Source organism: Kitasatospora sp. NPDC088783, from assembly GCF_044750705.1.
Lineage (GTDB): Bacteria > Actinomycetota > Actinomycetes > Streptomycetales > Streptomycetaceae > Kitasatospora > Kitasatospora fiedleri.
Genome location: NZ_JBIVKJ010000003.1, coordinates 57,672 through 173,014, shown reverse-complemented (window position 1 = coordinate 173,014; position 115,343 = coordinate 57,672). Strand labels below are relative to the sequence as shown.

The following is a 115,343-nucleotide window of genomic DNA, read 5'->3' as shown; positions in this document are numbered from 1 at the left end:
GGCACGCCCTTCCTGCGCCCCGGCGACCGGCTCGCCCTCGAAGTCACCGGCCTGGGCCGCCAGGAGACCACCCTCGGCCAGGCGTAGGGGCCCCGCCGGGGCCCGAACACCGGCCCCTCCTACAGCCCCAGGTCGCGCAACCGCGCGATGAGCACGCCCGCCGGGCTGTCCGCCGTCTCCAGCTCCAGCCAGCCGTGCAGCACCTCCGCGGTCTGGTCGTCGCGGATCGCGGTGGCCGCGGCCATCACCACGAACTGGTCGACCAGCCAGGCGCAGAGCGAGTCGGCCGGGATCTGCCGGCCCTCGTCGAGCCAGCTGATCGCCGAGGCCTCGACCACCGAGATCCAGGAGCGCACCAGCAGGGTGAGCCGGGGCCCGGCCTCCCGGACGCCGAGGTGGCGCAGGGTGCGCCTCAGCGCCGCGCGGCGGACGTCGTCGACGATCGCCGAGGTGCGCGCGGTCTCCACGACCGAGCCGCCGCGCAGCAGCGCGCCGTAGCCGGCGGCGTGCTGGTCGACGAAGTCGAAGTAGCGGTGCAGGACGGCGCCGAGCTGCCGGGTGGGGGTGCCGTCGGCGGGCTCGACGGTGAAGCGGGTGGTGAGTTCGGCGGCGGCGCTGCGCAGCGCCGCCTCGTACAGCTGCTGCTTGCCGCCGGCGAAGTACCGGTAGACGAGCGGCCGGGAGGCGCCCGCGGCCTCGGCGACGTCGTCGAGGGAGACCTCCTCGGGCGGGCGGGCGGCGAAGAGTTCGAGGGCGACGGCGATGAGCTGGTCGCGCCGTTGCTGGACGGGCAGTCGCCGGTAGGCGGCGCGGCGGGGCCGCTCCGCGGCGGGGGAGTCGTCGACGGGCTCCTCGACGGGGGAGGGGGTCGCTGCCATGCGTGCCAGGGTAGACCTCGGGCGGGTCGGCGGACCCCCTCCGCACGGCCGCGACCGGCGGGTCCCCGCCGGGCGGGGCGCGGGGCGCGGCCGCAGACTGTGACCAGGTGCGGGTGGAGCGCGACGAGGAGCGGCCGGTGCGGTGGGTGCGGGCGGCGGGTCGGTGGGTCGGGAAGTCCCCGGGGACGTACGTGTGGCTGCTGCTGCTCGCGTTCACCAGTTTCGTGGTGGCCCGGATGGACCCGGCGACGCTGGACTACTTCCTGCAGAAACGCTCCACCAACCTGCACCAGCTCTCCTCGCACCCGGTGCACGCCCTGCTGGCCAGCCTGATCTGGACCGAGCAGGCGAACTTCCTGTTCTACTTCGTGGTCTTCCACGTCTTCCACGTGCCGGCCGAGCGCTGGCTCGGCACCCGCCGCTGGCTGACCGTCGCGCTGACCGCGCACGTGCTGGCGACCTTCGTCAGCGAGGGCGCGGTCGCCTGGGGCGTGCGCCACCACGTGCTGCCGGCGAACATGTCGACCACGGTGGACGTCGGCGTGTCGTACGCGCTGGCCGGGGTGGAGGGCGTGCTGACGTACGCGCTGGCCGGGGCGTGGCGCTGGGTGTACGGGTGCGGGCTGGTCGCCTTCTACCTGGTGCCGCTGCTGGTCTCGCACACGTTCACCGACCTGGGGCACTTCTGCTCGGTGCTGATCGGCCTCGCCTTCCGCCCGATCACCCGGGGCCGGCCGACCTGGGACCCGCGGCGCGGCGTCCGGCGCCCGGACCCCGTCCGGGGGTGACGACGCCGATACCTGACAGGGGTTGAATTCGCCTGCGGCTACGACAGGATGGCCGGATGGCTCATGAACTGAACACCCCTCACCCGAGCGGCCCCACCCCGCGCCGACTCGCCGACTCCTACGTCCACGCGCTCGCCGAGGCCGACCCGCTGACCGCGGTGTACCTCGGCCTCAACCCGGAGGACGACCGGCTGACCGACCTGTCCTCCGAGGGCATCGAGGCGACCGCCGAACTCGCCCGCCGCACCCTGGCCGCCCTGGACGCGCTGGAGGCGTCCGGCCCGGTCGAGGACGAGGCCGAACGCCGCTGCGCCCGGCTGCTGCGCGAGCGGCTGACCGCCGAACTGGCCGTCCACGACGCGGGCGAGGGCTACCGCAGCGTCCGCAACCTGGGCTCGCCGGTGCACAACACCCGCGAGGTGTTCACCCTGCTGCCCACCGACACCGACGAGGACTGGCAGCGGCTGGGCCGCCGGCTGGCCCGCTTCCCGCTGGCGATGGCCCAGTACCGGCAGAGCCTGGAGGAGGGCGTCCGGCGCGGCCTGCTGTCGGCACCGCGCCAGGTCGAGACGCTGGTCGGCCAGCTCGGCGAGTGGATCGAGGGCGAGCTGCCCGGCGGCTGGTTCGGCGAACTGGTCTCCACCGCCCCCGCCCACCTGCGCGAGCCGCTGACCGCCACCGCCGTCGAGGCCACCGCCTCGCTCGCCGACCTGCGCGACTGGATGCGCGACGTGTACGGCCCGGCCGCCCAGGGCACCCCCGACGCGGTCGGCCGGGAGCGCTACACCCGCTGGGTGCGGTACTGGACGGGCGCCGAGCTCGACCTGGACGAGGCGTACCGCTGGGCCTGGGAGCAGTTCCACGACCTGGACGCCCAGATGCGGGTCGAGGCGGAGAAGGTCCGCCCCGGGCAGACCCCGATGCGGGCCATGAAGTGGCTGGAGACCGAGGGCCCGGCGATCCGCGGCGAGCAGCAGGTGCAGGAGTACCTGCAGGACCTGATGGACCGGGCCATCGAGGACCTCCAGGGCGTGCACTTCGACCTGGCCGAGCCGCTGCTGAAGGTGGAGGCGCGGATCGCCCCGCCCGGCAGCGCCGCCGCCCCCTACTACACCCAGCCCTCGCTGGACTTCTCCCGCCCCGGCCGGACCTGGCTGCCCACCCTGGGCCGGGAGGCGTTCCCGGAGTGGGACCTGATCTCCACCTGGTACCACGAGGGCGTCCCGGGCCACCACCTGCAGCTCGCGCAGTGGACGTACGTCGCGGACCGGCTCTCCACCTACCAGGTCACCCTGGGCGGGGTCAGCGCCAACATGGAGGGCTGGGCGCTGTACGCCGAGCGCCTGATGGACGAGCTCGGCTACCTGACCGACCCGGGCCACCGCCTGGGCTACCTGAACGCCCAGATGATGCGGGCGCTGCGGGTGATCGTCGACATCGGCATGCACGCCGAGCTGGACTTCCCCGCCGACTCGCCGTTCGCCCCGGGCGAGCCGATGCGGCCCGAGCGGGCCCGGGAGTTCTTCGGCGCCTACTGCGGCCTGTCCGCGGACTTCCTGGACAGCGAGCTGGTGCGCTACCTCGGCCTGCCCGGCCAGGCGATCGGCTACAAGCTCGGCGAGCGGGCCTGGCTGCGCGGCCGGGCCGCGGCCCGGGCGGCCGCCGAGGCGCGCGGCGCGGAGTTCGACCTCAAGGGCTGGCACATGGCGGCGCTGTCCCAGGGCTCGCTCGGCCTGGACGACCTGGTCACCGAGCTGGGCGCGCTGTAGCGCCGTCGCACGGACGCACGGACGGAAGCCGTGTCCCGGGTGGCCGATGCGGCCGGGCACCCGGGACGCCGTCCCCCTCGCGGGCCGTCCCAAATCTTGACAAGCACGACAATTCGCCTTGCCGCCGTCCCGTCGCGGGGTTTCCCTGGGAGGAGCGCCGTACGCGCCCAGCCCCACTCCCGATCGGCGGAAGGCGGCCCACGGTGACCTCCCGGAACGCCCCCGAAACCCCAGCGGCGGACCCGCGCCGCTGGTGGGCCCTGGCGGTCATCGCCATCGCCCAGCTGATGATCGTCCTCGACGCGACGATCGTGAACATCGCCCTCCCGTCCGCGCAGCACGACCTGGACATCTCCAACGGCAACCGGCAGTGGGTGATCACCGCCTACACGCTGGCCTTCGGCGGACTGCTGCTGCTCGGCGGCCGGATCGGCGACCTCTTCGGCCGCAAACGCACCTTCATCGTCGGACTGCTCGGCTTCGCCGCGGCCTCCTGCCTCGGCGGCTTCGCCACCAGCGGCGGCATGCTGTTCATCGCCCGCGCCCTCCAGGGCGCCTTCGGCGCGCTGCTCGCCCCGTCCGCCCTGGCCCTGCTGTCGATCACCTTCCGCGACCCGCGCGAGCGGGCCACCGCGTTCGGCGTGTTCGGCGCGCTCGCGGGCGGCGGCGCGGCGATCGGCCTGATCACCGGCGGACTGCTCACCGAGTACCTCGACTGGCGCTGGTGCCTGTACGTGAACGGCCCGATCGCCCTGATCACCGCGCTCGCCGCCTTCCGGCTGCTGCGCCGCGACCACATCGACCGCTCCCACCGGGTCCGGCTCGACCTGCCGGGCGCCGTGTTCGGCTGCGGCGGACTGCTGCTGATCGTCTACGGCACCTCCGAGGCGGTCAGCCGGGGCTGGAGCGACTGGCTGGTGCTCACCGCGCTCTGCGTCGGCGCCGCCCTGCTGGTGGTCTTCGCCCAGGTCGAGCGCCGCACCCCGCACGCGCTGCTGCCGATGCACCTGGTCCGGGACCGCAACCGGTCCGGCGGCGCGCTCTCGGTCGGCCTCGCGGTGATCGCCATGTACGGCCTGTTCCTGTTCCTGACCTACTACCTCCAGGTCATCAAGGGGTACTCGCCGATCCGGGCCGGCGTCTCCTTCCTCCCGATGACCGCCGCGATCGTGGTCAGCTCCGCCGGACTCGGCTCCCGGCTGATGACCCGGGTCCCCACCCGCGCGCTGATGGTCCCCGGACTGCTGCTCGGCGCCGGCGGCATGGCCTGGCTCACCCAGCTCCAGGTCGACAGCCCCTACACCACCCTGGTGCTGCCCGCCGAAGTGCTGCTCGGCTTCGGGCTCGGCCTGGTCTTCATGCCCGCCATCAGCCTGGCCACCCTCGGCGTCGCCCCGGAGGAGACCGGCGCGGCCTCCGCCATCATCAACAGCGCCCAGCAGGTCGGCGGCTCGATCGGCACCGCGCTGCTCAACACCATCGCCGCCAGCGCCACCGCCACCTACCTGGCCGCCCGCAACCCCACCGACCCGCTGGTCCAGGCCCAGGGCGCGGTGCACGGCTACGCCGTCGCCACCACCGTCGCGATGGGCATCCTGCTGCTCGCCGCGGTGGTCGCCTTCCTGATGATCAACCACCGCCCCGCCCCCGGCGAGGCCGAGGGCGAGGGCGCCGCGGCCGAGGCCCGGGCGGTGGTCTGACCCGCCCGGACGGACGCACCGACGGGTGACGGGCCCGCCCCGGACGGGTGGCGGGCCCGCCCCGGACGGGTGGCGGGCCCTCCCCGGCCCGGCACCGGGCGGCCGGAAATCTCACCGGGCTCCCAGGCGGCACTGACGGCTTTCCCAGCTCCGCGGCGGATATTGGGGGCCGGAGCGGGCACACGCGCACCGCCATGACCAGTACCGGCCGGAACGGGGCACCCGATGGGACGACACACCAGGCAGGACGGACGGCGCCCGCTGCGGTCGGCCGCCCTCACCTCGGTCCTCGCCGTCGGCGTCGTCGGCGCGATGGCCACCGCCGGGGTCTTCACCGTCCACCTGCGCCACCCCGGACGGCCCAGCACCGACACCGTGGCGATGACCGCCCCGGCGCCCGCCGCCACCGCCGCGCCCTCGTCGGCCCCGACGCCGACGCCGGCCCCCGCGGCCACGCCCGCCGCGGCGTCCGACCCCGCGGCCGGCGGCCCCGACACCGTGCAGCAGGCCGCCCCCGTCACCGCCCCCACCCTGCTCGCCCCGCCCGCCGCGCCGCCGGACACCGCCCCCGGCACCACCGCGACCGCCCCCGACGACGCCGAGTCCCGCCGGGTCGGCGCCCTGTTCTCCGGTCCGACCGGCCCCGGCCACCACTTCTGCACCGCCAGCGTCATCGACAGCCCCGGCCGCGACCTGATCCTTACCGCCGCGCACTGCCTCTCCTCCGCGAACGGCGTCACCTTCGTCCCCGGCTACCGCGACGGCCGTGCCCCGTACGGCAGTTGGCAGGTCACCGAGGTGTACACCGCAGACGGCTGGCGCAACGGCGGCGACCCGGACGAGGACTTCGCGATCCTCGCCGTCGCCCCCCGGGACGGCCGCCTGATCGAGGACGTGCTCGGCGGCAACCCGCTCGGCACCGACGCCTCCTGGACCGCCCAGGTCCGCCTCTACGGCTACCCCGCCGGTGCCGAACTCCCCCGCCTGTGCACCAACACCACCAGTCGGCAGGACACCTACCAGCGCCGCATCGACTGCCCCTCCTTCCCCGGCGGCACCAGCGGCGGCCCCTTCGTCGACACCGCCACCGGCCGGGTCATCGGCGTCATCGGCGGCTACCAGCAGGGCGGCGACACCGAGGACACCTCCTACAGCGCCGCCTTCGACCACACCGTCGCCGAACTCCTCGCCGAGGCGAGCTGACCGGGCGGGCCGAACCGGACCGGCCGAACCGGCCGAACCGGGCCCGCCACCCGGCCGCGCCGCTGTCCGCCGCCCCGCCCGGGAGGCGACAATGGGGCGTCGACGCACAGGCACGGGGGGAGGCGCGGTGTTCCGGCGCTGGTGGTTTCTCAAGGTCGCGGCGGCCGTCCCGGTGAACCCCGCCGCACCGCCGACCCGGCGCGAGGAACGGGCCCGCCGGGCGCTGCTGCTGGGGGAGTGGGAGGCGCTGCGGGAACGCCTGCGGGAGACCGCCGCCGAGCGGGTGACCGCCGCCGGGGCCGTCTTCCGGGCCGCCGAACTGGAGCTGGGCGGCGAGGAGTCGGCCGCCCGGCTGGCCTACCAGTGGGCGCTGGAGGCGTACGAGGCCGCGGGGCGGCTGCTCGACCAGGCCGGGGACGCGGACACCGACCTGCCGGATCTGGCCGCCGCGATCGTGCTGGCCGAGCAGGCCGTCGAACGGCTCGGCGCCGCGCACCTGCTGCACGCCGGGAAGCGCCCCGCCCCGCTCCAGGTGCGCTGCTACTGGAACCCGCTGCACGGCCCCGCCGAGATCCCGCTCGCGCCGGGCCGGGGCAGCAAGGTGCGGCGGCGCCGGCACCTGTCGCCCCGGGAGGCCGCCGCCGAGCGCCGCCCCGCCTGCCGCTCCTGCCGGGCCGCGATCCTCGCGGGCCAGACCCCGGACGTGCTGCCCGCGCTGCTGCCCGCGAAGGCCGCACCGGGCCGCAGGGGGCCGGTGCTGGTGCCCTACTTCGCCGTCCCCCGCCAGTGGTCGCCGTGGTCCACCACGGCCTGCGGCGCGTACGACCGCGGCGCCCCGGCGCTGGTGCTGCGCGGCGGGCACCGCCGGCCCGGGCCGCGCTGACGCCCCGTCAGGCCGCCGTCGCCGCGGCGAACCCGCCGCGGGAGCCGCCGTCGAGCAGGGCGGGCCAGTCGAGCGGGCCGGTGAGCGCGGCCGGGTCGGGCAGCGAGACGACGAGCGCGCCGCCGGCCCGCTCGACCTCGGCGCACCAGTGGGCGACGCCGTCGGTGCCGGAGGAGCCGCCCAGGGTGGGGAAGAGGCAGCCCGCGTCGCCGGGGCCGTCCAGCACGCACATGGTCGGGCTGGCGAACACCGACCAGCCGTCCAGTCCGGGCACCGCGCCGTCCGCGACCCGCAGCACCGGCAGCGCGCCGTGCACCGGGGCGCCGCCCAGCAGCAGGATCGGCGCGGACGCCCCGGACACGAGTCGGACCTGCTCAGCGGAGATCATCACCCCGGTACCCTGCCACACCCCGGCGGCCGGCCCCGTGCCGGAACCCCGCGGGCGGGGCGGGAGTTCAGCGCCGCGCGCGCTCCTCGGCGGCCGGCCGCCCGACCTCGGCCAGGAACCGCTCCGGGACTTCGCCGGTGGCCCGCAGGTGCGCCCGCTCCCCGGACGGAAGCCGCCGGGCTCCCCGCCAGTGCGGCCTCCCGCCCGCGCCTGCCGCCCCGGACGGCCAGCCGGCCCAGCCGTTCGTCCGGCAGGTTCGGGACGGGCTCCGTCCTGGTCACTGCGCCACCCCCTCGGTCTCCGGCCGCGCGCTCGCCCGGCCGCACCGGCGGGGAACCCGGCGGCTGCCGTCCGGGGGGGGGGCACCGGGGCAGCCCGGGGACAGCGGAAAGGCCCAAGTCCGTTGGACTTGAGCCTTGTTCGACACTTCCTGCGAAGTGCCCCCGGTAGGATTCGAACCTACGCACCCGCCTCCGGAGGGCGGTGCTCTATCCCCTGAGCTACGGGGGCCTTGGGCTGACCTCGCGGTGCTGCCCGGCCTGACGGGGAAAACACTACCAGGGAAACTCCGTGCTCCGTGCACGGGTTTCCCCGGCCCGGTCGGGCGCCGCCCCGACGCCCCGTCAGCGGGTGACCGGCAAGTAGCCGAAAGGCCGGACGCGAAGGGCGGGGCGCGGCTACCCTCGGTGAGGTGGCGGCGACGTCGGGGCGGGTCCTCGTGGTGGACGACAGCGAGGTGATCCGCCAGTTGATCAGGGTCAACCTGGAGCTGGAGGGCTTCGAGGTGGTGACCGCCGCCGACGGTGCCGAGTGCCTGGAGGTGGTCGGCCGGGTCGCGCCGGACGTGGTCACGCTGGACGTGGTGATGCCCCGGCTGGACGGTCTGCGCACCGCGGCCCGGCTGCGCGCGGCGCGGGAGACCGCGCACCTGCCGATAGCGATCGTGAGCGCCTGCACGCCGGCCGACCTGGAGCGCGGCGAGTCGGTCGGGGTGGACGGCTACCTGGCCAAGCCCTTCGACCCGGTGGAGCTGGTCGCACTGGTGCGGCGGCTGCGGGCGGCGGCGGCCGGTCGGCGGCGGTTCGCCTACGACTTCGGGGGACAGGCGCAGGCGCTCGCGCAAACCTGCCGCGATTCCGCCCTGAGCGAACAGGCGCAGGAACTCGTCCGGCCGGAGGAGCCCCACCCGTGAGATGTGCCCGCCAGCGGTGACGTCCGACGAGACGAAGCACGCCCGGCGGCGCGGCGCGGCCCGCCGCGGGCAAACCGAGTGGCGGCCGGGTCCCCCCTCTCGCCTACGCTTGGCACCGTGACACCCGCAGAACTCTCCCAGGCAGTCCAGGCCGCCGTCAGCGCCGCCGCCCAGGCCGGCGAGCTGACCGTCGACGTGCCCGCGCACGTCACGGTCGAGCGGCCCAAGAACAGGGACCACGGCGACTACGCCACCAACGTGGCCCTCCAGCTCGCGAAGCCGGCCGGCAAGCCGCCGCGAGCCGTCGCGGAGGTCCTGGCCGGGCGGCTGCGAGAGATCGCCGGCGTCGCGAAGGTCGACATCGCCGGTCCGGGCTTCCTGAACATCACGCTGGACGCCGCCACCCAGGGCGAGCTGGCGCGCACCATCGTCGAGGCCGGCGAGGCGTACGGCCGCAACGAGGCGCTCAAGGGCCTGCGGATCAACCTGGAGTTCGTCTCGGCGAACCCGACCGGCCCGATCCACATCGGCGGCGTCCGCTGGGCCGCCGTCGGCGACTCGCTGGCCCGGGTGCTCAAGGCCACCGGCGCCGAGGTGTCCACCGAGTACTACCTGAACGACGCCGGCGTGCAGATCACCAAGTTCGCCACGTCGCTGAAGGCCGCCGCCAACGGGCAGCCCGTCCCCGAGGACGGCTACGTCGGCGAGTACATCTCCGACATCGCCAAGGCCGTCACCGACGGCGTCCCCGGCATCCTCGACCTGCCCGAGGACGAGCAGCTCCAGGTGTTCCGCACCGAGGGCCTCAAGCTGATGGTCGCCGAGATCCAGCGCTCGATGGCCGAGTTCGGCGTGCACTTCGACACCTGGTTCTCCGAGCAGACCCTGCACGACTCCGGCGCGGTCGAGAAGGCCATCGAGCGGCTCCGCGAGCAGGGCCACGTCTTCGACCGGGAGGGCGCGATCTGGCTGCGCACCACCGACTTCGGCGACGACAAGGACCGCGTCCTGATCAAGGCCGACGGCGAGACCACCTACTTCGCCGCCGACGCCGCCTACTACCTGAGCAAGCGGGACCGCGGCGCGGAGGTCTCGGTCTACATGCTCGGCGCGGACCACCACGGCTACGTCAACCGCCTCAAGGCCATCGCGGCCTGCGCGGGCGACGACATGGACCGCAACATCGAGGTGATGATCGGCCAGTTCGTGAAGATGCTGCGCGACGGCAAGGAGGTCCGGCTCTCCAAGCGTGCGGGCAACATCATCACGATCGACGACGTGATCGACTGGATCGGCGTGGACGCGGCCCGCTACATGCTGGTGCGGCAGTCCACCGACTCCACCATCACCATCGACATCGACCTGGTGACCAGCACGTCCCGGGAGAACCCGGTCTACTACGTGCAGTACGCGCACGCCCGGATGAGCGCGGTGCAGCGCAACGCGGTGGAGAAGGGCATCACCCGCAGCGCGGACTTCACACCGGAGCTGCTGAACTCCGAGTGGGAGAACGACCTGCTCGGCCAGCTCGGCGAGTTCCCGCGGGTGCTGGCCAAGGCCGGCGAGCTGCGCGAGCCGCACCACGTGGCCACGTACCTGGAGGAACTGGCCCGCGCCTACCACCGGTTCTACGACAACTGCCAGATCCTGCCGAAGGGCGACGAGGAGGTCACCGACCTCACGCACGCCCGCCTCTGGCTGGCCGACGCCACCCGGACGACGCTGGCCAACGGCCTCCACCTGCTCGGCGTCTCGGCGCCCGAGCGGATGTAGGCACCCCACCCCCGAACGCGCAGCACAGCGGGGGGCGGCGACCGGTCGACGGCGACCGGTGGCCGCCCCTCGCCATAGGTCGAGGAAGTCGCGAAAGATGAGTCGCTCCGCCCACCCCGCAGGCCCCCGGCACGGCGACGTGCTGCCCGAGGGCCACTACCAGGCCCCGCCGGCCGACCTCAACGCACTCGACCCCAAGGTCTGGTCGCGCACCGTGGCCCGCGACGCCGAGGGCGTCGCCACCGTCGGCGGCGTCGACGTGCGCACCCTGGCGGCCGAGTTCGGCACCCCCGCGTACGTGATGGACGAGGCCGACTTCCGGGCCCGGGCCCGGGCCTGGCGGGACGCCTTCGGCGCGGACGCCGACGTGTACTACGCGGGCAAGGCGTTCCTCTCCAAGGCCGTGGTGCGCTGGCTGCACGAGGAGGGCCTGAACGTCGACGTCTGCTCGGCGGGCGAGCTGCACGTGGCGCTGGCGGCCGGCATGCCGGGGGAGCGGATCGCGCTGCACGGCAACAACAAGTCGGTGCCGGAGCTGGAGCAGGCGGTGAAGGCCGGGGTCGGCCACATCGTGGTCGACTCCTTCCAGGAGATCGAGCGGCTGGCGGAGATCGCCGACGCCCAGGGCGTCCGGCAGCCGGTGCTGATCCGGATCACCGTCGGCGTCGAGGCGCACACCCACGAGTTCATCGCCACCGCGCACGAGGACCAGAAGTTCGGCCTGTCGCTCTCCGGCGGCCTGGCCGCCGAGGCGGTCCGCCGGGTGCTGGCCCGGCCGTCCCTGGAGCTGCGCGGCATCCACTCGCACATCGGCTCGCAGATCTTCGACTTCGCCGGGTTCGAGGTGGCCGCCCGCCGGGTGGTCGGCCTGCTCGCCGAGGTCCGCGACGAGCACGGCGTCGAGCTGCCGGAGATCGACCTCGGCGGCGGCCTGGGCATCGCCTACACCCCCGAGGACGACCCGCGCGAGCCCGCCGAGATCGCCGCCTCGCTCAGCGAGATCGTCCGGCGCGAGTGCGCCGCCGCCGAGCTGGCCGTCCCCCGGATCTCGGTCGAGCCCGGCCGGGCGATCGTCGGCCCGACCGCGTTCACGCTGTACGAGGTCGGCACCGTCAAGGAGTTGGAGGGCCTGCGCACCTACGTCAGCGTGGACGGCGGCATGTCCGACAACATCCGCACCGCGCTGTACGACGCCGCGTACTCGGTGGCGCTGGTCTCCCGCACCAGCGAGGCCGAGCCGATGCCGGCCCGGGTGGTCGGCAAGCACTGCGAGTCCGGCGACATCGTGGTCAAGGACGCCTTCCTGCCCGCCGACCTGGCCCCCGGCGACCTGATCGCGGTGCCCGCGACCGGCGCCTACTGCCGCTCGATGGCGAGCAACTACAACCACGCCCTCAAGCCCCCGGTGCTGGCCGTCGCGGACGGAGCGGCCCGGGTGATCGTGCGCCGCGAGACGGAGGAGGATCTCCTGCGGCTCGATATCGGCTGACGAAATTTTCGTCTCAGAACGTGGACCAGCCGTAGATCCGTGCGGAAAGTCCCGGAGACTGGTGGGAAACAGGCAAGCCCCCGGGGGCGACGGAACACCCCGACGGGGACCGAAGAATGCAGAGCGGAGTCGGATGATGCGTACGCGCCCGCTGAAGGTGGCGTTGCTGGGCTGTGGTGTGGTGGGCTCCGAGGTGGCGCGCATCATGACGACGACGGCCGACGACCTCGCCGCGCGCATCGGCGCCCCGGTCGAGCTCGCCGGCATCGCGGTCCGCCGGGCCGGGCGCCCCCGCCCCGGGGTGCCCGAGCACCTGCTCACCACCGACGCCGAGGCCCTGGTCGGCCGCGACGACATCGACGTGGTGGTCGAGGTGGTGGGCGGCATCGAGCCGTCCAGGTCGCTGATCCTGAAGGCCTTCGCGGGCGGCGCCTCGGTGGTCTCCGCCAACAAGGCGCTGCTCGCCAAGGACGGCGCCGAACTGCACGAGGCCGCCGCCGCGGCCGGCGTCGACCTCTACTACGAGGCCGCCGTCGCCGGCGCGATCCCGCTGCTGCGCCCGCTGCGCGAGTCGCTGGCCGGCGACAAGGTGAACCGGGTGCTGGGCATCGTCAACGGCACCACCAACTTCATCCTCGACAAGATGGACTCCTCCGGCGCCGGGTACTCCGAGGCGCTGGAGGAGGCCACCGCGCTGGGCTACGCCGAGGCCGACCCGACCGCCGACGTGGAGGGCTTCGACGCCGCCGCCAAGGCCGCCATCCTGGCCGGGATCGCCTTCCACACCAAGGTCACCGCCGCGGACGTCTACCGCGAGGGCATCACCGAGGTCACCGCCGCCGACATCGCCTCCGCCAAGCAGATGGGCTGCGTGGTCAAGCTGCTGGCGATCTGCGAGCGGGCCGCCGACGGCGCCTCGGTCACCGCCCGGGTGCACCCGGCGATGATCCCGCTCAGCCACCCGCTGGCCTCCGTCCGCGAGGCGTACAACGCGGTCTTCGTGGAGGCCGAGGCGGCCGGCCGGCTGATGTTCTACGGCCCCGGCGCCGGCGGCTCGCCGACCGCCTCCGCGGTCCTCGGCGACCTGGTCGCGGTCTGCCGCAACAAGGTGAACGGCACCACCGGCCCCGGCGACTCGGTGTACGCCGCGCTGCCCGCCAAGCCGATGGACCAGGTGGTCACCCGCTACCACGTCAGCCTGGACGTGGACGACCGCGCGGGCGTGCTCGCCCAGGTCGCCTCGGTCTTCGCCGAGCACGGCGTCTCCATCGACACCGTGCGCCAGCAGGGCCGCGACGGCGACGCCGCGCTCGTCGTGGTCACCCACCGCGCCACCGACGCCGCCCTGTCGGCGACGGTCGACAAGCTCCGCGCACTGGACAGCGTGCGCGACGTGGCCAGCATCATGCGGGTCGAAGGGGAATAGGAAAGCCGCCATGAACGCCATTGCCGAAAGCACCGTCCGAGGCAGCCACACCCACCAGTGGCGCGGCCTCATCGAGGAGTACCGCGACCGCCTCCCGGTCACCGGCTCCACCCCGGTGGTGACCCTGCTGGAGGGCGGCACGCCGCTCGTCCCCGCCCAGGTGCTCTCCGAGCGCACCGGCTGCGACGTCTACCTCAAGGTCGAGGGCGCCAACCCGACCGGCTCCTTCAAGGACCGCGGGATGACCATGGCCATCTCCAAGGCCAAGGAGGACGGCGCCCAGGCCGTCATCTGCGCGTCCACCGGCAACACCTCGGCCTCCGCCGCCGCCTACGCGGTGCGGGCCGGCATGGTCTCCGCCGTGCTCGTCCCGCAGGGCAAGATCGCCCTCGGCAAGATGGGCCAGGCGCTGGTGCACGGCGCCAAGATCCTCCAGGTCGACGGCAACTTCGACGACTGCCTGACGCTGGCCCGCGAACTCTCCGAGAAGTACCCGGTCGCCCTGGTCAACTCGGTGAACCCGGTGCGCATCGAGGGCCAGAAGACCGCCGCCTTCGAGATCGTCGACATGCTCGGCGACGCCCCCGACATCCACGTCCTCCCGGTCGGCAACGCGGGCAACATCACCGCCTACTGGAAGGGCTACCGCGAGTACGCGGCGGACGGCCTGGCCGCCCGCACCCCCCGGATGTGGGGCTTCCAGGCGGCCGGCTCGGCCCCGATCGTGGACGGCGCCCCGGTGCTCAAGCCGCAGACCATCGCCACCGCGATCCGGATCGGCAACCCGGCCTCCTGGGACTACGCGCTGGCCGCCCGGGACGACTCCGGCGGCCTCATCGACAAGGTGACGGACCGTCAGATCCTGTCCGCCTATCGCCTGTTGGCCGCGCAGGAGGGCGTCTTCGTGGAGCCCGCCTCCGCCGCCTCGGTGGCCGGCCTGCTCGCCAAGGCCGAGGCCGGCCTGGTCGACCCCGGCCAGCGGATCGTCTGCACCGTCACCGGCAACGGCCTCAAGGACCCGGACTGGGCGGTGGCCGGCGCGCCGCAGCCGCAGGTCGTCCCGATCGACCCGGAGACGGCCGCCCGCCGCCTCGGCCTGCTCGACTGACCCACCCCTGACCGAGCGTCAACCCGGCGAGCGGACCGCCCCCGAGGGCGGCCGCTCGCCGCCGCTTTCCGGTCAACCCACCGGCGCTTTCGCGCTGCTTGCGGCAACACGGAAGATCCGGGCCGGGCGGGGTGTACCGCTCCGGAACCTCTCTTCGATACGCTTGACCCCGGCGGGCCGCGCCATGCTGCGCGCCCCTTTCGAGACCCCGCCGCCACGTACCACCGCAGGCCCCGTCGTCCGGGCCTCTCCCCCCACCGTTCAGGAGTGTGTCCACCGCATGGCCGGTCCCGCGTTCCGCGCCGCCGCCGTCCGGGTCCGCGTCCCCGCGACCAGCGCCAACCTCGGCCCCGGCTTCGACGCCTTCGGCCTCGCCCTGGGGCTCTACGACGACGTGGTGGTCCGGGTCGCCGACTCCGGCCTGACCGTGGACATCGCCGGCGAGGGCTCCGAGGACCTCGCCCGCGACGAGCGCCACCTGGTGGTCCGCGCGATGCGGGCCGCCTTCGACCGGCTCGGCGGCCAGCCCCGCGGCCTCGAAGTGGTCTGCGCCAACCGCATACCGCACGGCCGCGGCCTGGGCTCCTCGTCCGCCGCGATCTGCGCCGGCATCGTCGCCGCCCGCGCCGTCACCATCGGCGGCGCCTCCGCGCTCGGCGACGACGCGCTGCTCGCCCTCGCCTCCGAGCTGGAGGGCCACCCGGACAACGTCGCGGCCTGCCTGCGCGGCAACTTCACCGTCGCCTGGACCGAGGACGACGGCGCCCGCACCATCACCCTGGACCCGTCCGACCGGGTCGTGCCGGTCGTGTTCATCCCGTCCACCGAGGTGCTCACCGAGACCGCCCGCGGCCTGCTGCCCAAGACCGTGCCGCTGTCCGACGCCGCGGTCAACGCGGGCCGCGCGGCCCTGCTGGTCGAGGCGCTCACCCGCCGCCCGGAGCTGCTGCTCACCGCCACCGAGGACCGCCTGCACCAGGACTACCGGGCCTCCGCGATGCCGGACAGCGCGGCCCTGGTCGCCGCCCTGCGCACCGAGGGCGTCCCCGCCGTCATCTCGGGTGCCGGACCGACCGTGCTCGCCCTCACCGACGAGGCCCACGTCGGCAGGGTGATGGAGTTCGCCGCCGGCGACCGCGGGTACGGCGCAGGTGCGCAGTTCGCGGCGCACCGGCTGGAGCTGGACCGCACCGGGGCGACCGTCCTGCCGCTCGACATGTGAGACGGACACGATTGACAAGCAAAGGGCTGGGGAATGTGTCAGGGGGTAGGTAGTGTTAACCTCATTGCTGCACCAGATGCCCTCCGGGCGCCGGTGCGACGCATCCCGATCCCGTTCCCCCGTCCGCACGGGGGCCGGAAGCTCGGGAGCACGATTCTCCGGGAGCTCGCCACACCGCGTACGCAGCCTGCCTGCGCAAGTGGGGCCCATCCCGAAGCCGTGACGGCACCGGACTCCCCCCTCCAGCCTCCGCACTGAGGCCAGGCCGGGCGGGGCCCGCGCCGCCGCCGCGCGACGGGGGCCCGGGCATCGAACAAGGCGCAGCGAGGTCGGCACCAGAAACCCGGCCGTCCGCGCCGCTTCGCACCACAGTGCACCGCACTCCGCAGCTCCCCGGGAGGACCAGCCTCCCGCGGGAATCCAGCCCCTGACCAGCGCGAAGAGACGCCGGCCAGGACAGCACAACCGGTCGCCGTGCCAGACAGGCCGACGTCCGCTCCAGGGAAGGACCCTTAGTGAGCGACACCACCGATCTGATGGGCGCGCGCCCGGACGCCGAGGCGTCGGACGCAGCCGCCCCCGCGGCTCCGGCGCGCCGTCGTCGTACCGCCGCCGCCGGCCTGGACGGCCTGGTGCTGGCCGAGCTCCAGAAGCTCGCCTCGTCCCTCGGGATCAGCGGTACCGGACGGCTGCGCAAGAGCCAGCTGATCGAGGCGATCAAGGAGAAGAGCGGCGGGGACCCGCTGCTCGCGGGCGCCTCCGGCGCCGCCGCTCCGGCCGCCAAGAAGACCGCCAAGACCGCCGCCCCGGCCGCCGAGACCGAGGCCGCCCCGGCCGCCCCGGCCGAGGAGCAGGGTGAATCGGCGGCCGCGCCGCGGGCGGCCCGCCGCACCCGCGCCGCCGCCACCGCCGAACCGCAGGCGCAGATCGAGATCCCGGTGCAGGCCGCCGCCGAGACCGCGGCCGCCACCGCCCGGGCCGAGCGCCCGCGCCGCCGGGCCACCGCCGCGGCCGGCGCCCCGACCGCCGAGCCCGGCGCCGTCACCGCCACCGAGCAGGCCCCCGCCGAGGCCAAGGCCGAGGCGCAGCGCCCGGCCGCCGCCGACGGCGAGGCCCGCGCCGAGCGCCGCGAGCGCCGGGACCGCCGCGAGCGCGGCGACCGTCCCGAGCGGGCCGACCGTCCCGAGCGGGCCGACCGTCCCGAGCGCGCCGAGCGGGCCGAGGCCCCCGCGGCCGACAACGACAACGAGGTGCGCGAGTCCCGCCGGGACCGCCGCAACCGCCGCGAGCGCGACCGCGCCGACCGCCAGCAGGGCGGCGGCCAGCAGCAGGACGGCGGCCAGGGCCGCCAGCAGGGCGGCAGCCAGCAGCAGGGCGGCGGCGCCCAGCAGCAGGGCGGCAGCCAGCAGCAGGGCGGCTACGACGACGACGAGTTCGGCGACGGGCGCCGCGGCCGCCGCGGCCGCTACCGCGACCGCCGGGGCCGCCGCCGCGACGGCTTCGAGGGCGCGGGCGGCCCCGAGGTCCCGCTGAGCGACGACGACGTCCTGATCCCGGTCGCCGGCATCCTGGACATCCTCGACAACTACGCCTTCGTCCGGACCTCGGGCTACCTGCCCGGCCAGAACGACGTCTACGTCTCGCTGGCCCAGGTCCGCAAGCACGGCCTGCGCAAGGGCGACGCCATCACCGGCGCGGTCCGCCAGCCCAAGGACGGCGAGCGCCGCGAGAAGTTCAACGCCCTGGTGCGGCTGGACTCCGTCAACGGCATGGACCCGGACAGCGGCCGCGGCCGCCCCGAGTTCGGCAAGCTGACCCCGCTGTACCCGCAGGAGCGGCTGCGCCTGGAGACCGACCCGGGCGTGCTGACCACCCGGATCATCGACCTGGTGTCGCCGATCGGCAAGGGCCAGCGCGGTCTGATCGTGGCCCCGCCGAAGACCGGCAAGACCATGATCATGCAGGCGATCGCCAACGCGATCACCCACAACAACCCCGAGTGCCACCTGATGGTCGTCCTGGTGGACGAGCGTCCGGAGGAGGTCACCGACATGCAGCGGTCGGTGAAGGGCGAGGTCATCTCCTCGACCTTCGACCGCCCGGCCGAGGACCACACCACCGTCGCCGAGCTCGCCATCGAGCGCGCCAAGCGCCTGGTGGAGCTGGGCCACGACGTGGTGATCCTGCTGGACTCCATCACCCGCCTGGGCCGCGCCTACAACCTGGCCGCGCCCGCCTCCGGCCGCATCCTGTCCGGTGGTGTCGACTCGACCGCGCTGTACCCGCCGAAGAAGTTCTTCGGCGCCGCGCGCAACATCGAGAACGGCGGCTCGCTGACCATCCTGGCCACCGCGCTGGTCGACACCGGCTCGCGGATGGACGAGGTGATCTTCGAGGAGTTCAAGGGCACCGGCAACATGGAGCTCAAGCTCGACCGGAAGCTCTCGGACAAGCGCATCTTCCCCTCCGTCGACGTGGACGCCTCCGGCACCCGCAAGGAGGAGATCCTGCTCGGCCACGAGGAGCTGGCCATCACCTGGAAGCTCCGCCGGGTGCTGCACGCGTTGGACTCGCAGCAGGCGATCGAGCTGCTGCTGGACAAGATGAAGCAGACCAAGTCGAACGCCGAGTTCCTGATGCAGATCGCCAAGAACACCCCCGGTTCGGGCGACTGACACCGGTGGCACCACCCGGGCCCCGCACCGCCGCCAGGCGGTGCGGGGCCCGCCGCTTTCCCGGGCCCGGCCCGGAAACCGATCACCGTACCGGTCCGTCACTTATGCTCGATAGGTCGCACTGTGGGCGAAATGAGGCGATATGGCCGAGCACACCAAGCACCGCACCCCGCGCCGCCGCGGGCTGCGGATCGCGCTGTTCGCGCTGGCCGGCCTCGTCCTGGTCGGGGCCGGACTGGGCGGGATCGCCTACTGGAAGCTGAACCGGAACATCCACGGCGTCGACATCTCCGGGCAGCTGGGCACCGCCCGGCCGCCCGCCTCCACCGGCGGGGCGTTCAACGTCCTGGTGCTGGGCTCCGACTCGCGCTCCGGCACCAACGGGAGCCTGGCGGGCGGTGACACCGGCGACACCGCCCGCTCGGACACCGCGATGGTGGTGCACGTCAACCAGGCGCACACCGCCGCCTCGGTGGTCTCGATACCCCGCGACACCCTGGTGCCCCGCCCGGCCTGCACCGGCGACGACGGCAAGCAGGTCGCCGCGGTCCGCAGCGCGATGTTCAACTCCGCGTACGAGGTCGGCGGCCCGGCCTGCGCGGTGAAGACCGCCGAGCAGCTCACCGGGATGCGGATGGACCACTTCGTCGAGGTGGACTTCACCGGCTTCGCCGCGCTGATCGACGCGATCGGCGGGGTGGACGTCACCACCACGGTGCCGATCGACGACAAGGACAGCGGCCTGCGCCTGGACGCCGGCACCCACCACCTGGGCGGGCAGCAGGCACTGGCCTTCGTCCGGACCAGGCACGGCGTCGGCGACGGCAGCGACCTGGGCCGGATCGAGCTCCAGAAGGAGATGGTCCGGGCGATGCTCGGGCAGGTCGGCGCGCTCGGCCTGGGCTCCAACCCGGTGGCGATGTGGCAGCTCGGCGACAAGCTGACCAGCTCGCTGACCACCGACTCCGACCTGGCCTCGGTCAACTCGCTGGTCGGCATGGCGCAGACCGTCAAGAAGATCGGGCCGGACCAGCTCACCATGGTCACCCTGCCGGTGGCGTACTCGGTCAGCGACCCCAACCGGGTGGTCCCGAGCAACCCGGAGGCCCAGCAGCTGTGGGCGGCGCTGCGGGCCGACCGGGCGGTGCCGCCGCAGGTGCTCCAGCAGCAGCCGGCCAACCCGGCGCAGGCCGACCCGTCCGCCCCGGCGAGCGCCGGGGCGGGAGCCTCCGCCGGTGCCTCGGCCGAGCCCTCCGCGGACGCCCTCGCCGATGCCTTCGAGGGGGCGGAATAGCGGGCTCCGCCTCCCGGTTTGGGAAGAAGCGGGCAGTGCTGGCACACTGGTCCGTCGGTCCCGGTTCACGAGCGGCTGCCCAGTCCGCCGACCCGGTGCCCTCCCGATCAGCTAGGAGAATCCCTTGAAGTCCAACGTTCACCCGGAGTACGTGCTCACCAAGGTGACCTGCACCTGCGGCAACGAGTTCACCACTCGTTCGACCGAGACCAGCGGCGAGATCCGCGCCGAGGTCTGCTCGAACTGCCACCCGTTCTACACCGGCAAGCAGAAGATTCTGGACACCGGTGGCCGCGTGGCCCGCTTCGAGGCGCGCTTCGGCAAGAAGCTCTCCGGCGGCAAGGCCTAGCGCTTCCACGGCGCCGGTCTCGGACGTCCCCGTGCTCGTGCACGGGGGCTTCCGGACCGGCGCCGTTCGCGTCTCCCCCCTCTCGCTCCCCCCGCCACCCCCGCTGCGGCACACTCACGGAAGTAGGACAGACCGATGTTCGAGGCAGTCGAAGAGCTCCTCGTCGAGCACGCCGACCTCGAGAAGAGGCTGGCCGACCCGTCGGTGCACGCCGACCAGGCGAACGCCCGCAAGCTGGCCAAGCGGTACGCCGAGCTGACCCCGATCACCCGGACGTACCTGGCCTGGAAGCAGGCCGGCGAGGACATCGCCGCCGCGCGCGAGCTCGCCGTGGAGGACCCGGACTTCATCGCCGAGGCGAAGAGCTCCGAGGCCCGCCAGGAGGAGCTGACCGAGGAGCTGCGGCTGCTGCTGGTGCCGCGCGACCCCAACGACGACAAGGACGTCATCCTGGAGGTCAAGGCGGGCGAGGGCGGCGAGGAGTCCGCGCTGTTCGCCGGCGACCTGCTCCGGATGTACCTGCGCTACGCCGAGCGGCTGGGCTGGAAGACCGAGATCATCGACGCCAACGAGTCCGACCTCGGCGGCTACAAGGACGTCTCGGTGGCGGTCAAGACCAAGGGCAACCCGGAGCCGGGCCACGGCGTCTGGGCGCAGCTGAAGTACGAGGGCGGCGTGCACCGGGTGCAGCGGGTGCCCGCGACCGAGTCGCAGGGCCGGATCCACACCTCCGCCGCGGGCGTGCTGGTCACCCCGGAGGCCGAGGAGGTCGAGGTGGAGATCCACGCCAACGACCTGCGGATCGACGTCTACCGCTCCTCCGGCCCCGGCGGGCAGTCGGTGAACACCACCGACTCCGCGGTCCGGATCACCCACCTGCCGACCGGTATCGTGGCGTCCTGCCAGAACGAGAAGAGCCAGCTGCAGAACAAGGAGCAGGCGATGCGCATCCTGCGGTCGCGGCTGCTGGCCGCCGCGCAGGAGGAGGCCGAGCGGGAGGCGTCCGACGCCCGCCGCAGCCAGGTGCGCACCGTGGACCGCTCCGAGCGGATCCGGACGTACAACTTCCCGGAGAACCGCATCTCCGACCACCGCACCGGGTTCAAGTCGTACAACCTGGACCAGGTGCTGGACGGCGAACTCAACGCGGTGATCCAGTCCTGCGTGGACGCCGACGCCGCGGCCAAGCTGGCCGCCGCGCAGGAGAACTGAGCCGAGGCTAAGGGGCCCGAGGGTATGAACCTGCTGCTCGCCGAGGTGGCCCAGGCCACCCAGCGCCTGGCCGCGGCCGGCGTGCCCTCGCCGCGCTTCGACGCGGAGGAACTCGCGGCGCACACCCACGGCGTGAAGCGCAGCCAGCTGCACACCGTGCCGGACGGGGACTTCGACGCCCGGTACTGGGAGGCGGTCTCCCGCCGCGAGCAGCGCGAGCCGCTCCAGCACATCACCGGACGGGCGTTCTTCCGCTACCTCGAACTGGAGGTCGGCCCCGGGGTGTTCGTCCCCCGGCCGGAGACCGAGTCGGTGGTCGAGTGGGCGATAGACGCGGTCCGCGCGATGGACGTGGCCGAGCCGCTGGTGGTCGACCTGTGCACCGGCTCCGGGGCGATCGCGCTGGCCCTGGCCCAGGAACTGCCCCGCTCCACCGTGCACGCCTTCGAACTCGACGAGGGCGCCCTCGCCTACACCCGCCGCAACGTCGAGGCCAGCCCCGACCGCGCCCGGGTCCACCTGCACCAGGGCGACGCCACCCTGGCCTTCGCCGACGACCGCGGCTGGGACGGCCGGTTCGACCTGGTGATCAGCAACCCGCCGTACATCCCGCTCACCGAGTGGGAGTACGTGGCCCCCGAGGCCCGCGACCACGACCCGCAGCTGTCGCTGTTCTCCGGCGAGGACGGCCTGGACACCATCCGCGGCATCGAACGCGTCGCCGCCCGGCTGCTGCGCCCCGGCGGCGCGGTGGTGATCGAGCACGCGGACACCCAGGGCGGGCAGGTCCCGTGGATCTTCCGCGAGGAGGGCGGCTGGACGGACGCCGCCGACCACCGGGACCTCAACAACCGGCCGCGCTTCACCACGGCCCGGAGGGCGTCGTTGTGAACACCGGGCACAGCACCACAGCCCGTCGCGCTTCGCTGTAAGTACCACTGACACCACCGGAAGGGGATTGCTCCGATGAGCCGCCGATACGACTGCTCCGACGCCCAGGACCGCGCGAGCGGGCTGCGTGAGGCCGCCACGGCGATCCGCCGCGGGGAGTTGGTGGTGGTGCCGACCGACACGGTGTACGGGATCGCCGCGGACGCCTTCTCGCCGGAGGCGGTCGCCGCCCTGCTGGACGCCAAGGGCCGGGGCCGGAACATGCCCTCGCCGGTGCTGGTCGGCTCGCCGACCACGCTGCACGGGCTGGTCACCGACTTCTCCGAGCAGGCCTGGGAACTGGTGGACGCCTTCTGGCCCGGCGGCCTGACCCTGGTGGCCCGGCACCAGCCCTCGCTGCGCTGGGACCTGGGCGAGACCCGGGGCACCGTCGCGGTCCGGATGCCGCTGCACCCGGTCGCGCTGGAGCTGCTGAACGCCACCGGCCCGCTCGCGGTCTCCTCCGGCAACAAGACCGGCGGCCCGTCCCCGTCCACCTGCGACGAGGCCGAGGCGCAGCTCGGCGACGCGGTGTCGATCTACCTGGACGGCGGGACGGCGGACTACGGCACGCCCTCGACCATCGTCGACGTCACCGGCAAGGTGCCGGTGGTGCTGCGGGCGGGCGCGATCGGCGTCGAGCAGCTGAGGGAGGTCGTTCCGGACGTGGAGGCCGGCAGTTGACCGCCGCCGCCCCCCTGTACGGAGCGCGGAGCACCCGGGCCCCCTTCGCGGAGCCCGGGCCGCTCCCGCTGGACACCTTCCGCATCCTGTTCGTCTGCACCGGGAACGTCTGCCGCTCGCCGATCGCCGAGCGGCTCGCCCGGCTGGAGCTGGACTCCCGGCTCGGGGTGCGGGTCGGCCGCCGGATCGTGGTGGAGAGCGCCGGCACCTGGGGCCACGAGGGCGCCCCGATGGAGGCGCACGCGGCGACGGTGCTCGGCGAGTACGGCGCGGACAGCGCGGACTTCGCCGGGCGGGAGCTGCTGGACGAGCACGTGATCGACGCCGACCTGGTGCTGACCGCGACCCTGGACCACCGGGCGCAGGTCATCTCGATGGGCCACGCGGCGGGACTGCGCACCTTCACCATCAAGGAGTTCACCCGTCTGGTGCAAAGGGTCGACCCGCGCACCCTGCCGGACCCCCGGGACGGCGCGCGGCTGACCGAGCGCGCCCGCGCGCTGGTCCGCTCGGCCGCCGCCCTGCGCGGCTGGCTGCTGGCCTCCGCACCCGAGTTCGACGAGCTGAGGGACCCTTACGGGGCGCCGATCGGGATGTTCCGCAACTGCGGCGAGGAGATATTCGACGCGCTGGACCCGGTGGTGACCGCCCTGACGGGCGTGGCCCGCTGAGTTGAGCGCCCTCCACTAAAGTTTCCGTGGGGGATTTGTGAAGACTGCGTGCGCAGGCGATGGCGGCAACCGGAAAGGCGCAAGCCCGCGCGTTCGGGCGGGCCGGGCGGTGGGGGCCGACCTACGCTGGAAGGACCTGCCCGCACCGCAGCCTGGAGCCGCACCATGACGGTCGCCGACGCCCCATCCGTCCACTGGGAGGCCGCGGAGGCCCTGCGCACCGCCGACCCGCTGATCGCCGACCTGCTCACCGCCGAGGCCGAGCGCCGGGCGGACTCGCTGCAACTGCTCGCCGGGGAGAACCTGGCCACCCCCGCCGTCCTGGCCGCGCTGTCCGGCCCGCTGGCCGACAAGTACGCCGAGGGCTACCCGGGCCGCCGGCACCACACCGGCTGCGCGCCCGCCGACACCGTGGAACTGCTGGCGATCGACCGGGCCCGCGAACTGTTCGCCGCCCCGCACGCCAACGTCCAGCCCCGCTCCGGGACTTCGGCGATGCTGGCGGCCTACGCCGCGCTGCTGCGGCCGGGCGACGCGGTGCTCGCCATGTCGCTGGAGCACGGCGGCCACCTCAGCGCCGGCTCGCGGGCCAACTTCTCCGGCCGCTGGTTCCGCTTCCACGGCTACGGGGTGCGCGAGCAGGACGGCCGGATCGACCTCGACCAGGTCCGCGCCCTGGCCCGCGAGCACCGTCCGAAGGCGATCGTGGCCGGCGGCATCTCCTACCCGCGGCACGTCGACTGGGCCGCCTTCCGGGAGATCGCCGACGAGGTGGACGCCTACCTGATCGCCGCCGCCGGACAGACCGCCGGCCTGGTCGCGGCCGGCGCCGCCCCCTCCCCGGTGCCCTACGCGGACGTCACCGTCGCCACCACCCACAAGCTGCTGCGCGGCCCGCGCGGCGGGCTGCTGCTGTGCACCGCCGAGCTGGCGGACCGGATCGACCGCGCGGTCTTCCCGTTCACCCAGGGCGGGGCGGCGATGCACGAGGTGGCCGCCAAGGCGGTCGCGCTGGCCCAGGCCGCCACCCCCGCCCACACCGGCTACGTCCGGCGGGCGGTCTCCGGCGCCCGGGCGCTGGCCGCCGCGCTGGCCGCGGCCGGGGCCCAGCCGCTCACCGGCGGCACCGACACCCACCTGGTGACCGCCTCGGTCCGGGCCCTCGGCCTGACCGGCGTGGAGGCCGAACGCCGCTGCGCCGCGGCCGGGTTGCTGCTCGGCCGGTGCGCCGTCCCGTACGACCCGGCGCCGCCGACCGAGACCTCCGGCATCCGGCTGGGCACCGGCACCTGCGCGGCCCAGGGGATGGGCGAGGAGGAGCTCGGCGAGGTCGGCGCCCTGCTCGGCCGGGTGCTCGCCGGGGACGGCCCGGAGCCGGTGCGCGGCCGGGTGCGGGAGCTGGCCCGGGCCTTCGCCGGGCGGCGCTGAGCGGCCCGGCGGAGGGTTCGGGGCCGTCGGGGAGAACCGCGATGCGGGGCCCGGGCGTCGGAGTCAATAAGGTGTGGTCCGTGGCGACGCACCTCGAATCCCGAACCAGCGCGGGAGTACCCTGCGTACTCGTCCGTCCGAGCGCGACCCTGGAGGCCGGTGGTGCGTGAGTATCTGCTGGTCATGTTCGTCTCGGCGGCGGTGACCTACCTGCTGGTCAGCCCGGTCCGCAAGTTCGCGATCGCGGCCGGCGCGATGCCCGCCGTCCGGGCGCGCGACGTGCACCGCGAGCCCACGCCGCGGCTCGGCGGCATCGCGATGTTCGGCGGCCTGCTGGCCGGCCTGCTGGCGGCGTCCCAACTGACCAACCTCGGGCGGCTGTTCGTGCAGAGCGCGGACATCAAGGCGCTGCTCTCCGGGGCCGGGATCATGTTCGTGCTGGGCGTCCTGGACGACAAGTGGGGCGTGGACGCGCTGGTGAAGCTCGGCGGGCAGATGATCGCCGCCGGCGTGATGGTCTGGCAGGGCATCACGGTGATCGCCATCCCGGTGCCCGGCTACGGCTCGGTCCCGGTCACCCCGACCCAGGGCATGCTGATCTCGGTCGTGCTGGTGGTCGTGATGGTCAACGCGGTCAACTTCATCGACGGCCTGGACGGCCTGGCCGCCGGCATGGTCTGCATCGCCGCGATGGCCTTCTTCCTCTACTCGTACCGGCTCTGGCTCGGCTACGGGATCAACGACGCCGCGCCCGCCGCGCTGTTCACCGCGGTGCTGATCGGCATGTGCCTGGGCTTCCTGCCGCACAACCTGCACCCGGCGCGGATCTTCATGGGCGACTCCGGCTCGATGATGCTCGGCCTGATGCTGGCCGTCGCGGCGATCTCGATCACCGGCCGGGTCGACCCCGACCTGATCACCGAGCAGGTCGGTTCGCAGACCACCGCCGTGCACGCCCTGGTGCCGATCTACATCCCGCTGCTGCTGCCGCTGACCGTGATCGCGCTGCCGCTGGCCGACCTGCTGCTGGCCGTGGTGCGCCGCACCTGGGCGGGCAAGTCGCCGTTCGCGGCGGACAAGCAGCACCTGCACCACCGGCTGCTGGAGGTCGGGCACTCGCACAGCCGGGCCGTGCTGATCATGTACTTCTGGGCCGCGCTGATCGCCTTCGGCACCGTCGCGGTGTCGATCACCAACACCGGCCGCGCGGTGGTGCTCACCATGGCGGGCCTGTGCCTGGTCGGCCTCGCGGTGCTGCTGATGCCGCGGTTCAAGCCGCGCGCGCCCAGGGCCGTCCAGTCCTTCGTGCCGCCCCGCTACCGGGACGGCGAGCCGGGCCGGGCGCAGGCGGTGGAGCCGGTCGCGTCGGCGGGGTCCGCGGAGTCGGTCGCGTCGGCGGAGCGCGCGCAGAGCGCCGAGAACGCCGAGAACGCCGAGCCGGCCGCGATGGCCGAGCTGTCGGCCGAGGACAAGGCCCTGCTGGGACGGCTCGGGACGGGCGCCACGGCGGCCGGGCAGCGCGGCGAGCGGCGCTCCTGACGGAGGGTCAGTTCCCGTTGGGCCGTCCGGCGGCACCCGTTCGGAGGCACTTGTCCGCCCTTGGTGTGACAGGTACCACACCTTCATGGTAAAGCTCTCATCAAATAGTTTGTGATACCGTTCACGAGTACCGAGAACACGCCGAAAGACCTGACAGGTGGAGGACTTCCGTCCCTGGTCGGTCTCCCTCGACGGACGCGCCGTCCAGGCGGCTGTCCGCGGCGCGTTCCGCGCACCCCCCGTGTCTCTGCCCCCCGTTTCCGACATGCCGCCGGAGTTGCCGACATGCCGTCCCACGACGCCCGGATCCTCCGTGGCGCCGCAATCCCCACTGCGGTCGCCGGAGTGGTCGCCATGGCGATCGCCTTCGCCGTCGCCCAGGGGAAGGGTCTGCTCGGTGCCCTGCTCGCGACGGTGGTCGTGATCCTCTTCTTCGGCGCCGGCCAGATCGCGCTCGACCGGCTGGGCCGGAACAACCCGCAGATGCTGATGCCGGTCGCGATGCTGGTCTACACCACTCAGATCCTGGTGGTCGGCGTCCTGCTCGCGGTGGCCAAGCACCTCACCTTCTTCGACCACAAGGTCTTCGGCCTCTCGCTGCTCGGCCTGGTGATCGTCTGGATGGGCTTCCAGGTGCGGGGCTGGCTGAAGGCCAAGACCTTCTACGTGGAACCCGACGGCAAGCCGAAATCCGGGCGTCAATCGTGAGCGGGGCATACCGTCCCCCTCACGAGGGGGGCGGTGTTTATGCCCTCCTGACGGGCTGCTATCGTCCGTCCCGACGGCGGAGTACGGGAAGCGGCCAGGTCCCTCCGAGAATCGGACGGATCGCCCCCCGGCTCCACGAAGCTTTCGAAGATCCCGCGGTGGGGATATGCGCCGCGCCGGGTCAGCGAGAAATCCAACTAGTCCCAGTGCCGCACCGTGGCCGACGGCCACGCCGACACACCGAGGTTGCCGTAACCATGCGTCAGAACGAAGGAGTCTGTGGTGGGTGCTGACGTCCAGCTCGCCTCCGAGGCCGGTTGCCACCTTTTCTCCGGCTGCGGCTTCCCCGCCCCCGGCCTGAACGAGTTCGAGTTCAAGCCGATCTTCTCGGTCGGGAGCGTCGACTTCACCAAGCCGATGCTGCTGTCGATCATCTGTGCGCTGCTGGTGGTCGGCTTCTTCTGGGCCGCGTTCGCCAAGCCGAAGCTGCTCCCGGGCAAGCTCCAGCTGGTCGGCGAGATCGGGTACGACTTCGTCAAGCGGAGCATCGTGCTGGAGACGATCGGCAAGAAGGGCGAGAAGTACGTCCCGATGCTGGTCTCGATGTTCTTCTTCGTGTGGATCATGAACATCATGTCCATCGTCCCGTTCGCCCAGTTCCCGGTGATGTCGCGGATCGCGTTCCCGGTCGGGCTCGCGGCGATCGTGTGGATCACCTACATGACGCTGACCTTCAAGAAGCACGGCTTCGTCGGCGGCATGAAGAACCTCTGCTGGCCGTCGGGCATCCCGGGCTGGGTCATGTTCATCCTGGTGCCGATCGAGTTCTTCTCGAACATCTTCGTGCGCCCCTTCACCCTCGCGGTCCGAGCCTTCGCCAACATGTTCGCCGGTCACCTGCTGATCGTCGTCTTCTCGGTGGCCTCGTGGTACCTGCTGAGCCCCAGCATCGGCGCCCTGTACGGCTCGGTGTCCTTCGTGGTGGCCGCGGCCCTGACCGCCTTCGAGCTGCTGGTGCAGTTCCTGCAGGCGTACATCTTCGTGATGCTCGCCAGCAGCTACATCGCCGGTGCCCTGGAAGAGGCGCACTGAGCCCCGCGGCCCCGGCCGCGCCCCGAACTCCCGGTGGCCAACACCCACCGGTATCCCATCCCCGCAAAGGATTAGCTGAGATGTCCGCTCTCGCTGAGGTTTCCGGTTCCGTCGCTTCCATCGGCTACGGCCTCGCCGCGATCGGCCCCGGCATCGGTGTCGGTCTGATCTTCGGTAACGGCGTGCAGGCGATGGCCCGTCAGCCCGAGGCTGCCGGCCTGATCCGCTCGAACATGTTCATCGGCTTCGCGCTGACCGAGGCCCTCGCCCTGATCGGCATCGTCATGCCGTTCGTCTACGGCGCCTGAGCCGGACGTTCCGGTAGCCAATTCCGACGAAAGGTTCTGATATGGCCCCCGAGGTTCTCCTCGCGGCAGAAGAGAAGATGAACCCTCTTCTCCCCGCGTGGCCCGAGGTCATCATCGGCCTGCTCTGCTTCTTCATCGTCTTCGGCATCCTCGGCAAGAAGCTCCTCCCCAGCATCGAGAAGGTGCTGGGAGAGCGCCGCGACGCCATCGAAGGCGGCATGAAGCGCGCGGAGACCGCTCAGGCCGAGGCCCAGGCCCTGCTGGAGCAGTACCGCGCCGAGCTCGCCGAGGCGCGCCACGAGGCCGCGCGGATCACCGAGCACGCCCGTGAGCAGGGCGCCGCCCTGATCAACGAGATGCGCGAGGAGGGCCAGCGCCAGCGCGAGGCCATCGTCGCCGCCGGCCACGCCCAGATCGAGGCCGACAAGAAGCAGGCCACCGCGGTCCTGCGCCAGGACGTCGGCTCGCTGGCCTCCCAGCTGGCCTCCCGCATCGTCGGCGAGTCCCTGGAGGACCACGCCCGCCAGAGCGGTGTCATCGACCGCTTCCTGGACGAGCTGGAGTCCAAGGCCACCGCTGCCCAGGGTGCGTCCAAGTGATCGGCGCGAGCCGTGAGGCACTCGCCGCCGGCCGCGAGAACCTGGAGAGCCTGACCGACAACACTTCGGTGGACGCGGCCAAGCTCGCCGGGGAACTCACCGCCGTCACCGCGCTGCTGGACCGCGAGGTCTCGCTGCGCCGGGTGCTGACCGATCCGTCCCGGTCCGGTCAGGACAAGGCCCAGCTGGCCGCCTCGCTGCTGAACGGCCAGGTCTCCGGCGAGAGCGTCGACCTGGTCTCCGGCCTGGTCCGCTCGCGCTGGTCCGGCCCGCGCGACCTGGTCGACGCGGTCGAGCAGCTCGCCGCGTACGCCGAGGTCATCGCCGCCGACAGGGCGGGCGCGCTGGACGACGTCGAGGACGAGCTGTTCCGGTTCGGCCGGGTGGTGGCGGGCTCGCACGAGCTGCGCGCCGCGCTGACCGAACCGAAGGCCGACGCCGCCGCCAAGGCCGCGCTGGTGCGCAGGCTCCTCGGCGGCCGCGCCAACGCGGGCACCGTCCGCCTGGTCACCAGCCTGGTCACCGCCCCCCGGGGCCGTAGCCTGGAAGGTGGCCTGGAGACCTACTCCAAGCTCGCCGCCTCCCGGCGGGGCCGCGTGGTGGCCCTGGTCACCACCGCGATCCCGCTCTCCGACCGCCAGAAGGACCGCCTCGCCGCCGCGCTGGCCGGTCTCTACGGGCGGCAGGTCCACCTGAACATCGACGTGGACCCCTCGGTCCAGGGCGGTGTCCGGGTGCAGATCGGCGACGAGATCATCGACGGCACCGTGTCGAGCCGCCTGGAAGGCGCTCGCCAGGGTCTCGAAGGCTGAGCACCAGCACTATCCGACCCTCGGTCGGGCGTCGGTCCACACCAGGTGGGCCGGCAAAACGTACGGCCGGTTCACCCGACCCGGCCGAGAGTCGAGCACTTGCGGCCCTCAATGGCGGGCCGAGGATCGCAAACTAGGAGAGCAGGGAAGCCTGATGGCGGAGCTTACGATCCGTCCGGAGGAGATCCGGGACGCGCTGGCCGACTTTGTCCAGTCGTACCAGCCGGACGCGGCCTCGCGTGAAGAGGTCGGCACGGTCACCGAGGCCATGGACGGTATCGCCAAGGTCGAGGGCCTGCCCTCGGTCATGGCCAACGAGCTGCTGAAGTTCGAGGACGGCACCCTCGGCCTCGCGCTGAACCTCGACACCCGCGAGATCGGTGTCGTCGTCCTCGGTGAGTTCTCGGGCATCGAGGAGGGCCAGACGGTGCAGCGCACCGGCGAGGTCCTCTCCGTCCCGGTCGGCGACGGCTACCTCGGCCGTGTCGTGGACCCGCTGGGCAACCCGATCGACGGCCTGGGCGAGATCGCGGCCACCGGCCGCCGCGCCCTGGAGCTGCAGGCCCCCGGCGTCATGGCCCGCAAGTCGGTCAAGCAGCCGCTGCAGACCGGTATCAAGGCGATCGACGCGATGACCCCGATCGGCCGCGGCCAGCGCCAGCTGATCATCGGTGACCGCCAGACCGGCAAGACCGCCGTCGCCGTCGACACGATCATCAACCAGCGCGACAACTGGCGCTCGGGCGACCCGGAGAAGCAGGTCCGCTGCATCTACGTCGCCGTGGGCCAGAAGGGCTCCACCATCGCGTCCGTCCGCGGCGCCCTGGAGGAGGCCGGCGCGCTGGAGTACACCACCATCGTGGCCGCTCCCGCCTCCGACCCGGCCGGCTTCAAGTACCTCGCCCCGTACACCGGTTCGGCCATCGGCCAGGAGTGGATGTACGACGGCAAGCACGTCCTCATCGTCTTCGACGACCTGTCGAAGCAGGCCGAGGCCTACCGCTCCGTCTCCCTGCTGCTGCGCCGCCCGCCGGGCCGCGAGGCGTACCCGGGTGACGTCTTCTACCTGCACTCCCGCCTGCTGGAGCGCTGCGCCAAGCTGAACGACGCCCTCGGCGGCGGCTCGATGACCGGTCTGCCGATCATCGAGACCAAGGCCAACGACGTCTCGGCGTACATCCCGACCAACGTCATCTCGATCACCGACGGCCAGTGCTTCCTGGAGTCCGACCTGTTCAACGCCGGCATCCGCCCGGCCGTGAACGTCGGCATCTCGGTCTCCCGCGTCGGTGGCTCCGCCCAGATCAAGGCGATGCGCTCGGTCGCCGGCCGCCTGCGCCTGGACCTCGCCCAGTACCGTGAGCTGGAGGCGTTCGCCGCCTTCGGTTCCGACCTGGACGCGGCCTCCAAGGCCCAGCTGGAGCGCGGTGCGCGCATGGTCGAGCTGCTGAAGCAGGGCCAGTACCAGCCGTTCCCGGTCGAGGAGCAGGTCGTCTCCATCTGGGCCGGCACCACCGGTCAGCTGGACGACGTCCCGGTGGCGGAGATCCGCCGCTTCGAGCGCGAGTTCCTGGACAACGTCCGCCTGGAGCACAAGGGCATCCTGGCCGGCATCGTCGAGACCGGCCTGCTGGAGCAGGGCACCATCGACGCGCTGACCGCCGCGATCACGTCCTTCAAGCAGGGCTTCACCACGGCTGACGGCAAGCTGCTCTCCGAGCAGGCCTGAGTCCGGTAGCGAGGGAAAGGACGTAACGACCCAATGGGAGCACAGCTTCGGGTCTACAAGCGCCGCATCCGCTCCGTCACCGCGACGAAGAAGATCACCAAGGCGATGGAGATGATCTCCGCGTCGCGCATCGTCAAGGCGCAGCGCGCGGTGGCCGCCTCCACTCCGTACGCCGACGAGCTCACCCGCGCGGTGACCGCGGTGGCCACCCGGTCCACCGCGAAGCACCCGCTGACCACCGAGAACCCGAACGCGCAGCGCGCGGCCGTCCTGCTGATCACGGCGGACCGCGGCCTGGCGGGCGGCTACTCGACCAACGCCATCAAGCAGTCGCTGGCGCTCGCCGCCCGCCTCCGCGAAGAGGGCAAGGAAGTGGTCACGTACATCGTCGGCCGCAAGGGCGTGGGCTACTACGGCTTCCGCAACCTGGCGGTGGCGAACTCCTGGACCGGCTTCTCCGACAAGCCGACCTACGGAGACGCCAAGACGGTCGCGGCGGACCTGATCGAGGCCTTCACCGCGGAGACCGGCGGCGTGGACGAGCTGCACCTGGTGTCGACCGAGTTCGTGTCGATGCTGACGCAGAACGCCATCGACCGGCGCCTGCTGCCGCTGCGGCTCGACGAGGTCGAGCTCAGCGACGCGACGCCGGCCAAGGACCAGATCTTCCCGCTCTACGACTTCGAACCGTCGGCGGAGGGCGTCCTCGACGCGCTGCTGCCGCGGTACGTCGAGAGCCGGATCTACAACGCGCTGCTGCAGTCGGCCGCTTCCGAGCACGCCGCCCGCCGCCGCGCGATGAAGAGCGCGACGGACAACGCCGGCGAGCTCATCAAGTCGCTCACGCGGCTTGCCAACTCGGCCCGACAGGCCGAGATCACCCAGGAAATCAGCGAGATCGTCGGCGGTGCCAACGCCCTCGCCGACGCTAGCCGCGGGAGCGAATGAGTATGACCACCACTGTTGAGCCGACGGGCGCCGGACTGGCCACGGGCCGCGTCGCCCGGGTCATCGGCCCGGTCGTCGACGTGGAGTTCCCCGTCGACGCGATTCCCGACATGTTCAACGCCCTGCACGTCGAGGTGGACAACCCCGACGGCACGGGCAGGAAGACCCTGACCCTCGAGGTCGCCCAGCACCTCGGCGACGGCCTGGTCCGCGGCATCTCGATGCAGCCGACCGACGGCCTGGTCCGCGGCTCGCAGGTCACCGACACCGGTTCGGCGATCTCCGTCCCGGTCGGCCAGATCACCAAGGGCAAGGTGTTCAACGCCCTCGGTGAGGTGCTGAACGTCGACAAGGCCGAGTTCGACGCCCAGGTCGAGGTCAAGTGGCCGATCCACCGCAAGGCCCCGAACTTCTCCGAGCTCGAGTCCAAGACCGAGATGTTCGAGACCGGCATCAAGGTCATCGACCTGCTCACCCCGTACGTCACCGGTGGCAAGATCGGCCTGTTCGGTGGCGCCGGCGTCGGCAAGACCGTGCTCATCCAGGAGATGATCTACCGCGTCGCCGAGAACTTCGGTGGTGTGTCGGTGTTCGCCGGTGTCGGCGAGCGCACCCGTGAGGGCAACGACCTCATCGACGAGATGGTCGACTCGGGCGTCCTGGACAAGACCGCGCTGGTCTTCGGCCAGATGGACGAGCCGCCGGGCACCCGCCTGCGGGTCGCGCTCTCCGCGCTGACCATGGCGGAGTACTTCCGCGACGTCGAGAAGCAGGACGTGCTCCTCTTCATCGACAACATCTTCCGGTTCACCCAGGCCGGTTCCGAGGTGTCGACCCTGCTCGGCCGCATGCCCTCCGCGGTGGGCTACCAGCCGAACCTGGCCGACGAGATGGGCCTCCTCCAGGAGCGCATCACCTCGACCCGCGGTCACTCGATCACCTCGATGCAGGCGATCTACGTCCCCGCGGACGACCTGACCGACCCGGCGCCGGCCACCACCTTCGCCCACCTGGACGCGACCACCGTGCTGTCGCGCCCGATCTCGGAGAAGGGCATCTACCCGGCCGTCGACCCGCTGGACTCCACGTCCCGCATCCTCGACCCGCGGTACATCACGCAGCTCCACTACGACACGGCCGTCCGCATCAAGGGGATCCTGCAGAAGTACAAGGACCTCCAGGACATCATCGCGATCCTCGGCATCGACGAGCTGTCCGAGGAGGACAAGATCACGGTGCAGCGGGCCCGCCGCATCGAGCGCTTCCTCTCGCAGAACACCTACGTGGCGAAGCAGTTCACCGGTGTGGACGGTTCGACCGTGCCGCTGTCGGAGACCATCGAGGCCTTCAACGCGATCGCGGACGGCAAGTACGACCACGTCCCGGAGCAGGCGTTCTTCATGTGCGGTGGCATCGACGACCTCGAGCGCAACGCCGCCGAGCTGCTGAAGAAGTAACCGCAGGCCGGTTGCACGGCAGACCGAACCGTTGAGGGGTGGTCCCCGGCTCTCGTCGGGGGCCACCCCTCACCGCTGGATCTGCTGTGATCCCGGTCATTTACGGGCCCCTGGTTTCGTTCCGGGGGCGCGTGACCGTTATTCTTACCGAAACTGCCGAGATCGCCGCCCGTTCGCCCGGGCGTCCGATGGCCGGCAAGAGCCAAGGAGCCCACGTTGGCTGAGCTGCACGTCGAGCTGGTCGCAGCCGACCGCAAGGTGTGGTCCGGTGCGGCCACCATCGTCGTCGCCCGTACGGCCTCCGGTGACACCGGCATCATGCCCGGCCACACCCCGGTGCTGAGCGTGCTGGAGACCGGCCCGGTCACCATCCGCACCGCCGACCAGGGCACTGTCGTGGCCGCGGTGCACGGCGGCTTCATCTCGTTCGCCGACAACAAGCTGTCGATCCTCGCCGAGATCGCCGAGCTGGCCGACGAGATCGACGTCGCCCGGGCCGAGCGGGCGCTGGAGAACGCCAAGACCGAGGCCGACTCGCACGCCGAGCGCCGCGCCGAGGTCCGCCTGCTCGCCGCCGGCGGGTTGAAGGCGCACCACTGAGCCTGGTCTCAGCGACGGTCCCGGGGACGCCTGGAGCGTGACCCCGGGACTGTCGTATCAGTTGGTAGGAATGAGCGGCCGTGGGTCGGCCGCCACCGGGAAGCAGCGAGGAGGTAGGTGAGCATGGTCCTCGCCCTTGTGGTGTGCGCGGTGGTGGTGGTCCTGGCCATCGCCGGGCTGGTCGGCTTCGCGGTGCGCCGCCGCCTCATCCAGCGGGTGGGCGGCACCTTCGACTGCTCCTACCGGTTGAAAATGCCGGCCGACGCCTCCACGCAGCCGGATCTCGACGAGAACGGCCAACCCACCTCCGCCCCGGTCCCGCAGACCGACGGCAAGGGGTGGGTTTTTGGTATCGGCCGCTACAGCGGCGACTCGATCGAGTGGTTCCGGGTCTTCTCCTACGCCCCCCGGCCGCGCCGGGTGCTGCCGCGCACCGAGATCGAGGTGCTGGGCCGGCGCTACCCGCAGGGCCAGGAGGAACTCGCCCTGCTCTCGGGCTCGGTGGTGCTGCGCTGCCTGCACAAGGGCGCCCCGCTGGAGCTGGCGATGAGCGACGACGCGCTGACCGGCTTCCTGGCCTGGCTGGAGGCGGCGCCGCCCGGACAGCGGGTCAACGTCGCGTAGCGACGGGCCCGCTGGTGGGGGCGCCCCCGGCCGAAGGCTGGGGGACGGGTCAACGTCGCGTAGCGACGGGCCCGCTGGTGGGGGGACGGGTCAACGTCGCGTGGTGAGGCGCTGTTAACGGCCGTGAACCCGCGCGCTAGGCTGCGGGCATGGTGAACCTGACGCGCATCTACACCCGGACCGGGGACGACGGCACGACCGCGCTCGGCGACATGAGCCGGACCACCAAGACCGACCCCCGGCTGATCGCGTACGCGGACACCAACGAGGCCAACGCGGCGCTCGGCGTGGCGCTGGCCGCCGGGCAGTTGGACGAGGAACTGGTCACGGTGCTGACCCGGGTCCAGAACGACCTGTTCGACGTCGGCGCGGACCTGGCCACCCCGGTCGTCGAGGACCCGAAGTACCCGCCGCTGCGGGTCGAGCAGTCGTACGTCGACCGGCTGGAGGGCGACTGCGACCGCTTCCTCGCCGAGCTGGAGAAGCTGCGCAGCTTCATCCTCCCCGGCGGCACGCCCGGCGCGGCCCACCTGCACCTGGCGTGCACCGTGGTGCGGCGGGCCGAGCGGTCGACCTGGGCGGCGATCGAGGCGTACGGCGAGGGCGTCAACCCGCTGACCGCGAAGTACCTCAACCGGCTGTCCGACCTGCTGTTCATCCTGGCCCGCACCGCCAACAAGGAGCGCGGCGACGTGCTCTGGGTGCCCGGCGAGAACCGCTGACCCGCCCGGCGGCGGGTCACTTCTCCCGCTTCGGGAAGACCGTGTAACTGGCCGCGATCAGCAGGTTGACGCCGACCACCAGGCCCATCCGCGGGTACCAGGTGCCCAGCGCCGCGGTGCGGGCGTCGTCGCCGACCAGCCACCGCACGGCCGCGACCAGCGCCACCGTGATCACCGCGGCGAGCAGCGTCAGCGCGCACACGCCCCACTCGTAGCGGGCCCGCGGCGCACCGTACCGGGGCGTCCCGGCGGGCCTCGGGCCGCCGGCCAGGCGGTGCGCGGCGTGCCCGTCCGCCCAGCGGACCAGGCGGCGGCCGTAGGCGAGCGAGAAACCGACGTACGCGGCGGCCAGGCCGTGCGTCCAGTCGGCGGTGGCGCCGCCGCGCAGGTCCGCGACGGTCGCGCCGAGGATCACCAGGTCGACCACCGGGAGCAGCGCCAGGAGCACCGCGCCCGTCCGGCGCAGGCGCAGCGCGTACCGGGCCAGCAGCCCGGCCGCCAGCACCACCCAGAAGCCGATCTCACCGGCGACGATCAGGGAAACCATGCTTCGATCCTGCCGCGCCCCGGGCGCCCGGTCATCGTCCGGCCAGTCGACACCGGTGTGCGACTTTCGTCGGACGGCGGGTCGTCCGACCGGTCGTTCCGGCGGGTCGGAAGGAGTGCTGGGATGGTGCCCGTGAGGCTCACCGCCCGCCAGGAGGACCTGGCCATCGCCGCCGCCGGGCTGCTCGGCGGCCTGCTGCTGCTCGCGTTCGGCGCCTACGACGCCCGGCCCGGGCTGCCGGTGTGGGCGGTGGCGCTGCCGCTGGCGGCGATGGCGGCGCTGGAGACGGTGCGCCGCCGGCGGCCGGTCTGGACGGTCTGCCTGGGCGGCGCGCTGTTCGGCGCCGGGGTGTACCTGGGCTCGCTGACGGCCACCCTGCTGATGTACACCGACCTGCTGTACGCGGCGACCCTGTACGGCCCGGTCCGGATCAGCAAGGTGCTGCAACTGACCGGCGCCGCCGCCACGTTGGTGCTCTCCGGGCTGACCTGGCGGTACGGGTCGGTGCCCGGGGCGCTGCTGGTCGCGGTGTTCTGCGGGCTGGTCTTCCTGGCCCCGGTCTGGACGGCCGACCTGCTGCGCCGCCACCGGGACCGTGCCGAGGCCGCGTGGCTGCGGGCCGAACAGACCGCGCTGCTGGCCGAGTTGGACCGGCGCGGCGCGGTGGCCGCGGAGCGCGCCCGGATGGCCCGCGAGCTGCACGACGTGATCGCCAACCACCTGTCGGCGATCGCCATCCACGCCACCGGCGCGCAGGCGGTGGCGCGCCGTCAGCGGCGCGAGCCGGACGAGCCGCTGGTGCAGGCGCTGGCGGTGATCCGGGAGAACAGCGTCCAGGGGCTGGCCGAGATGCGCCGGATGATCGGCCTGCTGCGCGGGAGCGGGCCCGAAGAGCCGTCCGTGGCACCGCGGTTGGCTGCGGTGGACGTGCTGCTGGAGCAGGCCCGGGCGGCCGGGCGGGCGGCCGGGCTGCGGTTCGAGGCGCGGGAGCTGGGCGAGCGCGGCGAGCTGTCCGCGCCGCTGGAGCTCGCCGCGTACCGGATCGTCCAGGAGTCGCTGACCAACGCGGTCAAGCACGCCGCGCCCGGCCCGGTGCGGCTGGAGATCCGGTACGGGGAGCGGGAGTTGGCGATCTCGGTGGAGTCCGCGTACCGGGCCGGGGCGGGCCGGCCGGTGCCCGGGGCGAGGGCCGGGCTGGTCGGCATGGGCGAGCGGGCCCAGCTGCTCGGCGGCCGGTTCGCCGCCGGGCCGGAGGGGGAGCGGTGGGCGGTGCGGGCGGTGCTGCCGCGGACGGCGGGCGGGGAGCGGGCGTGATCCGGGTGCTGGTGGCCGAGGACCAGGCGGCGGTGCGGGCGGCGCTGGTGATGATCCTGCGCGCGGAGGACGACCTGGAGGTGGTCGGCGAGGCCGCCGACGGCGAGCAGGCCGTCCGGCTGGCCCTGGAACTGCGGCCCGACGTGGTGCTGATGGACGTCCGGATGCCCCGGCTGGACGGCGTCGCGGCGACCCGGCGGGTGGTCGCCGCCGGGGCCGGGCAGGTGCTGGTGCTCACCACCTTCGACCTGGACGAGTACCTGTGGGGCGCGCTGCGGGCCGGCGCCGCCGGGTTCCTGCTCAAGGACCTGGAGGCCGAGGCGCTGGTCGACGGCGTCCGGGCGGTGGCCCGCGGCGACGGGATGCTCGCGCCGTCCGTCACCCGGCGGCTGATCGCCTCCCTCGCCCGGCCGGGCGGGCCCGGCCCGGCGGCTCCGGCGGGCGCTGCGGAGCCGGCGGAGCTGACGCCCCGGGAGCGGGAGGTGCTGGGCTGCCTGGGGGCGGGCCTGTCCAACGCCGAGATCGCCGCCCGGCTGCACACCGCCAAGGCCACCACCAAGACGCACGTCAGCCGGATCCTGGCCAAGCTCGGCCTGCGCAGCCGGGTGCAGGCGGCGATCCTCGCCCGGGAGCTGGGGGTGCCCGGCCCGGGGGAGCAGTGAGGGCGGGACGCGGCCGGGGCGGGGCGCGAGGGGCACAGATCACACCCGTCCCGGCGCAGATCACACTGCCGGAACGCACCACGGCGGGCGCGCTCCCACTAGAGTCCGGCGAGAGCGCTGCCGCTCCCGCGGTCGGTCCGTACTGCCCGGGTGCGGGACGTTCTGGGCGGCTGGGTGAGTTTGCTCACGGTCCGCCCGCAGACGGGTGATTTGGGCGGCAATCGAGCGTAGGTGTGAGGTGTTCCTGCGTATATTCCCTCGGACGGGTGAAGTTGAGGGGCAGTCCGGCGGGTGACAGCAACCTGCGGAACTGGTTCACCGTCAGATTCAGAAGGGGCCGGTGCGCGGACACGGCCCCGTGGAGCACGGACGTTCCCCGAGGTGCGGGCGGCACCGTGGAGCGGACGCCCGGCGGACGGCCGAGGAGGAGGACAGCATGCGCATCACCGGCGACCACACCGGACTGGCCATCGAAGGGCGGCTCGACGTGCGCAGCGCCGCCGACGCCAGGGCACTGCTGCACGCTGCCGTCGACGGCGGCGAGGGAGACCTGGTCCTCGACCTCGGACGCCTGGAGTTCTGGGACGCCACCGGGCTCGGCGTCATCATGGGCACCCACCGCCGGGCCGGCCGGGTCGGGCGTCGGCTGGTGCTCCGGGAAGTGCCGGTCCAGTTGCAGCGCCTGCTGGTGGCGACCCGGCTGCACCGCATCCTGGCGGTCGAGGGAGCGGTGCAGGACCCCTGCGGGACGACGCTTCCCGCGCTCGGCTAGCGCGCTCCCGGCCGGCCCGCGGGCGACGGCCGCGGGACGGTCGGGAGGCGGGCGGCGCACGGACGGGTTCGTGTGCGGACGGCTCGGCGCCGGAACCACCCCTGTGTGGTGACCCGTCGTGTCCATGTGGGAAAGTCTCCGCTCAGGTGTCCGAGTGGCGGGGAGCAGCGACGTGGGTCAGCCGAGCGGGGAGTTCCGGGGGGACGGGGTGCGCCCGCGGAGCGGGGAACTGGTCAGCGGTGAACGGCTGGTGGTGGTCGGCGGCCCGGAGGGCTCCGAGGCCAGGCACTGCCCGGACGAGTGGATGCCGCAGCCCCGCCGGATCCGCGGCCTCGTGCAGGCCCGGCCGGAACTCGGCCCCAGCCCGGCCGTCGGCCCGCTCGCCCTGGGCGCCGGCCCCGGCGACCTGCGGCTGCTGGACCGCGACGCCGACATCGCCGCCCTGCTGGAACAGCTCCGGGCCGGACGTTCGGTGCAGCTGCTCGGCCAGGCCGGCTCGGGCCGCTCCGCACTGCTCGCGGCCGTCGCCGAGGCGGCCGGGGAACTCGCCCCGGACGGCGTGGTGCGGCTGAGCGGCTACCGGCGCACCACCGCCGACCTGCTCCAGGACCTGTTCGCCGCCACCCACCAGGCCCCCGACTTCCGCCCGGACCGCGAACAGCTGGCCGAACTGCTGGCCGGCGTCGCCGCGGTGGTGGTGATCGACGACGTCGAGCCGTCCGGCGAGGAACTGGAGGAACTGCTCGCCCTCGCCCCCGAGTGCGCGTTCCTGCTGGCCACCCTCCCCGACACCCCGCCCGCGCCCCCCGGCTCCCGGCTGCGCGACCACCTGGTGGCCGGCCTGTCCCGCCCCGCCTGCCTGACCCTCGCCGCCCGCCTGGCCGGACGCCCGCTGGACGAGGCCGAACGCGCCTGGGCGGTGGACCTCTGGTTCGAGTCCGAGGGCCTGCCGCTGCGCTTCGTCCGGGCGGCCGCGCTGCTGCGCCAGCGCGACGTCACGGTGGACGCGCTGATCGCCGCGCAGGAGGACCGGCGGAGCGTGTTCGGCTCCGTCCAGGAGTACGAACTGCCCCGCGACCCGGCCGAGTTGGAACGCGAGCTGCGCCGCCAGGTGCCGCTGCCCTCGGTGGGGGAGAGCGCCGCCCCGGCCCGCCGCCTGGTCCAGGGGCTGAGCGAGTCGGCCCGGCTGGTGCTGCGCCTCGCGCTCGCCCTCGGCGGGGAGTGCCCGACCGCGCCGCACCTGCCCGCCCTGGTCGACGTCGGCCTCGGCGAGAGCGCCCTGCAGGAACTCGTCGAAACCGGACTGGCGGTCTCCGTCGGCGGCCACCACCGCCTCACCGAGGGCGTGCTCGACGCGCTGCTGCCCGAGGTCGAGGACGACGGCAACGGCCTGCCCGCGCCGTTCGCCCCCGGCGGGATCGCGCACGGCGCCGCCGAACACCTCGCCTGGTGGGTCGGCCACGCCTCGGTCTCCACCCGGCAGGTCGCCGCCGAGGCCGAGGTGATCCTCGCCGTGCTGCTCGCCGAACGGGACGCCGACCGCCCCGCCGAGGTGCTCCGGCTGGCCCGGGCCGCCGCCCCCGCGCTCGCCCTGTCGTTGCGCTGGGGCGCCTGGGAACGCGCCCTGCAACTCGGCCTGGAAGCCGCCAGGATGCTCGGCGCACCCGCCGAACAGGGCTGGTTCCACCACGAGTTGGGCGTGTACGCGCTCTGCGCGGGCAGCCCGCAGCGGGCCGCCGCCGAACTGGAGGCGGCGATCGCGCTGCGCGCCGCCGCGGGCGAACAGCGCGGCGGGGCCGCGGCCCGCCGGATGCTCGACCTGATCCGGCTGGAGGAGACCGCCGCACTCACCGCCGGCCCCGACAGCGAACCCGCCCGCCGCCGCCGCGCCATCCGGGCGATCGCCCAGGTGGTGCCCGGCCGACTCCGCAAGCGGGCCCCGCGCGGCGCCCGCAAGACCGTCCTGCTGGCCGGCGCCGCCGTGATGGCGCTCGGCGTCCTCGGCACCGCGATCGGCGTCGCCGCCGGCGGGGACGACCACCCCGGCGGCGACCGCACCGGCAACTCCGCGGACGACCTGCCCCCGCTCGACCCCACCACCTCCCCCCGCCCCAGCAGCTCCCCCGCGCCCGCGCCCTCCGGCAGCGAGAGCCCGTCCGCGACGGACCCGGGCAGCCCGAGCGAGAGCCCGTCCCCCTCCACCAGCGGCCCGGCCACCACCAGCCCGTCGGCCACCCACCGGCCCGGCAGCACCCCGAGCGCCACGAGCAAGCCGGGCACCACGACCAATCCGGGTACGACGCCACCGCCGACCACCACGACCCCCAAGCCCACCGACACGGCGAAGCCGACGAACACGCCCACGACCACCGACCCGACGCCGCCCACGCCGACCGGTAGCGCGACCACCACGCCCACCGCCACGGCGACACCCACCAGCACCCCCTAGCGGCGCCCGTGACGGCCCGTCAGAGCAGCAGCTGCTCCAGGGTCGCGTCCCCGCGGGCGAGGCGGCGCGCGTACGCGGCCCAGGCCGGACGGGCCGGCAGCGCGTCCAGCGGGTCGGGGGCGTCCGGGCCGAGGGCGCGGCGCAGCAGGCGGCGGGCCAGGCCCAGCGGGGCGCCGCGTTCGCACAGCCGGGCCTCGGCGGCGTCCAGGCCCCCGGCGGCGTGCGCCTCCCGCAGCGGGGCCGCCCAGCCCGCCGGCGCCCGGCCTCGGCCGGGTCCGGCGTCAGGTGCGTCTCGTACGGGGCGGACCGCCCCGGAGCCCCGGGGGAGGGCTAGAAGAGCTTGAGCTTGTCGTCGTCGATGCCGCGCAGCTCGTCGTAGTCGAGGACGACGCAGCCGATGCCCCGGTCGGTGGCCAGCACCCGGGCCTGCGGCTTGATCTCCTGGGCGGCGAAGACGCCCTTGACCGGGGCCAGCAGCGGGTCGCGGTTGAGGAGTTCGAGGTAGCGGGTGAGCTGCTCGACGCCGTCGATCTCGCCGCGGCGCTTGATCTCGATGGCGACGGTGGCGCCGTCGGAGTCGCGGCAGAGGAGGTCGACCGGGCCGATCGGGGTCGGGTACTCGCGGCGGATCAGCTGCCAGCCGGAGCCGAGCACCTCCATCCGGTCGGCGAGCAGCTCCTGGAGGTGGGCCTCCACGCCGTCCTTGATCAGGCCGGGGTCGACGCCGAGTTCGTGCGAGGAGTCGTGGTGGACGTCCTCCAGCGTGATGATCAGCTTCTCGCCGGCCTTGTTGGTGACCGTCCACACGCCGTCGCCCTCCTTGAGGGAGCACGGCGGCGACATCCAGTTCAGCGGCTTGTAGGCCCGGTCGTCGGCGTGGATGCTGACGCTCCCGTCGGCCTTCACGATCACCAGGCGCACGGCGGAGGGCAGATGTGCAGCGAGGCGGCCCGCGTAGTCCACGGTGCATTTGGCGATGACAAGACGCATGGGGACAAGCCTAAGGCCCGCCGGGAGTGCCCCGGTCCGTGTTCGATTCCGGAGGGCGGGCCACCGGTGGCCGGGCCGGTGGGGCCGAGGCGGCGCAATCCCGAGACAGCCGGTCCGGGCGGGCCGGGCCCGGGAGCCGTTTGAAGCGAGTGCGCGCACGGCGGGTGTCGGCCGGGCGGGAGCGGCGAAACATGGTGACCGCACGAGTACGTGCGGTGAGGGGCCGCAGCTCGGCGCGCTGGGTTGGGACACGGCTGATTCCGGCCAATCTCGCCCCGGGAGGGGCGTTCCGGGCGGCAATCCGCCGATTCACCAACCCGGGTGAGGGGGGTCCTGCCAGGCTGGTCTGACCCCCCAGGACCGAACCCCGACGCGCGGCGTCCACCGGGCTGTCGCACCGTCGACGCTCGAACGGCGCGCGCGGTCCACCGCACGTCCGTCCCACCGTTCCCCGGCGCCGCACATCCGGTGCCACCCCTACCGCACCACCCTCAGCACACCGGCACCACCGCCCCGGCGACCACGTCGGAGCGGACCGCGAGAGGAGAACCCATGTCGCTCGACGTCTCACCGGCCCTGCTGGAGAAGGCCGAACGAGGCGAGGTCGACGAGCGGGAGTTCGTCGACTGTGTCCGCACCTCGCTGCCCTACGCCTGGGACATGATCAGCTCACTGGTCGCCCAACTCAAGGTCGACGGGACCGACTTCGCCGACAACGAGGTCCCCCCGCCGAGCGAGCAGGAGCGCGGGCAGCTGCTCCGCGCGCTGGCCAGCGACGCGATCCGGGGCGCCCTGCAGCGGCACTTCGGCGTCCAGTTGGCGTTCCAGAACTGTCACCGCGTCGCGGTCTTCGCCCCCGGCCCCGACACCGAGACGCGGCTGGCCCGCTTCACCTCGGTCCGGGCCCAGCTGCTCAACCAGTCGCCGGAGCTGCGCGACTGCTGACCCGACGTCAGCGCCCGGCGCCGCACATGTGCTGACGGCCCGTCAGCGCCCCTGTGCCGCCGCCGCACGCGGGCCCCCCGGTCAGGACACCCGGGGCGGCCCGCGGGCGCGCGACGGGCCGTCAGCGCGCCCGAACCGGCCCCCGCGCGCGCCTGCGGGCGCCCGCGCGCCCGCGCGGGCGCTCAGGACAGCTGCGGCAGCACCTCCGCGCCCAGCCGGGCCAGGTTGTGCAGCGTCGCCGCGGTGTCGCCCGAGCCCTCCGCGAGCAGCGCGAAGCGCCGGATGCCGGTGCGCTCCGCGGTGGCCAGCAGCCGGTCCGCGCACTGCCGGGGGGTGCCGACCGCGTGCAGGTCGCAGAGCAGCTCGGTGTACGCCCGCGGGTCGCGCATCGAGCGCTCCCGGCCGTCCACCGTGCGGTGCGCGCCCAGGCCGTGCGCGAAGAAGTCCGGCATCGCCCGCAGCAGGCTGGCCCGGGCCGCCCCCGCCCGGTCGTCGACCTGCGCCACGCCCGCCGCCACGTGCTCCCGCTCCACCCGGGCCAGCTGCTCCTCGCCGCGCCCCGCCGCCCGCCAGGCCGCCCGGTACGCGGCCACCATCTCCCGCTTGTCCTCGTCGCCCGAGTGCATGCCCAGCAGCATCGGCAGGCCCCGCTCGGCGGCCGTCCGGACCCCGCCCGGCGAGGTGCAGGCCACCACCACCGGCGGACCCGACCGCCCCGGCCCCGCCTCGTCCTGGCGCTGGCGCGGGATCACCGCGCCCTCCAGGCCCAGCCAGCCCGCCAGGTCCGCCCGCCGGGCCGGCTCGGCGGCCCGCGGCACCACCGCCACCTCCGGGAACGCGAACTGCGGCCCCGCCGCGCCCACCCGGGCCCCGCGCAGCCAGCGCAGCAGCAGGTCCAACCGCTCCGGGAAGCCCCGCTCGTACGCCTCCAGGCCGCCGCCGAACACCGCCAGGTCGATCCACGGCCCGCCGCGCCCCACCCCCAGGGTGAACCGGCCGCCCGAGGTCAGGTGCAGCAGCGCCGCCTGCTCGCCCAGCGCCACCGGGTGACGGGTGCTCAGCACGCTCACCGCCGTCCCCACCCCGATCCGCCGGGTGCGGCCCAGCAGCAGCGCGGCCAGCGTCGCCGCGTCCGGGCAGACCCCGTACGGCACGAAGTGGTGCTCGGCCAGCCAGACCGCGTCCAGGCCGGCCCGCTCGGCGGCCAGCGCGGCCGAGACGGTCCGCTCCAGCGCCTCGCCGTGGCCCTGGCCCGGGAACTGCGCGGACAGCAGGAAGGCGCCGACCCGGAGCGCGTCCGTGCCGGCGCCCGGCGACTGCTCGGGGGCGGGCCGCTCGGCCGGCAGCACGCCGCCCGCCGCCCGCGGGGCGGCGGAACGGGCCTCGGGCCGGGCGGTGGTCTTCGTCATCGGGTGCCTCCTCGGTGCCGCGCAGGGTCTGCGGGCCCCGCCGTGTCACCACGTGAGTAACCCATGTCATGTGCCAATGGCACGCCGAACCCCCGATTTGCTCGAGGAAAGGGTGGATTACCCCGGAAACCCCGGCACCCGCCCCCCGCTCCGTGCTATTGGGGCGGACGGGACCGGCGGGACGCCCGGGAACCCCGGGGCGCCACCGGGTACAACGCGGCGCGCGACCCTCCGGTCACCGGCTGGGAACGGCCCCCGGGCGGCCCTTACCCTGGAGGCACAGCGCGCCGATGGAGAGGTAGTCACGTGTCACCCCGCCGCAACCGGATCGAGAAGCCCGACGACCGCGGCAGCGCCGCACCGACGGGCGGTTCGCTGCGCCGGGTGGAGGCGTACCGGGGCGAGGACTGGGTGGTGCAGACCGTGGCCGGCACCGCCGGCCGGTACTACCGCTGCCCCGGCTGCGACCAGGAGATCCCGCCCGGTGTCGGCCACGTGGTGGCCTGGCCCGACCACGGCGGCGTGGACGACCGGCGGCACTGGCACCGGGCCTGCTGGGGAGCGCGGGAGCGCCGCGGCTCCAACGTCCTGCGGGGCCGCGGCGCTCCGAAGTACTGACGGCGGGTCAGGCGTCGCGCCGCTTCAGCACCAGGTAGCCGCAGAGCAGCGCGGCGGCCGTCCACAGCGCGCAGATCAGCAGGCCGGTCCACGGGCCGTACGGCTGGCTGGCGGGCTGGTAGACCTGGAGCGACCGGGAGCCGGCCCAGTCCGGGAAGTAGTGGGCGACGTTCTTCACCTTCGGCACCACCGAGAGGATCGGGGAGAGCAGGAAGAAGAACGGCACCAGGATGCCCAGCGCCAGGGTCTGGTTGCGCAGCAGCACCGTCACGCCGGCCGAGAACAGGCAGAGCAGGGTCAGGTAGAGGGCGGCGCTGAACACCGCCCGCAGCACGCCCGGCTCGCCCAGCGTGGTGCGGTGCTCGCCCAGCATCGCCTGGCCGGCGAAGAAGGTGACGAACGCCGTCACCAGCGAGACCGCCAGGGCCAGCGCGCCGACCACCGCCGCCTTCGCGGCCAGCAGGGTGCCGCGCTGCGGGACGGCGGCCAGCGAGACCCGGATCATGCCGCTGCTGTACTCGTTGCCGACCGCGAGCACGCCGAACACCACGATCGCCAGCTCGCCGAGCATGATCCCGGCGAAGGCCGTCCCGGTGGCGTCGAACGGGGTGGTGGAGTCCTCGGTGACGTCGGCGAAGTTGTTCTTGGTCACCAGCGACAGCAGGGCGCCGACGACCAGGGTGACCAGGAAGGCCGCGGCGAGCGTCCAGACGGTGGAGCGGACACTGCGGATCTTGGTCCACTCGGACTGCGCGACGGCGGGGAACGCGGCCATCTCAGCTCTCCTTCCCGGACGGGCGGTCGTTCCAGCCCGCGCCCCAGACCGGGGCGGAGGCGGAGGCGGGGGCGGCGGGGGCGCCGGGGGTGCCGGGTGCGGCGGGGGCGCCGGGGTGCCCGCCGGTGCGGTACTCCACCGACTCGGCGGTCATCTGCATGAACGCCTCCTCCAGCGAGGCCTGCTGCGGGCTCAGTTCGTGCAGGGTGACGCCGTGCGCGGCGGCCAGCTCGCCGAGGGCCGCCGGGTCGCCGTCGACGACCTCCCAGGAGCCGTCCGGGCCGGGCTCGGCGGCCAGGCCGGCGCCGTGCAGGACGTCCAGCAGCCGCTCCGGCTGCGGGGAGCGCAGGCGGACCGCGGAGCGGGAGTTGCGCTTGATGAACTCGGCCATCGGCAGGTCGGCGAGCAGCCGGCCGCGGCCGATCACCACCAGGTGGTCGGCGGTCAGCGCCATCTCGCTCATCAGGTGCGAGGAGACGAACACCGTGCGGCCCTCGGAGGCCAGGCGCTTCATCAGGTTCCGGATCCACAGGATGCCCTCGGGGTCGAGGCCGTTCACCGGCTCGTCGAACATCAGGGTCTGCGGGTCGGCCAGCAGGGCGGAGGCGATGCCCAGCCGCTGGCCCATGCCGAGCGAGAAGCCGCGGGCGCGCTTCTTCGCCACCGCGCTCAGGCCGACCAGGTCGAGCACCTCGTCGACCCGGGCGCGCGGCACCCGGTTGGACTGGGCCAGCCAGAGCAGGTGGTCGTAGGCGGTGCGGCCGGGGTGCACGGCCTTCGCCTCCAGCAGGGCGCCGATCTGCCGCAGCGGGTCCTGGATCTCGGCGTAGCGCTTGCCGTCGATGGTGACCTCGCCGCCGGTCGGGTGGTCGAGGTCGAGGATCATGCGCATGGTGGTGGACTTCCCGGCGCCGTTCGGGCCGAGGAAGCCGGTCACCACGCCCTCCGGGATCCGGAAGCTCAGATCGTCCACGGCCAACTTGTCACCATAACGCTTCGTCAGGTGATGCAACTCGATCATGTGCCTCTCCTTGGTCTGCGGCCAGGTTATGGCAAAAAGCGGATCAACCGGACAACCTGCGTCCGGCGCGTGCCCCCCGGGCCCTACGGTGGAACCATGACCTCGCCCAGCGCGCCGGCCGTCCGCGAGAACGGCACCGGTACCCCGCTCGTCCTGCTGCACGCCTTCCCGCTCTCCGCGCGGATGTGGGAGGTCCAACTGGAGCGCGTACCCGGTCCGGCCGGGGACGACGCCCGGGTCGTCGCACCGGATCAGCGCGGCTTCGGCACCGCCCCGCTCGGCGAGGGACCGCCGTCGCTGGACACCGCCGCCGACGACCTCGCCGACCTGCTGGACACGCTCGGCGTCGAACAGGCCGTCCTGGGCGGCCTGTCGATGGGCGGCTACGTGGCGATGGCCTTCGCCCGCCGCCACCCCGAGCGGCTGGCCGGACTCGTCCTCGCCGACACCAAGGCCACCACCGACACCGACGCCGCCCGCGCCAACCGGGAGCGGATCGCCGCCGCCGTCCTCGAACGCGGCAGCGTCGACCTGCTGATCGAGGAGCGGACGGCGGAGAACCTGCTCGCCCCCGGCACCGACCCCGAACTCATCGACGCGGTGCGCCGGATGATCGCCGAGGCCAGCCCGGCCGCGGTCGCCTGGGCGCAGCGCGCGATGGCCGCCCGCCCCGACTCGCTGGACGAACTGGCCGCCCTGGAGGTGCCCGCCGCGGTCATCGTCGGCGAGCTCGACACCGTCACCCCGCTCAGCGAGGCCCGGATGATGGCCGAGGCACTCTCCGACGCCGAGCTGACCGTCATCCCCGCGGTCGGCCACCTCTCCTCGCTGGAGGCCCCCGAGACCTTCAACGCCGCCGTCCGGGCCCTGCTCAAGCGCGTCAAGTAGCCGCCGGCCCGCCGGGAACGCCGGAGGGGCCCGGAGCGAGAGCTCCGGGCCCCTCCGGGCACTTCAGGACTTCAGCGGTGTCCCGACACGGGCGACGGGGCGTCAGCGCGACTGCTGCGCCGGCACGCCCATCGAGTCGTCGTTCGGCAGCGAGGCCGCGGCGACCGCGGCGCCCGTCAGCGTGGCCAGCATCTCGCGGACGTTGGTCAGCTGGGCGTTGATCGAGTCGCGGCGGTTGGTGAGCGCCGCCAGCTCGCGCTCCGACTCGCTGCGGACCCGGTCGGCCTTCGCGTTGGCGTCGGCCACGATGTCCTCGGCCTGCCGCTGCGCGGTCTCGATGGTCTGCCGGGAACGGCGCTCCGCGTCGGTGCGCAGCTTCTCCGCCTCCAGGCGGAGCTGCTCGGCGCGGTGCTCGATCTCGGCCAGCCGCTTCTCCGCCTTGGCCTGACGGGCCGCCAGGTCGCGCTCCGACTGCTCCCGGCGCTTGGCCAGGTTGGTCTCGAACTCCAGGGCGGCCTGGGCGGCCTTGGTGCGGGTCTCCTCGAAGAGGGCGTCCGCCTCCTCGCGCTTGTTCTGCGCGTCCTTGTTGGCCTCGGCCCGCAGCTGCGCCGCGTCCGACTTGGCCTTGTCGACGATCCGCAGACCCTCGTCCTCCGCCTTGGCCTTGCGGTCCTTGGCGTAGTTCTCGGCCTCGGTGCGGACCTGCTGCGCGGCGGCCTCGGCCAGCTCGCGGTGCTGCTCGGCGGCGCGGTGCGCCTCGTCGCGCAGGTCCTTGGCCTCCTCCTCGGCGAGGCGGAGGATCTTCTCGACGCGGGCACCGAGACCGGCGTACGAGGGCTCCGCGTCGGTGACCGCGGCCTGGGCCGTCTGGGTCTCCAGGTGGAGTTCCTCGATGCGCTTCTCCAGCGCGCTGATCCGGGAGAGCGCGCTGTCTCGGTCGGCCACCAGCTTGGCGATCCGCTCGTCGACCTGGGCGCGCTCGTACCCACGGCGTACCAGGTCGAAGCCGTGCGGGGAGTGACTGTCGCTCATGGGATTTCTGGGCTTCCTGTCGTCAAACCGCTGAGATGGTTGAGGGAATCCTGACACGGTACCGGAGTGTCAACGGCGAAACGCCGTCGGTTCGCGGACAATGTCCGCTCAATCGGGTGGCGCGCCCCCGGAGCGATTGCCCGACGACCGCGGAGAGCCCACTCCGGCACCTGCCTTGGGCCCTCCGTCCTTCTTGCTTCCCCCGTTGCCGTGCACCGCCGGAGCGGGCGCCTCGAACGCCTCCAACGCCGACAGCACGTCCTGGACCCGAGAGATCTCGGTGTTGATGTCCTTGCGCCGACGGACCAGTTCGTCCAACTCCCGCTGGCCCTCGTCGGTCACGCGCTTGGCCTCGGACTTCGCCTCGGCGAGCATCCGCTCCGCCTCCTCGGCCGCCAGCCGCACCTGCTCCTCGGCGTCCGAACCGGCCCGGCGGACGCGCTTCTCGGCCTCCTCGTCGGCGCGCTTGAGCCGCGACGCGGCCTCGTCGGCCGCCGCCTCCAGCTGCTCCTCCGACTCCATCTCGGCGGCCTTGAGCTTCGCCTCCGCCTTGATGATCAGCGCCTCGGCGCGGGTGGTGGAGTCCGCCAGCTTGTTCTCGGCCTCCTTGAGCAGCGTCTCCGCCTTGCGCACCGCGGAGATCCGCACCCGGCCCGCCTCCGCGGACGCCTCCGAGGTCAGCTCGGACGCCCGCGCCTCGGCCGCCGCGATCAGCTCCGCCGCCCGCTCCTCGGCCTCCGCGACCTGCGCCTGCGCCTGCTCCTCGGCCTCGGTCAGCTGCTCCTGGGCCGCCGTCACCAGCGCGTCCACCCGCTCGCCGGCCGACTTCATCGCCTGCGCGTTCTCCTTGCGGGCCCGCTCGTGCAGCGCCTCGATCTCGGCGTCGGTGCGCTCGCGCAGCTCCTCGGCCCGCTCGCGGATCGCCGTGGAGTCCCGCCGGGCCTCCGACAGCAGCGCGTCCGCGTCCGAACGGGCCTTCTCCACCCGGGCCTTGCCCTGCGCCTCGGCCTCGGTGCGCAGCCGCTCCGCCTCCTGGCGGGCCGCCGACACCATCGCGTCGGACTGCTCCTCGGCCGCCGCGGCCACCGCCAGCGCCTCCGCCTGGGCCTGCTCGCCGAGCTGCTCGGCGTCCGCGAACGCCCTCTCCAGCACCGACTTCGCCTGCTCGCGGGTCGCCCTGTCGTACGACTCGGCGGCCTCCCGGGTCTCCCGGTCGAAGGACTCGGCCCGGCGGCGGATGTCCGCGTCGAACTCCTCCGCCAGCGTCCGGGTCGCCAGCGCGTACTCCTCGGCGTCCGACCGCAGCGCGGCCGACCGCTCCTCGGCGTCCGCCAGCGCGGACGCCGCGAGCTCCTCCGCCTCGGCCAGCACCCGCTGCGCGGCGGCCTCCGCCTCGGCGCGCTGCTGCTGCACGAACTCGGCCACCGCGGCCCGCAGTTCGGCGCTCTCGCGCTCGGCGGCGGCCCGCAGCTCGCGGTCGTACGCCTCGGCGGCGGCCCGCAGTTCGGCGCTCTCGCGCTCGGCGGCGGCCCGCAGCTCGGCGATCTGCCCGGTGGCCTTCTCGTGCATGCCCGCCACCGACTGGCGGACCTCGGCGGCCTCCTGCTCGGCCGCCGCGACCAGCTCGGCGGCCCGCGCCTCGCCGTTCGCCCGCAGCTGCTCGGCGGCGTGCTCGGCCCGCTCGCGCAGCTCCGCGGTCTCCCGCTCGGCGGTGGCCCGCAGCTCGCGGTCGTACGCCTCGGCGCTCTCGCGCAGTTCGGCGCTCTCCCGCTCGGCGGCGGCCCGCAGTTCGGCGCTCTCGCGCTCCGCGACGGCGCGCAGCTCCGCGGTCTCCCGGTCGGCGACGGCCCGCAGCTCGCGTTCGTACGCCTCGGCGGCCTCGCGCTGCTCGGTGGTCTCGCGGTCGGCGGCGGCGCGCAGTTCGGCGGTCTCCTGCTCGGCGACGGCCCGCAGTTCGCGTTCGTACGCCTCGGCGCTCTCGCGCAGCTCGGTGGTCTCCCGCTCGGCGACCGCCCGCAGTTCGGTGGTCTCCTGTTCCGCGGCGGCCCGCAGCTCGCGGTCGTACGCGTCGGCCTCCTCGCGCAGCCGGGCCGCCTCGGCCCGGTCGGCGGCGGCCTCGGTGCCCAGTGCCGCGGCGTCCGTGCGGGCGGCGGCCAGGGCCTGCTCGGCCTCGGCGCGCACCCGCCGGGCGTCCTGCTCGGCGTCGGCGCGGGCCCGGGCGGCGTCGGTGGCGGCGCTCTCGCGCAGCGCCGCGGCCTCGGTGCGGGCGGCCTCGCGGACCTGCTCGGCCTCGCCGTCGGCGGCCTCCCGGATGGCGGTGGCCTCGGCCAGCTTCCCGGCGGTCAGCGCCTGGTCGCGCTCCAGGTCGGCACGGGCGGCCTCGCGGGCGGCGGCGGCCTCCTCGCGCAGGGCCAAGGCGTCGGCCTCGGCCCGTTCGGCGACCGCGCGGGCCGCCTGCTCGGCCTCGGCGCGCGCGGCCCGGCCGGCCTCCTCGGCCTCGGCGCGGTGGCGCTCGGCCCACTGGGCGGTGTCGGCACGCAGTGCCTCGGCGGCGGCGTCGGCCTCGGCGCGGACGGTGTCGGCCGCGGCGGCGGCCCGCTCGCGCAGTTCGGCGCCGTCCCGTTCGGCGGCGGCCCGGGTCTCCTCGGCGGCGGCCTCGGCCGCGGCCAGCTTCTCGGCGCGGGCCCGCTCGGCGGCGGCGGTGATCTTCTCGCCCTCGGCGCGGGCCCGGGCCAGGGTCTGCTCGGCCCGGCCCTGGACGGCGGCGGCCTGCTCGCGGGCCTCGGCGCGCAGCCGCTCGACCTCCTCGCCGGCGCCGGAGCGCAGCGCGTCCGCGTCGGACTTGGCGCTGGTCAGCAGCTCCTCGGCCTGCTTGGCGGACTCCTCGATCTGCACCGCGGCCTGTCGGCGGGCCTCGGCCCGGACCCGTTCGGCCTCGGCCTCGGCGGCGGAGCGCTGCTCCTCGGCCTGTTCGCGGGCCAGGGCGGCCTCGGCCTGCATCCGCTCCAGCTGCTCGCGGATCGAGGCGGCGTCCTCCATGGCGGCGTTCTGGGCCTGCTCGACGGCCTCGCGGGCCTGCTCCAGCAGGGTGCCGGCCTCGGACTTGGCGTGCTCGACCAGCCGGTCGGCCTCGGCGGCGGCCTCGCCGCGGGTGGCCTCGGCGTCGGTGCTCGCCCGGGCGAGCACCTCCTCGGCCTGCTTGGCGGCGCGGGCCAGCCGCAGCGCCGCGTCCTTGGCGCCCTCGGCGCGGCCGGCGTCCTCGGCCTCGGCGCGGATCCGTTCGGCCTCGGCGGCGGCCTGCTCGCGCAGGCGGGCGGCCTCGGCCTCGGCGGCGGCCCGGCGTTCGGCGATCTCCGCCTCGGCCTCGGCGCGCAGCTGGGTGGCGACCGACTCGGCGGCGCCGCGCAGGCGCTCGCTCTCCTCGCGGGCCGCGGCCTTGGCGGCGTCCGCCTCGGCCTGCACGGTGGCGGCGGCGGAGCGGATCAGGTCGGCCTCGCGGGTGGCGGCGGCCACCATCTTGGCGATCTCGGCGCGGGCGGTGGCGGAGCGCTGCTCGCTGGCGGCGGCGCCGTCGGCGACCTTGCGCTCGGCCTCGCTGGTGGCCTCGGCCTGCAGGCGCCGGGCGGCGGCGGTGGCCTCCTCGCGCATCCGGGCGGCCTCGGCGCGGGCCCGCTCGGTCTCGGCCACGGCCTCGGCGCGCAGCCGCTCTATCTCGGCCTGGGCGCCGGCCAGGGCGGCCTCGGCGCGCTCCTGGTCGGCGAGGGCCTGCCGCTTGAGGGCGGTGATCTCGGCCTCGGCGGCGGCGAGCTTCTGCTGGGCGGCGGCGTGCGCGCCGGCCAGCTCCTGCTGGGCGGCGGTGAGGGCGGCGGCGCGGTGCTCCTCGGCCTGGGCGCCGGTCTGCTGGGCCTGCTCGGAGGCGGCGCGCAGCAGGCGTTCGGCGTCGGTCTGGGCGCGCAGCAGGGCGGCCTCGGCCTGGGCCTGGGCCTCGCCGCGGGCGGCGTCGACGTCGGCGGCGGTCTGGGCGCGGGCCTGGTCGGCGAGGGCGGCGGCCTCGGCGCGGACGGCGGCCATCATCCGGTCGGCCTCGGCGCGGGCCTCCTGGAGCAGGCGCTGGGCCTCCTGCTCGGTGCCGGCGCGGGTCTGCTCCGCCCAGTTGACGTTCTCGTTGACGTGGCGCTCGGCGGCGGCCCGGAACTCGGCGAGCTCCTCCTCCAGCCGGCGGCGCCGGGCGTTGAACTCGGCCTCCAGCTGGGCGGTGCGCTCGGCGGCCTCGGCCATCATCCGCTGGGTGGCGGCCTGGGACTCGCGCAGCTGGCGCTCGGCGTCCGCGCGCAGCGCCTCGGCCTGCATCTCGGCGTTGCGCAGGACCTGCTCGGCCTGGCCGGAGACGGAGTCGAAGGCGCGCGGCTGGGCGAGCTGCCGACGGGCCTCGTGCAGCTTGGCCCGGAGCACCTCCACCTGGTAGGCGAGGTCGTCGGCGTGCTCGATGGTCTTGTCCCGCTCCTTGCGGGCCTTCTCCAGCTCGGCCTCGAACTTGGAGAGGTGATCCTCAACCTCGTAGCGGTCGTAGCCCCGCACTCCGCGGTCCCATCCATCTCCTGGTCGCGTCCTCGACCGGGCCGTTCCGCTCCGTGGTCCACGGGCGGATCGGTTGGTCCTTGCAATCGCTCCACCGTCCGGGTGGACTCCTGAGCGACATGGTGCCTCTGGAGAATGGTGACAGATCCGAACGGCGACCGTCCGGCCGTGCCCGCGTCGTGGACTCCCCTGCGGTGCGCGGACCGGTGGTACCAGCGCACCTGGGCATTGTAGTGGGAGCCGCTCCCGGGGGAATGGGGGCGAGGTCCTTTTCGGAAGTTACCGGCCGGTTCGTTACCGGCCGGCCCGCCCCCGGACCCGCTCCGCACCGGAACCGGTCAGTGCGCGGAGGGGTCCGCCGCGGTGACCAGCTCGGTCAGCACGCCGCCGCAGTCCTTGGGGTGCAGGAAGGTGATCCGCGAGCCCATCGACCCGCGCCGCGGCTCGTCGTACAGCACCCGCACGCCCTTGCCGGCGACCGCCGCCGCGTCCGCGTCCACGTCGGCCGTCCCGAAGGCGATGTGGTGCACGCCCTCGCCGTTCTTGGCCAGCCACTTGGCGACCGTCGAGTCCTCCCGGGTCGGCTCCAGCAGCTGCAGGTAGGAGGCCCCGCCGTCCCCGGTGTCGTTGATCTTCAGCATGGCCTCGCGGACGCCCTGCTCCTCGTTGACCTCGGTGTGGAACACCTCGAAGCCGTACGTCGAGCGGTAGAACTCGACCGTCCGGTCCAGGTCGAAGCAGGCGATGCCGATGTGGTCGATGCGGGTCAGCACGGTGTCCTCCGGAAAGGGGTGGGACGGCGAGGGATGGCACCCAGTGCAGCGCATCCCGCCGACCGGGCGCCAGCGGGCCGCGCTGCGAGCCTGCTCACACGTTCCTGCGCGGTTCCGGCACGGTGTTCACTGGAGGGTGCCAGTAGCGCTGATCACATCACCGCGGCGGTGACGCAGAGGTGACCGATCAGTACATTGACGGCATCCCCGTACCCTCTGGTCCGACGCGCGAAGGGGCTCGTCCATGACTACTTCTGTGATCGTCGCAGGTGCCCGTACCCCGATGGGCCGGCTGCTCGGCTCGCTCAAGGGCTTCTCCGGCGCCGAGTTGGGCGGCTTCGCGATCAAGGCGGCGCTGGAGCGGGCCGGGATCACCGGCGAGCAGGTGCAGTACGTGATCATGGGCCAGGTGCTCCAGGCCGGTGCGGGCCAGATCCCGGCCCGGCAGGCGGCGGTCAAGGCCGGCATCCCGATGAACGTCCCCGCCCTGACGATCAACAAGGTCTGCCTCTCCGGGCTGGACGCGATCGCACTGGCCGACCAGCTGATCCGGGCCGGCGAGTTCGACGTGGTGGTGGCCGGCGGCCAGGAGTCCATGACCAACGCCCCGCACCTGCTGCCCAAGTCCCGCGAGGGCTTCAAGTACGGCGCGATCGAGATGCTCGACGCGATGGCGCACGACGGCCTCACCGACGCCTACGAGAACATCCCGATGGGCGAGTCCACCGAGAAGCACAACACCCGGCTCGGCATCGCCCGCGACGTGCAGGACGCCATCGCCGCCGCCTCCCACCAGCGCGCCGCCAAGGCCCAGGCCGACGGCGTCTTCGAGGCCGAGATCGTGCCGGTGGAGATCCCGCAGCGCAAGGGCGACCCGGTGCTGTTCAGCCAGGACGAGGGCATCCGCGCCGACACCACCGTCGAGGGCCTGGCCCGGCTGCGCCCGGCCTTCAGCAAGGACGGCACCATCACCGCCGGCACCTCCTCGCAGATCTCCGACGGCGCCGCCGCGGTGGTGGTGATGAGCCGGGCCAAGGCCGAGGAGCTGGGCCTGAGCTGGATCGCCGAGATCGGCGCGCACGGCAACGTCGCGGGCCCGGACAACTCGCTCCAGTCCCAGCCGTCCAACGCGATCAAGCACGCCCTCGCCAAGGAGGGGCTGGCGGTCGGCGACCTCGACCTGATCGAGATCAACGAGGCCTTCGCGGCCGTCGCCCACCAGTCGACGAAGGACCTGGGCGTCAGCGACGAGATCGTCAACGTCAACGGCGGCGCGATCGCGCTCGGCCACCCGATCGGCATGTCCGGCGCCCGCGTGGTGCTGCACCTGGCGCTGGAGCTCCAGCGCCGCGGCGGCGGGGTCGGCGCGGCCGCGCTGTGCGGCGGCGGCGGCCAGGGCGACGCGCTGATCGTCAAGGTCCCGGCGCAGGGCTGACCCAGGACCCCAGGACCCCTCAGGACCCCCGCCAAGGCCGTGTCATCCGGCCCTGGCGGGGCGTCCGTCTTTCTGCTGCGAGGAGCAAAACCCGATGGCCGATGTGGCGACGCTGGTCGAGCAGGCCCGGCAGGGCCGTCCCCGGGCGGTGGCCCGGCTGATCACCCTGGTGGAGAACGCCGCGCCCGAACTGCGCGAGGTGATGGCGGCCCTCGCCCCCTACAGCGGACGGGCCTACACGGTGGGCCTGACCGGCTCGCCCGGGGTGGGCAAGTCCACCTCCACCTCGGCGCTGGTGAGCGCCTACCGCAAGCTCGGCAGACGGGTCGGGGTGCTGGCCGTCGACCCGTCCTCGCCGTTCTCCGGCGGGGCGCTGCTCGGCGACCGGGTGCGGATGCAGGAGCACGCCACCGACCCGGAGGTGTTCATCCGCTCGATGGCCACCCGCGGCCACCTCGGCGGCCTGGCCTGGGCCGCCCCGCAGGCGCTGCGGGTGCTGGACGGGGCGGGCTGCGACGTGATCCTGGTGGAGACCGTCGGCGTCGGCCAGTCCGAGGTGGAGATCGCCGCGCAGGCCGACACCTCGGTCGTGCTGCTGGCCCCCGGCATGGGCGACGGCATCCAGGCCGCGAAGGCGGGCATCCTGGAGATCGGCGACGTGTTCGTGGTCAACAAGGCCGACCGGGACGGCGCGGACGCCACCGCCCGGGAGCTCAACCACATGCTCGGCCTGGGGGAGTCCCGGCAGGCCGGCGACTGGCGCCCGCCGATCGTGAAGACCGTCGCGGCCCGCGGCGAGGGACTGGACGAACTCGTCGAAGCCCTGGAGAAGCACCGCGGCTGGCTGGCCGAGACCGGCGAACTGGACGCCCGCCGCCGCCGCCGGGCCGCCCAGGAGGTCGAGGCCATCACCCTCGCCGCCCTGCGTGCCCGGATCGGCGACCTGCGCGGCGACCGGCACCTCGACGCCCTGGCCGGGCAGGTCGCCGCGGGCGAGCTCGACCCGTACGCGGCGGCCGACCGGCTGGTGGCCGAACTGACCGGCTAGCGGGGGTCTGAAGACAGGCCCTAGCCCCGGCCGCGGAGCCCGCGCAGGTGCTCGGCGATCGGGGCCAGGGCCGCGTACAGCGCGTCCAGCTGCTCGTCGGTGAGCCGGTCGATGAAGTGCGCGCGGACGCTGCGGACGTGGTCCGGGGCGACCTTGCGCAGCGTCTCCCAGCCGTGCCCGGTCAGGTGCGCGTACAGGCCGCGGCGGTCGCCCGGGCACTCCTGGCGCAGCACCAGCCCGGCCGCCTCCATCCGGGTGATCTGGTGCGAGAGCCGGCTCTTGGACTGCAGGGTGGCGGTGGCCAGGTCGGTCATCCGCATCCGGCGGTCCGGGGACTCGGAGAGCACCACCAGGATCTCGTAGTCGTTGATGGCGAGGTTGTGGGTCTGCAGCTCCCGGCTCAGCTGGTGGTCGAGGAGCTTGCCGACCTCCAGGTGGGCGCGCCACAGCCGCTGCTCGCGCGCGTCGAGCCACGGGGTGTCCGCCTCCCCGCCCCGGGAGGGGGGGACCGCGGGCGCTTCGGTCACGGAGTCGTCCATGCGACCGAGTATAGCCGAAGTTGTTCAATGTTGTACGAATTCACATCCCGGGCCCCGGTCCCGGCCCGGCCGCCGGGCCGACCGCTCCGTCCACGGACAACCGCTGCCCCGCCTGGCCGAGTTGAGTCGGGCACGGCCAATTCCGGGACCGGAGTCAAACGGTGACACAGAGTTGGGCATAATCGCGCCCATGACGACGCCGAGCGCGCACTTCCATTCGATAGCCGACGGTATATACGCATGGCAGCCGCGGCAACGTGGTTGGGGCCTGGCCAACTGCGGCCTGGTCACCGCCGGCGGCTCCGCGCTGTGGATCGACACCCCGTACGACCGCACACTGGCCGGCGAGTTCCTGGCGCGCACCCGCGCCGTCCTCGCCCCCGGCACCGAGGTCGGGCGGATCGTGGTCACCCACGCCAACGGCGACCACCTGTGGGGCGCCGGCGTCCTCCCCGGGGCCGAGGTCATCACCACCCGCGAGGCGCTGCACCACATCGCCTACGAGCCGACCCCCGAGCAGCAGCACGCCCTGCTGCAGAACCTCGACCCGGGCGACGACACCGGCTCCTACCTGCACGAGCACTTCGGCTGCTTCGACTGGGCCGACACCCCGCCGGTCGTCCCCGACACCGTCTTCACCGGCGAGCTCGAACTGCGCGTCGGCGACATCCCGGTGCAGGTCAGCAGCCTCCCGCCGGCCCACACCAGCGGCGACCTGATCGTCCACCTGCCCACCCGCTCCACCGTCTTCACCGGCGACATCGTCTTCGGCTCCACCGCCGACCGGCCCGGCGACCACCCCGTGCACTGGGCCGGCCCGCTCGGCAACGTCATCGACGCCGTCGAGCGGCTGCTCGACACCGGCGCCGAGACGGTCGTCCCCGGCCACGGCCCGCTGCTCACCCGCGCCGACCTGCGCGCCCACGCCGGCTACCTGCGCTACGTCCGCGACCGGGCGCACGCCCTGCACGCCGCCGGCCTCCCGGCCGCCGAGGCCGCGCAGGCCGTCATCGACGAGGCCCGCTACCCCGAACTCGGGCTCCCCGAGCGGCTGCTGGTCACCATCGGCACCGAGTACCGGCACCTCGACGGCTCCCCCGAGCCCGCCATGCTGGAGGTCGTCGGCCGGATGGCCGGCCTGGCCCGGCAGCGCGCCCGCACCGCCTGAACCAGCGTCCCCCGCCCCAGCGACGACTCCCCCCGAGGACCCCATGGTCGAGATCGTGCTCGCCCTGCTGGCCGGTGCCGCCCTGACCGCAGGACCCCTGCTCTGGTCGGCCCGGCGCGCCGCCCGCACCGCCCGGGCCGCCGCCCGGCGCGCCACCGAGGCCGAGAACCGCGCCCAGGGCGCCGAAGTCCGGGCCCGGACCGCCGAGGAACGCGTCCGCACCGGCGAGGGGCGCACCCGCACGGCCGAGGGCCGGGCCCACGCCGCCGAGGCCCGGCAGACCCTCGCCGAGGCCCGACTGGCCACCGCCGTCCGCGAGTTCGCCCACCTCGCGCACGAACGGCTGCCCGCCGCCGCCACCGCGCTCACCCACCCCCGCACGCCCGTCCCCGGCCCGCTCGACACCGGCGCCGGCCAGGAGGAGCTGCACCGCGCCCTGGACGCCGTCCTGAACGCCGCCGTCCGGGCCGCCCTCGCCGAACGCGAACGCACCGACGCCGCCGCCCGGGCCGCGCTGCGCGGCGCCGCCTCCAAGATCCAGGCGCTGCTGATCCAGGTCCGCTCGCTGCTGGAGGAGATCCAGCTCTCCGTCGACGACCCCCGGCTGCTCGCCCTCGACTTCCGCAACGAACTCACCCTGCGCCGGGTGCAGTCCCTCGCCGTGCTCTCCGGCGCCTGGCCCGGCATGACCCGCGAGGACTCCCCGCTCGCCGAACTCTGCGTCGGCGCGCAGTCCCGGGTGGCCGGCTACGCCCGGATCGAGATCACCAACCACCTGCGCGAGCCCCGGCTCGCGGTGGCCGCCCGGGCCGCCGAACCCGTCGCCATCGCGCTCGCCGAGATCCTCGGCAACGCCACCGCCTACTCGCACCCCGAGACCAGGGTCGTGGTCTCCGTCGAACAGGGCAGCTCCGGCGCCCTGGTGGTGGTCGACGACATGGGCGTCGGCATGGAGCCCGACCAGCTCGAACGGGCCGGCGAACTGCTCGACGGCCAGGCCGAGGTGCTGCTCACCGAACTCGGCGACCCGCCGCAGGCCGGCTTCGCGGTGATCGGCCTGCTCTGCCGCCAGTTCGGCTTCGGCTGCCGGGTCGAGCCCTCCCCGTACGGCGGGGTCCGGGCCATCCTGCGGCTGCCCGCCGACCTGCTCACCCTGACCGACCCGACCGCCCCGCTCTCCGCCCTGGCCCCCCGGCCGATCACCCAGAGCGCCCCGGTGTTCGACGCGGGCGACGCGCTGCCGACCCGCAAGCGCCGCGCCCCCCGCGTGCCGCAGCAGGACGCCCCGTCCCCCCTCCCCGCCCCGGCGGGCACCACGCCCGACCGGGCCCGCAGCGCCTGGTCGGCGCTCCAGTCCGGCACCGCCGCCGGCCGCAGCGCCGCCGACCGCACCGCCCGCCCCGAAGGACCCGCCGCACCCGAAGGAGTCGAAACCCCGTGACCACCCCGCTCCGCCGCCACACCGAGGACCTCTCCTGGGTCCTCATCCCGCTGCTCGACCTGCCCGGCGTGCAGAACGCCGTCATCGCCACCGGCGACGGCCTGGTCACCGGCCACTCCGCCGACCTCGGCCGGGACGGCGCCGACCGGGTCGCCGCGATGACCGCCTCGCTGCACGCCGCCGCCCGGGCCTTCACCACCGCCTTCACCGGCGCCGAGAACGTCCGGCTCAACCAGACCGTGGTCGAGTCCGAGCACGGCTACGCCGTGGTCACCCCGGCCGGCGAGAACTCCTCGCTGGCCGTCTTCGCCCTCCCCGGCGCCGACCTCGGCACCATCGCCTACCAGATGCAGGTCCAGGTCGCCGCGCTCGCCCGGGCGCTGGCCAGCCCCGCCCGGGAGGCGAGCCACACATGAGCGAGCCCCGCCCCCAGGACTCGGACCCGCAGCGCCCGGACCCGCAGCGCCCGGACCCGCGGCGCCCCCGCCGCCGGCTGGTCCCGGCCTACCTCGCCACCCACGGCCGCGACGCCGCCGGCGGCGCCCTCCGCCTGGACCGGCTCAGCGTGCTGCACGCCGCCGCCGACCTCCCGGCCGGACTCGGCGGCGAACACCGCCAGTTATGGGAACTGGTCCGCCCCGGCGCGCTGACCCTCGCCGAGGCCGCCGCCCACCTCCGGCTCCCCGTCAGCGCGACCGTCTTCATCGCGGCCGACCTGGCCGAACGCGGCGCCCTGGCGGTCCGCGCGCCGATCCCCTCCGCCCAGCCGGTCAACCGGGACCTCGCCGAAAGGCTCCTCAGTGGACTTCGCGCCCTCAAGTAGCACCGCCACCGCCCCCGGTGACGGACCCCCCGGGGCCCCGGCCTACCTGCCCCCCACCGACCCGATCCTGATGAAGCTCATGGTCACCGGGCCGTTCGGGGTCGGCAAGACCACCTTCGTGCGCACCCTGTCGGAGATCCCGACCCTGCACACCGAGGAGACCATGACCGCGGCCGGCATCCCGGTCGACGACACCAGCCGCACCCCCGGCAAGACCGCCACCACCGTCGCCGTCGACTTCGGCCGGCTCACCCTGTCGGCCGGCGAGTTCGTCCTCTACCTGTTCGGCACCCCCGGCCAGCGCCGCTTCCTCCCGCTCTGGGAGGACCTCGCCCGCGGCGCGCTCGGCGCGCTCGTCCTGGTCGACACCCGCCGCCTCGCCGACGCCTTCGACGCCATGGACCTGATCGAGGAGGCCGGCCTGCCCTACGCCGTCGCGGTCAACCGCTTCCCCGACACCCCGCCGATCGCCCTCGACGCCGTCCGCGCCGCCCTCGACCTCGACCCCGCCACCCCGCTGGTCGAGTGCGACGCCCGCGCCCGCGAGGGCTGCGTCGACGCGCTGATCTCCCTCACCGAGCACGTCCTGGACCGCCTCCCCCAGGAGACCGCCCCATGACCCCCCGCACCGCCCTCTACGGGGCGCAGTTCGCCGCCGACCCGCACGCCCACTACGCCCGGCTGCGCGACCGCGGACCGCTCGCCCCGGTCGAACTCGCCCCCGGCGTCGACGCCTGGCTGGTCACCGACTACCACGTCGCCCTGGAGGTGCTGCGCGACACCGACACCTGGACCCGCGACCCGCGCCGCTGGCAGGCCACCCAGCCCGCCGACTCCCCGCTGCTCCCGCTGTTCGGCTGGCGCCCCACCGCGCTGTTCTCCGACGGCCCCGCGCACGCCCGCTACCGCCAGGTCATCACCGACAGCGTCGGCATCCTCGAACCCCACCTGCTGCAGCGCGACACCACCGCCGTCGCCGAACAGCTCATCGCCGAGTTCGCCGGCGCCGGCAAGGCCGACCTGCTCGCCCAGTACGCCTACCGGCTCCCGCTGCTCATCCTCACCTCCTGGTACGGCGTCCCCGACCCGGACATCGACCGGATCAGCACCGCGATGAACCGCTCCTTCGAGACCTCCACCGGCGCCGCCGCCGCGTACGCCGACCTGGTCGCCGTCATCACCGAACAGGTCGCCGACCGCCGCGCCGCCCCCCGGCACGACCTGATCTCCGCCTTCCTCGGCCACCCCGCGCGGCTCGCCGACGACGAGGTCGTCCGGCACATCACGCTCACCCTGATGGCCGGCCACGAACCCACCGCCAACCTGATCGCCAACGCGCTGCTGCGGATGCTCTCCGACGACCGCTACGCCGGCTCCCTGCACAGCGGCGCGATGACCGCGCACGACGCGGTCAACGAGGTGCTCTGGAACGACCCCCCGCTGTCCAACTTCTCCCCGCACTACCCCCGGCACGAGATCGTCTTCCACGGCACCGCGCTCACCCCCGAGCAGCCCGTCCTGGTCTCCTACGCCTCCGCCAACGCCCAGGCCGTGCTCACCCCCGCCGAGAGCGAGTCCCTCGGCGGCTCCTACGCCCACCTCGCCTGGGGCGCCGGCCCGCACCGCTGCCCGGCCCGCCAGCCCGCCGTCCTGATGGCCGTCACCGCCGTCGAGTACCTGATCAGCCGCCTCACCGACCTGCGGCTCGCCGTCCCCACCGCGGACGTCCTCTGGCGCCCGGGCCCGATCCACCGCGCGCTCGTCTCGCTCCCCGTGGAGTTCACGCCGCTGTAGGCCGCGGCACCGGGGCGGGGGGACCCGCTGCGCGCAGTCCCCCCGCCCCGGTACCGCCTTTCGGTCCTACAGGCCGAACCGCCGCCCCAGGTCGCCCAGGTTGCCCAGCCCCGGGATGTTCGGGGCCTGCTGGTGTCCGCCGGCCTGCTGCGGGACGCCGCTGCCCGGGATGCCCGGCTCCGCGCCGACCACGCCGACCGAGCGCTCGGCCATCAGCGTCTCGGAGGACTGCATCAGCACCTGCCCGGCCCCGATGAACTCGAACTGGTGCTCCTCGCCGCTCGCGCCGCCGATCCCGGTCAGGTGCCGCAGGCCGCCGAGGACGCCGTGCAGGTAGCCGTGGTCGTAGTGGTGGCAGGGCGCGGGGCAGTCCGCCCAGCCGACCAGGGCCTGCGGGTCGACCCGGATCGGAGGCTCGACGAAGTGCACCGGCCCGTTGGACGCGGCGACGAACTTGCCGGTGCCGATCAGGGTCAGGAACCCGGGGATGATCGACTGCTTGAGCCGCAGCGTGGGCTCGAAGGCGAGCAGGTTGCCCGAGCGCACGGTCAGGTTGCCGTCCTCCAGGTCGTACGAGTTGAGGTCGTACGACCGGTCGGCGAGCAGCAGCTTGCCGCGCCCCTCGGCGACCACCCAGTCGGCGGCGTGCAGCGGGGAGTTGAAGTTCTGCTCCAGGACGCGGTCGAGCGCGCCGCGGCCGATCCCGGAGAAGCGCATCTCGCCGTAGTAGGCGATCATCTTGCCCTTCTGCAGGTAGTACGCGCCGTTCAGGTCGACCGAGAAGCAGTAGGGGTTGACGTTGTCGTTCGCGGGCAGCGTGCCCGGGTCCCAGACCTGCGGGCCCTCGCCGCCGGGCGGCTGGAACACCGGCGCGCCGAACTGCCCGGCCGGACCGGCCTGGTAGGGCGGCGGGGGGACGGGCAGGCCCGCCTGGGTGGCCTGGTGGGACTGGTCGTACTGCTGCTGGGAGTACCCGGGCGGGGGCCCCTGCGGCGGGTACGGCGGGGGCTGCTGCCCGTACGGCTGCTGGCCGTAGGGCGGGGGCTGCTGTCCGTACGGCTGCTGGCCGTAGGGCTGCTGCGGGGGGTAGGACATCAGAGCTTCACCTCGCTGGCCTGCACGTACACCGTGCCCTGCCCGGACAGTTCGAGCTGGAACGCCTCGCCGGAGCCGCGTCCGACCATGTCGCGCCAGCCGAGGGCGCTGGAGAGCTTGTTGGTGACCTCGCCGCGGTGCGCGACGTAGGCCTGCGGGTCGACGTGGACGGGCTGGCCGGGGAGGATCGGGAGTTCGATCACCCCGCCGTGGGCCATCACCGCGACCGCGCCCTTGCCGGTGAGCTTGGTGGTGAACAGGCCCTGGCCGGTCACCTGGCCGCGGACCACGCCCATCAGGCCGCCCTGCTGGCCCATGAACATGGTGGACTGCTGGAGGCTGCCCTCGAAGGCCAGCAGCCGGTCGGCCTCCACGTACAGGGTGTCGCCGACCAGGTCGACCACGTGCACGTGGTGGCCGCCGTGGCCGAACATCACGGTGCCGTGGCCCTCGACGGTCATCAGCGGGGTGTCCTCGTTGGCGACCCGGCGGCCGATCATCGACATCACGCCGCCCTGGCCGCCCATCAGGTTGGGCTGGAAGGAGACCTCGCCGGTGTAGCCGAGCATCGCGCCGCGCTGGGACAGGATCCGCTGCCCGGGCACCACCTGGGCGGAGATCATCTTGCCGTTGATCCGGGTGAAGGCCATCAGACCTCGCCTCCCAGCGTCATGCGCTCGGAGGGCTGGACGTAGACCAGGCCCTCGCCGGTGAACTCGACCTGCATCGCCTCGCCGCCGCCCTCGCCGATCAGGGTGGACCAGCCCGCCCCGGACTTGAGCGACCGCTGGAGGTTGCCGGTGTGCGCGATGTACGCGCCCGGGTCCACCCGCAGCGGCAGGCCCTGGCCGACCCGGAGGATCACCGCCGGGCCGTCCGAGGTGACCGCCGCCCAGCCCTGGCCCTCGACCTTGGTGGTGAACAGGCCGTTGCCGCTGGCCATGCCGTTCAGCCCGGTGAAGGAGGTGCCGGTGCGCAGCGTCGCCTCGGTGCAGAGCAGGTTGTCGGATTCGACGAACAGCGTCTCGCCGTTCAGCCGGACCAGGTTGATCTCGGTGGCCCGGTCGGCGAAGTAGCAGGTGCCCTGCCCCTTCACCTCCATGACCTCCATGCGCTCGCCGGTGAGCCGGCGGGTGACCATGCCGCGCAGGCCGTCGCCGCCGCCGGAGAGCTTCTTGAAGCCCATCTGCCCGGTGTAGGCGACCATCGAGCCGTTGCGTGCCTTGACGGTGTCCCCGGCGAGATCGACGGCGAGGACCCTGGACCCCTGGAGTCGGAACTGTGCCACGTCCGGGAATCTAGCGCGCCCCTCCCCGGGAGGGGAGGGGAACCGGCCGTGCTGGTACCCGTTCGGTACGGAACCCGGACATCGGACGCCCCGTCAGCCGGACATAACGGGCGAAACCCCCCGGGCGGGCGGGGGTCAGACCTGCTGCGGCAGCGCCCCCGCCGAGACCTCCACCTCCAGCAGCGAGGCCGAGTGCCGCTCGGCCTCGAACGCGGCCCGGCCGCCGCGCAGGCCGAACAGGCGCTTGGAGAGCATGATCCAGAGCACCGCGGCGACGTTCAGCAGCAGGGTGCAGACCTTCAGCACGCTGACGTGCTCGCTGAGCTCGTAGCCCTCCAGCGGCAGGAAGGCGGCGGTGGCCACCACCGTCAGGTACTCGGCCCAGCGGTGGCCCCACCACAGGCCGAACGCCTCGACGATCTCGATCAGCGCGTACGCCACCAGCGCGGCGGCCACGTAGACCAGGGTGGAGTGCCGGTAGTCGAAGGTCTTGCGGATGGTGTCGACGATCGGCGAGTGCTCCAGGTCCCAGTGGAAGTGCTCGGTGACCGGATTGAGGACCGACAGGTTCTCGTCGAAGATCCGGCGCACCGCGTCCTGGCTGTTGGAGAACTTCCACACCCCCCAGGCGACGACCACGATCAGCAGGCCGCGCAGCAGCCGCTCGACGGCCAGGAAGCGCAGGATGAACAGGTCGCGCAGGGCCTTGCCGCGCGGCACCAGCGGCGCGTCCTCGGCCGGGCCGGAGCCGTGCGGGTCGCCGAGCGCGAAGTCGCCGCAGCGCAGGCAGCGCCAGGCGGTGCCGACCGCGGTGGCGGTGCGCAGCCGCTCGCGCAGCTCGGGCTCGTCCGGCGCGTAGGTGACGTGGCCGCGCGTGGCGCAGGTGTGGCGGTCCCAGTCCCGTTTCAGCATGGCGTGTTCCCCCGTGGGTCCGCGCGGCCCGACGGTCGGGGCGCGCGCAGCACAGCAGGATAGGGGGTCCGCCGTCGGCGCCGGTGTCGGGTCGGTGATAATGGGCCCGGCTTGTGCATCCGTTCACAAAGCCAGCCGTCCGCCGTGCCGTGCCCCCGTGAGGAATCCCCGTGAAGAGCGTCGCCGCCGTCCACCGCCTGCGCCTGGTCTCCGGCCCCGAGGGCCTGTCGTTCCTGCTGCTGCTGGTCTGCTCGGTGCTCAAGCGCACCACCAGCTTCAACGCCGTCCCGGTGATGGGCATGGTGCACGGCGTGCTGTTCGTCCTCTACCTGGTGTTCCTGGTGCAGGCGCACCAGGCCCGCCGCTGGGAGCCGAAGCGCACCCTGCTGCTGTTCGTGCTCTCGGTGCTGCCCACCGGCGGCTTCTTCGCCGAGCGGACGCTGGCCCGGGAGGAGCGCGGCGAGCTCGACGGCGCCGCCCCGGCGACCGCCTGACCCGACCGCCCCGGAACGTGGTGCGCGGCGGCCGGGCCTCTTCGTGGGAGGCCGGGCCGCCGCGGGCTCTGCTGCTACCGGGTCGGCGTCAGTTGACGTTCACCGCGGTCCACGCGGCCGCGACCGCGTTGTACTGGGTCGAGCCGGAGCCGTACAGGTCCTTCGCCGCGTTCAGGGTCGCCGTGCGGGCGGCCTTGTAGTTCGTGGTGGAGGTCATGTAGACGGTCAGCGCCCGGTACCAGATCTGCGCGGCCTTGTCCCGGCCGATGCCGGTGACCGTCGAGCCGTTGTAGGTGGGCGAGTTGTAGCTCACCCCGTTGACGGTCTTCGCGCCGCTGCCCTCGGACAGCAGGTAGAAGAAGTGGTTGGCGACGCCCGAGGAGTAGTGGACGTCCTTGTTGCCGACGGTGGAGGACCAGTAGTCGGCGGACGCGCCGTCCTTGGAGGGCTTGTCCATGTAGCGCAGCGGCGTGCCGTTGCCGTTGATGTTGATCAGCTCGCCGATCAGGTAGTCCGGGTTGTCCTTCGACAGGTTGGCGTAGAACTCGACCAGGGTGCCGAAGATGTCGCTGGTGGCCTCGTTCAGGCCGCCGGACTCGCCCGAGTAGTTCAGGCCCGCGGTGTTGGAGGTCACACCGTGGCTCATCTCGTGGCCGGAGACGTCGAGTTCGGTCAGCGGGTGGGTGTTGCCCGAGCCGTCGCCGTACGTCATGCAGAAGCAGCTGTCGTCCCAGAACGCGTTGACGTAGTTGCTGCCGTAGTGGACCCGGCTGTACGCGCCGACGCCGTCGTTGCGGATGCCGCTGCGGCCGAAGGTGTTCTTGTAGAAGTCCCAGGTGACGGCCGCGCCGTACTGGGCGTCCACGGCCGCGGACTCGCCGTTGGAGGCGGCGCCGCTGCCCCAGGTGTTGCTGGTCTTGGAGTAGACGGTGCCCTTGCCGGAGGTCTTGCCGGCCAGGGTGGTGGTGTACTGGCCGCCGCGGGTGGCGTCCTTCAGCGTGTAGGTGCTGCCGGACAGCGTGGTGGTCAGCGAGACGTTGCCGACGAAGACGCCGTTGCCGGTGCCGGTCGCGTTGGAGGTCTGCACCTGCTCGTGGCTGGAGAGCAGCGCGCCGCTGTCCGCGTCGGTGACCAGCACCTGGTGGCTCGGGGTGCCGTCCGCCCGGACGCCCTCCACGGTGGTGCGGTAGGCCAGCCGCGGGGCGCCGTCGGCGGCCCAGACCACCAGCTGGGCGTCGCCGCTCGCGCCGGAGACCGAGGTGAGGGCGGCCTCGTCGGCGTCCGCGGTGATGCCGACGGTGGCCTGCACCGCGCCGGTCGCCTTGGCGGCGGCCTGGCCGGCCGACAGCTTCGGGCTCAGCGAGGCGGGGGCCAGGCTGCCGGAGACGGCCTTGTCGGTGGACTTCACCTTGCCGTTGGCGGCCTGGTGCACAACCAGGTCGCCGCCGAGCACCGGCAGGCCGTTGTAGGTGCGCTCGTAACGGAAGTGACGGGTGCCATCGGCGTCGACGACGGCGTCCTTGACGACCAGCTTCTCCTGGGCGCCCAGGCCCAGGGCCTTGGCGGCGGCGGGCGCCTGTGCGGCGGCCAGCGCGAGCTGGTCGCCGTGGCCCAGGGCGGCGGGATTGGGGGCGGCGTACGCCATTCCGGCGCTCACCTGGATCGCACCGGCCAGCAGGGCCGAGGCAGAGAGAACGGCGCCGACAGCAAGCTTTCGCTTCACGTACGGGTTCCTTCCGGATCAACCGCGTGTGCGCGGTCACACCTCGTCCCGGGGCACCGGGGTCAGTGCCTGCTGGGGCGGAACGGGTGCTGACGTGCAGCTCCGTGCGGTCAGGCGACATCCGCCGGTGGGGTGGGCCGGCGGTGTCGAACGGGGCTGGCCAGAAGCATGACGACGCGGTGGCGGCCGGGAACAGCCGTTCGGCAACTATTGGCAAACTCTCGCCAGCGCCCGGGGAAAGAACAGCCCAGGAAATCGGATGTTTCACTGCGAACCGTGCCGCGTGGGCTGCGCGGAGGCCCAACTCCGGTGCAATCACTGAATATTGCCGGAATATGCACGGTAAAAGGCCGTCGGCCGGCCGCCCTCGTCTGTTTGGCGTGATCCCGCCAAGTGGGGCGGCTTGTCCACCATCGTGGACACCTGCTACCCCCGCCCGGCCCCGCGGGTACGGTGGGGGCGTGCCCAAGCCCCTCGCCCTCGACTTCGACCCGATCGCCCGCGCCGACGAGCTCTGGACCCGCCGCTGGGGCAAGGTGCCGTCCATGGCGGCGATCACCTCGGTGATGCGCGCCCACCAGATCCTGCTCGGCCGGGTCGACGCCGTGGTCAAGCCCTACGGCCTCACCTTCGCCCGCTACGAGGCCCTGGTGCTGCTCACCTTCAGCCGCTCCGGCGAGCTCCCGCTCTCCAAGATCGGCGAGCGCCTGATGGTCCACCCCACCAGCGTCACCAACACCGTCGACCGCCTGGAGCGGGCCGGCCTGGTCACCCGCCGCCCCAACCCGCTCGACGGCCGCGGCGTCCTCGCCGCCATCACCGACCGCGGCCGCCGGGTCGTCGAGGAGGCCACCCGCGAACTCGTCACCGTCGAGTTCGGCCTGGACGGCTACGACGCCGACGCCTGCCGCGAGGTGTTCGACCTGCTGCGCCCGCTGCGGATCGCCGCCGGCGACTTCGAGGCCCCGGCCGAGGAGGGGCCCGACCGGGACGGCGCGTAGGGGCGGTTACCCTCGACTGCATGAAGCAGAGTGTGCTGACCCGCTACCGCGCCATGGCCTACGTCACCGGTGTGCTCCTGATCCTGCTCACCCTCGGGGTGATCGCCAAGTACGTCCTCGACATCTCGGGCGCGTCCGGCTTCACCACTGCGGTCGGCATCGCGCACGGCTGGCTCTACGTGGTCTACCTGGCGTTCGCCTTCGACCTGGGCACCAAGGCCAAGTGGCCGATGGGCAAGCTGCTCTGGACCCTGCTGGCCGGCACCGTCCCCACCGCCGTGTTCTTCGTCGAGCGCCGGGTCGTCCGCGAGGTCGCGCCGCTGGTCGCCGCACCGGAGCCGGTCGCCGCCTGACCGCGCCCGCACCAGCGCTCTGCCGGGGCGCCCCTTCCGCCGGAAGGGGCGCCCCTCCGCGTGTCCGGGGCCGGCCGTCGACAGGTACTAGGACGTCCGAGTAAATTACTAGGACATCCAAGCAGTTCTTCCGCCGCCCCCACCGGAGCGGCCGCACGGAGCGGGAGTCGGAGCCGATGGACGCCGAGCAGATCGAGGCCGGACGGCAGCGCTGGCAGCAGCGGTACGACAGGGCGCGCAAGCGCGACGCGGACTTCACCACGCTGAGCGGCGAGGAGGTCGCCCCGGTCTACGGCCCGCCGCCCGGCCAGGAGGTCGAGGGCTTCGAGCGGATCGGCTGGCCCGGCGAGTACCCCTACACCCGCGGCCTGCACCCCACCGGCTACCGCGGCCGGGCCTGGACCATCCGCCAGTTCGCCGGCTTCGGCAACGCCGAGCAGACCAACGAGCGCTACCGGATGATCCTCGACTCCGGCGGCGGCGGCCTCTCCGTCGCCTTCGACATGCCGACCCTGATGGGCTACGACTCCGACGACGCCCGCTCGCTCGGCGAGGTCGGCCACTGCGGCGTCGCCATCGACTCCGCCGCCGACATGGAGGTGCTGTTCCGCGGCATCCCGCTCGGCGAGGTCACCACCTCGATGACCATCAGCGGCCCCGCCGTCCCGGTCTTCTGCATGTACCTGGTCGCCGCCGAGCGCCAGGGCGTCGACCCCGCCGTCCTCAACGGCACCCTGCAGACCGACATCTTCAAGGAGTACATCGCGCAGAAGGAGTGGCTCTTCGCCCCCGAGCCCCACCTGCGCCTGATCGGCGACCTGATGGAGCACTGCGCGGCCGGCATCCCCGCCTACAAGCCGCTCTCCGTCTCCGGCTACCACATCCGCGAGGCCGGGGCCACGGCCGCCCAGGAGCTCGCCTACACCCTCGCCGACGGCCTCGCCTACGTCGAGCTCGGCCTCTCCCGCGGCCTCGACGTGGACGTCTTCGCCCCCGGCCTGTCCTTCTTCTTCGACGCCCACCTCGACTTCTTCGAGGAGATCGCCAAGTTCCGCGCCGCCCGCCGGATCTGGGCCCGCTGGATGCGCGACCACTTCGGCGCGAAGACCGACAAGGCGCAGTGGCTGCGCTTCCACACCCAGACCGCCGGCGTCTCGCTCACCGCCCAGCAGCCCTACAACAACGTGGTCCGCACCGCCGTCGAGGCGCTCTCCGCCGTCCTCGGCGGCACCAACTCGCTGCACACCAACGCCCTCGACGAGACGCTCGCCCTCCCCAGCGAGCAGGCCGCCGAGATCGCCCTGCGCACCCAACAGGTGATCATGGAGGAGACCGGCGTCACCAACGTCGCCGACCCGCTCGGCGGCTCCTGGTACGTCGAGGCGCTCACCGACCGGATCGAGCGGCAGGCCGAGGCGATCTTCCAGCAGATCCTGGACAAGGGCGGCCTCGGCAGGGAGGGCGCCGAGCACCCGATCGGCCCGATGACCTCCGGCATCCTGCGCGGCATCGAGGAGGGCTGGTTCACCGGCGAGATCGCCGAGGCCGCCTTCCGCTACCAGCAGGGCGTCGAGAAGGGCGACAAGCGGGTGGTCGGCGTCAACTGCCACCCCCGCAGCGTCACCCCCGAGCTGGAGATCCTCCGGGTCAGCCACGAGGTCGAACGCGAGCAGGTCCGCGCCCTGCGCGAGCGCAAGGCGCGGCGCGACGAGGACGCCGTCCGGGCCGGCCTCGACGCGATGCTCGCCGCCGCCCGCTCCGGCGCCAACATGATCGAGCCGATGCTCCGGGCCGTCCGCGCCGAGGCCACCCTCGGCGAGATCTGCCACGCCCTGCGCGAGGAGTGGGGCACCTACCAGGAGAACGCCAGCTTCTAGCCGGCGGGCCGATGGACTGACCGGCCGATCAACCGACCGCCCCGGGCCGCCGTCCGTCCGCCCCCCTATCCTGGCCCGGGGAAAGGGGAGTGACGGATGACCGGGGGAGCGCGGCTCGCCGAGCGGTTCGAGGAGCACCGGCCCAGGCTGCGGGCGGTGGCGTACCGGATGCTCGGGTCACTGGGCGAGGCCGACGACGTGGTGCAGGAGACCTGGCTGCGGCTGGACCGGCACGCCGAGGAGGTGGAGAACCTGGGCGGCTGGCTGACCACCGTCGCCTCCCGGGTCTGCCTGAACGAGCTGCGCGGCCGGGAGCGGCGGCGCGAGGAGGAGCTGGACACCTCGGTGCCGGACCCGGTGCTGGCCGCGCCGGAGCGGGACGACCCGGAGGCGGTCGCGCTGCTGGGCGACCGGGTGGGGATCGCGCTCCAGGTGGTGCTGGGCACGCTCGGCCCGGCCGAGCGGCTCGGGTTCGTGCTGCACGACCTGTTCGCGGTGCCGTTCGAGGAGATCGCGCCGCTGCTGGACAAGTCCCCGGCGGCGGTGCGGCAGGCGGTCGCCCGGGCCCGCCGGCGGGTGCGCGAGGGCGCCCCGGAGCCGGACCGCGACCCGGCGGCCCAGCGGGCCGCGGTGGAGGCGTTCCGGGCGGCGTCCCGGGACGGCGACTTCGAGGCCCTGGTGGCTGTGCTGGCCCCGGACGCGGTGCTGCGGGCGGACGGCGGCACCGCGATGGCGGCGCTCAGCAAGGTGCTCCGCGGCAGCCGGGCGATCGCCTCCTCGGCGCAGGGCTTCCGGCATCTGCTGCCGTTCGGCCGCCCGGTGCTGGTGAACGGCGCCCACGGGGTGCTGACGGTGGTGGACGGCGCGCCGGTCTCGGTGATGGCGTTCACCGTGGTGGACGGCCTGGTCGCGCGGATCGACGTGCTGGCCGACCCGGAGCGGCTGGCGGCGCTGGACCTGACCGGCCTGGACGGCCTCGACGACTGAGCGCGGATCAGCGCAGCAGCCCCGGGAAGGGGCCCAGCAGCAGGGTGGTGAAGCGGCGGATCCAGTCCGGGGTGACGGGTTCGCCGCTCACCAGCAGCCGGTGCTCGACGGTGCCGGCGATGGTGTCGAAGATGATGTCGATCTCCTCGTCGGCGGCGGCCCGGTCCCGGTCCGGGTCCATCTCGCCGCGGGCCTGGGCGTTGGCCCGGCCGAGTTCGACCAGGACCTTCTGCGGCTGGACGATCCGCTCCCGGATCCGCCGGCGCAGCTGCGGGTCGCGGGTGCCCTCGGCGAACAGGGCGAGCAGCGCGGCCTGGGTCTCGGGCAGGCTGAGCAGTTCGGCGAAACGGGCGACCACGGCCTCGATGTCGGCCTGGAGACTGCCGCGGTCGGCGCACTCCAGTTGGTCGAAGAGGCTGGCGATGGCGTCGACGACGAGTTCGCTCTTGGACGGCCAGCGCCGGTAGAGGGTGGTCTTGGCGACGCCGGCCCGCAGGGCGACGTCGCCCATGGTGAGCCCGCCCCAGCCGAGTTCGGCGAGCGCCTCGCGGGTGGCGTCGAGGATGGCCTGGTCGGCGGCGGCGCTGCGGGGGCGGCCCTTGCCGCGGGCGGGCGGGGCGCCGGGCGGGGCGTCCTCGACGGGTGCGGCGTCCTGGGCGGGCGGGTCCTGGTGCTCGGCGGGCTGCCGGGTGGTGGGGGCCACCGCGCCTCCTGGCTTGTTTACTCAGAAGTAACTTGTTGCTCCCACGGTAGCGACATGCCGCGTCGACCGGCACCCGCCCCGGACCGGAAAGTGGGACAGCTCACGCTCCGGGAGGGGGCGGGGGGCTTGCGGGGGGAGCCCGGGGGGCAGATACGCTACGACCAGTAGCGAAAGAGCGACGACCATCGCGCCCCGCCCCGGGATCGGGCGGGCGCCCGACGCGGGTGGGGACCCGCGTCGAACGGTCCGGGCCCCGCCGGGGAGGCGGGCGGCCCGCTCCGGTTTTTTCCGGGTGGATGGCACCCGGCACCGGCTCCGACGGGGGAGGATAGAGCCATGCAGTCACGGAATTCGCGTCTCAACAGCTCCGCCCTCCGCGGTGCGGTGGACCTCGCCGCGGTGAAGGCGGCCGGAGAGGCCGCCCAGAAGGCGGAGCAGACCCGGGCCGAGCGGGCCCGGCAGGCGGCGGCGGGCGACGGCCCGGCGCTCGCGGACTACCCCCTGGTCCTGGACGTCACCGAGGAGACCTTCGAGTCCGAGGTGGTCCAGCGCTCGGCCGAGGTCCCGGTGGTGGTGGACTTCTGGGCCGAGTGGTGCGGCCCGTGCAAGCAGCTCAGCCCGGTGCTGGAGCGCCTCGCCGAGGAGTACGCCGGCCGGATCGTGCTCGCCAAGATCGACGTGGACGCCAACCCGGAGATCGCCCAGCAGTTCGGGATCCAGGGCATCCCGGCCGTGATGGCGGTGGTGGCGGGCCAGCTGGTGCCGCTGTTCCAGGGCGCCGAGAACGAGGCGAACGTCCGCAAGATCCTGGACCAGCTGATCGCGGTGGCCGAGCAGCGCTTCGGCATCGTCGGCGGGGCCGCCGGCGGCGGCGAGGGCGCGGCGGCCGAGCCCCGGGTGCCGGCCGACCCGGCGCTGGAGGCCGCGCACGACGCGCTGGACCGGGGCGACCTGGCCGGCGCGGTGCGGGCGTACCAGAACGTGCTGAGCGACCGCCCCGGGCACGTCGAGGCCAAGCTGGGCCTGGCCCAGGCCCAGCTGCTGCAGCGGGTGGAGCAGCTCGACCCGCAGCAGGTGCGCGCCGACGCGGCGGCCGACCCGAAGGACGTGCCGGCCCAGCTGCGGGCCGCCGACCTGGACCTGGTCGGCGGGCACGTGGAGGACGCCTTCGGACGCCTGGTCGACACCGTCGCCCGGACGTTCGGCGAGGACCGGGACGCGGCGCGGCTGCGGCTGCTGGAGCTGTTCGAGGTGATCGGTTCGGAGGACCCGCGCACCGTGGCGGCCCGCCAGGCGCTGGCCCGGGTGCTGTTCTGACGCGCCGTCCGGGCGGCCCGTCCGGGCGCTGACCGGGCGGTCCGGGCAGGCACCCGGGGGCGTCTCGGCGGCACCGGGTGACACCTCGGGTGACCTGCGGTGTCGTCGGCGATTTGACGACTTTCGGGTGGAGTCCGGCCAGGTTTACCAAATCTTGATAACACCCCGCCGCGGTCACGACTCGTGACCGCGGCGGGGTGTTTCGGCAGTGTTTCGGCGGTTTGACATCGGACGCACACGCGATTTTGGTCACACTCCGTTGCGGAGCCTTCGATTCCATGATCGACCCCGTTCACTGTTGGATTACCCGTCAGTAACGGACCTCTTGTGCTCCGCCCCGGTTTGGACAACGATCGGCGACGCCCGGTCCCTCGGCGACGAGGGGTCCCCACCGGGTGAGGGCAGGGGGGTAACCGCGGATCCCACGCAGCGGTTCCTGGCCTCGAAACGGCCGCGCGGCCCGCGCGGCCGCCTGGTTGTCGCTCGGGGGTGATCGCCGGCGCCGTCCCCACGGCAGCAGGCGCTCTCCGCTACCGAGGACGTAGCTCTCTCCCATCCCGGGCCGGACCACGTGCGGGACGCACCGGAACGACCGGAGATGTACGTCCTAGAAGGAGGACCACGCATGTCCCAGTCCTACGGCAAGACCCGCTGGAAGCGCTTCGCCCTGGTGATGGTGCCCAGCATCGCGGCCACCGCCGCGATCGGCGTCTCGCTGGCCAACTCCGCCCTCGCGGCCTCGTTCTCGGTCTCCGGCCAGCAGTTCAAGGTCACCGTCGACGACCTCCAGGGCGAGGGCTTCTCCCAGTTCGGCGGCGTGGACGTCGAGAAGAACGGCACCCCGCACCCGGTCGCGGTCTCGGCCTTCGACCACGCGACGCTGAAGAACCTGTGCCAGTCGGTCGTCACCGACCTCGGCCCGCTCGGCAAGTGGACCCTGGTCCTCAACGCCGGCCAGAGCGACGACAAGGCGAAGCAGGTCGACGCCCAGCAGCTGCTGATCGACCTCAACCAGCTGAACGCGGACGCCGAGTTCAAGAACATCAACATCGGCCAGGACGCCGGCACCCTCAAGGGCTCCGCCGTCAAGAAGCTCCAGGACGACGGCGGCACCCTGCCGACCGGCGCCCAGGGCTTCGCCCAGGCCGCCGACTCCGCGCACCTGCAGCACGTCCAGCAGACCGCGTGGGCCACCTCGGCCGGCACCTTCACGCTCAACGGCCTGAAGCTGAACATCAACAAGGGCTCCGGCGCGGGCGTCGAGTGCTACTAGTCCGCACCTGAGGGCCCGCCGGCCGGGCCCGACGGCGGACCACCGGTGCGAGGGGGCGGCCGCGCCGCCCCCTCGCACCGCACCCCGGCGCACCCGGGACCACCCGTCTCCCCCCTCGGACCCACCATCGAGGAGTCGCACCATGTCCAGCGCAACCGTCGAGGCCTGGCCCGAGAACCCGGTCGGCCCGGTCGGCCGCACCCGGCGGGGGTTCCGCACGTGGCGGCGCACCCGGCCGTTCTGGGGCGGGCTGCTCGCGATGATCGCCGGCGTGCCGATCCTGTACTTCCCCTACGCCCACCTCAGCCTGGGCGGTCTGACGGTGGCGATGGCCACCACCGCCGGCGCCGGCTCGATGATCATCGGCCTGCTCATGATCTCGCTCGGGCTGACCGCCTGGTTCCAGCCCCTGGTGCGGATCTTCTGCGGGGTGGCGACCACCATCCTGGCGCTGATCTCCGTCCCGGTCTCCAACCTCGGCGGCTTCGGCATGGGCCTGGTGCCCGGCCTGATCGCCGGCGGCCTGCTGGTGTCCTGGGCGCCGCTGCCGGAGCCGGCCGCCGAGCCGGTCGCCGACCCGGCCACCGAGTCCGCCGCCGGGTTCGCCGCCGCGCCGCAGCCGGCCCCCGCCGCGCAGCTGCCCGCCCAGGCCGCCGCCGAGCGGCCGCTGGAGCACGGGGCCGTCCCGCAGGCACCCGTCGGAGAGGAGCAGCGGTGACCGGACCCGAGAAGCCGACCGTCCCCGGCCCGCGGCACGCGGTGCCCCGGGAGGGGGTCCGCTCCCGGCTGCGCGGACGGGCGCTGGCGATCGCCGCCGTGCCGACCGCGCTGCTGGTCGGCGCCGCCTACGCGCCGACGCTGGCCGCCGCCGACCCGCAGCAGAGCGGCGCCTGCGCCCCGGACACGGTGCTGAAGGAGACGCCCGTCCCGAAGGGCGAGATCAAGGTGCTGCCGGACTCCTCGGTGAGCCGGGCCGCGGCCGCCGGGCAGGCCCCGGCGGGCAGCGCCGCCGCGGTGCCGGCGGTCTTCACCGGCCCGGCCGGCCCCGCGACGGCGCAGTCCGCCGTGTACACCGTGCCGAAGGCGGGCGCCGCCCCCGGCGGGGTCCAGCAGGCCGGGGTGATCGACGACTGGTGGAACAACCTGATCCACCCGGGCGCGAGCGCCTCCCCGTCCCCGACGCCCTCGCCGACCGCGCGGCCCACCACCGCCGCGCCGACCACCCCCGCGGCCACCCCGGCCCCGTCCGGCGCCCCCCGCGCCGCCGGGACGCCCGCCGCCCCGCCCGCGCCCTCCGCCCCGGCCGCGAGCGGCTCCACCGCCCCGAAGCCCACCGCCTCCGGCGGCGCCGCGCCCAAGGGCAGCGCCACGCCCAAGGGCAGCGCCACGCCCACGCCCTCGCCGTCGCCGTCCGCCTCGGCCTCGGCGGACCCGAACTGCCTGGTCAGCACCAAGGGCCTGGCCGCGAAGGCGGCCCCCTCCGGCCACGTGGTGCCGGACCAGAACTGGGTGCTGCACTCGACCCGGCTGGCGCTGCACGGCTCGGTGTTCAACGGCGTCTACGACGTCACCACGGAGAGCGGCACCAAGCGGGTGCTGAAGTTCACCACGGCCAGCGTCGACATTGAGAACCTCGACATGTCGACCATCCAGATCCCCGGCCTGACCTTCCACGTGAAGAGCCGCGAGGGGTCGACCTCGACCATGCGCAACGGGCCGATCACCATGTACGTGGAGAGCCTGTCGGGCAACCTGGCGGCGGTCTACGGCCTGCCGATCCCGATCGACCTGGGCCAGATCACGCTCACCCCGGACACCCTGCCGAAGTGGCTGTGGGACCTGCTGGGCGCGGTGCCGATCCCGCTGGACCTGACGCTGACCAACGCCAAGGCGGTGCAGGCGGGCCAGTTCGGCGGCGACCTGACCATCCCCGGCATGCGGCTGTTCAACGACAAGGAGCCGTACGACGGCTGACCGGCCGCCACGGAACGCCGCAGGGGCGGGACCCGGTCCTCGGGTCCCGCCCCTGCGGCGTTCGTGCGGGGTGCTCAGCTCTCCGAGCGGGCGCCCAGGTGGTGCACCTGGACCATGTTGGTGGTGCCCGGGATGCCGACCGGCACGCCGGCCGTGACGATCACGGTGTCGCCCTCGGCGAGGCGGTTCATCTTGAGCAGCTCGCGGTCGACCTGCTCGACCATCTCGTCGGTGGTGGCCACCTGCTCCGAGACGTACGCCTCGACGCCCCAGCTCAGCGAGAGCTGGTTGCGGGTGGCGACGTCCGGGGTGAAGGCGATCACCGGGATCGGCGAGCGGTAGCGGGAGAGCCGGCGCGCGGTGTCACCGGACTTGGTGAACGCGACCAGCGCCTTGCCGTCCAGGAAGTCGCCCAGCTCGCACGCGGCGCGGGCGACCGAGCCGCCCTGGGTGCGCGGCTTGCGGCCCGGGTTGAGCGGCTGGAGGCCCTGCGAGAGCAGCTCCTCCTCGGCCTTCTCGGCGATCCTGCTCATGGTCTTGACGGTCTCGACCGGGTACTTGCCGACGCTCGACTCGGCGGACAGCATGACCGCGTCCGCCCCGTCCAGGATGGCGTTGGCGACGTCGGAGACCTCGGCGCGGGTCGGGCGCGAGGCGTGGATCATCGACTCCATCATCTGGGTGGCGACGATGACCGGCTTGGCGTTGCGGCGGGCGAGGGTGACCAGCCGCTTCTGGACCAGCGGCACCTTCTCCAGCGGGTACTCGACGGCGAGGTCGCCGCGGGCCACCATGATCGCGTCGAAGGCGAGGACGATCTCCTCCATGGCCTCGACGGCCTGCGGCTTCTCGATCTTGGCGATGACGGGCACACGAATGCCGACCTCGTCCATGACCTTGTGCACGTCGTCGATGTCCCCGGCGTTGCGGACGAACGACAGCGCGACCATGTCGACGCCCAGCTGGAGGGCGAAGCGCAGGTCGTCCTTGTCCTTCTCGGACAGCGCGGGGACGTTGACCGCCGCGCCGGGCAGGTTGATGCCCTTGTTGTTGGAGAGCACGCCGCCCTCGACCACCACGGTCTTCACCCGCGGGCCGTCGACGCTGACGACCTCCAGGGCGATGACGCCGTCGTTGATCAGGATCGGGTCGCCGGGCTTCACGTCGCCGGGCAGGCCCTTGTAGGTGGTGCCGCAGATGTGCTGGTCACCGGGGACGTCCTCGGTGGTGATGGTGAACGTGTCGCCGTTGTCAACGGTCACCGGGCCGTTGGCGAAGGTCGCCAGACGGATCTTGGGGCCCTGCAGGTCGGCCAGCACGCCGATGGTGCGGCCGGTGTCCTCCGAGACCTGGCGGACGCGGCGGTACCGGTCCTCGTGCTCGGCGTGGGAGCCGTGGCTCATGTTGAGGCGGGCGACGTTCATGCCCGCTTCGACGATGGCCTTCAGCTGTTCGTAGGAGTCCGTCGCGGGACCCAGGGTGCAGACAATTTTCGCTCGGCGCATATCCGTCAGTCTATCCGTTCGTGTTATCGGTACATTCAGCCCGTACCGTCAGATATCGCCAACGAACATTCCGAGGGGTGGGATACTGACGGGTAGTCATCCCGCGCGGGGCCTACACCTCGTGGACCAGCGCGAACGCCTGCTGGGCGATCTCCAGCTCCTCGTCGGTCGGCACTACGGCGACGGTGACCCGCGAGTAGGACGGCGAGACCGTCCGCGCCTCCCGCGAGCGCACCGCGTTCAGCTCCGGGTCGACCGAAATGCCCAGCTCCTCCAGGTTGGCACAGACCGCGGCCCGCACCTCGACGGAGTTCTCCCCGACACCCGCGGTGAACGCCACCGCGTCCACCCGCCCCAGCACCGCGTAGTAGCCGCCCAGGTAGCGCCGGATCCGGTGCACGTACGAGTCGAACGCCAGCTTGGCGTCCTCCTCGCCCTCCTGGGCCCGGCGCACCACCTCGCGCATGTCGTTGTCCCCGCACAGGCCCAGCAGACCGCTGCGCCGGTTCAGCAGGTCGTCGATCCCGTCGATGCTCATCCCGCCCACCCGGTGCAGGTGGAACACCAGGCCCGGGTCCACGTCGCCGGAGCGGGTGCCCATCACCAGGCCCTCCAGCGGGGTCAGGCCCATCGAGGTCTCCACGCACACCCCGCCCGCCACCGCCGAGGCCGAAGCGCCGTTGCCCAGGTGCAGCACGATCACGTTCAGCTCCGCCGGGTCCCGGCCGAGCAGCCGGGCGGTGGCCCGGGAGACGTACCGGTGCGAGGTGCCGTGGAAGCCGTAGCGGCGCACCCGGTGCGCGTCGGCGGTGGCCCGGTCGATCGCGTAGCGGGCCGCGTGCTCGGGCAGCGTGGCGTGGAACGCGGTGTCGAACACCGCGACCTGCGGCAGGTCCGGGCGCAGCGCCCGGGCCACCTCGATGCCGGTGATGTTCGCCGGGTTGTGCAGCGGCGCGACCGGGATCAGCCGGCGGATCTCGGCCAGCACCGCGTCGGTGACCAGGGTCGGCCGGGTGAAGCGCAGCCCGCCGTGCACCACCCGGTGGCCGATCGCCGCCAGCTCCGGCGAGTCCAGGCCCATCAGGTCCGCGGCCAGCTCCCCGGCCACCGCCTCCAGCGCCACGTCGTGCCCGGCGAAGCGCCGCAGTGTCTCGCGCGGCTCCCCGGTCAGCGGCAGGTGCAGCAGCCGGCCGCCCTCCTCGCCGATCCGCTCCACCAGGCCGGAGGCCAGCTTCGAGCCGTCCAGCATGTCGATCAGCTGGTACTTCACCGAGGACGACCCGGCGTTCAGCACCAGGACACGGGTACCGGCGGTCACTGCGGGCCTCCTGCGACGGGGTTCTCGACGGCGGCGGGGGCTGCGGCCCCTGCGGAAGCGGGAGCGGGAGCGGGGGCGGCGGCCTCGGCGGCGGCCTCGGCCGCGGTCTGGGACTGGATCGCGGTGATCGCCACCGTGTTGACGATGTCCTCCACCAGCGCGCCCCGGGACAGGTCGTTCACCGGCTTGTTCAGGCCCTGGAGCACCGGGCCGACCGCGATCGCCCCGGCCGAGCGCTGCACCGCCTTGTAGGTGTTGTTGCCGGTGTTCAGGTCCGGGAAGATCAGCACGGTGGCCCGCCCGGCCACCGCCGAGCCCGGCAGCTTGGTCGCCGCGACGTGCGCGTCCACCGCCGCGTCGTACTGGATCGGGCCCTCCACCAGCAGGTCCGGGCGCTGCTCGCGGACCAGCTCGGTGGCCCTGCGGACCTTGTCCACGTCCGCGCCGGAGCCCGAGGTGCCGGTCGAGTACGACAGCATCGCCACCCGCGGCTCCACCCCGAACTGGGCGGCGGTCTCCGCCGACTGGATCGCGATGTCGGCCAGCTGCCGGGCGTCCGGGTCCGGGTTGACCGCGCAGTCGCCGTACACCAGCACCTTGTCGGCCAGGCACATGAAGAACACCGAGGAGACGATCGCCGCGCCCGGCGAGGTCTTGATCACCTCGAAGGCCGGCCGGATGGTCGCCGCGGTCGAGTGCACCGCGCCGGAGACCATGCCGTCCGCGATGCCCTCCTGCACCATCAGGGTGCCGAAGTACGAGACGTCGGCGACCACGTCCAGCGCCCGCTCCACCGTCATGCCCTTGTGCGCCCGGGCCTTCGCGTACAGCTCGGCGAACTGCTGGCGCAGCGGGCTGGCCGCCGGGTCGACGATCCGGGCCTGCGCGCCCGCGTCGCCGGCCTGCGGGAACTCGATGCCCAGCGCGGCCAGTCGGCGGTGCACCGCGTCCGGGTCGCCGAGCAGGGTCAGGTCGCAGATGTTGCGGCGCAGCAGCACCTCGGCGGCGCGCAGCACCCGGTCCTCGGTGCCCTCCGGCAGCACGATGTGCCGGCGGTCCGCGCGGGCCCGCTCCAGCAGCGCGTGCTCGAACATCATCGGGGTCACCCGCTCGGACCGGCTCAGCTCGATCCGGCTGGTCAACTCGACGGTGTCCACGTGCAGTTCGAACAGGCCGAGGGCGATCTCGGCCTTCCGCGGGCTGTTCGGCCCGATCCGGCCCTCCAGGTGGGTGAGCGCCGCCGCGGTCAGCCAGGAGCCCTCCGACACCTCCGCCACCGGGGTGCCCGGGGCCAGCCGGGAGGCCAGCGCCATCACGTTCGGGCCCGGGTGCTGGCCGAGCGTCAGCAGCACGCCCGCGATCGGCGGCGAGCCCGCCGCGTGCGCCGCCAGCGACCCGATCACCAGGTCCGCCCGGTCGCCCGGGGTCACCACCAGCGCGCCCTCGGTCAGCGCGTCCAGGAAGGTCGGCAGCATCGCCCCGCCGAACACGAAGTTCCGCACGTCCCGGGAGAGCCCCGCCGCGTCGCCCAGCAGCACCGTCGCGCCGGTCGCCTCCACCAGCTGCGCCACCGTCGGCGCGGCCAGCGCCGGCTCCTCCGGGATCACGTACACCGGCACCGGCAGCTTCTCGGTCAGCGTCCGCTGCACCTGCTGCTTGGCCCCCGGCCGGACCCGGTTGGCCACCATCGCCAGGATCGAGCACCCCAGGTCCCGGTAGGCCCGGTGCGCGTTGCGCACCTCCGCGACCACCGCCTGCGGGTCCTCGTGCCGGCCGCCGACCACCGGCAGCACGCCCGCCCCGAACTCGTTCGCCAGCCGGGCGTTGAACGCCAGCTCGTCCGGGATGTTGGTCTCCGAGAAGTCGGTGCCCAGCACCAGCACCGCCTGGCAGCGCCGCTCCAGCTGGTGGAACCGGTCCACCAGCGCCGAGACCAGCTCGTCCTGCCCGCGGGCCGCCTGCAGCGCCGCCGCCTCGTCGTAGGTCAGCCCGTACAGCTCGGCGACCGGCAGGTCCAGCCGGTACCTGCCGCGCAGCAGCTCCACCACGTGGTCACTGCCCGCCTCGCCGCCGTCGGGGGCGTGCACCAGCGGCCGGAACACCCCCACCCGGTCCACCTGGCGGGTGAGCAGTTCCATGACCCCGAGCTCCACGGCCTGCCGGCCGTCCCCCCGGTCGATCCCGGTCACGTACACGCTGCGCGCCACGGTGGAGCTCTCCGTCCGGTCGTCCCAGGCTGCGGTCGTACCGACCATACCGTCGTACCACACGGGGGACTTGCTGCGGCACCGCCGCTACCGCCGCACGGGTCGGGTGCCGCGCGGCGGTGGCGGAGCGGTTCAGCGGGCCGGGCGGAGCCAGACGGTGGCCAGCGGCGGCAGGACCAGCTCGGCCGAGCGCGGCTGGGCGTTCCACGGCTCGGACTCGGACTTCACCGGGCCGGAGTTGGCCACCCCGCTGCCGCCGTACTCCTCGGCGTCGGTGTTGAGCGCCTCCTCCCAGACCTGCTCGGCCCCCTCCAGCCGGGGCAGGCCGACCCGGAAGCCGTGCCGGACCACCGGGGAGAAGTTGCAGACCGCCACCAGCGGGCTGCCGTCGGCGGCGAACCGGACGAAGGACAGCACGTTGTCCTCGGCCGCGCCGCCGTCCAGCCAGGCGAACCCGGCCGGGACGGTGTCCTGCTCGTACAGCGCCGGGGTCTCCCGGTAGACGTGGTTGAGCGCGCCGACCAGGCGCTGCACGCCGCGGTGGTCGGCGTGCGCCGGCCAGCCCTCGTCCAGCACCCACCACTGCGGGCCGTGCTCGTGGTCCCACTCCGCGCCCTGGGCGAACTCCTGCCCCATGAACAGCAGTTGCTTGCCCGGGTGGGCCCACATGAAGCCCAGGTAGGCCCGGTGGTTGGCGCGCTGCTGCCACCAGTCGCCGGGCATCTTGGCGACCAGCGCCTGCTTGCCGTGCACCACCTCGTCGTGCGAGATCGGCAGGATGTAGTTCTCCGAGTAGGCGTACACCATCGAGAAGGTCATCTCGTTGTGGTGGTACTTGCGGTGCACCGGCTCCTTGGCGATGTACACCAGCGAGTCGTGCATCCAGCCCATGTTCCACTTCAGGCCGAAGCCCAGCCCGCCGCTGTCGGTCGGCCGGGTCACCCCCTCCCAGGCGGTGGACTCCTCGGCGACCGTCAGCACGCCCGGGCAGCGCCGGTAGACGGTGGCGTTCATCTCCTGCAGGAAGGAGGCCGCGTCCAGGTTCTCCCGGCCGCCGTACTGGTTGGGCGTCCAGGCGCCGCCCTCCCGGGAGTAGTCCAGGTAGAGCATCGAGGCCACCGCGTCCACCCGCAGGCCGTCGACGTGGAACTCCTCGCACCAGTACACCGCGTTGGCGACCAGGAAGTTGCGCACCTCGGTGCGGCCGTAGTCGAACTCCAGCGTCCCCCAGTCCGGGTGCTCGGCGCGCAGCGGGTCGGCCGGCTCGTACAGCGGCTCGCCGTCGAACCGGGCCAGCGCGAAGCCGTCCTTGGGGAAGTGCGCGGGCACCCAGTCGACCAGCACGCCGATGCCGTGCCGGTGCAGGGTGTCGACCAGGTGCCGGAAGTCGTCCGGGGTGCCGAGCCGGGCGGTCGGGGCGTAGAAGCCGGAGACCTGGTAGCCCCAGGAGCCGCCGAACGGGTGCTCCATCACCGGCATGAACTCGACGTGGGTGAAGCCGAGTTCGTTCAGGTAGCCGGGCAGCACCTCGGCGATCTCCCGGTAGGACGTCAGCTCCGGCCGCCAGGACGCCAGGTGCAGCTCGTAGACGGACATCGGGGCGCGGTGGTGCACGGTGCGGGCGCGCCGCGCCATCCAGTCGGCGTCCTGCCACTCGTGCCGGGAGACGGTCACCACCGAGGCGGTCTCCGGCGGGCACTGGGTGGCCCGGGCCAGCGGGTCGGCCTTCTCCAGCCGGTGCCCCTGCCGGGTGAGGATCTGGTACTTGTAGCGCTCGCCCTCGCCGACCCCCGGCAGGAACACCTCCCACACGCCCGAGGAGCCCAGCGAGCGCATCGGGTGCGCGGTGCCGTCCCAGTGGTTGAACGAGCCGATCACCCGCACCCCGACCGCGTTCGGCGCCCAGACCGCGAACGCCGTGCCGGCCACCCCGTCGACCGTGCGCAGGTGCGAGCCCAGCGCCTGCCACAGCTGCTCGTGCCGGCCCTCCCGGATCAGGTGCAGGTCCAGCTCGCCCAGCGTCGGGGCGAACCGGTAGCCGTCCTCCTGGGCCAGCGGCTCGCCGCCCGGGTACGTCACCCGCAGGGTGTAGCGCGGGAAGCTCTGCCCGGTCAGCAGGCCCGTGAACAGGCCGCCCTGCTGGTGGGTCAGCTCCGCCGGACCCAGCTCGGTCTCCACCACCACCCGCTCCGCGAACGGCCGCAGCACCCGGATCGCGGTGCCCGTCGGCAGCTCGTGCGCGCCCAGCAGCGCGTGCGGGTCGTGGTGCGCGCCGGAGACCAGCCGCTCCACCTCGGCCGGCGGCAGCGGGGCCTCCGGCAGCCGCAGCGCGCCCCCGGCGGCCGGCGGCCGGGCCGCGGCCGGGGCGGAGTCCGCCGCACCCGCCCGCCCGGCCGGCTTCGCCGCGCTGGACTTCGCCGGGGCCGCGGCCGGGGTCTTCGCGGCGGGGGTCTTCGCGGCGGGCTTCGCAGCGGGCCGCCCGGCGGTGGCCTTGCTGCGCGGACCGCTGCGGAACGTGGCCGGGACGGCCGGGGGGCGGTCGGCGGACGGGTCGAGCGGACCGAGCGGGGTCACGGCGGAATCCTCCAGGATCGGGGTGCCTTGCGCGGGGGGACGCGGGGAGCTGTCGGGGAGGGGCGGGTGGCACGGGTGGCGCGGGTCGTACGGGTGGTGCCGGTCGCACGGGTGGCGCGCGGGCGCGCGGCGGCCCGGCCGCCGGGCGGGCGGCCGGGCCCGGGTCAGACGGAGTCCGCCAGGCGGTTGATCGCGGCCAGCGGGATGGGCAGCCAGCTCGGCCGGTGCCGGGCCTCGTACACCACCTCGTAGACCGCCTTGTCGATCTCCAGCGCCCGCATCAGCTCCGGGGTGCCGGCCGGGTCGGCGCCGCCGCCCGCGGTGTAGCCCGCGCAGTACGCGGCCCGGTTGCGGGCGGCCCAGGCCGAGGCGAGCAGGGCCAGCTCCGGGTCCTGGCCGGGGGCGCCGGCCAGCAGGTGGGCGGCCGCGTAGTCGAAGGAGCGGAGCATCGCGGCGACGTCCCGCAGCGCGGGCTGCGGGAGGCGGCGCTCGGCCAGCGGCTTGGCCGGCTCGCCCTCGAAGTCCAGCAGCACCCAGCCCTGCGGGGTGCGCATCGCCTGGCCCAGGTGCAGGTCGCCGTGGATCCGCTGGACCAGCAGGCCGTCCAGGTGGGCCTCGGTGAGCTGCTGGAACGCGGCGCGCAGCGCGGGGCGGTAGCGCATCAGGCCGGGCACGGCGGTGACCGCGGAGTCCAGCCGGGCAGCCATCGCGTCGGCCAGCTCGGCGATCTTCGTCCGGTCCAGCCGGGCGGTCGGCATGCTGCGGGCCAGCACCCGGTGCACCTCGGCGGTGGCCCGGCCCAGCCGGTGCGCCTCGATCGCGAAGTTGCCCGGCGAGGGGTCGCCCTTGAGCCGGGCGACCTGGTCGAGGGCCAGCTCCCAGCCGTCCTCGGCGTCCTCCAGGTAGCGCTGCAGCAGGCCCAGGGTGGCGGGCTCGGAGCGCTCCAGCCGGCACTCGAACCAGGCGGCGACCCGCGGGATGCGGGTCGAGCCGGCCCGGGACAGCGCCAGCGAGAGTTCCAGGTCGGGGTTGGTGCCCGGACTGATCCGGCGGAACAGCTTGAGGATGAACGCGGTGTCGTAGATCACCGAGGAGTTGGACTGCTCGGCGGTGGACGCCCGCCCCGGCAGGTTGCCCGGCAGGCCCGGGCCGGGGGTGCGGCGGAACGACAGCGAGCCGAACCGGTCGCCGGTCGCCAGGTGCTCCAGCAGCCGGCCGGTCAGCTCCGGGTCGTGCACCGCGTCGTAGAGCGTCGCCCCGTCGTAGGTGCCGCCCGTCAGCCGGCCCAGCACCGCCATCGGGCCGACCGAGGCGGGCTGCTCCGAGCGGATGCCCAGCAGCAGCTGGTAGACGTCCTCCGGGCCGGCGGAGGCGCCGCCGTACTCGACCCGCAGCAGCAGGTGCAGCAGGGCCGGGTCGCCGACCTGGAGCGGGGTGCCGACCACCGGGGTGAGCGCGGCGATCGGCCGGCCCTTGCCGGCGTACCAGCGCTGGGTGGGCAGCCACTCGGCGATCAGCGGCATGGTTGCCTGGACCAGTTCGCCGACTCCGGCGGCGGTTCTCCGGACCCCCGGTGTGCGCGTTCCCACCGGCCCCATGGCGGCGTCGGAGGGCTCACGGTGCACGTGGGCTTGAGAACGGGAGGGTTCGGACATGACTCCCTTTCCCCGGAAGCGGGCGGCTGCCCGACGAATCGTGGCCGGGCCCAGCAGTCTTCCGGATTTCGGCGGCGCGGCGGCGACGGCACGCGAGCAGCGGCTCGGTGTCACGCCTTCGTGTGGGTGGCCGTTGGGCTGTTCTCCGTACGCGGTGGTGCGAAGACCCCCGGGGGCGCGCGAGGATTCCCGCGCGCCCGCGGAGGGTGACGTCCCGTTCGGGGCCTGAGGGATCGTTACTTCGTGGACGTGCTGCGGCGTTCCGGCCGCTACCGGGACCCGGACGGCTTCGTCCGGTCCTGGCGCAGCTGGAACCAGTAGAACCCGTGGCCGGCCAGCGTCAGCAGGTACGGCCACTCGCCGATGGTGGGGAAGCGCACGCCGCCGATCAGCTCGACCGGGTACCGCCCCCCGTACTGCCGCAGGTCCAGTTCGGTCGGCTGCGCGAACCGCGAGAAGTTGTTCACGCACATGACCAGGTCGCCCTCGTACTCGCGCACGAAGGCCAGCACCGCGGGATTGCTGGAGGGCAGCTCGGTGTAGCTGCCGAGGCCGAACGCGGGGTTGAGCTTGCGGATCTCGATCATGCGACGCGTCCAGTGCAGCAGCGAACTCGAACTGCTCTGCTGCGCCTCGACGTTGGTCACCTGAAAGCCGTACACCGGGTCCATGATGGGCGGCAGACTGAGCCTGCCCGGGTCCGCCGAGGAGAAACCCGCGTTCCGGTCCGGCGTCCACTGCATCGGGGTGCGGACGCCGTCCCGGTCGCCCAGCCAGATGTTGTCGCCCATGCCGATCTCGTCGCCGTAGTACAGCACCGGCGAGCCGGGCAGCGAGAGCAGCAGCGCGGTGAACAGCTCGACCTGGTTGCGGTCGTTCTCCAGCAGCGGGGAGAGCCGGCGGCGGATGCCCACGTTGGCCCGCATCCGCGGGTCCTTCGCGTACTCCGCGTACATGTAGTCGCGCTCCTCGTCGGTGACCATCTCCAGGGTCAGCTCGTCGTGGTTGCGCAGGAAGATGCCCCACTGGCAGCCCGAGGGGATCTCCGGGGTCTTCGCCAGGATCTCGGAGACCGGGTAGCGGGACTCCCGGCGGACCGCCATGAAGATCCGCGGCATCACCGGGAAGTGGAACGCCATGTGGCACTCGTCGCCGCCGGAGCCGAAGTCGCCGAAGTAGTCGACCACGTCCTCCGGCCACTGGTTGGCCTCCGCCAGCAGCACGGTGTCCGGGTAGTTGGCGTCGATCTCCTTGCGGACCCGCTTGAGGAAGTCGTGGGTCTCCGGCAGGTTCTCGCAGTTGGTGCCCTCCCGGGCGTAGAGGTACGGCACCGCGTCCAGCCGGAAGCCGTCGATGCCGAGGTCGAGCCAGAACTTCAGCGCCGCCATCACCTCCTCCTGCACCCGCGGGTTGTCGTAGTTCAGGTCCGGCTGGTGGCTGAAGAAGCGGTGCCAGTAGTACTGCTTGCGGATCGGGTCGAAGGTCCAGTTCGAGGACTCGGTGTCGACGAAGATGATCCGCGCGTCCGGGTACTGCTTGTCGTCGTCGGCCCACATGTAGAAGTCGCCGTACGGGCCGTCCGGGTCGCTGCGGGACGCCTGGAACCACGCGTGCTGGTCGCTGGTGTGGTTGACCACGAAGTCGATGATCACCCGCATGCCGCGCAGGTGCGCCGCGTCCACGAACTCCACGAAGTCGGCCAGGTTGCCGAACTCGGGGAGCACCGACTGGTAGTCCGAGACGTCGTAACCGCCGTCCCGCAGGGGGGAGTTCATGAACGGGGGCAGCCAGAGGCAGTCCACCCCCAGCCACTGGAGGTAGTCGAGCCGCGAGGTGAGTCCCTTGAGGTCGCCGACGCCGTCGCCGTTGCTGTCCTGGAACGAACGCACCAGCACTTCGTAGAAGACCGCGCGTTTGAACCACTCGGGGTCGCGGTCCCGGGCGGGGGTGTCGGCGAAGGTGTCGGGGACGGGCTCGTTGACTGTCACTGCGGGTTCCTCCGAACCGTGAGGAGGTGGGCCGGCCCGGAAGAGGGGTCGAGCCGGACGTAGTTGTGACGGCCCCAGGCGTAGGTGGCGCCGGTCAGCTCGTCGTGCACCGTCAGCGGCCCCGGCGCGTCGAGCGTCACCGTGGCCTCCTGGACGTGGTGCGGGTCCAGGTTGACCACGCAGATCACCCGGTCCTCCAGCCCGTCCTCGGTGACGGCGGTCTTGGAGAACGCGATGATCCGCTCGTTGTCCACGGGGTGGAAGCGCAGGTCCCGCAGCTGCTGGAGCGCGGGGTGGCGGCGGCGCAGCCGGTTCAGGGCGGTCAGCAGCGGCGCCAGCGAGTCCTGCCGGGACCAGTCGCGCGGGCGCAGCTCGTACTTCTCCGAGTGCAGGTACTCCTCCGAGCCGGGCGCCGCCGCCTCGTTCTCGAACAGCTCGAAGCCCGCGTACACCCCGAAGGACGGGGAGAGCGCCGCCGCCAGCACCGCGCGCACCGCGAACGCGGCCGGGCCGCCGTGCTGGAGGTACTCGGGCAGGATGTCCGGGGTGTTGGCGAAGAAGTTCGGCCGCATGTACGCGGCGGCCTCGCCGGTCAGCTCGGTCAGGTACTCGGTCAGCTCGGCCTTGGTGTTGCGCCAGGTGAAGTACGTGTAGGACTGGTGGAAGCCGATCTTGCCCAGGGTGTGCATCATCGCCGGGCGGGTGAACGCCTCGGCCAGGAACAGCACGTCCGGGTCGGTGCGGGCGATGTCCGCGAGCACCTTCTCCCAGAAGTTCACCGGCTTGGTGTGCGGGTTGTCGACCCGGAAGATCCGCACCCCGCGGGCCATCCAGAACCGCAGGACCCGCACCGTCTCGCGGACGATCCCGTCGAAGTCCTGGTCGAAGTTGACCGGATAGATGTCCTGGTACTTCTTCGGCGGGTTCTCCGCGTACGCGATGGTGCCGTCCGCGCGGTGGCTGAACCACTCCGGGTGCTTGTGCACCCACGGGTGGTCCGGCGAGCACTGCAGCGCGAAGTCCAGCGCCACCTCCAGGCCCAGCGCGCCCGCCTCCGCCACGAAGTGGTCGAAGTCCTCCAGGGTGCCCAGGTCCGGGTGGACCGCGTCGTGCCCGCCCTCCGGCGAGCCGATCGCCCACGGCGAGCCGACGTCCCGCGGACCGGCCGTCAGCGCGTTGTCCGGGCCCTTGCGGTGGGCCCGGCCGATCGGGTGGACCGGCGGCAGGTACACCACGTCGAAGCCCATCGCGGCCACCGCGGGCAGCCGCTCGGCGGCCGTCCGGAAGGTGCCCGACACCGGCGGCTCGACGCCCGAGGGGTCGACCACCGCGCCCTCCGAGCGCGGGAAGAACTCGTACCAGGAGCCGAACAGCGCCCGCTTGCGGTCCACCTGGAGCGGCTGCGAGCGAGTGGCCGAAACCAGCTCCCGCAGCGGGTACCGGTCCAGCAGCGCCGTCACCTCCGGGCCGAGCGCCGCCGCGTAGCGGCTCAGCGGCGGCAGGCCGGTGTCGCGCAGCGCGTCCACCGCCGCCAGCACCTGGGCCCGGCCGTCCTTCTTCGGCACCCCGGCGGCGGCCCGCTCCAGCAGCTGCGCGCCCTCCTCCAGCACCAGCGCGGTGTCGATCCCGGCCGGGAGCTTCACCGCCGCGTGCTTCTTCCAGGTCGCCACCGGGTCGGACCACGCCTCCACCAGGTACGACCAGCGGCCCGGCACGGTCGGCGTGACGTACGCGCCCCAGCGGTCGCTGCCCTCGGACAGCTCGCGCATCGGCGTCCACGGGCCCGAGCGGCCGCGCGGGTCGCGCAGCACCACGTTGGCGCCGACCGCGTCGTGGCCCTCGCGGAACACCGTGGCGGAGACCAGGAAGCGCTCCCCCTCCACGGCCTTGGCCGGACGCCGGCCGGCGTCGACGAGCGGGGTCACGTCAAGCACGGGGATGCGGCCGATCACGGTGTCGCTCTCTGTCGTCTTGCGGGCGGGACGGGCGGCGGCGCGCTTGGCGGCCGGCCGTGCGGCGGTCTCGGTGGAGGTCCCGGTGGAGGTGCCGGCGGCCTCGCCGGCGGACCCGGCGGCGGTCTTGGCCGCGGACTTCCGGGCGGGTCTCGCCGGCGGCTCGGCGGCCGGCTCGGCCGCCGTTCCGGCTGCGTCGGTGGTGGCGCCGGTGGTGGTGGACCTGACGGTGGTGGTCCGTTTCGCCGCGGCCTTGCGGGGGGTGCCCGCGGCCCGCTTCACGCCCGGTTCGGCGGCCTTCCGGCGGGCCGCGCCGATGCGCGGGGCCGGTACCGGGGGCTCCCCGGCCGACGGGGTGTCGGGTGTGTGGTCCGTCGGCACCGTGGACTGGTCCCGCGTGTCGCCGTGCATGCCAATGCTCCTGCCCGAGATCGGCGGCAGCTCCCGGGGCAGCGGCGCCGAGGGAGTACCGGGAGGACTGCTTGGGTGAGGAAGGACGTGCGGTCGCAGCCTGCCCGTGCGGACGGACCCGGCAACCCCGCCCACCGGTCGCGGTCACGCGGCGGCGCGCAGGAACCGGACACGCGCGTCCCGGCGCGCGCCGTTCGATGCACGCCCCCCACGTGACCCAACCCACCGGAAAACGACCGGGCAGGGAACAAGGACACGCGGAGACGCCGCGACTGGGGCCGAACGGGCGAAGGAAAGTGAGGGTTCGTCGAACAGGGCATGCAGCAGCCGAGGCAGCAGGGGGCGACCACCCGATCGCGCACCAGCGGCACTCACGACCTTGTTGCATCCTCGCACCACGGGCAAGGGCTGCGCGTGGGTCGGCGCGCTCTTTAAGCCGCTATGTCGCACTGCGGAAGACTCCCGCAACACCTCCGTTCCCAGAAGTTCACACCTGACGGCGCTTCTTTTCCCAGCGTGCGCCCCCCGCGCGCCGGGTTTTGCCACCACGCGCCCGGAACGATCTCAACACTGCTCCGAACGGGTGCGGCGTCCGCCAGTTGACGCCCCCTCAGGCGCCCGAGCGGGACTACGCTCCTTGCCGTGAAGGCAATCCGCAGGTTCACCGTCCGCACCGTCCTGCCCGAACAACTGCAGCCACTGCACGAGCTCGCGCTGAACCTCCGCTGGTCCTGGCACCCCGAGACGAGGGAGCTGTTCCGCTCCGTCGACCCGGACGTCTGGGCCGCCGTCGGCGAGGACCCGGTCCGACTGCTCGGCGAAGTGCCCGCGGCCAGGCTCGCCGCGCTGGCCGGCGACCGGCGCTTCCTGCGCCGCCTCGGCGACCTGTCCGACGAACTGCGCGACTACCTCACCGGCCCGCGTTGGTACCAGAGCGCGACCGACCCCGTCGACCCCGAGGGCGGCCTGCCCGCCGCCGTCGCCTACTTCTCGCCCGAGTACGGCATCGCCGCCGCCCTCCCGCAGTACTCCGGCGGGCTCGGCATCCTGGCCGGCGACCACCTCAAGGCCGCCTCCGACCTCGGCGTCCCGATCATCGGCGTCGGCCTGTTCTACCGGCACGGCTACTTCCGGCAGTCCCTCGACCGGGACGGCTGGCAGCAGGAGCGCTACCCCCTGCTCGACCCCGACGCGCTCGCCGTCGCCCTGCTCCGCGAACCCGACGGCACCCCCTGCCGGATCGACCTCGCCCTCCCCGGCGGCCGCACCCTGGCCGCCCAGGTCTGGCGGGCCCAGGTCGGCCGCGTCCCGCTGCTGCTGCTCGACTCCGACGTCGAGGCCAACAGCCCCGCCGAACGCGACGTCACCGACCGGCTCTACGGCGGCGGCAGCGAGCACCGGCTGCTGCAGGAAATACTGCTGGGCATCGGCGGCGTCCGCGCCGTCCGCACCTACTGCCGGCTCACCGGCCACCCCGAGCCCGAGGTCTTCCACACCAACGAGGGCCACGCCGGCTTCCTCGGCCTGGAGCGGATCGGCGAACTCGTCACCGCCCACCCCGGACTCGGCTTCGCCGACGCCCTGGAGGCCGTCCGGGCCGGAACGGTGTTCACCACCCACACGCCCGTCCCGGCCGGCATCGACCGCTTCGACCGCGACCTGGTCGCCCGGCACTTCGGCGGCGACGCCGCCCTGCCCGGCGTCCCCGTCGACCAGGTGCTCGCCCTCGGCGCGGAGAGCTGGAGCGACGGCGACCCCAAGCTGTTCAACATGGCCGCGATGGGCCTGCGGCTGGCCCAGCGCGCCAACGGCGTCTCCACCCTGCACGGCGCCGTCAGCCGGGAGATGTTCCGCGGCCTGTGGCCCGGCTTCGACACGCCCGAGGTCCCGATCACCTCGATCACCAACGGCGTGCACGCCCCCACCTGGATCGACCCCGCCGTCGTCCGGCTCGGCGCCACCGAGCTCGGCCAGGAGCGCGCCGAGCACGCGATGGCCGTCGGCACCGCCGAGCAGTGGACCGGCCTGGAGCGGATCGGCAACGCCGAGGTCTGGGCGCTGCGCCGCTCGCTGCGCGCCCAGCTGGTCGACGAGGCCCGCCGCCGGCTGCGCGCCTCCTGGAAGCAGCGCGGCGCCGGCGAGGCCGAACTGGGCTGGACCGGCGCCGTCCTCGACCCCGACGTGCTGACCATCGGCTTCGCCCGCCGGGTCCCCTCGTACAAGCGCCTGACCCTGATGCTGCGCGACCCGGCCCGGCTGCGCGCCCTGCTGCTCGACCCCGAGCGGCCGGTGCAGATCGTCATCGCCGGCAAGGCGCACCCCGCCGACGACGGCGGCAAGCGGCTCATCCAGAAGCTGGTCGCCTTCGCCGACGACCCCGCGGTGCGGCACCGGATCGTCTTCCTGCCCGACTACGACATGGCGATGGCCAAGACGCTCTACCCCGGCTGCGACGTCTGGCTGAACAACCCGCTGCGCCCGCTGGAGGCCTGCGGCACCTCCGGGATGAAGGCCGCGCTGAACGGCTGCCTCAACCTGTCCATCCTCGACGGGTGGTGGGACGAGTGGTACGACGGCCAGAACGGCTGGGCCATCCCCACCGCCGACGGCGGCACCGGGGAGGGCGTGGTCGACCCGGAGAGCAGGGAGGCCGAGCGCCGCGACGACATCGAGGCCGCCGCGCTCTACGACCTGATCGAGCACCAGGTCGCCGCCCGGTTCTACGACCGCGGCGCGGACGGGCTCCCGCACCGGTGGATCTCCATGGTCCGGCACACCCTGGTCACCCTCGGCCCGAAGGTGCTGGCCGGCCGGATGGTGCGCGAGTACGTCGAGCGGCTGTACGCCCCGGCCGCCGCGGCGAAGCGGCGGCTCGCGGGCGAGGACGGCGACTACGCCGCCGCGAAGGCCCTGGCGGGCTGGAAGGCCGGCGTCCGGGAGGCGTGGCCGGCCGTCCGGGTCGAGCACGTCGAGGCGGACGGGGCGGGCGAGGCGCAGGAGCTCGGCGCGACGCTGGCCCTGCGGGTCCAGGTCAACCTCGGGCGGCTGCGGCCCGAGGACGTCGAGGTGCAGGTGGTCTCCGGGCGGGTCGACGAGAGCGACCGGATCTCCGAGGCCACCACGCTCGCGCTCAAGCCCGCGGGCGGCGGCACCGACCTGGACGGCCGGATCCGCTACGAGGGCCACCTCGAACTCGCCCGCACCGGCCCGTTCGGCTACACCGTCCGGGTGCTGCCCACCCACCCCCGCCTCGCCTCGGTCGCCGAGCTCGGGCTGCTGGCGGTGCCGGTGGAGACCGGCGGGATGGACGCGGGGGTGCTGCGCTAGGACGTCCCCCGCGGGCGTTCCCGGGGATCGGACCCGGGGCCCGGGGCCCGGGGAGCGGTCGGCCGCCGCGTCGTGCGGGGTCAGCCGCTCCCCGGGCCCCGGCCCCCGTCCGGGCCCTGCCAGGTGTGCCAGAGGGCGGCGTAGCGGCCCCGGGCGGCGAGCAGGTCCTCGTGCGGGCCCAGGTCGGTGAGGCGGCCGTGGGTGAGGACGGCCACCCGGTCGGCGTCGTGCGCGGTGTGCAGCCGGTGGGCGATGGCGATGACGGTGCGGCCGGTCAGGGTGGCGGCCAGCGCCCGCTCGGTGTGGCGGGCGGTGGCGGGGTCGAGCAGGGCGGTGGCCTCGTCGAGGACCAGGGTGTGCGGGTCGGCGAGGATGACCCGGGCCAGCGCGACCTGCTGGGCCCGGGCGCCGTCGAGGCGGGTCGCGGCCGGGCCGAGCTCGGTGTCCAGGCCCGCCGGGAGGTCGTGCTGCCAGCCGACCGCGTCCAGCGCGGCGGTCAGGGCGGCGTCGTCGGCCCCCGGGGCGGCGATCCGCAGGTTGTCGCGGAGGGTGCCGAGGAAGACGTGGTGCTCCTGGGTGACCAGGACGACCTGGCGGCGCAGCCGGTCGGGGGAGAGGTCGGCCAGCGGGACGCCGCCGACCGTGACGCTCCCGGCCCGGGGGCGGTCGACGCCCGCGAGGAGGCGGCCGAGGGTGGACTTGCCGGAGCCGGAGGGCCCGACCACGGCCAGCCGCTCGCCCGGGGTCAGCTCCAGGTCGAGGCCGTGCAGGACGTCGGGCCCGTCCGGGTAGGCGTGGTGGACGCCGCGGACCTCGATCCGGTCGTCGGCCGGTTCGACGCCCCCGGCGCGGGCCTGGGCGGGGACGGTGGCGGGGGCGGCGGCCAGGCCCTCGACCCGGGCGTACGCGGCGGTGCTGCTCTGCAGGGACTCCAGCAGGATGACGACGTTGTCCAGCGGGTCGACCAGGCGCTGCAGGTACAGCGCGGTGGAGACGGCCGCGCCGAGGGTGACGGTGTGGTGGGCGACCAGGACGGCGCCGAGCGGGAGGACCAGGACGGTCGGGACGGTGTAGGAGAGGTTGATGGCGGCGAAGAAGCGCAGCCGCAGGTCCAGGGTGCGCATCCGGGTCCGGTGCGCGGCGGCGACGGCCGCGCGCCCGGCGGCCAGCCGCTGCTCCCGCAGGCCGAGGGCGTCGACGGTGCGGGCGCCGTTCGCGGTGGCGGAGAGGGTCTCGGCGAGGCCGGCGTTCGCGGCCCGGTCGGCGAGGTAGGCGGGGCGGGAGCGGCGCAGGTACCAGCGCGCGCCGAGGGCGATGCCCAGGATGCCGATCAGTCCGCAACCGCCCAGCAGCGGGCTGACGGTGAGGATCGCGCCGAGGATGAACAGGATCTGCGCGCCGGCCACGAACAGCTCGGGCGCGGCGTCCCGGAGCGTCTCGCCGACGGCGGTGGAGTCGGCGGTGCCGCGGGCGGTGAGGTCGCCGGTGCCGGCCCGTTCGGCGGTGGCGGCGGGCAGCGCGAGGACCCGGTCGAGCAGCTGTTCGCGGACCTTGGCGGCGGAGCGCTCGCCGAACCGGTGCGCCTGGTAGCGGGCCTGGCGGCCGGTCAGGATCTGGACGACGGCGCAGCCGAGCAGCAGCAGGCCGAGCCGGTCGACGTCCGCGGTGGTGGCGCCGGCGGCGACCAGGTCGATGATCCGGCCGAGCAGCCAGGGCCCGGCCAGGCCGAGCAGGGCGGCCGCCGCGTTGAGGGCCAGCACGGCGGCGAAGGCCCGGCCGTCGGCCCGGACCAGGGCGACGGCGGCCCGTCGGACCTGGCGGGGGGTGGCGATCGGCAGGGTGCTCAACTGCCCTCCTGAACCAGGGTGGTGGGGCTTCCGGCGTGGGGCCCGGCTTCGTCGGGTTCGGTGCCGTCGGGTTCGGTGCCGTCGGGTTCGGTGCCGTCGGGTTTGGTGCCGTCGGGTTCGGTGCCGTTGGGCCCGGCTTCGTCGGGTTCGGTGTCGCGGGTGACCAGGGCGCGGTAGCCGGGTCGGGTGCGCAGCAGCTCGCGGTGGGTGCCGGTGGCGGCGACCTTGCCGTCGACCAGGTAGTGGACGGTGTCGGCCCGGTCGAGCAGCAGCGGGGAGGTGCTGGTGAGCAGGGTGGTGCGGCCGGTCCGGGCGGCGTACAGGCCGGCGGCCATCGCGGCCTCGGTGTGGGCGTCGACCGCGGAGGTGGGCTCGACGGCCAGCAGGACCTCCGGGTCGGCGGTCAACGCCCGTGCCAGGCGCAGCCGTTGGCGCTGACCGCCGGAGAGGTCGCGGCCGTCGGGGGCGATCGGGGCGGCCAGGCCGCCGGGCAGGGCGTCGTGCACGTCGCGGGCGGCGGCGGCGTCGATCGCGGCCAGCAGGACCGCGTCGTCGGCCCCGGTGCGGCCGCGGACGGTCTCGCGCAGGGTGCCCGCGAACAGGGCGGCCTCGTTCTCGGCGAGGATGATCCCGTCCCGGACGGCGGACAGCGGCAGGTCGGCGAGCGGGGTGCCGCCCCACTCGGCACCGGTGGCGGTGTCCAGCCGGGCGAGGCGTTCGGCGACGGCGGCGGTGTCGGCGGGGCGGGCGGAGGCGAGCACGGTGAGCTCGCCGGGGGCGGCCCGGACGCCGGACTCGGGGTCGGTCAGCGCGGCGGGCCCGGCGGGGGCCGCCGCGGTGCCGTGGTCGGGCGCGGGGGCGAGCCGGAGGAAGGCGACCACCCGGCGGGCGGAGACCAGGGCGCGGCCGATGTCCTGGCTGCTCTCCAGCAGGAAGTAGACCGGGGCGACCAGCACGGCCGCGTACCCGAAGACCGCGGCGAGCTGACCGGGCGTCAACCGGCCCTCGACGGCGAGGCGGGCACCGAGCCAGGTGACGGCGGCCAGCAGCAGGACGGGCAGGCCGGAGCCGAGGGCCTGGATCCAGCTGGTGACGGCGCCGACCCGGTAGCCCTCGGCGCGCAGCCGCCCGGAGTCCGCCCGGTAGCGGGCCGCGAACACCTCCTTGCCGCCGAGGCCGTTCAGCACCCGCAGCCCGCCGGCCAGGTCCTCGAAACGGGCGGTGAGCCGTCCCTGCCGGTCGCGGTACTCGCCCTCCACCCGCTGCTGGCGGGCGAGCAGCGGGCGCAGGGCCAGGCCGAGCAGCGGCAGGCCGAGCAGCACCACCAGGGCCAGCAGCGGGGAGAGGGTGAGCAGGATCGCGGCGACCGTCAGGTAGCAGACCACCGCGCCGACGCCGGGCCCGACGAAGGTCAGCGCCAGGGACATCCGGACCACGTCGGAGATCCCGATGGTGACCACCTCGCCCGCGGACACCTGCCGGGGCAGCGCCGCGCCCAGCCGGGTGCTGTGCCGCAGCACCACGCCGACGGTGCGGAAGGTGGCGTCGGCGCGGACCAGCGTCATGGTGCGGTGCCGGTACCAGGCGAGCGCGGCGCTGAGCAGGCCGAAGCCGAGCATCGCGCCGGCCCAGCCGAGGACGGTGCCGGTCCGGCCGGTGCGCAGCCCGTCGTCCACGGCCCGGGAGAGCAGGTAGGGCTGGACGGTGAGCCCGAGCATCCAGGCGGTGCCGAAGAAGGTGCCCGCCAGCGAACGGCCGAGCTGGCTGACGGCCAGCCAGCACAGGAAGCGCAACGGACCGCGGGTGTCTGGCTCGCCGGGCTCCCCGGCCGTCGGATCGTTCACGGAGCGAGGCTAACGGCCGCGCCGGGCCGGGGTCGATCGGATTCGCCCCCGGCCGGACACCGCGGGCCCCGGCCGCCGCCGGGGCCCGCGGTGCCGTCAGTTGACGACGAAGGTGTAGGTCCCGGTGGACAGTTGGATGCCGTCCGTGGTGGTCGCGTAGACCTGCAGGTCGAACCAGCCGCTGGCGGTCGGGGTGTAGCTGATGTCGGCCTCGCCCTGCGGACCGGCCGGCACGGTGACCTGATCGGTGCCCCAGCCCAGGGAGTAGGTGTAGCTCGCGATCCGGCCGCCGTCGATCTTCGGGGCGAGGTGGAAGGTGCCGGGGGTGCCGACCGCCCCCGCGGCCTCGTACTCGGGGAAGTCGGTGGAGGTGATCGTCGGGGTGGTGTCGAGGTAGCCGCCCCAGGTCGCCGCCGAGCTGATCCAGCCGTTGGCGCTGGTGGAGGTGATCTGCAGCCGGTCGCCCACCGGGGAGTTCAGCAGCAGGGTGGTCTCGGCGGTCCCGTCCGGGCCGGCCGGGACGACGGTGGTCCGGTACGTCGAGGTGTTGTACACGGTGTAGCTGACCACCGGGCCGGCGGCCCACACGTCCGGGTCCGGGGTGAACCGGAAGCCGACGGGCTCGCCGAACACCGGCGCGGGGGAGAGCTCGGTGACCGTCGGCGAGGTCGTCCTGATGTACGTCGAGTAGGTGGTGGTCTGCGAGGGGTTGCCGGCCCGGTCGAGGGAGCGGACCATCAGCCGCACCGGGCCGCTGCTCCACCCGGCGGGCGGGACCAGCCGCACGGTGACGCCGCCGCCGAGGTTTTCGGTGCGGACGCCGTACTGCGGGTCCTCGTACGGGCCGTGGTACTCCGGGATGCCGTGCTCGCCGATGTCCGCGCCGGACACCGGGAAGGTGCCGGTCCAGCTGAACTGGTACCCGGCGACGTCGGCGACGCCGTTCGGGTCGAGCCGGAACTCCAGCGGCGTGCCGCCCGGGTTCCACTGCCCCTCCGGGTAGTTGGGCGAGCTGACGGCGGGCGCGGCGGCGGGTGCCGTGTTGTCCGTGGTGACGTAGCAGGAGGCCGACCAGTCGGAGGCCGCGCCGGTCGCGGGGTCGACCGTGCGGGCCTGCCAGGCGTAGTCGGTGGCGTCGGCGAGCTGGAGGAGCCCGGCGCTCGCCTCCAGGCCGGGGACCGCGTAGGGGTGGTCCACGGTGGCGGCCTGCGCGGGGTCCGTGACCGGCCAGTAGCGGAACTGCGCGGTCAGGCGGGTGGTGGACGGGTCGGTGGAGCCGGTGATGGCCTCGACCGTGAGTCCCTGCGAGCCGTTCGCGAAGAGCGGCGCGCCCGGGTCGGTGGAGCAGGCGCGCAGGCTGTTGTACAGGTCGGTCGGGACGGTCGGCGCACCGGTGGCGGCCCCGGAGGTGCCGGGGGTCAGCAGGGCCAGGGAGACGGCGGCGGCCGCGGCCAGGGTGATACGGGCGGGTCTGTCCGAGGTGCGTGTCATCAGGGTTCCCCTCCACGGAGCCCTCCGGTACCGCTCTGGCAGCGGGGGCGCGGGAAGCGTACTGCACACGATCGACATCCCGGGCGGCATTTTCCCCGCCGCCGGAAGGCCCTTGCGCGGACGGCCGCCCCTCCGTTAGCGTCACTGTGACGCTAAGGCGGAGGGGCGGCGGCTCGCCGGGTGGGGGCGCTTCGGGTTACGCGGCGAAGACCTGGAGTTCGGCGACCTGGCCGGCCGGCCAGCCGGTGTTGGCGGTGAACACCAGGCGTACCTGACGGGCGCTCACCCCGGAGGGGAGGGTGAGGGTCGCGCTGTTGCCGCTCGCCGGGTCGAACACGTACCCGGCGGGCGCCAGCAGGCGCGAGAAGGTCACTCCGTCGGTGCTGCCCTGCACCTCCACGGTCTGGGTGCGGGTGGCCCAGGCGGCGGCCGGGGGCACCGAGAGGACGATCCGGCGGACCGGGAGGGTCGAGCCCAGGTCGGTCTGCAGCCACTGCGGGAAGGAGTTGTTGGGGCTCTCCCAGTAGCTGTTCGGGTCGCCGTCCACCGTGTTGCCCGAGCCGTAGTTCTGGGTGTGGCCGCTCTCCGCGGTCGGCCGGTGCAGCGCCAGGTTGCCGGTGGGGACGGTGGCGGGGGAGGTGGTCGCCGAGACCTGGCCGGAGGCGGGGGAGGTGTTGCCCGCCGCGTCCAGCGCCAGCACGTCGAAGGTGTACGCGGTGGCGGCGGACAGGCCGGTGACGGTGAACGAGGTCGCGGCGGTGGTGGCCCGGACCGCGCCGCCGACCCGGACCCGGTAGCCGGTGACGCCCACGTTGTCGGTCGAGGCGTTCCAGGCCAGCGAGACCGTGGTGTCGCTCTGCCCGGTCACCCGCAGCCCGCCCGGCGCGGTCGGCGCCGAGGTGTCCGGCTGGGACGGGAACGGCTGGGTCGGCCGGGCCGCCGTCACGGCCAGCTGCCCCTTGAGCATCCGGCCGCCGTCGCCGGTCAGCCGCAGGTAGTAGTCCGAGGAGCAGGCCGTACCGTCCTCGTCCAGCGCCAGGAACCCCGCCCCGGCCGGCACCCACGCCTGCGACTCGGCGGTCTTGGCGATCTGGTTGCCCTCGTTGTACTCGTCGAACATCGAGATGTACGCGGACGCCACCCCCGCCCGGGCCATGTTGTAGAACTGCCGCCACATGAAGTCGCCGTGCGCCCGCTGCCGGTCGCCCACCCCGCCCGGCAGCACGCACGGCTGGTAGTCGATGCCGTGCGCGTTGCACTCCGCGAGGTCCGGGACGGTCGCCACGTTGTAGAAGTTGTCGGCGTCCGCGGCGCTGCCGATCCGGCCGACCAGCCACGGCGAGAGCATGTCGAAGGAGTGGTAGACCTCCGAGAAGCCCGCCCGGGAGTCCCGGTCGCCGGTGCGCCACCAGGTCGGCACCCCGCCGATCACGTAACAGCCCTGCGCCTTGAACCAGTTGAGCACGTCCAGGCACTGCGCCGGGGTGAACGGGCGCTGGTTGTCGTTGAACCCGAAGCCCCAGATGCACACCACCGGCTTCCCGTTCTGCCGGGCGTACGCGGGCGAGGCGGTGTGGGCGCGCATCTTGTTCGTCCAGTCGGCCTTGATGTCCGACTGCATGGTCGTCCAGTCCGAGACGTCGTACATGACGTAGAACTTCACGCCCTGCGACTCCGCGGCGCTGCGCACCTTCCCCGCCATCGCGTCCCGGGTCGGGCCCTCGCCGCCGGTCGGGTTGAAGCGCTGCAGGGCGGCGGTGTCGATGCCGTACTGCTTCATCCAGCGGAAGTGCACGTCGACCGTGGACTGATCGTAGGAGGAGAACAGCGAGGCCGGCTGGCCGTTGTTCAGGTTCGGGAAGGCCGTGGCGTACGTCTTCGGGTACTCGCGGACGTCCGGCCAGGCGACGATCGAGCTGTTCGAGGGCGAGGGGGAGGTGCCCCAGTTCCGGGCCCAGTGCCACCAGCCGTTGATCGGGGCGCCGTCGCCCGGGCAGGCGAACCAGCCCTGGTAGCCGACCGTCACCTTCCCGACCACGTCGCCCGCCGGACTGGCCGCCCGCGCGGCGCCCTCGCCCAGGCCCACCGCCCCGAGCATGCCCGCCGCCGCCGCAGCCTGCAGGAACGTCCGTCGCGATACCACCATGCCGTTGCCTCCGCCCGGTTGACCGACACCTTGTCAGGTCCTCGACCTGCCGTCGGGATAGTAGTGAGGGCGACATCTGACGGCAATAGACGTGACACATGATGTAAATAATCGACAGTTTGATCGCAAGATCCCGCTCGCTAACGATCCGGTCGCGGCACGTGTGCGGCTCGGGGAATGTCGGTACGGTCTGACCCGACATCAGCTCGGTGTGAGGGGGGTCTCATGTTGCCGGGAACGGAACTGGTGGCGGGCTATCTGTTCGCCTGGTTGGTGCGGCGGGCCAAGGACGTGGCCGGACGCGCCGAAACCGAGGTCGACCACGCGTTGGACCAGGTGCAGGAGTCGCTGCACGACGCCGTCGCCCGCAAACTCGGCCCCGCGCCGGCCCTGGAGGCGATCCGGGCCGAAGCCGCCGGAGGCCGCCCCGCGCCCTCCGAACTGGTCGGGCAGGCGCTCACCGGTAGCCTGGCGCTCGCCGCCGCGCAGGACAGGGACTTCGAGCAGCAGCTGGGCCGGGCGCTGGCGCGGATCGCCGAGCTCGAAAGCGGCCGGGGCGCGCCGCCCCCGCGGGCGGGCAGCACGTTCAACCTCGACGGTGCCGTCTTCCACGGGCCCACGCAGATGGGCGACCACAACCACCAGCACAACACCGTCCACCAGGTCGCCCGACCCGAGACGAAGCCGTGAAGGGCGAGCCGCCACCGCCCCCGGCGGGTACGCACTACAACATCCACGGGTTGAAACCCGGCCCTGCCCAGGTGGGGGACAACAACGTCCAGGAGAACAGACTCTTCTACATCTTCCGGCAGCAGAGCCAGGTCCTGCTGCTGGTCGCGGTGTTCGGCGGGATCGCGCTGGTGCTCTACCTGTGGTCCAGCATCGGGCGCACCGGCGAGGAGCGGGCGTCACCGGCCGCGACCGTCACCGTCACCGCACCCGGCGCCGCCGCCGCGGCGGCCAGCCCCGTCGCACCCGCGCAGCCTTCCGCGGGTGGCCAGGACGGTGGCCGGACCGGGAGCGGTCAGGACGGCAGCGGCGGTTCCGGCTGGAAGCTCAAGTACGGCGACAAGTCGGTCAGCATGGCGGAACCGAGCATGGCGGGGCTCCCGGCAGGGGAGGCGCAGCAGTGCGCCCAGTCCTACCTGGACTTCGAACCCGTGCTGCACGCCTCGCAGTTGAAGACGGCCCAGGACGCCGAGGCCACGCACGACCTGACGGTGGTGAACGCCTGCTTCACCCTCGTCCCCACGCCGGTGGTCGGGGCCGAGGGCGCGGGATGGGGCAGCTCGGAGGGCAGCCGGCCCGCGCCGGAGAAGTGCTACGAGGAGGCCATGGGCAACAACATGTCCGGCACCGTCCCGGTGGCTCGGATCGAACCGGGCACGGGCTACTGCCTGGTGACGGCGGACCAGGCCCTGGTCTGGTTCAAGGTCACCGGGAAGACCGGTCCCCACCAGCTGGGGCTCGACCTCACCGTCACGCTCTGGTCCCGCTAGCGCCCCGCCGGGGCGCGGCGGGGCGGAGTCCGGCGGTCAGACCAGGCTGTCCTTCCAGGTCTGGTGGAGGGTGGCGAAGCGCCCTTCGCCGGCGATCAGGGCGGCGGGGGTGCCGTCCTCGACGACGCGGCCCTGGTCCATCACCAGGACGCGGTCGGCGATCTCGACGGTGGAGAGGCGGTGGGCGATGATCACGGCGGTGCGGCCGGCCAGGACGGTGCGCATGGCGTGCTGGACGGCCTGTTCGCCGGGGACGTCCAGCGAGGAGGTGGCCTCGTCGAGGATGAGGACGGCGGGGTCGGCGAGCAGGGCGCGGGCGAAGGCCACGAGTTGGCGCTGGCCGGCCGAGATCCGGCCGCCGCGCTTGCGGACGTCGGTGTCGTAGCCGTCGGGCAGGGCGGCGATGAACGGGTGGGCGCCGATCGCGCGGGCCGCGGCCTCGACCTCGGCGCGGGTCGCGTCGGGCTTGCCGACGGCGATGTTCTCGGCGACCGTCCCGGAGAACAGGAAGGACTCCTGGGTGACCATCACGACGTCGGCGCGCAGCGCGGCGGTGGAGAGCTCGCGCAGGTCGACGCCGTCGAGGGTGATCCGGCCGGCGGTGGGGTCGTAGAACCGGGCCAGCAGCTTGGCCAGGGTGGACTTGCCCGCGCCGGTGGCACCGACCACGGCGGTGGTCCGCCCGGCGGGCAGCACCAGGTCGAACGGGGCGAGCACCTGCTTGCCGTTGGCGTACGCGAAGGAGGTGGCCCGGAAGGCGACCTCGCGGCCCTTGCCGCGCGCGGCGGGCAGGGTGGCGGGCGCGGCGGGCTCGGGGACGGACGGCTCGTGGGCGAGCAGGCCGGCCATCTTCTCCAGCGCGGCGGCCGCGGACTGGTAGCTGTTGAGGAACATCGCCAGCTGGTCGATCGGGTCGTAGAGCCGCCGCAGGTAGAGCACGAAGGCGGTCAGGACGCCGAGTTCGAGGCTGCCGTCGGTGACCAGGAAGGCCCCGAGGACGACCACGCCGGTGATCCAGACGTTGGCCGTCAGCCGGGACAGGAAGACGTACCGGGCCATCTCCAGCAGGCCGTCCGCGGTGGCGGTGGCGGACTGCCGGTTGACGGTGCCGAACGCCTTGTCGTTGGCGGCCTCGCGGCGGAACGCCTGCACCGGGCGGATGCCGTTCATGGTCTCGGTGAAGCGGACGATCAGCCCGGCGGAGACGGTGCGGGAGCGCCGGTAGACCTGCTGGGAGCGGTGCCGGAAGGACCGGATCACCAGGGACATCGGCAGGAAGGAGGCCAGCGCGGCCAGGCCGAGGCGCCAGTCGACGACCACCAGGACGACCGTGATGTAGCCGACCGACAGGCAGACCATCAGCAGTTCCTGGAGGCCCTCGGAGAGCAGCTCGCGCAGGGTGTCCACGTCGCTGGTGGCGCGGGAGATGATCCGGCCGGAGGTGTAGCGCTCGTGGAAGTCGAGGCTGAGCCGCTGGGCGTGCCGGAAGATCCGGCCGCGCAGGTCCAGCAGGATGTCCTGGTTGATCCGGGCGGCGACCCGGATGAACGCCCGCTGGAGCAGGGTGGCGGCCAGCGCGCAGCCCAGGTAGGAGAGGGTGACGGCGATCAGCGGGCCGGCGTCGTGGCCGCGCAGGGCGGGGATGCCGCGGTCGATGGCGTAGGCGACCAGCAGCGGGCCGGACTGCAGCGCGGCCTGCTGGAGCAGCACGGCCAGCACGGCGACGGTGATCCGGCGGCGGTGCGGGGACAGCAGCGAGCCGAGCAGGGCGCGCGGGGCGCCGGGCGGGACGGGGATGTCCTGGTCGTCGGTGGCCGGGGGGAGGAGCTCGTCCTCCTCGGCGACGGGTGCGGCGACGGCGGTGGTCATCGGGCCAGCGCCCCTTCCAGCTCGGACTCGCCGGACATCAGGGCCCGGTAGGCGGGACAGGAGCGCAGCAGCTCCTGGTGGGTGCCGACGGCGGCGATCCGGCCGTCGGCGAGCAGCGCGACCCGGTCGGCGAGCAGCACCGTGGACGGGCGGTGCGCGACGACCAGGGCGGTGGTGCCGGCCAGCACCCGGCGCAGGGCGCGCTCGACCAGCGCCTCGGTGTGCACGTCGAGCGCGGAGAGCGGGTCGTCCAGGACCAGGAAGCGCGGTGCGCCGACCACGGCGCGGGCCAGCGCCAGGCGCTGGCGCTGGCCGCCGGACAGGCTCAGGCCCTGCTCGCCGACCTCGGTGTCCAGGCCCTCCGGGAGCCGGTCGACGAAGCCGGCCTGCGCGGTGGCCAGGGCGGCGGCGACCTGCTCGGGGGTGGCGTCCGGGGCGCCCATCAGGACGTTCTCCCGGACGGTGGCGGAGAACAGGGTGGGTTCCTCGAAGGCGACGGCGAGGGCGCGGCGCAGCTCGGCGCGCGGCACGTCCCGGAGGTCGGTGCCGTCCAGGGTGATCGAGCCGGCGGTGGGCTCGTACAGCCGGGGGAGCAGCGCGGTGAGGGTGGTCTTGCCGCTGCCGGTGGCGCCGACCAGGGCGAGCGTCTCGCCGGGGCGGACGTGCAGGTCGACGCCGGCCAGCAGGTCGGGGGAGCCGGCGGGCGCGTCGGGGTAGCGGAAGCGGACGCCGGTGAAGCGGATGCCGCGGTCGTCGGACGGCGCCAGGCCGGACGGCGGGTCGGCCGGCTCCGGCTCGTCCATCACCTCGAAGTAGCGGTTGGCGGCGCTGGCGGCCTCGGCGGCGAAGCCGAGCAGCCAGCCGAGCGACTCGACCGGCCAGCGCAGGGCCAGCGCGGTGGACAGGAAGGCGACCAGGGTGCCGACCGAGAGCCGGTCGTGCGCGACCAGGACGGCGCCGGCGGCCAGGGCGCCGCCGAGGGCGAGCTCGGGCAGTCCGACGATGACCGCCCACAGGTTGCCGAGCAGGCCGGCCTTGCGCAGCTCGGTCTCGCGCAGGGCGGCGCTGTGCCGGCGGAACTCCTCGGCCATGGTGCGGTGCCGGCCGAAGGCCTTGAGGACGCGGATGCCGAGCACCGACTCCTCGACCACGGTGGCCAGGTCCCCGTTCTGGTCCTGGGCGAGCCGGGAGGCGGCCGAGTACCCGGCCTCGAAGCGGCGGGTGAAGTACAGCAGCGGGATCGCCGGGAGCACGGTGATCAGGGCGAGCCGCCAGTCGAGGGCGAACATCAGGGCGGTGCCGGTCAGGAAGACCGTGGAGTTGACGACCAGGAAGACCAGCGGGAAGGCCAGGAACAGCCGCAGCACGAACAGGTCCGAGGTGGCCCGGGAGAGCAACTGCCCCGAGGGCCAGCGGTCGTGGAAGGAGATCGGCAGCCGCTGGAGCTTGGCGAACAGCTCGCCGCGCAGCCTGGTCTCGACCCTGGCCAGCGGGCGGGCCACGATCACCCGGCGGACGCCGAACAGCACGGCCTCGGCCACGCCGAGCAGCAGCAGCAGGCCGGCCAGCGGCCACAGGGCGGACAGCTCCCGGTGGGCGACCGGGCCGTCGACGATCCGGCGCAGCACGACCGGGACGGCCAGCACGCTGAGCGAGGCGAGCCCGGCGGCGGCCATCGAGCCGAAGATCCGCCAGCGGGCCTCGCGCGCGTAGGGCCACAGGCGCAGCAGCGAGCGCACCGCGGACCGGGGTGCCGGTACGGGTGAACCGTGGGCGCCGCCTGTTGACGGTGCGTTCGAATCCGCGGGGGTGGGCGGAGCGGGGTTCTGGTTCTCGGCCATCGCCGAGAGGGTAGGCCGTCCCGCCGACATTTCTCATCCGGTTTTTTGCTCCTGTCGGCGAGAACCGGCCGGGCCGCGGGGGCCCCGCGCGGTCAGCCGGCCGTCAGCAGCACCGCCGAACGGCCCGTCAGCAGCACCTCCGCCACCGGCACGGCGTCCGGCGGCCCGGCCAGCGCGGTGTCCAGCAGCGGGACGTGCGGGGCGGGGAGCGTGAAGCGCCGCGGCTCGGGGGCGGCGTTCAGCAGCAGCAGGAAGTCGGCGTCCCGCACCTCCCGGCCCCGCTGGTCGCGCTCGGAGATCGCGCTGCCGGACAGCCGCATCGCCAGCGCCTGCCCCGGCGAGAACCAGTCCGCGTCGGTCATCTCGGTGCCCGCCGGGGTCAGCCAGGTGAGGTCCCGCTGCCCGTCCGGCCCGGCCGGGCGGCCGGAGAAGAACGCCCGCTGCCGCAGCACCGGGTGCGCCCGGCGCAGGTGCACCAGCCTGGCGGTCAGCTCGGCCAGCGAGCGCCAGTCCGGGTCGTCCAGCAGCGACCAGTCCACCCAGCCGGTCTCGTTGTCCTGGCAGTACGCGTTGTTGTTGCCGCCCTGGGTGCGGCCCATCTCGTCGCCCGCGGTGATCATCGGCACCCCGCTGGAGAGCAGCAGCGTGGTCAGCAGGTTGCGCAGCTGGCGCACCCGCAGCGAGCGGACCGCCGGGTCGTCGCTCTCGCCCTCCGCGCCGTGGTTCCAGGACCGGTTGTCGTCGGTGCCGTCCCGGTCGTCCTCGCCGTTGGCCCCGTTGTGCTTGCGGTCGTAGCTGACCAGGTCGCGCAGGGTGAAGCCGTCGTGCGCGGTGACGAAGTTGACCGAGGCGTACGGGCGGCGGCCGCCGCGCTGGTACAGGTCGGAGGAGCCGGAGAGCCGGGTGGCCAGCTCCCGGACGTCCGGCCGGGCGCCGCGCCAGAAGTCCCGGACGGTGTCCCGGTAGTGGTCGTTCCACTCGCCCCACAGCGGCGGGAAGCCGCCCACCTGGTAGCCGCCCGGGCCGACGTCCCACGGCTCGGCGATCAGCTTCACCCGGCTGAGCAGCGGGTCCTGGGAGACCGCGGCGAGGAACGGGTGCTCCATCTCCACGCCGTCCGCGCCGCGGGCCAGCGCCGCCGCCAGGTCGAACCGGAAGCCGTCCACGCCCATCTCGGCGACCCAGTACCGCAGCGAGTCGGTGATCAGCCGGATCACCTGCGGGCGGCGGGTGTCCAGCGTGTTGCCGCAGCCGGTGTAGTCCGCGTAGCCGCGGCGGGAGCGGTCCGGCCGGTAGTAGCCGGTGTTGTCGATGCCCCGGAAGGAGAGCGTCGGGCCCATCACGCCCTGCTCGGCGGTGTGGTTGTAGACCACGTCGAGGATCACCTCGATGCCCGCGGCGTGCAGCGCCCGCACCATCCGCTTGAACTCGCCGACCTGCTGGCCCCGGCTGCCGCTCGCCGCGTAGCCCGCGTGCGGGGCGAAGTAGCCGAGCGTGTTGTAGCCCCAGTAGTTGACCAGCCCGCGGGCCTGCAGGTGGTCCTCGCTGACGTGGTGGTGCACCGGCAGCAGCTCCACCGCGGTCACCCCCAGCCCGGTCAGGTGCGCGACCGCCGCCGGGTGCGCCAGCCCCGCGTAGGTGCCGCGCAGCTCGGGCGGCACCTCCGGGTGGCGCATGGTGAAGCCGCGCACGTGCAGCTCGTACAGCACCGTCTCGGCCCAGGGCGTCTTCGGCCGCTGGTCGTCGTACCAGTCGTCGGCGTCGTCGACCACCACGGCCTTGGGCACGTACGGCGCGGAGTCCCGGTCGTCCCGGACGGTGTCCGCCACGTCCCGCTCGGGCCAGTTGCGGACGGCCGCGCAGGTCGCGTCGTGGGCCGTGTAGGCGCCGTCGATCGCCCGGGCGTACGGGTCGAGCAGCAGCTTGGCGGGATTGTGCCGGGCGCCGGTCCACGGGTCCCACCGGCCGTGCACCCGGAAGCCGTAGCGGGTGCCGGGCAGCACGCCCGGCAGGTAGCCGTGCCAGGTCTGGTACGTCTGCTCGGTCAGCCGGTGCCGGCTCTCCCGGCCGCGCTCGTCGAACAGGCACAGGTCGACCGCCTCGGCCTGCGGGGCCCAGAGCGCGAAGTTGGTGCCCCGGCCGCCCTCCGGGTCGGTGCGGAACCGGGCGCCCAGCGGCTGCCAGCTGCCCGGCCACGGCGGCGCGGCGTCCGGCCGGGGAGCCGCGCCGTTCCACCGGGCGGCCGACCGCGCCTGACGGGCCGTGCCCGCACCCAGCTCCTGCCACGCCGTCATGGCGACCCTCCCAGCCATCCGGGGGCCCGTCCCCGTTCTTCCGGTTGTTCCCTGTCCGACGGCCCTCGTCACCCCGGGTCGAGCGGCGTGACGCACCGTGATCGATCATGTGCCCAGCGGAGCCGGGTGCGGAAACCATCCGGTCGTGTCCGCGCGGCGGAATCGATCATCGGGCCCGGTATCGGGTGGTATCGGGTGGTGTCGGACGAATGTCGGACGAGTGTCGGACGAATGCGGAGGACGGCATGCGCGCCGCGGTACGGCTCTGGACACGGCGGGCGGCGGCGCTCGCCCTGGTGCTGCTGACCGGCTGCTCCGGCGGTGGCGGCGACGGCGGCGGCGACCGGCCGTCGGGCGGCGCGGCCGCCCCGCCGCCGGTCTCCCGGGCCCGGCTCGCGGTGCAGCCCGCCGACGGCGCGCGGGACGTCCCGGCCGACGGCCCGGTGCGGGTCGAGGTCGACGGCGGCCGGCTGCTGACCGTCCGGCTCGCCGACGACCGCGGCGCCGCCGTCCCCGGCACCCTCACCGCCGACGGCACCCGCTGGACGGCCGACCGCCGGCTGGCCACCGCCACCGGGTACACCCTGGACGCGGTCGCCGAGGACGCGGACGGCCTGCGCGCCGCCGGGCACGCGGCCTTCGCCACCGCCGCCCCCGCGCACACCTTCGTCGGCTCCTTCACCCCCGAGGACGGCTCCACCGTCGGCGTCGGGATGCCGGTCTCGCTGCGCTTCTCGCACCCGATCGCGGACCGCGCCGCGGTGGAGCGGGCCGTCGCGGTGGTCTCCGACCCGCCGCTGGAGATCGCCCCGCACTGGTTCGGCGACCGGCGGCTGGACTTCCGCCCCGCCGCGTACTGGCCGGCCGGCACCCGGGTCACCCTGCTGCTGCGGCTCAGGGACGTCGAGGGCGCGCCCGGCTACCTCGGCACCCAGGACGAGGACGTGCACTTCACCGTCGGCCGCGCGCTGGTGGCCGTCGTCGACCTGGACGCGCACACCATGACGGTCCGCCGGGACGGCGAGGTGCTGCGGGTGCTGCCGGTCAGCGGCGGCAGCCCCGAGCACCCCACCTACCTGGGCACCATGGTGGTCTCCGAACGCCACGAGGCGATCAGGATGGACTCGCGGACCGTCGGCCTCGGCGACGCGTACGACATCGCGGACGTCCCGCACGCGCTGCGGCTGACCGCCTCCGGCACCTTCGTGCACGGCAACTACTGGAGCGACCCGGCGGTCTTCGGCGCCGCCAACACCAGCCACGGCTGCATCGGCCTGCCCGACGCCAGGGGCGGCTCCGCCGACTCCCCGGCCGGCTGGCTCTACGCGCACACCCGCACCGGCGACGTGGTGGAGGTGCGCGGCTCCCGCGGCGAGCGGGTCGCCCCCGACAACGGCCTCTCCGACTGGAACCTGGACTGGCGGCAGTGGACGGCGGGCAGCGCGCCGGGAGTTCACTGAACGAGCACCCGGCTCCCGCCGAAGATTCACCCGGCCGGGCCGGTTATCCTGGCCGCGCGCGACCGGAGTCGAACAGCGCGGCCACCGGATCGCGGTCGGCCCGGTGCAACCGATCCCGGGCACGGGCACGTGTACGCGATGGGAACACCGGGAGGGGAGCAGCGCAGTGGAGACGGTTCACAGGACCTGGGCCGTGGCGGGACGCGGACGCCGGGCCAGGCGGGCGGCGGCGGCCCTGCTGGTGGGCGGCGTACTGCTGCTCGGCACGGCCTGCAACGGCGACGGCGGCGGCGGCGGGTCGACGGACGCCAAGGGCACGGCGGGCGGCGGGAGTTCGTCCTCCTCCACGTCCGACCCCACCCCGAAGGTCTCGACCGCGCAGCTGACCGTCACCCCGGCCAACGGGGCCACCGACGTGCAGCCGAAGGACGGCCTCCAGGTGGCGGTGGCGAGCGGGAAGCTCACCACCGTCGAGGTCACCGACAAGAACGGCAAGGCGGTGGACGGCAAGATCTCCGACGACGGCCTGAGCTGGAAGCCCGCCGGCCAGCTGGCCGTCGGCACCACCTACACGGTCACCGCGCAGGCGGTGGACGCGGCCGGGCTGGTGGCCGCCTCGACCACCAGCTTCACCACGCTGACCCCGGCGAAGACCGCCTCGACCAACGACAACATCGCCGACAACGGCACCTACGGCGTCGGCATGATCGTCTCGGTCAGCTTCGGCAAGCCGATCAAGAACAAGGACGCGGTGCTGGCGGGCGTCACCGTCACCGGCTCCGACGGCACGGTGGCCAAGGGCCACTGGTTCACCAACCAGCGGCTGGACTTCCGGCCGGAGGAGTTCTGGAAGCCGGGCACCAAGGTGACGGTCAAGTACCGGCTGAAGAACGTCGAGGTGGCGCCCGGCGTGTACGGCGACATCGACAAGGACGAGCCGTTCACCATCGGCCGCTACCAGGTCTCCACGGTGGACGCGGCGGCCCACACCATGACGGTGGACCACGGCGGCGGCAAGACCGAGAGCATCCCGATCACGGCCGGCAACGACCAGAACGCGTCCTGGAACGGCACCATGGTGATCTCCTCCAAGGAGAAGGTCACCCGGATGAACTCGGCGACCGTCTCCAACGTCAAGGGCGACGAGTACGACGTCCCGGACGTGCCGCACGCGATGCGCCTGACCAACACCGGCACCTACGTGCACGGCAACTACTGGAGCACCGCCTTCGGCAAGTCCAACGCCAGCCACGGCTGCGTCGGCATGGCCGACGTCAAGGGCGGCGGCGACAGCACGGCGGCGGGCAAGTTCTTCAACTCCTCGATCATCGGGGACGTGGTGCGGATCAAGAACTCCAAGGGCCAGACCGTCTCCGGCGACAACGGCTGGAGCGGCTGGACCGTCCCGTGGAGCAAGTGGTAGGCCTCGGCCCGCACGCCCGCACGCCCGCACGCCCGCACGCCCGCACGGCCCGGTGGTCACCCGACCGCCGGGCCGTGGTCCGTTCGTGACCGTACCGGGACACTCGGATCGCAACGTTTCCGCTCCCCGACCCGTCATATCAAGCGAAAGTCCTGTCAGCGGACAGGCGGGCGACCGGGGAGAGCGGAACGTGAAGGCGATGCGCGGGGCATATGTGGCGGGGGCGCTCGCGGGCGCCCTGGTGCTGATGACCACGGCCGGCTGCAGCTCCGGCCCGGCGAAGCCGGACGGCCCCAAGGGCACGGCCGGCGCCACGGCCGGCGAGAGCAAGCCGCCGGTGTCGGCCGCCACCATCGCCATCACGCCCGCCGACGGCGCCACCGGGGTGAAGCCGACCGGCGAGGTCAAGGTGACGGCCGCGGCCGGCAAGCTCACCTCGGTCAAGGTCACCGGCCCGGACGGCGTCGAGGTGCCCGGCCAAATCGCCGCCGACGGCAGCTGGGCCCCCACCGGCAGCCTCCTGGTGGCCACCGCCTACACCGTGGACGCGCTCGCCGAGGACGACAAGGGCGTGGTCGCCAACGCGCGCTCCGGCTTCACCACCCTCACCCCCGACAAGGAGGCCGGCACCAGCGACAACATCGCGGACGACGGCACCTACGGCGTCGGCATGATCGTCTCGGTGCGGTTCAAGCGGTCCGTGGTGAACAAGGACGCGGTCAAGGCCGGCATCACCTTCGAGACCTCCGACGGCACCGAGGTCCGCGGCCACTGGGTCAACGACAAGCGGATCGACTTCCGGCCGGAGAACTACTGGAACGCCAACACCAAGGTCACCATCCACTACAAGCTCAAGAACGTGGAGACCGCGCCCGGCGTGTACGGCGACGTGGACAAGGACGAGCCGTTCACCATCGGCCGCTCGCAGGTCTCCACCGTGGACGTCAACACCCACCGGATGTCGGTGGTCCGGGACGGCCAGCAGACCGACACCGTCGAGTTCACGGCCGGCAAGCCCGGCTACGACACCTGGAACGGCGTCATGGTGGTCGAGGCGATGGAGGGCACCACCCGGATGACCTCCAACGGCGTCACCAAGGAGGGCTCCGGCGACGAGTACGACCTGGTGGTTCCGCACGCCATGCGGTTGACGGACTCCGGCACCTACGTGCACGGCAACTCGTGGAGCGCGGGAGTGATCGGCCGCTCCAACGGCAGCCACGGCTGCATCGGCGTCACCGACACCGCCAAGGGCGGCGACGGCACCCCGGCGGGCAAGCTCTACAACTCCAGCATGGTCGGGGACGTGTTCAAGGTGGTCAACTCCAAGGGCGCGACCGTCTCGATCGACAACGGCCTGGGCGGGTGGAACACCCCCTGGGCGCAGTGGTGACGCCCGGGCGTCCGTTCGGTTGCTGACGGCATATGCCAAATGAATAGTGATCGTTTGCTCATTGTCCGTACGCGCCCGCTCGCGTTCCGCAATGATGGGGTGCATGGCGGCATGGGGCGAAGCGGACCGGTCATCACTTCCAGTGGCCGGCAGGCGTGGTGACGATCCGTCAGCGATCGGCGCCGGCGTGGTGCTGGCCGACCTGGAGCGGCTGACGCCGGAGGAGATGGAGCACCTCTTCTTCGGCGTCCTCAGCGATCCCGACGCCGCGGAGGAGGTGCGGCTGCCCTCCCGCCCGGAGTCGGCCAAGGTGGCCCGCCGGCTGGTCCTCTCGGTCTTACGGACGTGGAAACTCCACCAGCTGCTGGAGGCCGGGGAGTTGCTCACGGGCGAACTGGTGGCCAACGCCGTCCGGCACGCGGGCGGCCGGATGATCGGACTCAAGGTGACCCGCCGCCCCGGCTGGCTGCGGGTCGAGGTCCGGGACTCCTCGCGCGCCCTGCCCTGCCTGATCCGGGCCCCCGAGGTCGGCTACCAGAACGGCCACGGCCTGCGGCTGGTGGAGTCGCTCGCCGACCGCTGGGGCGCCGACCTGCTGCCGCGCGGCAAGGGCGTCTGGTTCGAGATCAGGATCCGCGAGCGGGCCGCCGCCATCGCCGCCGCCGCGCTCTGAGCCCGCCCCGTCGTCCGCCTGGCATGTGAAGGTGAAGTGAACCACACGCCTTGGTTTCGATTTTGTCCACCGGTTCATAACATGCGATAGTCATGCAAGTCGGGCAGTACAACCCGACGCCTCCCCTCCGTCGGCACGCACCCCCTTGGCCGCCGGAGGACGCACAGGGGCCCCGGACCGCGCACCACCGCGGACAGGGGCCCCGTACCGTTTCCGGGGTCAGCACTCGATGACGTTGACGGCGAGGCCGCCGCGGCTGGTCTCCTTGTACTTGACCTTCATGTCGGCGCCGGTCTCCTTCATGGTCTTGATCGCCTTGTCGAGGGAGACGTGGTGGCGCCCGTCGCCGCGCAGGGCCATCCGGGCGGCGGTGACGGCCTTGACCGACGCCATGCCGTTCCGTTCGAT

The 115,343-nt window shown here is 73.7% G+C and carries 95 protein-coding genes and 1 tRNA gene (2 of these 96 cut by a window edge); 63 read left to right on the top strand and 33 right to left on the bottom strand.

What is annotated here, in order from left to right:
• Positions 1 to 87: the final stretch of a fumarylacetoacetate hydrolase family protein gene (locus tag ACIP60_RS09320; RefSeq protein ID WP_400681822.1), read on the top strand. Its footprint begins 753 nt before the window's first position; the window shows 87 of its 840 coding nt (coding positions 754–840); its start codon lies beyond the left edge, outside the window; it ends in the stop codon at positions 85 to 87.
• Positions 88 to 119: 32 nt separating this feature from the next.
• Here the strand turns inward: ACIP60_RS09320 and ACIP60_RS09315 are convergent, their stop codons facing one another.
• Entirely contained in the window at positions 120 to 878 is a 759-nt protein-coding gene (locus ACIP60_RS09315; RefSeq protein ID WP_400681819.1) for a TetR/AcrR family transcriptional regulator, read from the bottom strand.
• A gap of 107 nt (positions 879 to 985) precedes the next feature.
• On the opposite strand from ACIP60_RS09315, the gene ACIP60_RS09310 reads away from it, so the two are divergent.
• The 5 genes from ACIP60_RS09310 to ACIP60_RS09290 all read left to right on the top strand — a co-directional run bounded on the left by ACIP60_RS09310 (position 986) and on the right by ACIP60_RS09290 (position 7,221).
• Positions 986 to 1,666: a rhomboid-like protein gene (locus tag ACIP60_RS09310; protein ID WP_400681817.1), complete on the top strand. Its 681-nt coding sequence runs from the start codon at positions 986 to 988 to the stop codon at positions 1,664 to 1,666.
• 56 nt (positions 1,667 to 1,722) lie between these two features.
• A complete protein-coding gene (locus ACIP60_RS09305) occupies positions 1,723 to 3,435 on the top strand; it encodes a DUF885 domain-containing protein (protein WP_400681814.1) in 1,713 nt (570 codons plus the stop codon).
• A gap of 203 nt (positions 3,436 to 3,638) precedes the next feature.
• The gene (locus tag ACIP60_RS09300) at positions 3,639 to 5,135 is read left to right on the top strand and encodes an MFS transporter (RefSeq protein ID WP_400681812.1); all 1,497 of its coding nucleotides are present in this window, start codon (positions 3,639 to 3,641) and stop codon (positions 5,133 to 5,135) included.
• A gap of 225 nt (positions 5,136 to 5,360) precedes the next feature.
• Positions 5,361 to 6,338 carry a trypsin-like serine peptidase gene (locus ACIP60_RS09295; protein ID WP_400681810.1) on the top strand — a complete coding sequence of 326 codons (978 nt, stop codon included), beginning with the start codon at positions 5,361 to 5,363 and terminating at the stop codon, positions 6,336 to 6,338.
• A 127-nt stretch (positions 6,339 to 6,465) separates the two neighbouring features.
• Complete coding sequence (locus tag ACIP60_RS09290; protein WP_400681809.1) at positions 6,466 to 7,221, top strand: hypothetical protein; 756 nt, start codon at positions 6,466 to 6,468, stop codon at positions 7,219 to 7,221.
• Between the two features lie 7 nt (positions 7,222 to 7,228).
• Here the strand turns inward: ACIP60_RS09290 and ACIP60_RS09285 are convergent, their stop codons facing one another.
• Positions 7,229 to 7,609 carry a hypothetical protein gene (locus ACIP60_RS09285; protein WP_400681807.1) on the bottom strand — a complete coding sequence of 127 codons (381 nt, stop codon included), beginning with the start codon at positions 7,607 to 7,609 and terminating at the stop codon, positions 7,229 to 7,231.
• Between the two features lie 438 nt (positions 7,610 to 8,047).
• Positions 8,048 to 8,119: transfer RNA gene (locus ACIP60_RS09280), tRNA-Arg, on the bottom strand.
• Positions 8,120 to 8,300: 181 nt separating this feature from the next.
• On the opposite strand from ACIP60_RS09280, the gene ACIP60_RS09275 reads away from it, so the two are divergent.
• The 26 genes from ACIP60_RS09275 (at position 8,301) to ACIP60_RS09150 (ending at position 36,200) form a co-directional block, all read left to right on the top strand.
• On the top strand, positions 8,301 to 8,801 hold the full coding sequence (locus tag ACIP60_RS09275; RefSeq protein ID WP_400681806.1) for a response regulator: 501 nt from the start codon (positions 8,301 to 8,303) through the stop codon (positions 8,799 to 8,801).
• Between the two features lie 117 nt (positions 8,802 to 8,918).
• The gene (argS, locus tag ACIP60_RS09270) at positions 8,919 to 10,574 is read left to right on the top strand and encodes an arginine--tRNA ligase (protein WP_400681804.1); all 1,656 of its coding nucleotides are present in this window, start codon (positions 8,919 to 8,921) and stop codon (positions 10,572 to 10,574) included.
• A 97-nt stretch (positions 10,575 to 10,671) separates the two neighbouring features.
• Positions 10,672 to 12,063, top strand: a complete 1,392-nt coding sequence (lysA, locus tag ACIP60_RS09265; RefSeq protein ID WP_400681802.1) for a diaminopimelate decarboxylase — start codon at positions 10,672 to 10,674, stop codon at positions 12,061 to 12,063.
• 133 nt (positions 12,064 to 12,196) lie between these two features.
• The gene (locus ACIP60_RS09260) at positions 12,197 to 13,489 is read left to right on the top strand and encodes a homoserine dehydrogenase (RefSeq protein ID WP_400681799.1); all 1,293 of its coding nucleotides are present in this window, start codon (positions 12,197 to 12,199) and stop codon (positions 13,487 to 13,489) included.
• A gap of 10 nt (positions 13,490 to 13,499) precedes the next feature.
• Entirely contained in the window at positions 13,500 to 14,597 is a 1,098-nt protein-coding gene (gene thrC, locus ACIP60_RS09255) for a threonine synthase (protein WP_400681797.1), read from the top strand.
• A 280-nt stretch (positions 14,598 to 14,877) separates the two neighbouring features.
• Positions 14,878 to 15,819 carry a homoserine kinase gene (gene thrB / locus ACIP60_RS09250; RefSeq protein WP_400681796.1) on the top strand — a complete coding sequence of 314 codons (942 nt, stop codon included), beginning with the start codon at positions 14,878 to 14,880 and terminating at the stop codon, positions 15,817 to 15,819.
• A gap of 515 nt (positions 15,820 to 16,334) precedes the next feature.
• Positions 16,335 to 18,494 carry a transcription termination factor Rho gene (rho, locus tag ACIP60_RS09245; RefSeq protein WP_400681793.1) on the top strand — a complete coding sequence of 720 codons (2,160 nt, stop codon included), beginning with the start codon at positions 16,335 to 16,337 and terminating at the stop codon, positions 18,492 to 18,494.
• A gap of 142 nt (positions 18,495 to 18,636) precedes the next feature.
• Positions 18,637 to 19,788, top strand: a complete 1,152-nt coding sequence (locus ACIP60_RS09240) for an LCP family protein (RefSeq protein ID WP_400681791.1) — start codon at positions 18,637 to 18,639, stop codon at positions 19,786 to 19,788.
• 124 nt (positions 19,789 to 19,912) lie between these two features.
• Positions 19,913 to 20,137, top strand: coding sequence for a 50S ribosomal protein L31 (gene rpmE, locus ACIP60_RS09235; protein WP_033214688.1), 225 nt, complete (start codon positions 19,913 to 19,915; stop codon positions 20,135 to 20,137).
• A gap of 135 nt (positions 20,138 to 20,272) precedes the next feature.
• Complete coding sequence (prfA, locus tag ACIP60_RS09230) at positions 20,273 to 21,349, top strand: peptide chain release factor 1 (RefSeq protein ID WP_400681789.1); 1,077 nt, start codon at positions 20,273 to 20,275, stop codon at positions 21,347 to 21,349.
• Positions 21,350 to 21,373: 24 nt separating this feature from the next.
• Positions 21,374 to 22,240, top strand: a complete 867-nt coding sequence (gene prmC / locus ACIP60_RS09225; protein WP_111554252.1) for a peptide chain release factor N(5)-glutamine methyltransferase — start codon at positions 21,374 to 21,376, stop codon at positions 22,238 to 22,240.
• A 75-nt stretch (positions 22,241 to 22,315) separates the two neighbouring features.
• Entirely contained in the window at positions 22,316 to 22,963 is a 648-nt protein-coding gene (locus ACIP60_RS09220; RefSeq protein ID WP_100836350.1) for an L-threonylcarbamoyladenylate synthase, read from the top strand.
• Positions 22,964 to 22,977: 14 nt separating this feature from the next.
• Entirely contained in the window at positions 22,978 to 23,634 is a 657-nt protein-coding gene (locus tag ACIP60_RS09215) for a protein-tyrosine-phosphatase (RefSeq protein ID WP_400682643.1), read from the top strand.
• 165 nt (positions 23,635 to 23,799) lie between these two features.
• Positions 23,800 to 25,062, top strand: coding sequence for a serine hydroxymethyltransferase (gene glyA, locus ACIP60_RS09210; RefSeq protein ID WP_400681785.1), 1,263 nt, complete (start codon positions 23,800 to 23,802; stop codon positions 25,060 to 25,062).
• 162 nt (positions 25,063 to 25,224) lie between these two features.
• Positions 25,225 to 26,601: an MraY family glycosyltransferase gene (locus tag ACIP60_RS09205; protein WP_400681783.1), complete on the top strand. Its 1,377-nt coding sequence runs from the start codon at positions 25,225 to 25,227 to the stop codon at positions 26,599 to 26,601.
• A 285-nt stretch (positions 26,602 to 26,886) separates the two neighbouring features.
• Positions 26,887 to 27,309: a hypothetical protein gene (locus ACIP60_RS09200; RefSeq protein ID WP_100836347.1), complete on the top strand. Its 423-nt coding sequence runs from the start codon at positions 26,887 to 26,889 to the stop codon at positions 27,307 to 27,309.
• 279 nt (positions 27,310 to 27,588) lie between these two features.
• Positions 27,589 to 28,401, top strand: a complete 813-nt coding sequence (gene atpB / locus ACIP60_RS09195; protein ID WP_370447609.1) for a F0F1 ATP synthase subunit A — start codon at positions 27,589 to 27,591, stop codon at positions 28,399 to 28,401.
• A gap of 80 nt (positions 28,402 to 28,481) precedes the next feature.
• Complete coding sequence (atpE, locus tag ACIP60_RS09190; RefSeq protein WP_100836345.1) at positions 28,482 to 28,709, top strand: ATP synthase F0 subunit C; 228 nt, start codon at positions 28,482 to 28,484, stop codon at positions 28,707 to 28,709.
• Positions 28,710 to 28,750: 41 nt separating this feature from the next.
• Positions 28,751 to 29,308, top strand: coding sequence for a F0F1 ATP synthase subunit B (locus ACIP60_RS09185; RefSeq protein ID WP_100836344.1), 558 nt, complete (start codon positions 28,751 to 28,753; stop codon positions 29,306 to 29,308).
• Complete coding sequence (locus ACIP60_RS09180) at positions 29,305 to 30,120, top strand: F0F1 ATP synthase subunit delta (RefSeq protein WP_400681780.1); 816 nt, start codon at positions 29,305 to 29,307, stop codon at positions 30,118 to 30,120. Before ACIP60_RS09185 ends, ACIP60_RS09180 begins: the two co-directional genes overlap by 4 nt.
• 154 nt (positions 30,121 to 30,274) lie before the next feature.
• The gene (atpA, locus tag ACIP60_RS09175; protein ID WP_033252986.1) at positions 30,275 to 31,849 is read left to right on the top strand and encodes a F0F1 ATP synthase subunit alpha; all 1,575 of its coding nucleotides are present in this window, start codon (positions 30,275 to 30,277) and stop codon (positions 31,847 to 31,849) included.
• Positions 31,850 to 31,882: 33 nt separating this feature from the next.
• On the top strand, positions 31,883 to 32,797 hold the full coding sequence (locus tag ACIP60_RS09170) for a F0F1 ATP synthase subunit gamma (RefSeq protein WP_111554258.1): 915 nt from the start codon (positions 31,883 to 31,885) through the stop codon (positions 32,795 to 32,797).
• A gap of 2 nt (positions 32,798 to 32,799) precedes the next feature.
• Positions 32,800 to 34,254, top strand: coding sequence for a F0F1 ATP synthase subunit beta (atpD, locus tag ACIP60_RS09165; protein ID WP_111554259.1), 1,455 nt, complete (start codon positions 32,800 to 32,802; stop codon positions 34,252 to 34,254).
• A 216-nt stretch (positions 34,255 to 34,470) separates the two neighbouring features.
• Positions 34,471 to 34,854: a F0F1 ATP synthase subunit epsilon gene (locus ACIP60_RS09160; protein ID WP_100836339.1), complete on the top strand. Its 384-nt coding sequence runs from the start codon at positions 34,471 to 34,473 to the stop codon at positions 34,852 to 34,854.
• 123 nt (positions 34,855 to 34,977) lie between these two features.
• Positions 34,978 to 35,478, top strand: coding sequence for a DUF2550 domain-containing protein (locus ACIP60_RS09155; RefSeq protein ID WP_199528111.1), 501 nt, complete (start codon positions 34,978 to 34,980; stop codon positions 35,476 to 35,478).
• Positions 35,479 to 35,627: 149 nt separating this feature from the next.
• Entirely contained in the window at positions 35,628 to 36,200 is a 573-nt protein-coding gene (locus ACIP60_RS09150) for a cob(I)yrinic acid a,c-diamide adenosyltransferase (protein ID WP_100836337.1), read from the top strand.
• A gap of 16 nt (positions 36,201 to 36,216) precedes the next feature.
• On the opposite strand, the gene ACIP60_RS09145 is transcribed toward ACIP60_RS09150, so the two are convergent.
• The gene (locus ACIP60_RS09145; protein WP_400681776.1) at positions 36,217 to 36,747 is read right to left on the bottom strand and encodes a hypothetical protein; all 531 of its coding nucleotides are present in this window, start codon (positions 36,745 to 36,747) and stop codon (positions 36,217 to 36,219) included.
• Positions 36,748 to 36,870: 123 nt separating this feature from the next.
• Here ACIP60_RS09145 and ACIP60_RS09140 point away from each other — a divergent pair, with 123 nt between their 5' ends.
• The 4 genes from ACIP60_RS09140 (at position 36,871) to ACIP60_RS09125 (ending at position 41,944) form a co-directional block, all read left to right on the top strand.
• Complete coding sequence (locus tag ACIP60_RS09140) at positions 36,871 to 38,061, top strand: sensor histidine kinase (RefSeq protein WP_400681775.1); 1,191 nt, start codon at positions 36,871 to 36,873, stop codon at positions 38,059 to 38,061.
• A complete protein-coding gene (locus ACIP60_RS09135) occupies positions 38,058 to 38,723 on the top strand; it encodes a response regulator (RefSeq protein WP_400681773.1) in 666 nt (221 codons plus the stop codon). Before ACIP60_RS09140 ends, ACIP60_RS09135 begins: the two co-directional genes overlap by 4 nt.
• A 436-nt stretch (positions 38,724 to 39,159) precedes the next feature.
• Positions 39,160 to 39,495 (top strand): STAS domain-containing protein, encoded by a 336-nt coding sequence (locus ACIP60_RS09130; RefSeq protein ID WP_100836334.1) that lies wholly within the window; start codon positions 39,160 to 39,162, stop codon positions 39,493 to 39,495.
• A 172-nt stretch (positions 39,496 to 39,667) separates the two neighbouring features.
• A complete protein-coding gene (locus ACIP60_RS09125; RefSeq protein WP_400681771.1) occupies positions 39,668 to 41,944 on the top strand; it encodes an ATP-binding protein in 2,277 nt (758 codons plus the stop codon).
• A gap of 330 nt (positions 41,945 to 42,274) precedes the next feature.
• On the opposite strand, the gene nucS is transcribed toward ACIP60_RS09125, so the two are convergent.
• Positions 42,275 to 42,934 carry an endonuclease NucS gene (gene nucS / locus ACIP60_RS09120; RefSeq protein ID WP_100836332.1) on the bottom strand — a complete coding sequence of 220 codons (660 nt, stop codon included), beginning with the start codon at positions 42,932 to 42,934 and terminating at the stop codon, positions 42,275 to 42,277.
• Between the two features lie 552 nt (positions 42,935 to 43,486).
• Between nucS and ACIP60_RS09115 the strand changes: the two genes are divergently transcribed.
• On the top strand, positions 43,487 to 43,879 hold the full coding sequence (locus ACIP60_RS09115; RefSeq protein ID WP_400681768.1) for an SCO5389 family protein: 393 nt from the start codon (positions 43,487 to 43,489) through the stop codon (positions 43,877 to 43,879).
• 182 nt (positions 43,880 to 44,061) lie between these two features.
• On the opposite strand, the gene ACIP60_RS09110 is transcribed toward ACIP60_RS09115, so the two are convergent.
• A complete protein-coding gene (locus ACIP60_RS09110; RefSeq protein ID WP_400681766.1) occupies positions 44,062 to 45,288 on the bottom strand; it encodes an LLM class flavin-dependent oxidoreductase in 1,227 nt (408 codons plus the stop codon).
• A gap of 306 nt (positions 45,289 to 45,594) precedes the next feature.
• Between ACIP60_RS09110 and ACIP60_RS09105 the strand changes: the two genes are divergently transcribed.
• The gene (locus ACIP60_RS09105; RefSeq protein WP_400681764.1) at positions 45,595 to 45,906 is read left to right on the top strand and encodes an ATP/GTP-binding protein; all 312 of its coding nucleotides are present in this window, start codon (positions 45,595 to 45,597) and stop codon (positions 45,904 to 45,906) included.
• Between the two features lie 7 nt (positions 45,907 to 45,913).
• Here the strand turns inward: ACIP60_RS09105 and ACIP60_RS09100 are convergent, their stop codons facing one another.
• Both ACIP60_RS09100 and ACIP60_RS09095 read right to left on the bottom strand, forming a co-directional pair.
• Positions 45,914 to 46,681 (bottom strand): ABC transporter permease subunit, encoded by a 768-nt coding sequence (locus tag ACIP60_RS09100; protein ID WP_400681761.1) that lies wholly within the window; start codon positions 46,679 to 46,681, stop codon positions 45,914 to 45,916.
• A 1-nt stretch (position 46,682) separates the two neighbouring features.
• The gene (locus ACIP60_RS09095; RefSeq protein WP_400681759.1) at positions 46,683 to 47,702 is read right to left on the bottom strand and encodes an ABC transporter ATP-binding protein; all 1,020 of its coding nucleotides are present in this window, start codon (positions 47,700 to 47,702) and stop codon (positions 46,683 to 46,685) included.
• Positions 47,703 to 47,798: 96 nt separating this feature from the next.
• Here ACIP60_RS09095 and ACIP60_RS09090 point away from each other — a divergent pair, with 96 nt between their 5' ends.
• Positions 47,799 to 48,590 (top strand): alpha/beta fold hydrolase, encoded by a 792-nt coding sequence (locus tag ACIP60_RS09090; RefSeq protein WP_400681757.1) that lies wholly within the window; start codon positions 47,799 to 47,801, stop codon positions 48,588 to 48,590.
• 102 nt (positions 48,591 to 48,692) lie between these two features.
• On the opposite strand, the gene ACIP60_RS09085 is transcribed toward ACIP60_RS09090, so the two are convergent.
• From ACIP60_RS09085 to mce, 3 genes are all read right to left on the bottom strand, one after another.
• Positions 48,693 to 49,622, bottom strand: coding sequence for a cellulose-binding protein (locus ACIP60_RS09085; protein ID WP_111554268.1), 930 nt, complete (start codon positions 49,620 to 49,622; stop codon positions 48,693 to 48,695).
• A gap of 108 nt (positions 49,623 to 49,730) precedes the next feature.
• Entirely contained in the window at positions 49,731 to 54,200 is a 4,470-nt protein-coding gene (locus tag ACIP60_RS09080) for a hypothetical protein (RefSeq protein ID WP_400681755.1), read from the bottom strand.
• 338 nt (positions 54,201 to 54,538) lie between these two features.
• Positions 54,539 to 54,973 carry a methylmalonyl-CoA epimerase gene (gene mce / locus ACIP60_RS09075; protein WP_400681754.1) on the bottom strand — a complete coding sequence of 145 codons (435 nt, stop codon included), beginning with the start codon at positions 54,971 to 54,973 and terminating at the stop codon, positions 54,539 to 54,541.
• 244 nt (positions 54,974 to 55,217) lie between these two features.
• Between mce and ACIP60_RS09070 the strand changes: the two genes are divergently transcribed.
• Complete coding sequence (locus ACIP60_RS09070) at positions 55,218 to 56,408, top strand: acetyl-CoA C-acetyltransferase (protein ID WP_400681753.1); 1,191 nt, start codon at positions 55,218 to 55,220, stop codon at positions 56,406 to 56,408.
• A gap of 94 nt (positions 56,409 to 56,502) precedes the next feature.
• Positions 56,503 to 57,456 carry a methylmalonyl Co-A mutase-associated GTPase MeaB gene (meaB, locus tag ACIP60_RS09065; protein ID WP_400681751.1) on the top strand — a complete coding sequence of 318 codons (954 nt, stop codon included), beginning with the start codon at positions 56,503 to 56,505 and terminating at the stop codon, positions 57,454 to 57,456.
• A 20-nt stretch (positions 57,457 to 57,476) separates the two neighbouring features.
• On the opposite strand, the gene ACIP60_RS09060 is transcribed toward meaB, so the two are convergent.
• Positions 57,477 to 57,995: a MarR family winged helix-turn-helix transcriptional regulator gene (locus ACIP60_RS09060; protein ID WP_199846981.1), complete on the bottom strand. Its 519-nt coding sequence runs from the start codon at positions 57,993 to 57,995 to the stop codon at positions 57,477 to 57,479.
• Positions 57,996 to 58,185: 190 nt separating this feature from the next.
• Here ACIP60_RS09060 and ACIP60_RS09055 point away from each other — a divergent pair, with 190 nt between their 5' ends.
• From ACIP60_RS09055 to ACIP60_RS09030, 6 genes are all read left to right on the top strand, one after another.
• Positions 58,186 to 59,163 (top strand): MBL fold metallo-hydrolase, encoded by a 978-nt coding sequence (locus tag ACIP60_RS09055; protein WP_400681750.1) that lies wholly within the window; start codon positions 58,186 to 58,188, stop codon positions 59,161 to 59,163.
• A 43-nt stretch (positions 59,164 to 59,206) separates the two neighbouring features.
• A complete protein-coding gene (locus tag ACIP60_RS09050) occupies positions 59,207 to 60,604 on the top strand; it encodes an ATP-binding protein (protein WP_400681749.1) in 1,398 nt (465 codons plus the stop codon).
• Complete coding sequence (locus tag ACIP60_RS09045) at positions 60,601 to 61,020, top strand: roadblock/LC7 domain-containing protein (protein ID WP_100836320.1); 420 nt, start codon at positions 60,601 to 60,603, stop codon at positions 61,018 to 61,020. Before ACIP60_RS09050 ends, ACIP60_RS09045 begins: the two co-directional genes overlap by 4 nt.
• Entirely contained in the window at positions 61,017 to 61,427 is a 411-nt protein-coding gene (locus ACIP60_RS09040; RefSeq protein WP_400681747.1) for a DUF742 domain-containing protein, read from the top strand. Before ACIP60_RS09045 ends, ACIP60_RS09040 begins: the two co-directional genes overlap by 4 nt.
• A gap of 70 nt (positions 61,428 to 61,497) precedes the next feature.
• Positions 61,498 to 62,046: a GTP-binding protein gene (locus ACIP60_RS09035; protein WP_400681744.1), complete on the top strand. Its 549-nt coding sequence runs from the start codon at positions 61,498 to 61,500 to the stop codon at positions 62,044 to 62,046.
• Complete coding sequence (locus tag ACIP60_RS09030; protein WP_400681742.1) at positions 62,043 to 63,221, top strand: cytochrome P450; 1,179 nt, start codon at positions 62,043 to 62,045, stop codon at positions 63,219 to 63,221. The genes ACIP60_RS09035 and ACIP60_RS09030 overlap by 4 nt, the downstream gene beginning before the upstream one ends.
• 66 nt (positions 63,222 to 63,287) lie before the next feature.
• Here the strand turns inward: ACIP60_RS09030 and ACIP60_RS09025 are convergent, their stop codons facing one another.
• The 4 genes from ACIP60_RS09025 to ACIP60_RS09010 all read right to left on the bottom strand — a co-directional run bounded on the left by ACIP60_RS09025 (position 63,288) and on the right by ACIP60_RS09010 (position 66,513).
• Positions 63,288 to 64,088: an AIM24 family protein gene (locus ACIP60_RS09025; protein WP_400682641.1), complete on the bottom strand. Its 801-nt coding sequence runs from the start codon at positions 64,086 to 64,088 to the stop codon at positions 63,288 to 63,290.
• 227 nt (positions 64,089 to 64,315) lie between these two features.
• Positions 64,316 to 64,966, bottom strand: a complete 651-nt coding sequence (locus ACIP60_RS09020; RefSeq protein ID WP_400681740.1) for an AIM24 family protein — start codon at positions 64,964 to 64,966, stop codon at positions 64,316 to 64,318.
• Positions 64,966 to 65,604 (bottom strand): AIM24 family protein, encoded by a 639-nt coding sequence (locus tag ACIP60_RS09015; RefSeq protein WP_400681739.1) that lies wholly within the window; start codon positions 65,602 to 65,604, stop codon positions 64,966 to 64,968. Before ACIP60_RS09015 ends, ACIP60_RS09020 begins: the two co-directional genes overlap by 1 nt.
• A 135-nt stretch (positions 65,605 to 65,739) precedes the next feature.
• Positions 65,740 to 66,513, bottom strand: coding sequence for a DUF2127 domain-containing protein (locus ACIP60_RS09010; RefSeq protein ID WP_400682638.1), 774 nt, complete (start codon positions 66,511 to 66,513; stop codon positions 65,740 to 65,742).
• A 167-nt stretch (positions 66,514 to 66,680) separates the two neighbouring features.
• Between ACIP60_RS09010 and ACIP60_RS09005 the strand changes: the two genes are divergently transcribed.
• Entirely contained in the window at positions 66,681 to 67,010 is a 330-nt protein-coding gene (locus tag ACIP60_RS09005; RefSeq protein WP_400682636.1) for a DUF3817 domain-containing protein, read from the top strand.
• Between the two features lie 88 nt (positions 67,011 to 67,098).
• Here the strand turns inward: ACIP60_RS09005 and ACIP60_RS09000 are convergent, their stop codons facing one another.
• Positions 67,099 to 68,733 (bottom strand): M4 family metallopeptidase, encoded by a 1,635-nt coding sequence (locus tag ACIP60_RS09000; protein ID WP_400681737.1) that lies wholly within the window; start codon positions 68,731 to 68,733, stop codon positions 67,099 to 67,101.
• A 461-nt stretch (positions 68,734 to 69,194) separates the two neighbouring features.
• On the opposite strand from ACIP60_RS09000, the gene ACIP60_RS08995 reads away from it, so the two are divergent.
• The 4 genes from ACIP60_RS08995 to ACIP60_RS08980 all read left to right on the top strand — a co-directional run bounded on the left by ACIP60_RS08995 (position 69,195) and on the right by ACIP60_RS08980 (position 72,951).
• A complete protein-coding gene (locus ACIP60_RS08995) occupies positions 69,195 to 69,734 on the top strand; it encodes a MarR family winged helix-turn-helix transcriptional regulator (RefSeq protein ID WP_282202571.1) in 540 nt (179 codons plus the stop codon).
• 20 nt (positions 69,735 to 69,754) lie between these two features.
• Positions 69,755 to 70,087, top strand: a complete 333-nt coding sequence (locus ACIP60_RS08990; RefSeq protein ID WP_100836311.1) for a DUF3817 domain-containing protein — start codon at positions 69,755 to 69,757, stop codon at positions 70,085 to 70,087.
• Positions 70,088 to 70,263: 176 nt separating this feature from the next.
• Positions 70,264 to 71,964 carry a methylmalonyl-CoA mutase gene (locus ACIP60_RS08985; RefSeq protein WP_100836310.1) on the top strand — a complete coding sequence of 567 codons (1,701 nt, stop codon included), beginning with the start codon at positions 70,264 to 70,266 and terminating at the stop codon, positions 71,962 to 71,964.
• A gap of 96 nt (positions 71,965 to 72,060) precedes the next feature.
• Positions 72,061 to 72,951 carry a sigma-70 family RNA polymerase sigma factor gene (locus tag ACIP60_RS08980; protein ID WP_400681734.1) on the top strand — a complete coding sequence of 297 codons (891 nt, stop codon included), beginning with the start codon at positions 72,061 to 72,063 and terminating at the stop codon, positions 72,949 to 72,951.
• Between the two features lie 7 nt (positions 72,952 to 72,958).
• On the opposite strand, the gene ACIP60_RS08975 is transcribed toward ACIP60_RS08980, so the two are convergent.
• A complete protein-coding gene (locus ACIP60_RS08975; protein ID WP_199846979.1) occupies positions 72,959 to 73,654 on the bottom strand; it encodes a TetR/AcrR family transcriptional regulator in 696 nt (231 codons plus the stop codon).
• Between the two features lie 336 nt (positions 73,655 to 73,990).
• Between ACIP60_RS08975 and trxA the strand changes: the two genes are divergently transcribed.
• The 4 genes from trxA to ACIP60_RS08955 all read left to right on the top strand — a co-directional run bounded on the left by trxA (position 73,991) and on the right by ACIP60_RS08955 (position 78,218).
• The gene (gene trxA / locus ACIP60_RS08970) at positions 73,991 to 74,971 is read left to right on the top strand and encodes a thioredoxin (protein ID WP_400681731.1); all 981 of its coding nucleotides are present in this window, start codon (positions 73,991 to 73,993) and stop codon (positions 74,969 to 74,971) included.
• A 625-nt stretch (positions 74,972 to 75,596) separates the two neighbouring features.
• Positions 75,597 to 76,244, top strand: a complete 648-nt coding sequence (locus ACIP60_RS08965; protein WP_100836306.1) for a DUF6230 family protein — start codon at positions 75,597 to 75,599, stop codon at positions 76,242 to 76,244.
• Between the two features lie 142 nt (positions 76,245 to 76,386).
• Positions 76,387 to 76,962, top strand: a complete 576-nt coding sequence (locus tag ACIP60_RS08960) for a DUF6114 domain-containing protein (protein ID WP_400681729.1) — start codon at positions 76,387 to 76,389, stop codon at positions 76,960 to 76,962.
• A complete protein-coding gene (locus ACIP60_RS08955; protein ID WP_400681727.1) occupies positions 76,959 to 78,218 on the top strand; it encodes a hypothetical protein in 1,260 nt (419 codons plus the stop codon). Before ACIP60_RS08960 ends, ACIP60_RS08955 begins: the two co-directional genes overlap by 4 nt.
• Before the next feature lie 74 nt (positions 78,219 to 78,292).
• On the opposite strand, the gene pyk is transcribed toward ACIP60_RS08955, so the two are convergent.
• From pyk to ACIP60_RS08920, 7 genes are all read right to left on the bottom strand, one after another.
• Positions 78,293 to 79,723: a pyruvate kinase gene (gene pyk, locus ACIP60_RS08950; RefSeq protein ID WP_100836303.1), complete on the bottom strand. Its 1,431-nt coding sequence runs from the start codon at positions 79,721 to 79,723 to the stop codon at positions 78,293 to 78,295.
• Positions 79,724 to 79,835: 112 nt separating this feature from the next.
• Complete coding sequence (locus tag ACIP60_RS08945; RefSeq protein ID WP_400681724.1) at positions 79,836 to 81,041, bottom strand: acetate kinase; 1,206 nt, start codon at positions 81,039 to 81,041, stop codon at positions 79,836 to 79,838.
• Positions 81,038 to 83,248, bottom strand: coding sequence for a phosphate acetyltransferase (gene pta / locus ACIP60_RS08940; protein ID WP_400682633.1), 2,211 nt, complete (start codon positions 83,246 to 83,248; stop codon positions 81,038 to 81,040). The genes ACIP60_RS08945 and pta overlap by 4 nt, the downstream gene beginning before the upstream one ends.
• Before the next feature lie 132 nt (positions 83,249 to 83,380).
• Positions 83,381 to 85,822, bottom strand: coding sequence for a 1,4-alpha-glucan branching protein GlgB (gene glgB, locus ACIP60_RS08935; RefSeq protein WP_400681722.1), 2,442 nt, complete (start codon positions 85,820 to 85,822; stop codon positions 83,381 to 83,383).
• Between the two features lie 164 nt (positions 85,823 to 85,986).
• On the bottom strand, positions 85,987 to 87,420 hold the full coding sequence (locus ACIP60_RS08930) for a maltokinase (protein WP_400682631.1): 1,434 nt from the start codon (positions 87,418 to 87,420) through the stop codon (positions 85,987 to 85,989).
• A 326-nt stretch (positions 87,421 to 87,746) separates the two neighbouring features.
• The gene (gene treS, locus ACIP60_RS08925; RefSeq protein ID WP_400681721.1) at positions 87,747 to 89,465 is read right to left on the bottom strand and encodes a maltose alpha-D-glucosyltransferase; all 1,719 of its coding nucleotides are present in this window, start codon (positions 89,463 to 89,465) and stop codon (positions 87,747 to 87,749) included.
• The gene (locus ACIP60_RS08920) at positions 89,462 to 91,417 is read right to left on the bottom strand and encodes an alpha-1,4-glucan--maltose-1-phosphate maltosyltransferase (protein ID WP_400682629.1); all 1,956 of its coding nucleotides are present in this window, start codon (positions 91,415 to 91,417) and stop codon (positions 89,462 to 89,464) included. The genes treS and ACIP60_RS08920 overlap by 4 nt, the downstream gene beginning before the upstream one ends.
• A 1,053-nt stretch (positions 91,418 to 92,470) precedes the next feature.
• On the opposite strand from ACIP60_RS08920, the gene glgP reads away from it, so the two are divergent.
• Positions 92,471 to 95,155 (top strand): alpha-glucan family phosphorylase, encoded by a 2,685-nt coding sequence (gene glgP, locus ACIP60_RS08915; protein ID WP_400681719.1) that lies wholly within the window; start codon positions 92,471 to 92,473, stop codon positions 95,153 to 95,155.
• A gap of 80 nt (positions 95,156 to 95,235) precedes the next feature.
• Here the strand turns inward: glgP and ACIP60_RS08910 are convergent, their stop codons facing one another.
• From ACIP60_RS08910 to ACIP60_RS08895, 4 genes are all read right to left on the bottom strand, one after another.
• Complete coding sequence (locus ACIP60_RS08910) at positions 95,236 to 97,002, bottom strand: ABC transporter ATP-binding protein (RefSeq protein WP_400681717.1); 1,767 nt, start codon at positions 97,000 to 97,002, stop codon at positions 95,236 to 95,238.
• Complete coding sequence (locus ACIP60_RS08905; protein WP_400681715.1) at positions 96,999 to 98,846, bottom strand: ABC transporter transmembrane domain-containing protein; 1,848 nt, start codon at positions 98,844 to 98,846, stop codon at positions 96,999 to 97,001. Before ACIP60_RS08905 ends, ACIP60_RS08910 begins: the two co-directional genes overlap by 4 nt.
• Positions 98,847 to 98,942: 96 nt before the next feature.
• Positions 98,943 to 100,337, bottom strand: coding sequence for a hypothetical protein (locus ACIP60_RS08900; protein WP_400681714.1), 1,395 nt, complete (start codon positions 100,335 to 100,337; stop codon positions 98,943 to 98,945).
• Between the two features lie 196 nt (positions 100,338 to 100,533).
• Entirely contained in the window at positions 100,534 to 102,483 is a 1,950-nt protein-coding gene (locus ACIP60_RS08895; RefSeq protein WP_400681712.1) for a discoidin domain-containing protein, read from the bottom strand.
• A gap of 225 nt (positions 102,484 to 102,708) precedes the next feature.
• On the opposite strand from ACIP60_RS08895, the gene ACIP60_RS08890 reads away from it, so the two are divergent.
• Both ACIP60_RS08890 and ACIP60_RS08885 read left to right on the top strand, forming a co-directional pair.
• Positions 102,709 to 103,173, top strand: coding sequence for a hypothetical protein (locus tag ACIP60_RS08890; protein ID WP_400681710.1), 465 nt, complete (start codon positions 102,709 to 102,711; stop codon positions 103,171 to 103,173).
• Positions 103,174 to 103,223: 50 nt separating this feature from the next.
• Positions 103,224 to 103,982 (top strand): hypothetical protein, encoded by a 759-nt coding sequence (locus ACIP60_RS08885; RefSeq protein ID WP_400681708.1) that lies wholly within the window; start codon positions 103,224 to 103,226, stop codon positions 103,980 to 103,982.
• A 36-nt stretch (positions 103,983 to 104,018) separates the two neighbouring features.
• Here ACIP60_RS08885 and ACIP60_RS08880 read toward each other — a convergent pair whose 3' ends face one another.
• The 3 genes from ACIP60_RS08880 to glgX all read right to left on the bottom strand — a co-directional run bounded on the left by ACIP60_RS08880 (position 104,019) and on the right by glgX (position 109,986).
• Positions 104,019 to 105,851: an ABC transporter ATP-binding protein gene (locus ACIP60_RS08880; protein WP_400681705.1), complete on the bottom strand. Its 1,833-nt coding sequence runs from the start codon at positions 105,849 to 105,851 to the stop codon at positions 104,019 to 104,021.
• Positions 105,848 to 107,692 carry an ABC transporter ATP-binding protein gene (locus ACIP60_RS08875; RefSeq protein ID WP_400681703.1) on the bottom strand — a complete coding sequence of 615 codons (1,845 nt, stop codon included), beginning with the start codon at positions 107,690 to 107,692 and terminating at the stop codon, positions 105,848 to 105,850. The genes ACIP60_RS08880 and ACIP60_RS08875 overlap by 4 nt, the downstream gene beginning before the upstream one ends.
• A 92-nt stretch (positions 107,693 to 107,784) precedes the next feature.
• Positions 107,785 to 109,986 (bottom strand): glycogen debranching protein GlgX, encoded by a 2,202-nt coding sequence (glgX, locus tag ACIP60_RS08870; RefSeq protein ID WP_400681701.1) that lies wholly within the window; start codon positions 109,984 to 109,986, stop codon positions 107,785 to 107,787.
• A 245-nt stretch (positions 109,987 to 110,231) separates the two neighbouring features.
• On the opposite strand from glgX, the gene ACIP60_RS08865 reads away from it, so the two are divergent.
• The 4 genes from ACIP60_RS08865 (at position 110,232) to ACIP60_RS08850 (ending at position 114,935) form a co-directional block, all read left to right on the top strand.
• Positions 110,232 to 111,446 (top strand): Ig-like domain-containing protein, encoded by a 1,215-nt coding sequence (locus tag ACIP60_RS08865; RefSeq protein WP_400681699.1) that lies wholly within the window; start codon positions 110,232 to 110,234, stop codon positions 111,444 to 111,446.
• 193 nt (positions 111,447 to 111,639) lie between these two features.
• On the top strand, positions 111,640 to 112,869 hold the full coding sequence (locus ACIP60_RS08860) for an Ig-like domain-containing protein (RefSeq protein WP_400681697.1): 1,230 nt from the start codon (positions 111,640 to 111,642) through the stop codon (positions 112,867 to 112,869).
• 199 nt (positions 112,870 to 113,068) lie between these two features.
• Positions 113,069 to 114,262: an Ig-like domain-containing protein gene (locus tag ACIP60_RS08855; RefSeq protein WP_400681695.1), complete on the top strand. Its 1,194-nt coding sequence runs from the start codon at positions 113,069 to 113,071 to the stop codon at positions 114,260 to 114,262.
• Positions 114,263 to 114,404: 142 nt separating this feature from the next.
• The gene (locus ACIP60_RS08850) at positions 114,405 to 114,935 is read left to right on the top strand and encodes an ATP-binding protein (RefSeq protein ID WP_400681693.1); all 531 of its coding nucleotides are present in this window, start codon (positions 114,405 to 114,407) and stop codon (positions 114,933 to 114,935) included.
• A gap of 219 nt (positions 114,936 to 115,154) precedes the next feature.
• On the opposite strand, the gene ACIP60_RS08845 is transcribed toward ACIP60_RS08850, so the two are convergent.
• Positions 115,155 to 115,343, bottom strand: the 3' portion of a protein-coding gene (locus ACIP60_RS08845; RefSeq protein ID WP_100836286.1) for an L-serine ammonia-lyase. It continues 1,197 nt past the right edge of the window; 189 of the gene's 1,386 nt are visible here — the last part of the coding sequence; its start codon lies beyond the right edge, outside the window; the stop codon is at positions 115,155 to 115,157.

What these genes read in the sequence shown, in the direction of transcription:
- ACIP60_RS09315 (WP_400681819.1), bottom strand. Translation starts at nt 878, where the DNA reads ATGGCAGCGACCCCCTCCCCCGTCGAGGAGCCCGTCGACGACTCCCCC.
- ACIP60_RS09305 (WP_400681814.1), top strand. Translation starts at nt 1,723, where the DNA reads ATGGCTCATGAACTGAACACCCCTCACCCGAGCGGCCCCACCCCGCGC.
- ACIP60_RS09295 (WP_400681810.1), top strand. Translation starts at nt 5,361, where the DNA reads ATGGGACGACACACCAGGCAGGACGGACGGCGCCCGCTGCGGTCGGCC.
- ACIP60_RS09285 (WP_400681807.1), bottom strand. Translation starts at nt 7,609, where the DNA reads ATGATCTCCGCTGAGCAGGTCCGACTCGTGTCCGGGGCGTCCGCGCCG.
- lysA (WP_400681802.1), top strand. Translation starts at nt 10,672, where the DNA reads ATGAGTCGCTCCGCCCACCCCGCAGGCCCCCGGCACGGCGACGTGCTG.
- ACIP60_RS09260 (WP_400681799.1), top strand. Translation starts at nt 12,197, where the DNA reads ATGATGCGTACGCGCCCGCTGAAGGTGGCGTTGCTGGGCTGTGGTGTG.
- thrC (WP_400681797.1), top strand. Translation starts at nt 13,500, where the DNA reads ATGAACGCCATTGCCGAAAGCACCGTCCGAGGCAGCCACACCCACCAG.
- thrB (WP_400681796.1), top strand. Translation starts at nt 14,878, where the DNA reads ATGGCCGGTCCCGCGTTCCGCGCCGCCGCCGTCCGGGTCCGCGTCCCC.
- ACIP60_RS09240 (WP_400681791.1), top strand. Translation starts at nt 18,637, where the DNA reads ATGGCCGAGCACACCAAGCACCGCACCCCGCGCCGCCGCGGGCTGCGG.
- prfA (WP_400681789.1), top strand. Translation starts at nt 20,273, where the DNA reads ATGTTCGAGGCAGTCGAAGAGCTCCTCGTCGAGCACGCCGACCTCGAG.
- prmC (WP_111554252.1), top strand. Translation starts at nt 21,374, where the DNA reads ATGAACCTGCTGCTCGCCGAGGTGGCCCAGGCCACCCAGCGCCTGGCC.
- ACIP60_RS09220 (WP_100836350.1), top strand. Translation starts at nt 22,316, where the DNA reads ATGAGCCGCCGATACGACTGCTCCGACGCCCAGGACCGCGCGAGCGGG.
- glyA (WP_400681785.1), top strand. Translation starts at nt 23,800, where the DNA reads ATGACGGTCGCCGACGCCCCATCCGTCCACTGGGAGGCCGCGGAGGCC.
- ACIP60_RS09200 (WP_100836347.1), top strand. Translation starts at nt 26,887, where the DNA reads ATGCCGTCCCACGACGCCCGGATCCTCCGTGGCGCCGCAATCCCCACT.
- atpE (WP_100836345.1), top strand. Translation starts at nt 28,482, where the DNA reads ATGTCCGCTCTCGCTGAGGTTTCCGGTTCCGTCGCTTCCATCGGCTAC.
- ACIP60_RS09185 (WP_100836344.1), top strand. Translation starts at nt 28,751, where the DNA reads ATGGCCCCCGAGGTTCTCCTCGCGGCAGAAGAGAAGATGAACCCTCTT.
- atpA (WP_033252986.1), top strand. Translation starts at nt 30,275, where the DNA reads ATGGCGGAGCTTACGATCCGTCCGGAGGAGATCCGGGACGCGCTGGCC.
- ACIP60_RS09170 (WP_111554258.1), top strand. Translation starts at nt 31,883, where the DNA reads ATGGGAGCACAGCTTCGGGTCTACAAGCGCCGCATCCGCTCCGTCACC.
- atpD (WP_111554259.1), top strand. Translation starts at nt 32,800, where the DNA reads ATGACCACCACTGTTGAGCCGACGGGCGCCGGACTGGCCACGGGCCGC.
- ACIP60_RS09155 (WP_199528111.1), top strand. Translation starts at nt 34,978, where the DNA reads ATGGTCCTCGCCCTTGTGGTGTGCGCGGTGGTGGTGGTCCTGGCCATC.
- ACIP60_RS09150 (WP_100836337.1), top strand. Translation starts at nt 35,628, where the DNA reads ATGGTGAACCTGACGCGCATCTACACCCGGACCGGGGACGACGGCACG.
- ACIP60_RS09145 (WP_400681776.1), bottom strand. Translation starts at nt 36,747, where the DNA reads ATGGTTTCCCTGATCGTCGCCGGTGAGATCGGCTTCTGGGTGGTGCTG.
- ACIP60_RS09140 (WP_400681775.1), top strand. Translation starts at nt 36,871, where the DNA reads ATGGTGCCCGTGAGGCTCACCGCCCGCCAGGAGGACCTGGCCATCGCC.
- ACIP60_RS09130 (WP_100836334.1), top strand. Translation starts at nt 39,160, where the DNA reads ATGCGCATCACCGGCGACCACACCGGACTGGCCATCGAAGGGCGGCTC.
- nucS (WP_100836332.1), bottom strand. Translation starts at nt 42,934, where the DNA reads ATGCGTCTTGTCATCGCCAAATGCACCGTGGACTACGCGGGCCGCCTC.
- ACIP60_RS09115 (WP_400681768.1), top strand. Translation starts at nt 43,487, where the DNA reads ATGTCGCTCGACGTCTCACCGGCCCTGCTGGAGAAGGCCGAACGAGGC.
- ACIP60_RS09110 (WP_400681766.1), bottom strand. Translation starts at nt 45,288, where the DNA reads ATGACGAAGACCACCGCCCGGCCCGAGGCCCGTTCCGCCGCCCCGCGG.
- ACIP60_RS09100 (WP_400681761.1), bottom strand. Translation starts at nt 46,681, where the DNA reads ATGGCCGCGTTCCCCGCCGTCGCGCAGTCCGAGTGGACCAAGATCCGC.
- ACIP60_RS09095 (WP_400681759.1), bottom strand. Translation starts at nt 47,702, where the DNA reads ATGATCGAGTTGCATCACCTGACGAAGCGTTATGGTGACAAGTTGGCC.
- ACIP60_RS09090 (WP_400681757.1), top strand. Translation starts at nt 47,799, where the DNA reads ATGACCTCGCCCAGCGCGCCGGCCGTCCGCGAGAACGGCACCGGTACC.
- ACIP60_RS09085 (WP_111554268.1), bottom strand. Translation starts at nt 49,622, where the DNA reads ATGAGCGACAGTCACTCCCCGCACGGCTTCGACCTGGTACGCCGTGGG.
- ACIP60_RS09070 (WP_400681753.1), top strand. Translation starts at nt 55,218, where the DNA reads ATGACTACTTCTGTGATCGTCGCAGGTGCCCGTACCCCGATGGGCCGG.
- meaB (WP_400681751.1), top strand. Translation starts at nt 56,503, where the DNA reads ATGGCCGATGTGGCGACGCTGGTCGAGCAGGCCCGGCAGGGCCGTCCC.
- ACIP60_RS09060 (WP_199846981.1), bottom strand. Translation starts at nt 57,995, where the DNA reads ATGGACGACTCCGTGACCGAAGCGCCCGCGGTCCCCCCCTCCCGGGGC.
- ACIP60_RS09055 (WP_400681750.1), top strand. Translation starts at nt 58,186, where the DNA reads ATGACGACGCCGAGCGCGCACTTCCATTCGATAGCCGACGGTATATAC.
- ACIP60_RS09050 (WP_400681749.1), top strand. Translation starts at nt 59,207, where the DNA reads ATGGTCGAGATCGTGCTCGCCCTGCTGGCCGGTGCCGCCCTGACCGCA.
- ACIP60_RS09040 (WP_400681747.1), top strand. Translation starts at nt 61,017, where the DNA reads ATGAGCGAGCCCCGCCCCCAGGACTCGGACCCGCAGCGCCCGGACCCG.
- ACIP60_RS09035 (WP_400681744.1), top strand. Translation starts at nt 61,498, where the DNA reads ATGAAGCTCATGGTCACCGGGCCGTTCGGGGTCGGCAAGACCACCTTC.
- ACIP60_RS09030 (WP_400681742.1), top strand. Translation starts at nt 62,043, where the DNA reads ATGACCCCCCGCACCGCCCTCTACGGGGCGCAGTTCGCCGCCGACCCG.
- ACIP60_RS09020 (WP_400681740.1), bottom strand. Translation starts at nt 64,966, where the DNA reads ATGGCCTTCACCCGGATCAACGGCAAGATGATCTCCGCCCAGGTGGTG.
- ACIP60_RS08990 (WP_100836311.1), top strand. Translation starts at nt 69,755, where the DNA reads ATGAAGCAGAGTGTGCTGACCCGCTACCGCGCCATGGCCTACGTCACC.
- ACIP60_RS08985 (WP_100836310.1), top strand. Translation starts at nt 70,264, where the DNA reads ATGGACGCCGAGCAGATCGAGGCCGGACGGCAGCGCTGGCAGCAGCGG.
- ACIP60_RS08980 (WP_400681734.1), top strand. Translation starts at nt 72,061, where the DNA reads ATGACCGGGGGAGCGCGGCTCGCCGAGCGGTTCGAGGAGCACCGGCCC.
- trxA (WP_400681731.1), top strand. Translation starts at nt 73,991, where the DNA reads ATGCAGTCACGGAATTCGCGTCTCAACAGCTCCGCCCTCCGCGGTGCG.
- ACIP60_RS08965 (WP_100836306.1), top strand. Translation starts at nt 75,597, where the DNA reads ATGTCCCAGTCCTACGGCAAGACCCGCTGGAAGCGCTTCGCCCTGGTG.
- ACIP60_RS08960 (WP_400681729.1), top strand. Translation starts at nt 76,387, where the DNA reads ATGTCCAGCGCAACCGTCGAGGCCTGGCCCGAGAACCCGGTCGGCCCG.
- pyk (WP_100836303.1), bottom strand. Translation starts at nt 79,723, where the DNA reads ATGCGCCGAGCGAAAATTGTCTGCACCCTGGGTCCCGCGACGGACTCC.
- ACIP60_RS08930 (WP_400682631.1), bottom strand. Translation starts at nt 87,420, where the DNA reads ATGGGGCCGGTGGGAACGCGCACACCGGGGGTCCGGAGAACCGCCGCC.
- ACIP60_RS08900 (WP_400681714.1), bottom strand. Translation starts at nt 100,337, where the DNA reads ATGACACGCACCTCGGACAGACCCGCCCGTATCACCCTGGCCGCGGCC.
- ACIP60_RS08895 (WP_400681712.1), bottom strand. Translation starts at nt 102,483, where the DNA reads ATGGTGGTATCGCGACGGACGTTCCTGCAGGCTGCGGCGGCGGCGGGC.
- ACIP60_RS08890 (WP_400681710.1), top strand. Translation starts at nt 102,709, where the DNA reads ATGTTGCCGGGAACGGAACTGGTGGCGGGCTATCTGTTCGCCTGGTTG.
- ACIP60_RS08880 (WP_400681705.1), bottom strand. Translation starts at nt 105,851, where the DNA reads ATGACCACCGCCGTCGCCGCACCCGTCGCCGAGGAGGACGAGCTCCTC.
- ACIP60_RS08875 (WP_400681703.1), bottom strand. Translation starts at nt 107,692, where the DNA reads ATGGCCGAGAACCAGAACCCCGCTCCGCCCACCCCCGCGGATTCGAAC.
- glgX (WP_400681701.1), bottom strand. Translation starts at nt 109,986, where the DNA reads ATGACGGCGTGGCAGGAGCTGGGTGCGGGCACGGCCCGTCAGGCGCGG.
- ACIP60_RS08865 (WP_400681699.1), top strand. Translation starts at nt 110,232, where the DNA reads ATGCGCGCCGCGGTACGGCTCTGGACACGGCGGGCGGCGGCGCTCGCC.
- ACIP60_RS08855 (WP_400681695.1), top strand. Translation starts at nt 113,069, where the DNA reads ATGCGCGGGGCATATGTGGCGGGGGCGCTCGCGGGCGCCCTGGTGCTG.